Raw genomic sequence first — 115,343 nt, forward strand, 5'->3', positions numbered from 1 at the left:
TCTTTTTTCAGGTCGTTCAGCTCAGATTCCGCTTTCGACTGCTTCGCGTTCAGCTGTTCAGAAAGGCTCGCCTGATCTTTCAGCTGCTTGTCCAAGTCAGCTTTGAGAGTTTTCAGGTCAGCCAGCGTTTTTTGGATTTCATCCAGCTTTTTATTTAAGTCAGACATTGCTTTTTCAAGCTTGTTTTTATCTTTCTCCTGCTCGTTCAGCAGATCTTTGTCCGCATCGACAATCGTTGAAACGGCTGTCGCGCGTGTGATGAAGTCCCCAAAGCTCTGCGCGCCGAGAAGAACGTCGATGTAGTTTTGCGAACCGCCGTTTTCCTGAAGGCTGCGCACGCGTTTTTTAATCACTTTTGAACGCTCTTCAATCCGTTTTTCCGTTTCTTTGATTTCTTTTTTCAGAGAATCCACTTCTTTTTTTGTTTTTTTGTTTTCCTCTTGCTTCTTTTCGATTTTGTTGCTGGTTTCAAGCGCTTTTTTATCGAGATCTTTTATTTTGTCTTCAAGTTTTTTCTGCTCTTCCTGAAGCTTTGCAATCTCTTTTCTTTTGCTTTCGATGCTTGAATCAACTTCCGAACGCTTTTTCTGAATTTCCTGCTTCTGCTGAGATGTTTCCGCAGATGCCGTGTTGTTCATAAAGGGGGTAAATAGACCAGCTGCTCCAAGAACCGACGCTAAACCAACAGCATAAACTTTTTTCTTCACTTTCTACTCCTCTTTCCTTTATGTATTCTTTTTGTTTCATTATGTAAATTCGCAAAATATTAATATGTTAAAAATGAACATTCAAGACTTACGACCTATGAATTATATATCCGAAACTGATGTACAGACGTTATTATAACATCTATTTTCGACAATAGGTGCCAAGTTATATTACATTTATATTTCGTTTTTGTTTCAGCGCTGTCATGTTTTGACTGATTCTGTTTAAATCCGCCCGAATCGGTTCATTTGACCCTGGCAGCCATTTTTCATATGCTTGATTTACACTTATTAGGAAACGGAAAGGATGGCGGGACACGATGATACAACTCAGCATACTCGACCAGGTTCCTGTATCCAAAGGATCAGATGCCTACACCGCATTAAAGCAGACGGCTGAACTGGCCAAGTTAGCCGATGAATGGGGCTACAAAAGATACTGGTTTGCCGAGCACCACAGTACACGCGGGCTTGCAAGCACTGCGCCGGAAATTTTGATCGCCCATATTGCGGCAAAAACCGCAAATATCCGCGTCGGTTCCGGCGGTGTGCTGCTTCCGCAGTACAGTCCTTTTAAAGTGGCCGAAAGCTTTCGGCAGCTTGAAGCGCTTTACCCCGGACGAATCGACCTCGGACTCGGCCGCTCGCCAGGCGGCACCGCCAAAACCCGGCTCGCCCTGACGGATGGAGTCAATAAGAGTTTGCGGGATTTTCCGAGACAGCTTCAAGATTTGCTTTACTATTTGACGGACGCCATCCCTTCCGGACATGACTATGCCGGCATTAAAGCCGCTCCGCTGACAGCTGCGCCGCCCGCCCCCTGGCTTTTAGGTCTTGGAGAAAACAGCGCCAAACAGGCGGCGGACATGGGAATCGGATATGTATTCGGCCACTTCATTCACCCTGAAAGAGGGCGAAATGCTTTCAAAACGTATAATGAAAGCTATCGGCCTTCGGCTTTTTTTGATCGGCCTCATGCTATGGCCGCCGTATTCGTCATCTGTGCAGCCACCGATGAACAAGCGGAAGAACTCTGCCTGAGCCAGGACCTTTGGCTTCTTCGGGTTGAAAAAGGTCTCGACAGCCGCGTGCCAAGCATTGAGGAAGCGAAATCGGCGGCATACAGCACCGCCGATAAAAAGAAGATCCTCAAAAACCGCGAACGGATGGTCATCGGCTCGCCCCAGACAGTGAAAACAAAGCTTGATGAGCTCTCGGAACACTATCAAACAGAGGAGATCATGGTATTGACAAATGTATACCGGTTTGAAGATAAAAAGCGGTCTTTCGAAATGCTTGCCGAGCTTTTTTGAGAATGCCCGCTTAAAAACAAAGATCCCTTTTGAGACGGTGCTGCTCCATCTGAAAAGGGACCTGTCATGTTAAAACGTATTATAGACATTTTGACACTCTTCGGCTGTCGGTTCATAAAAACAGTGTGCTTTGAAGCGCCCGACATGGGGCTGATCATACCACTGCGCCGGGCATGCACCCGCCGGTCTGAAATACCACAGGCTGAACTTTGCCGGCCAGAACCTTTCTCCGTTGATCGCTCTCCGCGCCAAACGCTTTTCGCTTTCCCTCGCCCTTTGGTAAAAATAGCCGTGTGTCACAGCCTCAAAGGCATGCGGCTGATGAATCATCTGCGGAATGGTGCGCAGCCCCACAAAGTCGGAACAATTTGCCCTGATCCGGTTGATTCCGACATTTCCGACAAGCAGCATCCCCTGTACACCTTCACCTTCAGCTTCCGCCCGCAAAAGCCTTGCCAAAAGGGCGACGTCTTTAGATGTAGCCTTAACCACTCCCATTTGTTTCACCCCCAATGTGTCATCACCTCTATCATATTCTGTTTTATTTGCGTGATGACCACCAAAATCACCTTCAGGTTTGTCTTTGACATATTTGCCGAAATCAGGCTATTCTTCTATTATCAGAATTGTTTTCATAAAGAAGCGGAGGGGTGCAAATTGGCAGCAGTCAAAAGTCCGGAATGGGTGTGGAAACGGTTGAAGGAAAAACCGGGCCAAACGGTCATTGTCGATGTCAGGTTTCATCTGACAAACCCGGAAGAAGGGCGGAAAGCGTATAGACAAGGACATCTGCCCGGAGCCGTTTATGTTGATTTGAAAAAGGATTTATCCGCCAAAGTTGAAAAACACGGAGGAAGACACCCTCTTCCGCCTCACGAGAAAATCGCAAAAACACTTGGTGAAATCGGCATTGACCGCTATACAGCCGTTATCGCCTATGATGACAGCGGCGGCATGTTTGCGGCGCGTTTTTGGTGGCAGCTCCGCTATCTCGGCCATACAAGCGTTTATGTATTGGATGGCGGCTTCTCCCATTGGGTCAAAGCCGGATACGACATCACAACCGAGATTCCGCGGCCCGTCCCCCGGGAATTTTCGCCGGAACTTGCAAAAGAAGAACTGCTAGATGCCGGACAGGTCAAAGACCGGATCGGCCGAAAAGATACGATCCTGATCGATGCCCGTGAGCGGGCCAGATACACTGGAGAAACCGAACCGCTTGATCATCAGGCAGGTCATATTCCCGGCGCTAAAAACTATTTTTGGAAAGGCAATTTGACGGAAGACGGCAGCTGGAAAAGCCAAGAACAGTTAAGACAGCATTACGCCTCTTTAGACCGCAACAGTGAAATCGTCGTCTATTGCGGATCGGGAGTATCTGCCTGCCCAAATGTCCTTGGTTTAAAGGAAGCCGGATTTCAAGATGTAAAGCTCTATGCCGGCAGCTGGAGCGATTGGATCAGTTATAAGGAGAACCCGGTGGTGGCCGGGGAGGAATAACGGCAGAAAGACTGCGGCTTTGAAGCGGGCTTTTTATTGAGCGGCGGGAGGCCCGCCGCCATTTTTTTCAAACCATGTTCCGCTTGTAGGCTTTCCCGTCATGGGCATCGATAAACACGGGATATACCGGGCGGTAGACGAGAGTGTAGTGATCATCTTCTTCCCACTCGAGCTCCACATCAAAAACCGAAGCAAAAATGTCTTTTGCCTCTTCGCGTGTAATAGCGGGTGACGGATTCAGATCTTTCAATGTTTCCGGTTCGATTTCAGGGGCGAAAAACCCGACGACCAGGCCGTTGATGCGATTGATGATGATATTGGCAAACCCCAGCCTGAGCGGCACTCCTTCATATGTGAGGTCAAACTGAAAAGCAGCGGTTTTCTGCTCCTCCTCGTCTTTTTCCAAGGGATGCATCCGGAAATACTGCCGGGCATCCGGGTATAGCAAATAGAGAAACTGCAAGGCCCGTTTGCGGCAGGCTTCTTCCGTCCAAACAGGAGACCCTTCCGCTTCGATAAAAGAGAAAAGCCCTTTTAGCTTTCCCGTCTTTTTATCTTTCTTGATTTTCAAGGTATTATGATTCCGGATTTTAAAATAGCTTTCGATGCCAAAGTCTTCCTGATCAGGATCGCTCCCTTCGCGCCAAACGGTTCCGATTGAATCGCCTAAATCCGCTTCGCGGATCTTTCGAAAAGAAGGACTGAAACCGATCAACTCGTGCAAATCAACGTCCCGGTCTGCTTCAGACAATACAGGAAGCGGCAGGGTTTCCTCCTCTTCTTCATCATCAACGGGTGTAGTTTTCTCACATATCGCCGACGAATCGGCTGGATAACTGATAAACGGCAGTCTCGTTTCATAAATGAGGTGCGGCTGGTCATCTCCGCTTTCATACAGTTCACGGCGAATATGTTCCACCGTCAGTTCAAAATCGACTTGATCAAGATACTCGGAGATCACCTGCTGTCGATCGGCCAGCTGTTTTGGAATGGAAACCGAATCCGCACCGCCGTGGTAGCGAAACCTCAACACCTCTCCATCTTTCGCGATGTCCACGAAAAAGCCCGTCTGCGGCAGAGGCAGATCAAGAGCCATCTGTGCGTATGTATATCGAACGGCTTGTTCTGTTACCTTCTTTTCTTGAAAAACAAAACTGGCAACGGCGCTCGGATAATGGCGCTCGACAAATTGAAGGGCGATTTGCTGTAATTCGCCTTCCGGAAGCTCGTTCTCTGCAACTGGAGCATATTCTTTCGTAAGACTGATGAAGCGCCCCTCGCAATCCAGTTCCACAGCGATGTCGTTGTCCGGATGCTCAGGGTCTTGCCAAACAAAAAAAGCTCGTTCTCTATCGAGATCTTCGATGATGAGCTGATAGTTTTCGGGAATTGCACCGATATGACGCGCTTTTTGTTTTAGTTTTGGGGCCAAATGGGTCACTTCCTCTCTTTTTCGATATAAGATATGCACCTGAATCAAAAAGCACCAGACTCTTACAGAAAAATCCTATGAACCATAGTAAAACTAGGATGAAGCAGGAAACGCCATAGGTATCAACCGTTTCAACTTTCCCGCCCTCCTTGCATATGTTTCTTAAATAACTAATTAAACCATAAAATTATTAATTTACCATAAAATATCATATCATATAAAATCTAAAAATGGCAGCGAATTTACTGTCGCCTTTCTATCATTCATTCTCTATATCCTTAGCATGATCTTTTTTGATTATATGGAAAATTCAGAATTATTTTGTTAATATCTAACTTGTTAATACAACAAAATAAGGAAGTGATAGAGTTGGTTATGAAAAAAAGCGTGAAGCGAACGTTGATCACCGGTCTTATGGGTATTTCTCTTTATTCTATGGGGATGCACTCCGCTCAAGCTGCACCATCACCGCATACCCCTGTTTCAAACGATCCTTCTTACCAGCCTGAGTCAAAGGTTGTCTACGATCCGAACATTAAAAGCGACAAAAATGGAACATATTCCAAAGCGTTTCAAGGAACAGGGAAAGGAAGCGGGTCAGCCCAGCACGAAAAAGCGAAATCATCGCCTGCCAAAGCCCCTTACAATCTTAAATCTGTCATCGGTACAGATAATCGGACAAGAGTCTCCAATACAACGGCATACCCTTACAGGGCCATCGTTCATATTTCAAGCAGCATCGGCTCCTGCACCGGCTGGCTGATCGGCCCGAAAACGGTTGCAACGGCGGGGCACTGCGTCTATGACACAGCTAGCGGTTCATTTGCGGGGACGGCCACTGTATCGCCGGGGCGCAATGGCTCAAGCTACCCTTACGGATCGGTGAAATCGACGCGTTATTTCATTCCGTCAGGCTGGAGAAGCGGAAACACCAATTATGACTACGCGGCCATCGAACTGAGCGAACCGATCGGCAACACCGTCGGCTATTTCGGATACTCCTACACCACTTCCTCCCTCACAGGGACAAATGTGACGATCAGCGGCTATCCCGGGGACAAGCCGTCAGGCACCCAATGGCAGCATTCAGGGCCGATCACAGTCTCAGAAACTTATAAACTGCAATATTCGATCGACACATACGGCGGACAAAGCGGTTCACCTGTATTTGAACAAAGCAGTTCAAGAACAAACTGCAGCGGTCCTTGCTCACTGGCTGTTCATACGAATGGGGTGTACGGAGGCTCTTCATACAATCGGGGGACACGCATCACAAAAGAAGTATTTGATAATTTGACCAACTGGAAAAACAGCGCGCAATAAATTGCAGATAAAGACAGCCCGCTTCCTCTTGGACGAGCTGTCTTCGATTTTATGAACGCCTCTTGAGGCTGTACTTTTTTCCTTCTATCGTGATGGTGAAGTTCGCAGGGCCGCTGATCGGCAAGTAATAAACAAGCTGAAATTCCTCTGATTCACCCGGTTTAATCGCCTTCCAATTTGACAGCGTCACCCGAACGCGGTGGAAATCTCCCGTCAGCCCTCCAATGTTCGGTCCTGTATGCCCTGCAGAAATCACTTCAACCCGATCACCGCTCCAGCTTCCGAACCGGGGCGAAGTGGACGTCGGCACAGCAAATTCGATGACAGACCCTCCTGTAATCGTCACATCACTGTTGTTTGTCAACCTCATGTTCGGATGGATCGGATAGTTTTGATCTCCTAACGGAAAATCGGAAAACTCTATATTGATATCAAGTGATTCTGAAGGCAAAGGCGACTTGCTGAATCGATGATCGTATGGCGTCGCGTCCACAAATTTACGGTATAAAGTTCTCGTTAACGCGCTGCCGATATAGTATTCTCCCCTGTTGTCATTTCTGTCGGGATACCAGTCATAATCACCGCTCAAATCCCAAAGCATCACACCGCCGATTCCTTTTGCAACGACATAGTCCGCCTTTTTTTCTATTGATTCCTCATCTTCCGCAGAAAGAAACACCTTCTTTTCTTCATTCCATAGCCAGGGCGCCGCCAGCGTTTTATCATATTGTCTCGTGTAGGCGCCTGTTAAATCAGCTTCGCTCAGTCCGTACCTCTCCAAATATGATCCGGCAATGCCATTTTCAAGATTTTTGGCATGCCACATCGGATTCGCCCCTGCTCCGATTTCTTTTCCTTCTTCGTCTTGATCATGCCAAATATTATCGATGCCGACCGCACCATCACCGCATGTTGTCAAACCTTGAGGACAGTCAGTGCTTCTGGCGCTCCCCCACAGACCGTTTGATCCGCCGGATACGTTTTTCCAGCCTCTTGTATAATAAGGAACACCGATATTGATTCGGCCCGACGCCATCGCCCCCCTAAAGTAATGGTACGCCCAGTCCGCATTTAAATACCCGATCCCGCCGTATTCCGGCGTGCTATAGATGTTGGACCGCTTTAATTCGGCATCCTCGCCGCTATCGTACAATGGCGCGTTCGGCCCGACAAACTCGTTCCAGGCTCCATGGAGATCGTAGGACATGATGTTTACATAATCGACATACCGAAGCGGCTGAAATGTTTCCATGCCCCGCAGCAAATAGGCTGATGACGGTGCCGCCATGGTCAGCATGTAGTACTTTTGATCTTCGGCAGACGCTTGATCAAGCTTTTGCCTTAATGTTTTCATCAAGACGTCAAAGCTTTTGTTTAACCCCTTTCGTCTCGGGTTGGATATGTTCCAATCCAACGGATTCCCGGCATCTTTCATCGTCGTGGGATATTCGTAGTCAATATCAATGCCATCCAATTCATATGTTCTGAGAAAATCAACGACAGATTCGGCAAAGGTGTTGATTCCGTTTTCGTTTACAGACCCGTCACTATTCGTTGTCATCGAGTAAAAACCGCCGCTTGGAATCCGCTCTCCATCCTTGCCAAAATAACCGCCGGTTTCGGCCCAGCCGCCAACAGCCGCCAGCACTTTGACATCCGGGTATTTCTCCTTAAACTGGTGAAGCAGATTAAAATGACCTTTGTACGGCAGGGATTGATCCATCTTCACATCCGGATATTCCGGCCAGTCCATGCCAATGGACGGGTTGTTTTCATCATTTCCGCTGCCGATTGAAATGCGATGATCCTCTCTGATATGAGCAAATGCGTAATTGATGTGGCTTAAATATTGCCAAGGTATATCGTTGACTAAATAACGGTCTTGATTACCCTTTCCCGTACGCCAGCTTGTGAAATAGCCGATGATTCTGCGGTCTAAATCATTGGCCAGCTTTTCGCGTCCCTCTTGATCATAGACGTCGCAATAAGGAACATTTTCAACGCCGGAGTCCCAGAGCCCTTCAGGACGGCATGCCTGCTTTTTACTTCGGGTGTCTGCGGAAATGGTCTGAGCCGGGATCAAAAACGAGAGAAACAGCATCCCTAATAATAGAAATAAAGCGGCTCTTTTCACTTCATTCACACTCCTTTCTTATAAAGAGAGACGGGAATCCCAATCTCTCTTTATCGTTTTCTATTTATTTGCAATCACCGACTAACCGCCATACTCCCCACTCGCCGGTCTGATCCGGCTGATCTCCTTTTGTCCACCACTGCGCTTCGTATACTTTGCCGTTAAAAACGACACGATCTCCGCCTGTGTAGACGGCGGTATCTTTCCATTCGTTATATGCACATGATTGGTCTGAGCTTGTCGATGCCTCTATCGTTGGTCCGGTATGGAGCTTTCCGTCCGCATCCTTTGCTGACACTGTAAATGAATAGGTCGTATTCGGCTTTAAATCGCTTATTGTCACCATTGTTTCCTTGACCGACACGGACTTGTTTCCATATGTCACGACATACTCTGTCATATCGGCTCCGGCATTCGGCGCCTCCCATGCCAGGCTGATACTGGTTGCGGTTTTTTCTGTTACATGCACATTTTTCGGGGCGGATGTCGGGGGCTCCGGATTGCCGCCGTCAGGCACAAAGTCTAAATCGGCTGCTAATTTGTTGAGCAAAGTCTGATTTGAATCACCGCTGAAATCCCAAAACATAGCCCCGCTTAGTCCGTTTGCTTGAATGAAATCGGTTTTGTATCCATAGGATTCTTCATCATCGTAGGTAATGAAGTTTCCATTCTCCGCATTGTACAAGAACGGCACTTTTGCTCGATCATTCCAATATCTTTTATAACCGTTTTTATTGATGTAGTTCTTTTCAAGATCTGAAAAATCAAATACTCCCTTTTCCCAGGTCCCTTCTTTAGCCGGTCCGCATTTCTGATATTCTCCGTTGTCTTGAGATTCACAACCGCTCCAGCCTCTGCCGTAAAACGGTGTTCCAAGCACTAATTTATCCGCTTTGACACCGGCTTCCTTGTAACGCTTGACGGTGTTTTCAATGTTATAGCTTTCAGCGTTTGGAACGCCGGCTTCTTTCGCTTTTGGATCATAGAATAACGGAGCGTTGTGGGCGCTTATCCCTTGCCATCCGCCATTAAAGTCATAGGTCATGATGTTAATCCAATCAACCGTTTCAGCAATTTTATCTAATTCAGTGTTGCTCACATATTCGGGGCTGGCACCGGATGCGATCGTCAGCAAATATTCCTTGCCATCCTTCGCTTCTGCGGCGTCAAGCTTTTCGCGTACATCCTGCAAAAGCAGCGTGTAGTTTCTTTTGTCCTCCGGACGGGTGCTGTTTCCCGGCAGTCCTCCGCTAACCGGGTATTCCCAGTCAAGGTCAACGCCATCAAACCCATATTTTCTTAAAAAATCGACCGCTGAAGCAGCAAAATTTTCTCTTGCACGAGGATCTGCCGCAACATCTGAAAAGCGGTTTGACCAAGTCCATCCGCCGACTGATATGAATGTTTTCAAATGAGGATGGCTCTTTTTCAGCTTCAACAGTTGTTTAAAGTTGCCCCGAATCGGCTCGTCCCAAGCATCGCCAGGATTGGACTTTTGTGCATCGATCCACGGATCCCCCATAACGATCGATCCATTTGGAACATCAATCACTCCGCTTTCATCCTGGCAGGACCACGTCTGCGGGTTGGGACCTGTCGGGTCAGGGTTTCCATGTCTTCCCTCCCAGCAAATATCGGCAAATGCATAATTGATATGACTGACCTTAGAGACATCCATATCCCACACTTGAAAGTCCCTTCCATACGCACCCCAGGATGGATAATAGCCAATGATTTTATAGTTTTTGTCAGAGCTTGCTTTCGCACTTTCCCCATTAAAAAACGACAGACTTAGAATCATCGTAAAAATGAACGAAAAAACAAGAAACTTTTTGTTTGAAAACACTTATTCCCATCCCCTTTTCATCAAATTTTTGCTGTCAATCAATGAAACTTTATTTTGTTCACCACCTTTTCAATAGGTTTATATTCACCTTGTAAGACATAGCAGTGGTGACAAAGAAGATCACAAGGAGAAAACGCTTACATTAATCGATATGTGGATTTAAACTGTAAGTCTTGATGCGGTCACACATTGCAAATGGCGATTGATCCTGGATGGAAAAAATAGCGGGTTTACGAAAATACGTATAGTTGTCTATACCTTATATGGCAAGAACACTTTTAAGCAAACGTTTGATTAACCGCAAAATTTGTTATGACAAATTGATAATAATTAGAATATTCTGAATTGTCAACGTCATTATTTATTTGATCCCGGAAATGTCCATGGCATTTCCGGGGTACATGCTTTTACAAGAATTGCAGTTTTACAGACTGGCATAAGATATAAGGCGAATATCCGAACATTGTATGAAAGCTGTTTTCAACGAAGGATCTGTCAATAATGAAAGCTCATAGACCCGCGGATAATGGTATGAAGATTTCTCGAGCAGCCGTTTATCGACATAAGCCGGGTGGCACATGACTTCAATGACCGACGCCTCTTGATGAAGATCGAGGAAGGATGATAAGTCTTTCAGTCTGTCCACTTTCAGCTCAAAGGCATCATTCGATTTCACATTTTTCCACAAGGAAGGATGGTCATCGTTCACCTTTCTGCAGGGCAGATGATACTCTGTCGCCAGCTTTACAAACACCTCGGAAAGATTTCCGTATGTATGGATATGATGGTGGCTGTCGATATGTGTCGGATGTAAGCCGCAGGTGAGGGCTTTTTCTATCTGTGCTTTCCATTCCTTATACACTTCATCAAGATCGATGTCGAAAAAACCTTGATAGTATGAAAGCTTGCGAAAATTCCCATCCTCATCCGCAACCGTTTGCAGATCGCTGAGAAGCGGACGGCCTGCTGTCAATGTCAAATGAACACCGACCCCAAGTGCGGGATTTTCCCGTGCAAGAGAGACAGCATGCTCCATTTCTAACATATTGGTCATGATCGTCGTCGATGTGAGAACTCCGCGCTGGAACGCCTCAATGATGCCGAGGTTCACTCCTCTTGAAAGTCCAAAATCATCGGCGTTTATGATTAAAGCTTTCATCCTTCAATCCCCCTCTATTCATAGTCGCGTTCTATGAAGAATTCAACGCGGTCTCCGCGGAAATAGGCCAGAGAAAACTCCACGACTTCTTCAGACGCCAAAAATGTTTGCGTTGCAATCTGGAAACAAGGCGTGCCTTGTGTGATATTCAAATGCTGTGCAATTTCTTCATCGGAAATCAAGATTTTGATTTGCTCTTCGGTTCTTTTTATCGTATTGCCTTGGCTGCTAATGCACTGGTACAGTGAAATATTGGCCATTTCTTCCGTTATCTCGGGGACGAGGTCGGCTCTGACAAAGGCCGTTTCGAACTGGATTTCTTCCTCATCCGCATAGCGAATCCGCTTCACCTGATAGACCAATTGTTCACCATCAATCCCAAGACGGTCTTGGATTTTTTTTGATGGTTTTATTTTTTGCAAATCCACAACTTTGATTTTCGGTTTCATGCCTTGCGCTTTTAATTGATCTGCATAACGGAGATGGCTGGAGCTTAAGATCTGCTTCACTTTTCCTTTGGCGACAAATGTCCCTTTCCCCTGTTTGCGGTAAATGGCCCCTTCCATAAGCAAATGATTCAAGGCGGTCCGCAGTGTTGTTCGACTGACATCATAGATTTTGCAAAATTCCGACTCCGTCGGAAGCAGACTGCCAGGCGGGTAATAGCCGCTCTCTATTTTATCTACAATATCTTGTTTAATTCGGCTGTGGAGTTGTGGTTGTTTTGCCATTCATTTTCTCCTTTGGAGTGAAATTAGTAACTATAGAATAACACAAAACGTTCGCCAAAAAAATAATTTGTTATAACAAATATGCGTGGACAAATTTGTTACTACATGTTAAGTTTCAATTGTGTTAAGCGTTTTCAAAAAAAGAGATTGGAGGAGGGGGACTATGGGGTTGAAATTAGTCGTGATAGGCGGGGGATCAAGCTACACACCAGAAATCATCGAAGGTGTCATCAAGCGGCATCATCATTTTCCAGTGAAGGAGATTGTTCTCGTCGACATTGAGGAAGGAGCAGAAAAAGTACGCATCACTTCAGAACTTGCGAAGCGAATGATCAAACGTGCGGATGTTCCGATTGAATTGAGCTATACAACAGATCGTGCGCAAGCGCTTAAGCATGCCGATTTTGTCACGGTTCAAATAAGAGTCGGAGGATTAAAGGCCAGAGCGCTGGATGAAAAAATTCCGCTCAGCCATGGTCTGATCGGCCAAGAAACAAATGGAGCCGGCGGTATTTTTAAAGCTTTGCGGACGATTCCCGCCATGCTGGATATCGCTCGCGATATAAAAGAGATTTGTCCAGAAGCGTGGCTGATCAATTTTACAAATCCGGCCGGCATCGTGACTGAAGCATTATTGAAGCATGGCCCCCATCAAAAAGTCATCGGGGTTTGCAATATTCCTTATAACATGAAAAACAGCATCGCAGAAATTTTCCGCGTGGATGCGGATCGTGTCATGATTGAATTCGCGGGGCTCAACCATTTCGTCTTCGGGCAAAGGGTATGGATAGACGGAGTGGACCGGACAGAGGAGACAATCGATCATTTATTGAATGACACCCTCGACTATTCTCCTTCCAATATTGCGATGCTGCCTTGGAATCGCCAATTTTTACGCTCTTTGCGCATGCTTCCGAACCCGTATCATCAGTACTATTACCAGTATGAAGATGTGCTTGCAAAAGATATCGAAGCATACCAAAACAACGGGACACGCGCAGATGCCGTCATGGAAATAGAAAAACAGCTATTTGAAACATACAAAAACACAGACATGCATGAAAAGCCCAAAGAATTAGAAAGCCGCGGAGGAGCTTATTACAGTGAATCAGCCTGCTCATTAATGACCTCGCTTTATCAACATTCGCTGGATATTCAGACCGTCAATACATTGAATAAAGGAAGCATACCAGATCTTCCGCATGATGCGGTGATTGAAGTCAACAGTGTCATCACAAAAAGCGGACCTATGCCGCTGACAGTCGGAAAACTGCCGGATTCAATCAGCGGGGCGGTGATTTCTATGAAAAAATTCGAGCAATTGGTCATCAAAGCAGCGGTCACAGGTGATGAAAACACGTTGTACTCCGCAATGATCATGAATCCGCTGATTCCATCTGATCATAAAGCCCAGACGGTGATGAATGAAATGCTTGAGGCTCATAAACATGATCTTCCGCAGTTCTTTGAGGAGGCAAAAGTACGATGAAACAAAATAAGATCATGACGTTCATCGAATCTAAAATCATGCCGATCGCTGGTAGAATCGGCTCTCAAAGGCACTTAATTGCCATACGTGATGGGTTCATTGCCATTATGCCTTTAATCATCATCGGCTCTCTTGCCATTCTGGTCAATCAATTCCCAATACCGGCATTTCAGGATTTCATGACCGGCCTTTTTGGCGAAGGATGGACGGCAGCCGGCGGAGCTGTGTGGAATGGTTCATTTGCCATTTTAAGTTTGCTGGCCGTTGCGGCTGTCAGCTTCAAGCTAGCAGAATCTTATCGGACTGATGGTCTTTCTGCCGCATTAATCGGGGTCGGGGCATTCGCCGTCCTTACACCGACGACGGAAGACTTTGGCTTTTCCATGACTTGGCTGGGGGCTCAAGGCCTTTTCGTCGGATTGATCACGGCTTTGCTGTCAACAGAAGCATTCAGGCTCTTCTCTCAAAATGAGAAACTTAAAATTAAAATGCCTGACGGCGTGCCTGATGGCGTGACAAAATCCTTGAATGCTTTATTGCCGGCTGCTGTGATTTTGGCGGCAGCAGGATTATTGAACACTCTGATCGTTTATTTTTCCGGACAAAGCTTACACGAGCTGGTCTTCAGCACGATCCAGGAACCGCTTCAAGGCCTTTCCAACACGGTTGGATCAGCATTGGTTTTTACTTTCTTGAATCACTTGCTTTGGTTTTTCGGATTGCACGGAACAAATATCCTCGGACCGATTATGGAATCCATCTACCTTCCGCTCATTCAGGAAAACCAGCATTTATTCTCGCAAGGAATGAGCGCTTTTGAAGTGCCTTATATCGTGACCAAGCCCTTCTTTGATTCTTATGTGTTTATGGGAGGATCGGGGACGACATTGGCTTTGCTCGCTGCTATTTTTATCGGCGTGAAATCGAAGCACTACAAAACGATCGGAAAGGTATCCGCCGCACCAGGCTTTTTTAACATTAATGAACCTGTCCTGTTCGGCCTTCCCATCGTATTAAATCCGATTATGTTCATTCCTTTTATATTGATTCCATTAGTTTTAACGGTTACATCATACATCGCTTTAGCCTCCGGGCTCGTTCCGAAAACGGTAGCCATCCTTCCATGGACGACACCGCCGATTGTCAGCGGTTATCTTGTAACCGGAGGATCAATCCGGGGAGTTTTTTTGCAAATCTTCAATCTGGCGCTGGCTGTCTTGCTCTACCTGCCATTCATTAAAGCGGCAGAGAGAGCCGCCCTGTTAACAAACCGAAAGTGAATAAAGGAGTGAAGGCTTTTGACACATCCATTGAATCTGGAACAGGTGTCATTTGAAATCATCTTGCATGCTGGAAATGCGCGTTCATCTGCAATGGAAGCATTGCAGTGTGTGAAAAAAAGCGAGTACGAGTCAGCAAATCAAAAGATCCAAGAAGCAGATGCGGAACTGCTTCAAGCGCATCAGGCGCAAACCCGCTTATTGCAAAAAGAGGCGCAAGGCCAACGCCTTTCACCCAATCTATTATTAATCCATGCACAAGACCATTTGATGACGTCCATGACTTTAAAAGATTTAGCGAACGAAATGATTCATTTATATCAAGCCCTGAGGAGAGGAAGTGAAGCATGAAGATAGCACTTGTATGTTCCGCCGGAATGTCGACTAGCATGCTGGTAAAAAAAATGAGGGAAGAAGCGGGAAGCCGTGACATCAATGCAGAAATCAACGCTTATGCTGAAGCAGATTTACAAAGCCATCTGGAGGATATTGATGTCATACTGATCGGACCGCAAGTCCGTTATTTAAAAAAACAAATGACAGAACGAGCCGCACAGTACAAGACGCCCGTGGATATCATTGACCAAATCGCATATGGAATGATGAACGGAGCAAAAGTTCTGGATCAAGCGATCGAACTGACGCAATAATGCCGTCTCTCCACACTAAAAACAACCCATTTTCTTTCCGGAAGCGGGTTGTTTTTATTTTATAAGTTTAAAAGAATGATTTTTTGAAATCGTTTCAATTTTGTATAATGATTGGTAAAGGATGTGATCACAAATGATTTCCACCAAAATCAAATCCCAACTGATGGATATCGTCGGGCATGAGAATTATGATGATTCCAATGCCGGACGGCTCGTCTACTCGTATGATGCCACACCGCAGTTCCAATCAATGCCTGACGCCGTCATTGCGCCGCGCAGCAAGGACGAAGTATCGGACATATTGAAAATTGCAAGCGCCCACCGCATCCCGATTGTGCCGCGGGGTTCCGGCACCAACCTCTGTGCAGGCACTTGCCCGACAGAAGGCGGGATCGTGCTCCTGTTTAAACATATGAATCAGATATTGGAAATCGATGAAGAAAATTTGACTATGACCGTTCAGCCCGGAGTCATCACACTGGACTTGATTCGTGCAGCAGAGGAAAAAGGGCTGTTTTATCCTCCCGACCCCAGTTCAATGAAAATTTCCACAATCGGCGGAAATATCAATGAAAATTCGGGCGGTTTACGGGGGCTGAAGTATGGTGTGACCCGTGATTATGTCATGGCTTTAGAAATCGTTTTGGCCAACGGGGATATCATCCGCACCGGGGGAAAGCTTGCCAAAGACGTCGCCGGCTACGATCTGACGCGTTTATTTGTCGGCTCTGAAGGGACGCTCGGCATCATCACTGAAGCTACGTTAAAATTAATCCCTGCTCCCGAAACAAAGAAAACCGTCCTCGCTCTCTATCAAGACATCGACGCTGCAGCCAAATCTGTATCAGACATCATCGCTCACAAAATCATTCCGACAACCCTTGAATTTCTTGATCAGCCGACGCTTCAAGTCATCGAAGACTTTGCAAAAATCGGCCTCCCCGTCCATGCCAAAGCTGTTCTTTTGATTGAACAGGACGGATCGGCTGAAACGGTCAGCCGGGACATCGGCATCATTGAAGACATCTGCAAAAAAGGAAATGCCGTGTCCGTGCAAACAGCACAGACGGAAGCCGAAGCGGAAAATTTGCGCAACGCGCGCCGTGCGGCACTATCTGCTTTGGCCCGTTTAAAGCCGACGACCATTCTGGAGGACGCCACAGTCCCCCGCTCAAAAGTCGCTGAAATGGTTAAAGCGATCAACAACATCGCCAAAAAACACAACATCACCATTTGCACATTCGGTCATGCCGGAGACGGAAATCTGCATCCGACTTGCACGACTGACATACGAAACAGCGAAGAAATGGAACGAGTCGAAAAAGCTTTTGAAGACATCTTCAAAAAAGCCGTTGAACTCGGAGGAACCATCACTGGCGAACACGGAGTCGGCGAAATGAAAGCCCCCTATTTGGAGCTTAAAATCGGTGAGGCTGGAATCGCTGCGATGAAAGCCTTGAAACAAGCATTTGATCCATACAACATTTTGAATCCAGGGAAAATATTTGCGAAAGACTCCCGCAAACGGGTGGTGGTAGCAAAATGACGACAGCAAAAGAACAAAAAGTCATCCAGCAGCAGTTTAAAGAGCGGATGGATGAAGAAGAACTGCTCAATTGCATGCGCTGCGGCTTCTGCCTTCCATCGTGCCCGACCTACATAGAATCGGGCTTTCAGGAAAGCCATTCTCCGCGGGGGCGGATCGCCTTAATGAAAGCGGTCGCAGACGGGGTGATTGAGCCTGATAAAGATGTCGAACGCTCTCTTGACCTTTGCCTCGGCTGCCGCGCCTGTGAACCGGTATGTCCGTCAGGAGTTCAGTACGGGCGTTTATTGGAGGAGGCAAGAGACATTATTCAGCAGCATAAAAAACACTCCCTTCCTAAAAAGGTGCTGCGCAGTGCTGTATTTAAAGGGCTGTTCCCTCATCAACAGAGAATCCGGGCGCTGACCGGAATGCTTGGCTTCTATCAGCGCTCCGGCATGCAAACCATCATCAGAAAATCAGGCATGCTGCGGATGTTGCCGGAACACCTGGCAAAAATGGAAAGCATCCTGCCCAAAGTCCCGGATATGAAGCAGCTGAAAAGCCGCCCAGACCATCTGCCGCCGCTCGGCGGTCACAAGAAGCGCGCCGCTTTCTTCTCAGGCTGTTTAATGGATACCTTGTTCCTGGACACAAATATGGCCACGATCAAACTGCTGCAAATGGCGGGGTGCGAAGTCGTCATCCCCGACCGGCAGGCCTGCTGCGGCGCTCTGCACGGCCACAGCGGCGAGAAGGATCTGGCCGTTCAACTGGCAAAACGGAATATTCAGGCATTCGAGGCATTGGACGCCGATTATATCGTGACAAACGCCGGCGGATGCGGAGCATTTTTAAGCGAATATGATCATCTTCTCAAAAGCGATCCCGACTGGTGGGAACGGGCGGCATCCTTCACAGGCAAGCTGAGAGATTTTTCCTCCGTTCTATTGGAGCTGGACTTTGCTGAAAAATCCCTTGAACTGCCTGTTCAGACTGTCACCTATCAGGACTCATGCCACCTGCGCAATGTGATGAAAACGTCTGCCGAGCCCCGCCGGCTCCTCCGCAGCATCAAAGGAATTGAATTCAAAGAAATGAAAAACGCTGACAGCTGCTGCGGCTCGGCCGGCATTTATAATATCGTGGAAGCGAACATGTCGATGACAATACTCGATTCCAAGATGGAAGCAGCACAAGCGGTTCAAGCGGAAACGATTGTCACCGCTAATCCCGGCTGCCTCCTGCAAATGAAACTCGGCATTGAACGGGCTGGACTGTCGGATCATGTCAGAGCCGTCCATCTCGCTGATTTACTATGGGAAGCCAGCGCCGGAAAGATGACTTAAATGGACTCGACATTCTTATCTATTTCTCGGGAAATAAAGTCGAATCGTTTCTATGAGAGGTTATTTCCGGACAGCAGGAAACTCGCCGTTCGGCTGGATAAACCGAAGGCCTTTCACCTGTTCGGAATCATCCGTCTCAAACCGAATGCTGTATCCAGGCAGATGTTTGATTTGAAAAGTCAGCTCACGGTAAGGCACAAGCTCGTATACCGGCTGACCAGGCAATGTTACCCTTAGTGTCCGCTCCCCTCCGAGGGAAACAGCGACTTCTGTTCCGTCTTCAAGCACATACACTCCAGTCAGCAAAGCGAGAAATTCAGGATCGGACAATCGCTCATCAGGCTTTTTCACAAACTCGATTTCTTTTGCACCGGGCGCCATTTCAAACGGTACGGAGAAACGGCTGATATGTCCGTTCACATCAATGGTAAAGGATGCCAGAAGCTTGGTCGTCTCAGAAAGCTTCAGCTCCATTTCGAACGTATCATAATGATAATGAGTCAAAGGCATGACAAACGAATGAAACAGCGCCTGCAATGTTCCGTCGGTAAGCTCTATTTTTAATTCTCCGTAGCCCGGATGCTCATAGATCCCCGTATAATCCTCAAGAGCATGGGACGGCTGCGTTCCTTCGATCTTGCTTAAATGTGCGGTGCGATCCTGTCTAATGAGAGCCGCTTTCATTTTTTCCGCTTCACCTTTCAAGCGGCTGCTCCAATCGATGTCACAGAGACCAAGCATACGATCAAAAATATGGTATGCCAGCACATTTGGGAGCAGGCTGGCGTTCATATTGGTCAAAATGACGACGCCGATTTTTTCGTCAGGCATGAAAGAGACAAGCGATGAAAAGCCGTCGATATTTCCTCCGTGGTGAATCATGCGGTATCCCCTGTACGGCTCGATGATCCAGCCAAGCCCATAGCTTGAAATTGGGATCTCTTTCGCTTTCATGAACGGGTCGCATGGAATATAAGGAGTATGCATTTCATTCAGGCTCCCGGCCGATAAAATGCCGCTGAACTCTCCGCTGCCAAGCTGGAACCTCACCCAGTTGGCCATATCCAGCACATTCGAATTGATGGAACCTGCCGGCCCGATCGCATCGATATTGCGAAATGGAATTTGTTCTGCTGATCCGGCTTTTTCTTGATATGGCAAGGAATGATCCGGCTGCTTTTTCATATCCTCAACCGAAAAATTGCTTGATGTCATTTTTAAAGGCTCAAACAGCCGCTCTTGCACAAGCCCTTCCCAGGTCGTGCCGGCCACTCTTCCCGCCAGAAGACCGGCTGTCATATACATGAGATTTTGATACTGCCAAATCGAACGAAAATCCTTGTTCGGCTCCAAATAGCGAATGCGCCTGAGGAGCTCCTCCCTTGAAAAAGGGGAGTTGTACCACATCATATCATGCCGGGGAAGTCCGGAACGGTGGCATGTCAAATCCCTTGGGGTCATCCGTTCAGTCGCTACAGGATCATGCATGTGAAACTCCGGCAGGTATTCCCTGACAGGCTTATCCCATTCCAGCTTTCCTTCATCAGCCAGAATCGCCATCGCTGCTGTTGTAAAAGCCTTAGTCGCCGAACCGATGGCAAACACGGTCTCCGGATTCACTTTTAAATTCCTTTCTTTGTCTTTATAGCCGAACCCTTCCGCCATGATGATCTCATCGTCTTTAATGATGCCAACCGCAGCGCCGGGCACTTTCCACCGCTTCATTTCTTCTTCTGCAAACTCGTGAAAACCTTTCAACTCTTTCAGGGGGTGTCTCATGCCAAACTCCTCTCTCTGCTTTTATGAGTTGTATGCCTTTTCTTGGTGTTGGTATGTCATACGTTTGATTTCTGAGAATGGTTTCATTGAGAAAAAACAGTGGTATAGTTCCTCATGAATGTCAAAAGCTAAGGGAAAGACGGAAAATATCAAGGAGGCAATATCTGTGTTTGGACTGATTTGGTCTTTAATCATCGGAGGGATTCTCGGCTGGCTTGCGGGCCTTATTATCAGACGGGATGTACCTGGAGGAATCATCGGCAACATCATCGCCGGATTTGTCGGTTCATGGCTGGGATCACTGATCTTAGGAAACTGGGGGCCGATGATTGGCGGATTTAATATCATCCCCGCTCTGGTTGGGGCGATCATCCTGATCTTTATCGTGAGCCTTGTGATGCGAAGCATGAGTGAACGCAAGTGAAGCAATAAAACGGCGGTTTCATCAGAAATCGTCGTTTTTATTTTGTTTCATTCAGCCTCTGTCTTTTATATAATTAATTAGAAACACGAAATAATCGGAATTGGGGGAGATCGATTGAAAAAAGCGGCTGAAAAGAGACTGAACCGTTCAGAAGTTGCGAAAGAGATGACATGGAAACTGACAGATTTGTTTTCTTCAGACGCAGCTTGGAAAGACGAGCTGGCCAACATTGAGGATGACTTATCGGCGATCACATCTTTTAAAGGAAGACTTCATGAAGGCGCACAAGTCCTGCTCGATTGTTTGCTGATGGAAGAACAGATCATGAAGCGTTTAAGCAAGGCTATCGCCTATATCTACCTCAAAAAGTCAGAAGATTTGACAAACCCCATCAATCAAGCGAATGCTTCAAAAATGGCCGCGCTGAAGGCGAAAATCAATGCGGGCCTTTCATTTATCGAATCAGAGATTTTACAACTTCCCGAGGCTGTCATTGAGTCGTACATAAAAAGTGAAGAAGAATTCGAACCTTTCCGAAACATGCTGACGGACATGTTAGAGCGCAAGCCGTACAAGCTTTTGCCGGAAACGGAAGAAGCGCTGGCCATGTTGGGCGAAGTGTATGAAGCGCCCTACAAAATCTTCGGAATGGCGAAACTGGCAGATATGCGATTTGAACCGATTACCGATTCAAATGGCCGTGAACTCGCCAATTCGTTTGCGCTATATGAAGGCAGATATATGTTTTCCCCTGATACGGACATTCGCAGAAAAGCCTTTGACTCATTTGTCGATACCTTAAAGCAATATCAAAACACAATTGCCGCCGCATATGAAACAGAAGTCAAAAAACAAGTGGCGATGTCCTCCTTGCGCGGATATGAATCAGTCACCCACATGCTCCTGCAGCCGCAAAGCGTGACACTTGAGATGTACCACAACCAGCTGGATGTCATCAAACAGGAGCTTGCGCCACATATGCGAAGGTATGCCGGCCTAAAAAAACGTGTACTCTGTCTGGACGAGATGCGCTTCTGCGATTTGCAGGCCCCGCTCGACCATGGCTTCAACCCTCAAACTACTTTTGCAGATGCAAAAAACATGATTCTCGATGCTTTACAAGTGATGGGCCCTGAGTATGCACAAGTGATGAAAACCGCTTTAACTGAAAGGTGGGTCGATTTGGCTGACAATGTCGGCAAATCAACAGGCGCCTTTTGCTCAAGCCCGTACGGCGCTCATCCTTACATTTTAATGACCTGGACGGATACGATGCGGGATGTCTTTACCCTTGCCCATGAACTGGGCCATGCCGGCCATTTTTATTTCGCAGCCCGCGATCAGCGGATCATGAACATCAGCCCTTCTTTATTTTTCGTGGAGGCTCCTTCGACGATGAATGAAATGCTGCTCGCACAGCACCTGTTCTCACAAACAAATGATTCAAAGATGAAGCGCTGGGTCATCAATCAGCTGCTGGGCACGTATTACCACAACTTTGTCACCCACCTGCTCGAAGGGGAGTATCAGCGCAGGGTGTATCAGCTTGCAGAACAGGGGCGCGCTCTTACTGCCTCTGCGCTGTCTGAACAATCAAGCAAAGTGCTTTCCGAATTCTGGGGCGCAGAAGTCGTGATTGATGAAGGCGCCAGCCTGACATGGATGCGCCAGCCCCATTATTACATGGGCTTGTACCCCTACACTTATTCAGCAGGATTGACTGCTTCAACATTGGTTTCACAGATGATCAAGCATGAAGGGCAGCCGGCGGTGGACAGATGGCTGTCTGTCTTAAAAGCAGGAGGAACAATGAAACCCCTTGACCTGTTAAAGCATGCCGGCGTCGATATGTCGACTGACGAACCGATCCGCCGGGCCGTCCGCTATGTCGAGTCATTGGTGGATGAGCTGGAAATGCTGTATGGTTAAAACAAAAGAACGGCGCCTGTTCAGGCGTCCGTTCTTTTGTTGCGGTGATGTGCCGGCTAAAACATCGGGTTTCCTTTCATTCCAACCCATAAATCGGACTGCTCTAAGGTATAGGCGATCCGAAGCAGCCAATGCTCTTTTCCTTTCGGAGCCGTAAACTGAACCCCCAGCGGAAGCCCATCGCTTGTCATATGGACCGGCACGCTCATCGCCGGCTGGCCGGTTAAGTTTGCAAGCTGTGTGAATGGGGTAAATGTCAGGCTTTTCAAAAACATTTGATAGATAAGCGCCTGCTGTTCGTCTTTTTCCATGCCGCTTACCTTCTTGAGCTCTTCCGCTTCTTTTTGCGTGTGGGTCAGCTCGCCGACCTTTGGCGCGGGATAGGCCGAGGCAGGGGTCACGTATACATCATAGGTTTCATGAAACGCCGCCATTTGTGCGGCGGCTTTATCCCAAGAAGCTAAGCTCGCGGTAAACTCCGCCGCCGTCACTTTTTTGCCGGCTTCATTCAGAACCCATGTGACGATTTCCACATCCTGTGCCGTGATCGGCCGTCCGAGCGTTCTTTCCATTCCTAAAACCATTGCCGAGATTTCACCGCTGTTCATCAAATAGTAGTTTTCTATTAAGCGGAGCCCGTCGACTCCGTTCGTCTGTTCCTCAACATGATGCCCTTCAGCTTCAAGCCATTTCACGGTGTGATAAACAGCGCGCTTGGCCTCATCGCTGACAGGCGTTCCTACGGGACTTTCCACAGAAAAAGCGATTTTCAAAGGGCGCTGTGTCCCTATTTGCAGATCATCGGCATATCGTCCGGGAAATAAAGGCGTTTGAAAAGCAGCTTCCGGCTGGATCGTTTGCAGAATGTCCAGCAGTGCCGCGCTGTCTCTGACAGTCCGTGACAGAACAAAATCAATCGACGCACCCTGCCACTGACGACCGGCTCCAGGGCCGACAGGCGTTCTGCCGCGGGTCGGTTTCAGACCGAACAGCCCCGTAAAAGAAGCCGGAATCCGAATGGAGCCTCCCCCATCACTCGCTCCAGCCACGGGCACGATTCCCGCCGCCACCGCCGCTGCCGAGCCGCCGCTTGATCCTCCCGGCGAATAAGCGGTATTCCACGGATTCCGCGTCGGCCCGTACAGCTCAGGTTCAGAAATATTTTTCAACCCGTATTCAGGTGTGTTCGTGTGCCCGAGAAATAAAAACCCTGCCTCGCGCAAGGTTGCGACAAAATTCGAATCGCGCTTTGCGGTATAGGACTTGAGCAGCTTCGCCCCGGCTGTCAGCGGCTCTCCTTTTATCGCTTGGGAAATATCTTTTAAGAGAATGGGCACACCGGCGAACGGCTGCCTGGAAACATCAAGCTGTTCGCTTTCATGCATGACCCGGTCTTTTCTCGTCCGCACGACCGCATTGATTCCCGGATTGACTTGCTCCAGGCGGGCAAAGGCGATGTCGGTTAATTCGGCTGCTGTGACTTCCTTTTTTTTGATAAGCTTAGATAAGCCTACGGCGTCATACGCCATATATTCAGATATATTCATATCTGCACCTCTCCTTTGGGTTCGCTAATGTTTATTTTGCACGAGACCCTGAAGGATTTCAATTGTTTCAGATAGGGGGAAAGAGAAATGATCATTCAAAAGCTTTCACGTGAAAACACGCTGCCGATGGATTTGCTGCTGTCGGCAGATCCGTCGGAAAAACTGGTCAAAGACTATGCCGAAAGAGGGCAATGTTTCACTGCTGAAATCAACCGGGAAATAGCCGGGGTTTATATCCTGCTGGCGACAAGGCCGGAAACGGCCGAATTGGTCAATATTGCAGTCAAAGAGGAGATGCAGGGAAAGGGAATCGGAAAACAGCTGATCATGCATGCGCTAAAAACGGCAAAATCAGAAGGGTTTAAAACGATGGAAATCGGCACCGGAAATTCAAGCATCGGACAGCTGGCTTTCTATCAAAAATGCGGGTTCAGAATCACAGGGATAGACCGGGATTTTTTTATCAGGCATTATTCAGAACCCATTTATGAAAATGGCATTCAATGCATCGATATGATCCGGTTATCGCAGGATTTATAAAAGCCGCCGAATCACCGGCAGCTTTCTAATACTCATTAAAATAGTTCTGGATTTTTTCAGGGTCATCTGTTTTGGTCAGAGCAAGCATCAGTAAAATCCGGGATTTTTCCGGGTTCAACGAATTGGAGGACAACAGCTGTTTCTTTTCCAGATCCGGATTCGGTGTTACGACTCCGCTCCCGGTGCGGCTCGAGCGGACGACGGCCGCTCCTTTTTTCACAGCCGCTGTCGCGCCTTTTTTCGCTTCATCGGAAATCGAGCCGTTTCCGCTTCCCGCATAGACGATGCCTTTCGCCCCCGCTTTGACAGCGGCATCGAACAAAAAGCGCCCGTCGCTTTGATAGCCGTAAATAATGTCGACTTGAGGAAGCTTATCGATTTTTGAAATATCAAAGTCTGTTTCCGTCGTATGCTTTTTCGTCACTTCATTATGAAAATAGATGTCGTCGGCAATGTTGCCGAGAAAGCCCATTTCCTCCGACTTAAATGTATCAGGAGCCGTTGTGTTTGTTTTTGTTACATACCTCGCGGCTCCGATGCGGTCATTCATGACGATCAGCGTTCCTTTCCCGTTCGCCTTCTCGCTCGCCGCTACTTTTACGGCGTTGTAAAGATTCGCAGGTCCATCCGCTCCGATCGCTGTTGATGGCCTCATAGATCCGACAACGACGACCGGTTTATCGCTTTTGATGACAAGGTTTAAAAAATAGGCCGTTTCTTCAAGTGTATCTGTGCCGTGCGTGATGACAATCCCGTCGATATCGTCAGAAGCCAGCAGCTTCCCGACACGCTTGCTCAACTTCAGCAAAATGTCGTTGGTCATATTTTGACTGCCGATATTGGCGATCTGTTCGCCGCTGATATTCGCAAGATCCTGCATCTCCGGAACGGCTTCGATCAACGTATCAATCCCGAGTGCCCCCGCTTTATAATTGGTTGTCGATGTTTTTGACTTATCCGCGCCCGCAATCGTTCCACCTGTAGCCAGGATTTTGATATTGGGCAAATCTTTATTTTTTTGACCTGTGCTGACTGTCTTTGTTCCCGTTTTCGCTTCAGCTTTTGTTTCATTTAAAGACTCATTTGCACCGGAGCACCCGGTCATCATCAGCAATAAGCCTATAACAATAAACAACATTCGCCGTTTCATCATGATTTTAGATCTCCCCCTGCTTCTTCGTATGTAGCTTATGTATTTGTATTTTCTCTGACTCCATCCCTTTCATACCAGTTTAAATTTTCTTAATTTTACGTTTATTATTTCCATCGGAAAAGCATGACCTTAAAATGGACAAAGAGCTAATGAATCCTTAGCAGAGAAGATTCATTAAAATAATTGGAAATTATTTTTATTAGGTGAATTTATACTATTAAGAACCAAAGTCATTGCAATGTTAAAGAAGATAATATAATTCATGGCGTGTGGTTATACCGGGGAAATGAAATTAATCCAAATAACAAACTTGAAAAATTTATGAGGATAACTGTTTAAAAAAAGGGGATATTCGTTCCCGATTATTCTCTTTCCGAAGGTGAGCGAACCCTTGTAAGCATATTTTTACAGAATACCTAATAACATCTTTACAAATTAAATGTGTAGCAGTGTTCGTGAAATAATCGGATTTTTAAAAATAAGTGGAAATAAGCGATAGAAAAAGGAATCGCAAGGTATGTTCTAAATACAGACTCGCGTTAATTCTTCTTTAGATCATGGCACAAAGGAATTTAAGAAAGTTGCCCATATTATGTGACATAAAAAATCCTTTCAGAGATTATATAGAAATACAATGTAGATGATGCATACAGAATCATTTCGGTGAAAATCTCATGATTTAATGAATGAGTTAGACTACCCACCATGTTTACATTTCACCAAAAGCCCGACCATTTTATGATTTCTAAATGTACTCTGAAAGGGTAAATGATGTCTTTACGCTTTGTTGCGGCATAAACATTTGACTTTCCAGTTCCGTGCAAAAACCTATTGAACTCTTCACTTTCTCGGTGATTTCCTGCATTATTAACCTTGATCCATCAATAAAAATTCATTTTTGACTTTGATATGTAAAAAGGAAATTTTAAACCTTAAGCGAATTAATATAACTCGGTTATAAAACAAAAATAGTGGAGGTCAAGTATGAAACAATATAAAATCATACTTCTTTTAGTTCTGATACTCGCAGGATGTTCGAGTGCCAAAGACAACCAGGAGGAACAACAATGGTTTAATAGTGAAGAAAAAGCCATTGAGCATGGTATTCAAAGTGAAAATATAAACAAAAGTGATATTTTAGAAAAAGTTGATTTGAATGGTGAAAAAGTAATTGTTTTTCGATTCACTGAATCTGACGGAAAAGGAATTTGTATTGCTCACATCATTCATAAAAACAACAAATATCAGTGGAATCGCAACTTCCAGCATATAATTTTGAAATCAGATAAACCCAACATAGGTAATTTAGATGTTTCTGCAGACTTTAAAACATCACAAGGAAAGAAATACAGGCTATACTTAGGGGTTGCCGACAAACAAAATTTTACATTTGAAACTGATGACGGTCTTGAAACGACACCAACTATCGATAAAAAAACGAATATGTATTACTATATAATGACTAAATAGTCTAAAATTAGGTTTTTTTGTCGAAGAAAAAAGATGTACGCCCCTCCTTTTATCCGGTAATATGGTTTTAAAAGGAAATAAAGGGGGATGATTTGTTTGAATCTGTCAATGAAAGGCCTGATAGCTTCTAGCACAATTGTACTTGGTTTAACTTTTTCTATTCCTGCTTTTGCAGAGGAAAACACAGAACCAGAACGGTTTTATGATCCTGAATTGGACGCTGAAGTCACCGCTTACGAAAATACTGAAAATGGTCTCATTCCGCTTACAGAAGAAGAATATAAAGAATTCACTCAAGATAAAGAATCAGAGGAATCAGAATTTCCAGATCTATCAACAACTAGCTTTAATTCTTTTAAGACAGCGTCCTCTGGTGATTTTACAACACAAGACTATCGAGAATACTGGAAATACTCCGAATCCAAAGTTACTACATACACAGGTAATCCTATTCAAGTAACATCATCGATTAACTGTAACACTTCAGGAGGATGTCATATTACCAAAAATGTATCAGCAACAGTATCAGCTTCCTTTAGCGTAAACTCTCAAGCTGAAAAAAGTGCAATTAAAGCCGGTGTATCTTATACATGGGTGAGCAGTGCGACAGACTCAAGTACGTATACCTTCAAACTAAAAAAAGGTGAACGTGGTTATATTGCTTTTAAACCGACAAAAAGAAAGTCTTCCGGAAAACTTAAAAGATATTCTAATTGGGATGGGTATCTATTTAGCAAATCTGCTTACTGCAGAAATCCTGTTAAACTATCAAACGGAGAAGCGAAGGGAACTTACTTATTTGTTCACAAATGATAAAAGTCAAATCAAAGAGAGTAGGTCAAATAACTGCTCTCTTTATTGATCCCAAGACGCCATAGGCCATAACCTCACATTTCTATCTTGTCATCTTCTTTCTTCCTTTACCAGCTTGTCGGTCTCTGAATCTCCAAAACTCAATCTCCTTCCATATGCCGCTGTATCCCGACGGTTTACTTAAATTTGGCATCTTGATTGTGGCTATACTGTCATCAAACAAAAAAGTAAGACCGTCCTTGGCTTGGTAACTGAAGACGATCTTACTCCCTAGAAATGCCGTGAAGCTGACTCCTTTACAGGAGCTATTCTATTGTCGATTGGTTAGATGTTGGGGCTACTCAAAAGTTCAAAAACAGAGTAGTAATCGGATTAACGCATTGGACCTGATAACACATTGCTTTGAGATCAGAAGCAATTCTCTACTGTTACTCTAGTTCAGCTCTTTTTACTTTTTCTTATCAGGATCATAACTTTTTCATAGACCCTCGGTGATTTTAAACCTTCGCTCTTTCTACTGTTTTAACAGCTTGAATTCTTCATTCACTTTGTTCAAAAGCTCTGCATTGGTCAAAAGATCATAGGCGGTTAACGCCAATGACTTTGCGCCGAGCATCAATCCTTCAAATCCTTTGCTGCTCATCGCTGCTTCGCGAAACTCCGGTGTATGGCAGGCAAATGGTTCATCGCAAATTTGCACATATGGATGAATCGATGGTGTGATCTGGCTGACATTCCCCATGTCAATCGATCCCCCTCCATCCGCTTTTTCATAAATGGAATCGGGCTCAACGCCTAATTCGATCATGTTTTTTGTAAAAATGTCTGATAACGTTTCATTTGTTTTCATATCGTCATAAGACAATTCGTAAAAAGAGGTTTCAAGCCGGGCCCCTGTCGCGAGCGCAGCAGCTTTCGCACAGTTTTTCACTTTTTCCAGCAGTTCATTGACATAGGAGCGTTCGGCTCCCCTGACGTAAAATTGTGCGACTGCATAATCCGGCACGACATTCGCCGCTTTTCCTCCCTCGGGAATGATGCCGTGAATCCGCGCGTCAGGCAGGATATGCTGTCTGAGCGCATTTATACCGTTGAATGTCTGAATCACGGCATCCAGGGCATTGATACCTTCATGCGGAGCTCCTGCTGCATGTGATGCCTTTCCGAAAAACTCAAATTGAATGGCATCCATCGCCAGCGATGTCCCGCTTTTTTCATGTCTGCAATATGGGTGCACCATCATGGCGGCATCCAGGTGGTCGAAAATCCCTTGTTCCGCCATGGTGACTTTTCCGCCTTTTGTTTCTTCTGCAGGCGTTCCGTATACATACACTTTGCCGCCGCACGAATTCATCACTTTGCTGACGCCGATGGCGGCGCCAACAGCCATTGTCCCGATCAAATTGTGGCCGCAGGCATGGCCCAGGCCGGGAAGCGCATCATATTCCGCCATAAACCCGATGGAAGGGCCGGGCCGGCCGCTGTCATATTCGGCTGTAAATGCGGTGGCAAGACCTGCTGTTCCTAATTGCACTTTAAAATCGTGCTTTTTGAGCTCCTCGGTCAAGAGCGTTGCAGCTTTGAATTCCTCATGACCCAGTTCGGGGTTGTTGCCAATATACTGGCTGATATGCAGCAGCTCTTCACGGATATGTTCGATTTCTTTCTCAATTTGTTTTTTCACGCGCTGTTCTCCCTTCTCCATATAAAATTCCAGGGGATTGACAAATCGATTCTCATATATTAAAAATGTTTAAATATATAAAACTTTGTATATTAATACATTATAAAGGAGATTTGCCGAATGAGCAATGACGCCCCGAAGAAAACAACATGTCGCTTTCCACACACATATGCGTTGATTTTTCTGATCATGATTCTGGCCGCTGTCGCTTCTTACCTGATTCCTGCCGGTCAATTTGAACGGGTTGAAGAAGACGGCCGAACGGTGATCGTTCAGGGAAGTTACGAGCAGAAAGACGCCGACCCCGTCGGTATGTTTGATTTGTTTAAAGCCGTTCCCGAAGGCATGATGCAATCGGCGGACATCATTTTTTACATCTTTTTGATCGGTGGCGCTTTCGGCATCATTCACCAGACAGGGATGATCAACGCCGGAGTCAATTGTTTGGTGCAGCGCCTGAAGAAGCGGGGCGCCCTGCTAATCCCGGCGATCATGTTCGCCTTTTCGCTTGGCGGCGCTACCATCGGTTTATCTGAAGAGACGATCATCTTTGTTCCGATCGGCATCGCGGTTGCACGAGCGCTCGGCTATGATTCAATGACAGGCCTGGCGATGATCTCCCTCGGGGCTGCAGCCGGATTTACCGGCGGCATGCTCAACCCTTTCACTGTCGGAATCGCGCAGACGATTGCCGAAGTACCCATTTTCAGCGCCGTCGGCTACAGACTCGTTGTTTATACGGCCATGCTTGGATACGCCATTTATTACGTCATGACATATGCGCAAAAAGTCAAAGCAAATCCGCAACACGGACTGATGTATGGAACCGCTGCCGAGATGCGTGAAGAAGCGGCGGCGGCGCATTCTCATATTTCCTTCACACCGCGGCACGGCCTCGTTTTTCTCATCGTTGCATTCGGCTTTGCGATCAATATATTCGGTGTGTTTCAATGGGGCTGGTTTTTAAGTGAGCTGTCGGCCGGGTTTCTAATTATCGGACTCGCTTCCGGTCTTGCCGGCGGACTCACCATCAACAAGACCTTCGATTCGTTTGTTGACGGGATGAAACAGGTTGTTTACGGAGCGTTGATCGTCGGATTTGCCCGAGCCATCGTCGTTGTATTGGAAGATGGCCGCATCATTGATACGATGATCAACAGCCTCGCTTCTGCCATCAGCACACTTCCAAATGAAATCAGCGCCGTCGGTATGTTTATCGTCCAAGTCGCCATCAATACATTTATTCCGTCCGGAAGCGGCCAAGCTGCCACAACAATGCCTCTTATGGCGCCCCTGGCAGATCTTTTGGGATTTGAACGGCAAATCGCCGTGCTTGCTTATCAATATGGAGACGGCATAACCAATTCCATCATTCCGACATCGGGTGTATTGATGGCTTCGCTTGCGATTGCCGGCATTCCTTATGAACGCTGGGTCAAATTTGTCTGGAAACTGATCGCTGGCTGGTTTATCATCGGCGCTGCAGCCATTATTATCGCCATGATGATCGGCATTAAGTGAAGAGCGTTTTCCGTTTTAAGCTGGCCGCCGGCGATGCGGCCTTTCCCCCTATTCATCACTGTTAAAAAACCGTGCCAACCCCATCCACACCGATTGATCCACTAAATTTTAAGCTTCCGTTAAGGAAACCCGAAAACGGGACTATTGACTCACTTGCAGCAAATTGGAGTTCACCTTCTGTTTTCCGGCTTCCCAATCCCATAATTTCTTATGTTTTCCGCTTAAGAAGACACATTCCTGTTTTTTTAAAAATGGTTTGATTTCAATTAAATGTACTTCAAGGTAATCCTTAAGTTTTAGTCTCTTTATACCATCAGGAGATTGAAATCATGTCTAATCTTGCAAAACATTGGCCGAAATTAGGATTTACAACCTATTTATCAATGATTCTTTAAACCTTAAAATGAGTGATGTTGTTTCTGTTTTTTTTAAGAAACTAAGGAAAAAGAAAGATTTATAATCAAATTTTCACTGTTAGATAAATGAAAGGATCGGGACTTTAATCAAATTCATCCCGAAAAAAGGGCTTTATCCCTAATCCGCCATTTTCTTTTCATTTACATAACACTTGAAAAAATTAATAAAAAAAAGGAGACAGACCATGCGAAGCAAAAAGTTTTTTCTGATGATGCTTTTGATGATCGTAGCCGTCGTGTCAGCAGCTTGCGGAGGCAATAAAAGCGCAAGCGGTGAAAAAGAAGATACAAAAAAAGCGGACAATGCAGAGGTTAAAGTCGTCAGCTCAGAATATACACTGCCTGAGGACTCAACAACAAAACTAGGTGAAGGCGAACTTATTTTAAAAGTAAAAGTATCCGTAAAAAATACAAGTGATAAACCATTGAACGTCAACAAGAGGTCGTTCAGTCTTTACCAGAACGACTCTAAAGTGTCCGATGTGTCAATGTATACTGATAATGAAAGGCTTTCATCCGCCTCGCTAAACCCGGATAAATCAACCGAAGGGTACCTTTACTACCAGGTTGATAAAGGCGAAAAATACCAGCTTGAATACACACCTGAAGTCTATGGCGACGAAAAAGTCGAGCCGATTGAATTCACAATCGACGGCGGCAGCAGCGACATTTTAGATACGGCCAAAAAGCTTGACGATCCGGCCAAAGCCTTGCTCGCTTATACAGATATCACACTTTTCGGCAAGGATAACGAGAACTTCGAAAAATTGACGGGTGAAAACAAACGCGAAATCGTTACTGATTATCTTGAAGGCGGGCAAAAATCGCTTATCGAGAATATGGGCATCTATGATGAAGATCAAGTCGATAAAAAGAAATTGAACAAACTGATCAGCGCCATTCAAAACGCCTATCAGGACAAAGCAAAAGTCAAAGCGGTTACAAAAACGATTTCAAGTGACGAGGCGACAGTTGAAGCAACAATCACACCGATTGACAGCTCAGACCTCGAAAAAAGGGTTCAAAAGAGAATGGAAGAATACGTCAAAAACAGCGGGAAGGATTATATCTCCCGCGATGAACTGATCAGCCCTACCATCGACGCCATGGTGGAAGAACTTAAAAAATTAGAAACTGCTTCAAGCGAAAAAACCGTTGAAGTCAAAATGAACAAAACAAAAGACGGCAAATGGCAGCTTGACCTTAATGATTACACGGCTGAAGACTACTTCGGCAGCTTCTTTAAAAACTAACGCAAAAAAGCACCTTTCAAAAAGGTGCTTTTTTTCTGCTATCTTTTCTCAACGACAATAAAACAGGTGCTGTCAGGCAAAGAAACAGGAGCGCCATGCCTGTCGGTCAATTCAATTTTAGGAGAAAGATGCTCTTCATACCCTTCCTGCACATAATGCTCGAACACGAGGATATTGGCGCGATCGCCAAGCTCTTTCTCAATACACGCTTGAAACTCTGAAGGGGTAAAATAGCCGAATTGCTCCTGCACTTCATGGGGGTATGCTTCTTCCCCCCAGGTATATGTATAGAGAAATTCCATCGCATCGTTGACATACAGCGTCGCCGCGTCGTTCTCCAACTTGAGAATCTGCACGCTGCGTCCCTTAAAATCACGGACATACCTTTTTAAAAAATCGATTCCGCGCGGGTCTTTAAAGCGAATCCGGCGCGTATCATCCTTGGCTTCCGTCATGATGCCGTCTCTGATAATGATTCTGCCGCCAGGCTTCAGCACGTCAAAGGAGCTTCTTAAAGCTTTAGCAATGACCCGCTGATTAAATTTTCTGCCTTCATAAGGGATATATGAAAACATTTCATGCAAAATCGATGAAAAAACGATCGTGTCGACACTTTCTTTTTCGATGTACTCCGGCAAATCCAATGCATCTGCTTGTTTGACCTGCCACGGTTTATGCTCCCGCACTTTTCTTTTTTGCAGCTCTTCTATCACATTGACCGACAGATCGATTCCGATGACTTCAGCTTCCGGGTGGTGCTCGGTCAGCAAGTCAAGCATCACGCCTCCGCCGGCCCCGATATCAAGCATCTTCTCCCCTACGGCATAATCGGCAATCTTCTTTTTATAATCTTCCGCACGATTCATATCAGACAAATAAGTCTGTTCATTTTGGAGGCGGTCAAATGAATCCCGGCGAAACTCGAAGAAGTCATACAGCAGCACGATCGCACGTTCATACAATGGTGACTTCTCCGCTTCCTGGCAAAATTCGATCAGCTTAGTGCCCGCTTTTGAAAAAGAAAAAAACACGCCGACAATTTCAGAAGCATGATCAAAGGTCTTGACGGTTAAGGAAACATGTTCGTTGGCGGGCAGCTTCCCATTCAGCAAACCCTTGATGGACAGCTCCTTCAAATACGCTTCAATCATGCGTTTCTTATAAATATTTGGATGCCGTACACCCTGATAATCCCTGTAGATATCTTTCATCAACGGTTCAAAGCTGATGTGCTTGACGGATAAAGGATTTGCCGAACGAAGGGTGAGCAGAAAGATTTTGACAAACTCTTCGAAACTGAATGAGGAAAGCGCAGATTCCACATACCACAAGTCCGTTTTTTCTAAGAAACGCCGCAGCGCGTCTTCGGCCGAGTGCTCCTTCAGAAACGGCTGATAAAGGCTGCTGTCTTCTCCCGCATTGATCGCCTGCCGTCGCAGTTTTTTCAGCCTTTCCGCAAACGGCAGATCCTTGTCCCGCTCTCCTCCGGCAATACGAGCGATGACATCGTTCACATCATGCTCAATCGATTCCCAGAGCTCAAAGGACACACCCGCAATAATACATTTGTTCAGGACGGACAGAACCCGTCTGATATCGATGTCCAACGGTTTAGCTGCAGCAATCCAGTCGATCAAAGGCGCGAATTGCCGGTATCTTGTTTCCCCGCGAATGTACTGTCCGACAAGGCCGTGCGTCAAAATCAACACGTATACGAGCTCCTCAACATCTTCCCGGTCAGGCGCAAATGGACGATTCCGCTCAGCGTAAATTTGCGCCGAGCCTATATTGTGAATCTCCAGCTGAAACCCTTTCTCGCGCCATTCCTTTCGTTTATGCGGCTGCCCGCATTTAGCGGCCTCACTCCAAATAAGAACCTCTTCGATGATGTCTTTCTCCCGCTTCGGGATATCGGTTTGCTCTAGAATGCGAAGCGTCTTTTCAACATAAAGAAGAACGGGGCGGGGCGGCATCTTTTCCAAGGACGAGACCCGTTCCAAATTCACATTCTGCTCCTCGGTCAAAAACAGATATTTCAACCATTCTGCCTCCCGCAAAACACGCAAATCTCCGTTTTTCACCTGCTCAATTGCTTCTAAAGATTGAATACGTCTCATAAAGTCTTCCCTCTTTTTCTCATCTATATGATTCATCATAAGGTAAATCGTCTCATATAGGAATAGAAAAAAAGAATGATGATGTCTGTCTGGCCTGTGAGCGCTTCTTGTTCCAAAATGTCGCAGATCAGCCCGATATCTTCCGGCACTGCTATCTGAGCGGGAGTTGTTGGCTTGAGCTGCTTCATTTTTTCTTCTCGGCCTTCCCGCCATCTTGTCGCAACCGCACCGGGAGCCACACTGCATACTCTGATTTCCGGGGCAAGCGCATGTGCCAACGATTTCGTCAGCCCGTGGACCGCCGCTTTAGACACAGCATACGGAAGCGAAGAACCGCGCCTGTCTGCCCGGCGATACTGCCGAGAATTTGAATCCTCAGTTATCAATAAAAAGGGAATCGAATTCTACATCGTTTGACCATTGTCTACCGTTATGATTTGTCCTGTTAGTGACTTTTGAAGAAGTGTATAACAAATGGTTTCAGCAATGTCCTCAGGTGTGGAAATTCTTTTCAATAGAATATTTCCAGCCAGGGCGTTCATTTTTTCTTCATTTCCTTTCCACCATCTTGTATCAACAGCACCGGGAGCAATACTATTAATTCTTATGTCTGGTGCTAGTGAAAACGCAAGCGATTTTGTCAATCCATGAACAGCTGATTTTGTCACTGCATATGGGACGGAGGAACCTAACCCGGTTATGCCTGCTACACTTCCAACATTAACAATTGCTGAATCTTCTCCTTTTTTTAAATAAGGTGCTGCTGCCTTAATACAGTAAAATGTTCCTTTCACATTTACATTCCAAAGTTTATCCCAGATTTCATCAGTGGCTCCATCAAAATCATCCATCGCCAATTGATGCGTAATCCCAACATTGTTAACGAGGTAATCTAACTTTCCAAACTTTTGAATACAAGTCAGAATCATTTCGTTTACTTGACGCTCATCACTAATATCTGCCTGATACAACAGCCCGGAATTTGATAATTGATCGTACGTATTCTGTGCTTCTTGAAGTGACTTTGAATAGTTTACAACCACATTAGCTCCTAGAGAAGACAGCTTTATACAGGTTGCACTCCCAATTCCTGTTGCACCACCGGTTACCAATACCACTTTATTTTTAAACATAGGTTCTGCACCTCTTTTTTCTATCAATATGATTACTTTTATTAGCGTGAGATGGCTTGAAAGAGAGATCATATCGTCATTTTTTACTCATGATTACATTTAGCGCTGCAGCTGCTTTAGGCCATCCAGCGTAGAAGGCCATATGTGTAATCAAAGCAGTCATTTCCTTTTCGTTGATTCCATTCTTTTCAGCTAATTGTAAATGAAATGGCAGTTGTTCAGTATTGCCCATACTAATCAGAGCAGATAGAGTACATAAACTTCTTTCTTTTGATGTTAAAGCAGGATCTCTCCATACTTTTTCGAACAATATGTTTTCTCCGTAATCAACAAAATCGGGAGCAATATCTCTCATTTTCTTTGGTATATTGGATTCGATGCGGTCATTCACTAATCTTTTTCCTCCTCCGTATTCACCATTTGTGCTATTCCTTGACCAAATGACCAGTTTTCAGCAAATGACTCGTTTAATGTAATAAAAATATCAGTTGTAGAGATGTTTAAATGATGATAAAAAGCTTCCGAGATGGATTGATACAAATTCCTTTTCTGATTGATTGTTCTTCCTGGCGCACATGTAATGGAAACATGGATCATTTTATCTGATCTCTTTTTCTCCCCTTCTAAAAGATAATTCGGATCGAAAAAAAATTGATTAGATGGGTAGGGTAAACACATGTGAAAATAATCATCTTCCGGAATTTTAAAATGCTCAATTAATGAATGATGAATACTATTGCTCACCTTTTTTAATTCCTCATTATTCAATAGACCTTCTCGATAATAAACATGGACGAACGGCATATATTCACTTCCTTTCTTCATAACTTTATTGTACTTTCGCGACTTTGATTTGTATAATTGAATCATCTGAATGATAAATTCAATTTTATTGAATCGAGAGTGATGATGATGGATCTGAAAACGTTAAAAACATTTCATAAAATCGTGGCCTGCGGGAGTTTTAACCGGGCGGCCGAAGAATTGAACTACGCCCAGTCCACCGTTACGATGCAGATCAAAAAACTTGAAGCAGATCTTGGCATACGTTTGCTTGAGCGGGGAAAAACATTCCGGCTGACTGAAGCCGGCAGGCTCTTTTTTGAAGAAAGCAGACACATTGTCAAAGATATGGATCATCTTCAAAACAACATGGCGGATTTACTGATTGGAGAAGCGGGGAATATTCGGTTAGGAGCGGTGGAACCGATTGCGAGCTGCCAATTGCCGGAGATGTTGGGGAGGTTTTTGACAGATTATCCAAAAGTACGGGTTTCCGTCGATATTGCAAACTCGCAAGTCTTGGCGGAACGGCTTATTCAAGGAGAGCTCGACCTTGCCGTCTGTTCAACGCCGGCCATGGGGACAGACCTCTACTTTGAGCCGCTTTATAGCGAAGAACTGGCGGTGCTGATTCCTGAAGGATATCCCGCCGGAACAAATGAGTTCATCAATCTGCAGGATATCAGGGATCATCGCCTGCTGATCACGGCCAACAACTGCACATACCGTAAAAAAATCGAAATCGCTTTTCAGGAGCTGCCGGGAAGCCAAATGAATACAATGGAAATCGGCAGTATGACCGCTTTAAAAAACTATGTAGCGGCAGGGCTCGGTATCGCCCTTATTCCCAAAAGCATCATCTCTCCTCCTCCCCCTAAAACAGCCGTCCGCCTGATTCAGGACAACCCGATCAGCGTGACGTTCGGCATCCTTTGCAAATCGTCCGCCTATCCGCTGAAACAGGCGGGTGCAAGACTTTATCAATGGCTCAAGCAGGAACTTCAGAAAGCGTAGAAAAACCTTCCGAGCATCCGGAAGGTTTAACAACTGAACAGCGTTTTCAAAAAAAGCGCTTAATCTTGAACCAATGGCATGGTTATGCTGACTTGGCCGCCCCCTGTTTCCGCATTTTGAATCGTTAAATCGCCCTGGTGAAGCTTGGCAACGCTCAGTGCAAAGGTTAGGCCCATGCCGTAATGTCCATTGGAAGTCCGGCCTTTATCCTCCATGTAGAAAAGCTGGGCTGCTTTTTTTAGCCCTTCCGGAGAAAAGCCTTTTCCGCTGTCTGTTATCGTAAATATGAGCGTATCGTTTGTACAGGCGGCTTCGAAATCAATCTTCCCGCCTTCAGGCGTGCAGTCTACGGCGTTCGAAAGAATATTCATCAGCGCCCGGTGAAGAAGGCTGCGGTCGATTGCCGCTTTTTGCCCTTCCAGATTCCGTGCTTTTAATTCGATTTCAATGTTTTTGCCCCCTATGTACGCCTCCGCATCATTCAGCACGCTTTCAACCAGGTCTTTCACCTTTGCTTTTTTGAGCTTGATATGCAATGTCTCCTCTGCTTTAGACAGATGAATTAATTGGTCAATGTACTGGTCGATTTTATCTCCCGCAGCAAGAATATATTTTATATAATCGGACTGATCTTGATTGTGCGGCGACAGACTCAGCAATTCGGCATTTCCTTTAATAATGGTCATGGGAATTTTAATATCGTGGGCCAGGGCCCCGATTTGTTCCTTCTTTGTTTTCTCTAAGTGCCATTGCGCCTGTAGAGACGCTTGCAGGGCATCCCTCATATCGATGAGCGATTCAATCACATGATCAAATTCTTTGATATTTGAAAACTCCGGTGTGAAATGTAGGTTCTGCTGCTTGATTTGTTTTGCCATTGTGTTCAATGTTTCAAAATGTTTTTTTAAGCGATTGGCAAAGAGAGTCGTCACGATAAAAATAACGGCAATAAGAAGGATCACCATGATGCATAAACTTGTCATCTCATAATTCGGAAAATGCTTCCTCAGAAAAGAAGAACGGAATTCAGCCCGAACGGAGTACTCCAATACACAATATTCGTCTTTTCTATCAATGATCATGTATCCTTTTTGCTTATAATTGACATACGGCTTGTTGTCTATTTTTTTCCGCACGAGAGACAGCTCGGTTTCCTTTATGTTCCCCGCCTTTTTTTGCTTTGATTTTTTATCAAGAACGGCATATTTCATCGCATCCGGGATCATGTCTTCCTCTATTCGTTCCGCTGATTGAAGCATGGGCTTCAGCTTTTCAGCTTCGTGTTCATAGTAGTTGGCCGGGTAAAATAAGCCGGCATTCATTCCCAGCGTATTGACGGCAACATACAGCGCTGTGACGGCGGCTAAGCTGAAGGACAAAGTCATCATATATTTGATCAGTTCTTTGCGAAGCGTCTTTTTCTTTTTGTCTATTCCCATTTGTATCCAACACCCCATACCGTTTTAATGGGGTCTGCATCATATTCTTTGCATTTTTTTCGAATCGTTCTGATAAATTCGGTTATCGTGGAATGCATGGCATCTCCATCCAGCCCATACACCTGATCATAAATTTCTTCTCTTGTAAAAATGCGCCCTTTATGTACAGCCAATAGCTCACATATTTTATATTCATTTTTTGTTAAATGTAATTTTTGTCCGTTAATCCAGACTTCCTTGCTGTCAAAGTGAAATAAAAAGCCGGAAATCAGCCGTTTTGTCTGGTGTTTTTCTCTCTGTTCTCTTCTTAAATGGGCGTTTACTCTGGCGCTCAGTTCAAGAACGCCAAACGGCTTGGTAATATAATCGTCTCCTCCTGTCATAAGGCCTTTCACAATGGCTTCTTCCTCCGTCTTAGCTGTGAGAAACAGAATCGGACAGTCTACAATCGGGCGGATTTTCCCGCACAGATCAAAACCGTCCGCTTCCGGCATCATGACATCAAGCAAAATCAAATCATAGCCTTCAAAAACGCTGAGATTGTCCATCGGCACCTGATCGAGCGTATGAACTTGGTGCTCATCTCGGCGCAAAATATTTTGTATGAGGATCAATATATCTTTTTCATCATCTACTGCCAAAATCTTTGCCACTTGGCGACCACCTTTTTCACATTATTCATAAGCCTTTTTTCCCTCCCAGCGGCTAAACCAGATGATGCTCACAATGAATAAAGCTATTATAGCAAATGCCATAATCAACGCTCCGCTGTTTATTTCTTGATGCAGGAGAGTGATGAAGGAAGCTTCGACTTGGCTGAATTGCTCGATTCCTTTATATTCCGCCAGCCTAATCCCCCATGCCCAAGGATTATATTTCCAAATCGCATCACCCAGCCCGGTATTCATGAGAGCGGTCAGCAAAAGTCCCGCTCCTCCCAATAGAACGGAAGCTCCCATTCCGATTGTACAACTGATCAAAAAATAGATAAAATAGAGCGCAACGCTTCCAGCGACCAGCCAGGCCCCGCCCTCTAAAAAAAGAAAATACGGGAGATTCGGCACATGAAAAAGAAATCTCAACCCCAACAGATACAGCCCGATAGCCAGGTAAATGGCGCAGATGTTCATGAAAAGCAGCAGCGTCATTTTACTGACATAAGCCACAAATTTGGGTGATGTACGCCCTACCAGCACTTGAAATTTGCCTGCCTGCTCTTCCAAAGAAGCCGTCATTCCGCAGACAATCCCAATAAGCAGCGGCAGAGCAACCGCAATCGCTTCAATATATGCCCGATATAATTGATACGGCTGATGCTCCCTGTGGCAGAAATAAAGCAGAAAGAAACCGGCGCATATAAAAGGAATCGTGACATGCATCCATATAAAGGAAGTGCGTTTTTTCTTTCTAATATCAGCAAGGAGACATCTAAAAAATGACAACACCTTAAACCGCCTCCCGTTTTATTGCTCCACGATCGCCAGCAGGCGAAAAAGACCGCCTGGTCAACATCAACAAAACAGCACATAAAAGAACAGAAAGCACCACCGCCAATGGAACAACCGACCAGCTTTTCAAAGGATCACCGGTTTCAAGCGGCAAACCGTTTGGGTGAATGCCAATCGCGGGGCACATCACCCTGATCGACCAGCTCCACGGGTTCAGCCACCACAAAGCGCTTGCTGCCGACATCATGACGGACATGACGCTAGCCAGCAGATTCAAAATGACAGCAGCTATAAACCCGAACTTTCGAGCGATGAATAAACAGAGCGGTATCTCCCATAACGTCGTGATCCAAAGCAGCAGACTCGCAGTCATAACCGTTAAATTGACAGTTGCAAATTGAGGAATGATCAGCTGCATGACAAACATGAAGCCTAAGAAAACCATTTGAGACGCCAATGAATAGATAGCGATAACCCCTGTTTTTGCATACCACATCATATGCAACTGAATCGGCAGCGAAAAAATCCCGTTGTAATTTGCCGCTTTCTTTTCCTTTTGATGTGACAATGCACACAGCAATGCAATCAGGACCGGCATCAAAATGATAGACCACCAATTATATGTACCTGATACAAAGTATCCGAGGTTCATGAAAAAGGCGCAGCACATATTGATAAAAGGGACAAGAAAAATCATTTTTCTCGAAAAGGTTCTTTTAAACTTCAAATTCTCCGCTTTTACATATTGCCTGATCATCTTTCTCCGCCTTCTTCCCCGCGTGTTGATTTGACAACATCCATAAAGAGACGCTCAAGATCGTCCCCCTTATTGATCTTCCCTTGATATCCGAGGCAGCCGCTGCTGATAATTCCTATATGGTCTGCGATCTGCTCTACTTCCGACAAAATGTGGCTTGACAATATAACGGTCATCCCCTGCTCGGGAAATGACCTGATCAGTTCTCTCAACTCTTGGATGCCGATCGGATCAAGTCCGTTTGTCGGCTCATCAAGTATTAATAATGTCGGATGATTCAAAAGAGCAATGGCGATTCCCAGCCTTTGCTTCATTCCCATCGAAAACTGACCCGCTCTTTTTTTCCCGGTATGCTCAAGATCAACGATTTTGAGCACCTCCTTTATTCGCGCATCCGGAATACCCAATAATGTCGCATGGACCTTAACATTTTCAAAGGCTGTCAGATTGCTGTAAAGCGGCGGGGATTCTATTAAAGAGCCGATTTCTTTTAAAAAAGACCTCTTCCATTTCCGTCCCTCAAAAAGAATCTCCCCGGAGGTCGGATTCAAAATTCCGGTTAATAGTTTTAAGGTCGTCGACTTTCCGGCTCCATTAGGTCCTAAAAGCCCGTAAATGCTGTTTTTATGGACTTTCAGTGAGACATCTGAGAGAGCCTTAGCTCTTCCAAACTTTTTCTGAAGTTGCTTTGTTTCCAGCAGAATCGTATCCATCGTATAACCCTCTCCCTGTTTTTGTTTGGCTACGATATCTTAAAATATCTTTCTCAAGATTTAATCAAAATGAAAACCTTTCCGGACTCCAGAATCGTCCATTCCTTTGCTGGAACCGGGAAAAGCATGCAAATGGCCTGAAGCTGGACGGCTTTGTCTTGATCAAAGAAAGACTCGAAGCATCTTCAAAAACAACATAGAAGACTTACTGAAGAAGAAGCGGGATACATCCGTCTGGGGTGCAGCAGAACCGAAGTTAACAATTGTCAATGATTTTGGAGCGCTTGGCGGGGACATTTGATTGGTGAAACTCGTTTAAGGAGGCCGACAATAATGAAGGATTCCTTGAGGAACGTTGAAACAGTCAGAAAAAATTCCCACTGCTTCTGTCCGCATCTGGAAATCGAATTAAAACAAACATCTATCAAATTTTATTTTTATATAATGTCGATTCATTCCACCTCGATTTTACAGTCATTCACCCTTTAAATATCCTTAATAAATTCACATTTTTCAGACACGATGGGAATAATGGTTATTTTTTGACATATATAGGTCATGGCGATATAATTTTAATGATGCAAAAGTCATATGATCCCCCTTTTTTGATTTCCAATTTATTTGTCAATTCAATTAACCTCCTACTAAACTCCTAAATTTTATCTTTTCATCAAAAAATTTGTTTTTATGTTAAAAATTCTAATTTCATGCCGATATATGGAATGTCAGAGGTGAACAACGAGCTCACCCAGGAGCAAAAACTGATGTACAACGGATCCGCAATTGAAACGGCCTCAACAACTTAAAGGGCTTATATAACATGAATGCTCCTAGGAGTTTCTCGTTCACCGGACGGAAATCTCACAAGGCAAGGATGCCGAAGAGATTTTTGACAAAACAGAACTCACACGGAGGTAAGAAAAATGAGAATCAACCACAACATTGCAGCGCTGAACACGCACCGCCAACTGACTTCTGGCACAAACGCTGCCAGCAAAAACATGGAGAAATTGTCTTCAGGACTTCGCATCAACCGCGCCGGAGACGACGCTGCCGGACTTGCGATTTCCGAAAAAATGCGCGCGCAAATCCGCGGCTTAGACATGGCTTCTAGAAACGCCCAAGACGGCATTTCTTTAATCCAAACAGCTGAAGGCGCATTGAACGAAACACACAGCATCCTTCAACGGATGAACGAGCTTGCAACACAAGCGGTCAACGACACAAACACGGACACTGACCGTGCCGAGCTGCAAAAAGAAATGGATCAGCTTGCTTCTGAAATCACAAGAATTTCAACCGACACCGAATTCAACACGAAAAAACTGATCGACGGATCAGCTAAAGATCTGACTTTCCAAATCGGGGCTAACGAAGGCCAAACGATCAGCCTTTCCGTTAATAAAATGGATGCCGAAACATTAAAGGTTGGTACGCTTTACGAAGCTACGGACGCAGATACATTGACAGCCGTTAGCGACAACACCAAAACGCTGACTTGGAAAGACGAAAAAACTTATACGGTGTCAGCTGACGGAACAAAACTGCAAACAGGCGGCACTGATGCGGCAACTTGGAAAGACGCTGATGGTACGAACCCGGCAGGATACTACGATACTAGCGATAAACTCGTTTTACAAGCCGATTCCGCACTTGAAGGCGGCAGCACAGTCGAACAAAAATCAGGATATTCTGATGCTAGCGGAAAACTCGTTTTACAAGCTGATGAAAAGCTGTCTGCCGGAGACAGAGTGACAAAAGGAATCGATATTTCTTCCAAAGATTCAGCATCTGCAGCATTAACGACGATTAAAAGTTCAGTTGATACCGTATCCGCTGAACGCGCCAAACTTGGTGCGGTGCAAAACCGTCTTGAGCACACAATCAACAACCTTGATACATCTTCTGAAAACTTGACGGCTGCCGAGTCCCGCATCCGCGACGTAGACATGGCGAAGGAAATGATGGAGTATACAAAAAACAACATCTTGACTCAAGCTTCTCAAGCGATGCTTGCTCAGGCTAACCAACAGCCGCAGGGCGTGCTGCAGCTTCTGAGATAACACCTTAAGACAAAACCGGCCATCCGGCCGGTTTTATTTTGTTCATGTATGAACACTATTAAAAAACCTTCCGGAATCAATCAGAAGGTTTTTTTGTCATGTTAAGAAGGCATCAGCTCAAGATGCTGATCAAGCTCTTCTTCCAAGACAGATTCAATATCTTTAAAACGATTCGATACGGTTGATGCGCTGACACCGTATTTTTTCGCAAGCTTTGCTTGGGAGACGGATTTTTCCGATTTGGACACTGTATTGACAAAGTACTCCAATGCCGCCGCAAATGCTTCGGTTTTTTTGATGATCGGCGCCTTTTTGTCGCAATACGATTTCCAAACACCGACCGCCCAGGAAACAAAGGATTCCGAATGGCCTTCTTCAAGCATTCCCTTTCTGATGACGCCTGCTGTCTCTTTTTCCATATCATTGGCCCATTCCATCTCTTGAGAAGCGGATTGAGACGTATTGTCGTCTTGTCGGCAAAGCTTCATTAACACATGAGGGAAATCTTCTCTCATCAATTGTTCTTTCACACCGCCTTCTCCTGTAAAGCGGTCCAAAGCTTCCTTCAGCCTGCTTTTCAGAACATCCGCCATTTTTGCCGGATAAATCGTGAATTGCAGGAAAAATTCTGTATGGCTCGCGACCTTGATTGGAAAACCGAGCACATACTCGCCTACAAAAGGCCCTTCCCGCTTCACATTCATCTTTACGGTGACCTCTTCATGTGTAACAGCATCCTCAAAACGAACCCCTGCTTCAGTAAAATGCTTCACCCGCATGAAAGCCGGGGACATCTTTTTCCATGATTGAACAGCTTCTTTTGTCTGCGATCTGAGAATGGACGCCCCTTTCCGCTGCAAGTAATCTTCGAAAATCGTCAATCCGCCTTCTGCAAGCGGCTGGGAAAATACACCCCACACCCCTAAATTGAAGACGCAGATTTTTTGGGCAGACTGTTCCAAATCTGATAGAAAAGTATATTCATTTAAAAATTGATCGATCGTTTCTTTATGTTCAGTAAAAGCAAATTCCATGACATCTTTCTGAACTTGTTTCAGTTCCTGCACAGCAACAGAAGGAAATCCCGCCTCTTTGCTGCCGCAGCATTTTTTATATTTCAGCCCGCTTCCGCATGGACAAGGCCCGTTTCTCTTAACTTTTCCCACGTTTAAACCTCCGCATCATATACTACAACTTATTTATTTTATCAAATCTTTGGAGAAGGGGAAATCGGTTAATAAAAATGAGCATGATTTAGCGAAATAGTAAATTTTTATCAAAAGAAGGTCGAATCACCCTTTCAAAACGAGAAGAAATGACTATAAAATGGTTCATGCCCTTTGTTACTCATTTATAACTTCATTCAGAAAGGACGTTATACATTTTGCAATATGCAGACGTTTGGGTCCGGGCAGGGGCGCTAGTGACCGATTGTGTGATTGCGGTTGGTTTGCACCTCTCCTCGGATTTGATATTCGGAGGCGGCTCTCCCGGCGTTTTGGCAACAGCCGTTCTCGTCTATGTGTTCTGCCCGCTGTTCATGCCGTTAACTAAGCTTCAAGGCACGATTGGAAAAACCGTTTTCCGGCTTCCCATCGTATCCGCCGATAGCGGCGGACGGCTAAAGTTGTGGCAGGCTATCGTCCGCTATTGCGCCGCATGGGTGCATTTCATTTCGGTTCTGTTTTACCTTGCAGTCCTGTTTTCGGAAAAGAAACAGGCCGACTTAGCGGCAAAAACATATGTGATCAAAGCAGACGTTTTGAAAGACTAAATTAACTCCTTTGTTTTCGGTATTCCAATAAACTAATGACCAACAGCACAAGAAAGCAGCCCAACCACTGGATCAAGCTTAAATGTTCGTGCAAAAACAAGACGCCGAAAAAAATGGTCAGGACGGGGCCGGCCATTGATATGAAGGCTCCCCGTTCCGCTCCGATCCGCTTGATGCCTTCAAGCATGAAGACAAACGGTATGACCGTCGTTACAACCGCAATCATGATAAATAAGCCGTACATTGCAGGGGGATAAGCAACAAGGTTGACCGGCTCACCTTCAGCTGCCCGAATCCCCGCATATCCGGCCATCGCCAGGCTTGCCGCCGACATACCGTAAGCATTCATTCGCACAGCCCCTATTTTGTGGACAAGCTGTCCTGATACAACCAAATAAACGGCATAAAAAATAGCCGACAGGATAATCAAAACCGCTCCCGTCATGTTCGCTTCAACCAATTGTGCATCCCAGCCGCCCACGGCTAAAAACAGCCCGCCAATCACCAGTAAGACCGCGGCAAAGTCTCGGATCGGCATCATCTGTTTGTTCAATAAAGCCGACAGGATCAACACAAAGATCGGGTAGCTCATCACCAGCATCCGTTCAACAATTGCAGACACATCATGAAGACCGATGAAATCAAACAGCGGTGACAGAAAAAAACAGAGCAGGCCTACAGTGCAGGCCTTTATGACCTCTGTTTTTTTCGGTCTGGCCGCAAACCTTGCCCGATAGACTATAAATATCAGCCAAAACATGGGTGCGGCGATCAGTTGCCTATACAATAAAACGGCATCCGGTGTTGCGCCTTGTTCATAAGCCCATTTGACAAAGATCGATTTGGACGCAAAACACATCGTCCCAAATACCATAAAACATATACCGAAAGCGGACTGAATGCCGCCTTGCACATCGTTTTTCTTCTCAGCTATGCTTATCTCAGCTCTTCTCAACGACTTACAACCACCCTTACTCATCGATATGCTTTTTAATAAAATGAAGCAATGTATTACCCTGCGCGGTCAGAATAACGCCTTTACCCGAGCATTTCGGGCACGGGAGCCGGTCTTCCTCGCCGCTCCCTTCGCAATGCGGGCAAGGGGTTTCCAGGTCGTCTGCTGCAATCACCATTTGGTCCACCTCCATTCCGACTGAAAATTGACATGGCCACACCGGCCAGCCTTCCTCCATGGCCACCACCTCCTTAACATGCAAAAAACCCCCGTCACAAAAGGACGAGGGTCTCGCGGTACCACCTTTATGAATCGCATTAACGATTCGCTCACAAAAATACGGAAAGGATTTACCCTTTCGATATTCTTCTCTTGATAACGGGGAGAACATCCCGGCAGCGCCTACTGGCATTTCAGCGAAGCGATTCAGAAGCCCATTCGGCATCAGGGGGGTATCGACTCTCACCAGCCGCCGACTCTCTAAAACCCCGGAACTGACACGTACTTACTCTTCTTCAATATCGTTTGACCGTTCATGAATTATAAAAATATATTACTTTGAAAATGGGCTTGTGTCAATCAGCGTTACCATAAAAATGATCAATAAACAGTGCACATTATTTGACGTGAATACTGACTCCGTCAAAATGACAAGCTCAAACATGAGAAGAGAAGCTGCCGTTCACTATTTTTGTCAGGCATTTCATTAATTGAATGAACCCATCATGCATTATGAGTTGCTTTCACAGGCACGAATTAGTAATATAAATATATGGAATAACATATTTTCATTAAGCCCCATTCTTCTTTCTTAGGAACAAACACAGTATGATTGCTGCATGTAAAATGTATTTCTTCTTTAAGAAATGCATAAAATAAAAAAGACCCGACTGCGCCAACAGTCGAGTCGTTGCACACAAGCGGCCCATCAAGGGGCTTGCTCAGATAGCTCTAACACAGACACTATCCCTTTCACTTGCCAAGGCTTAAGGGAGTGTCTATTTTTCTTTCTTAGACAACACGGCAATTAACATGCCGAAAGCAATCATTAAAGAGATTGTTTCGAATGTTGTCATATGCATCACCCCCTTTCAAATGGGGATGAGCAAGAACTCCCTCAAGTGAGCACTTAGCTTTTGTGTACAAAGAATATTTTACCATAACGCTCTCAAATGCCGAGAGCATTTTCTTACTCCAAAACAATATATTATGAGGCTGAATGAAGGGACCAATTAACAAAATGTGAGAATACAGCATTTGAATTCAATCGGTATTCTATCGAAAAACAGCCTTTTGGTTACGCGAAAAAGCATCTCCCCGTCTTAAAGTTCTGTAAAATTAAAAAGCCTGCCCCAAGAGGTCATGGTCATGACCTTTTGGGACAGCCCCATTTATCATTGCTTATTCCGGTCCGCAAAAACCGCCATGGCATCGCACATAAACTTCGCCAAACCGGTTCCGTACTGATCGATATTTTTTGTGAAGCGTTCATCATCGACATACATTTGCCCGATGCATTTGAAAGTCTCAAGCGAAAAGTGATGACCGGAATTTTGGTTTAAAAAATCATACCATTCTTGAATGGCCGCCTGCGCCTCTTCTGAATCAGGCGCACCATTTCGAAGGGCGGCGATTTTTCTGTAAATGGCATCATATTGCTGCTCCATTGCTTTTCGTTCGTCTTCGGACATAGCCTCAATATGGGCCTTCGTTTTGTCGATGGCTTCATCTCCCCAGCGTTCACGCGCTTCCTCTTCATATGGGTTTTGGCTGAAATCGAAGCCTGCAAACCTTTCTTCATTCGTCATTTCAATTTCTCCTTTCGCAAATTGTATCGTTTTGTCGATGGTGTCAATCATTTGATCCAGCCGTCTGCGTTTCTCCAAAAGCATTTTGCGGTGCATCTGGAGCGCTTCATTGCGGTCAAAAGAAGGACTTTCGAGAATGTTTTTAATCTTTTTTAAAGGGAAGTCGAGCTCTCTAAAAAACAAAATCTGCTGCAGCTTTTCCAGATCGTCATCTGAATACAGCCGATAGCCCGATTCAGTTGTCTCCGACGGATTCAAAAGTCCGATTTCATCATAATGATGCAATGTGCGCACACTGATGCCGACTAAGTCAGCAACTTCTTTCACTTTCATTTTCATGAATTTGACCTCCCTTTGTTATTGACTATAAAGTATCACGCAACGTGAGAGTCAATGCGAAAATTTAAATTTTTTCGCCTTAAAAAAAGCAAGCCCTTCGGCCTGCTTAATATCTTATATCTATAACATGAAACTTTTTTTTAATTTTCTCTATCACTTGACGTTCATTGTCCTTAAGGCTGCCGTTCGGACGGGAAAGGAAGTGCATCTCATCCTCATCGCAATATGTTCTGGCGGTAAATAGCTCGGTCCCTTTTTCATCAAAACAAGAAAGAGTCATAAAATCGTAATCATACTCAAAGAACCCTTCATGGTCTTCTTCACTATATTCACAGTCAATTTGCCGGTGTTTTTTCAGTAAATATGTGTCACCGCCAATTTTCCAAGCCCATTCTTCAGGCTCAAAAGGCTCGTTATATATCAGATCAGCCATTCAGGATGGCCTTTCTTAACAGCGGATCATCCAGCCATTCTTCAAGCTCTCCGGTGGAAAATCCTTTTGAAACATTCAGATCCATGAGCGTTCCGCCGGAATAGCCAAAAGTAGCGGATCTGTCGGGGATGGTGTCCGGACCTTTTGCCAATACATTCTTCAGTTTTTTCAGCATGCTTCGGCAGCTTCTGTCCAAATCGCTTTTCGGGTTTGCGGCCGCTTGCATGACTTTTTCAAGCTTCTCATTTCCGCCGATGATGTCACCCGCTTCATTCAAGCTGACATCCGACAGCGTCAGCCCGGCCATCGTTTTTAAAAACTCATTGACATGCCATTTTTCGTAAGCGGCTTTGTCTACCGGCTTTCCATTCTGTTCACCGACATAATCCGAATGGCTTAACAGCCGCGCTCCCAGCTGTTCTACGCCATTCAGCGCCTTTTCGATTTGCACTCTTTTCTGATCGTCAAGAGTCCCTTCAACTGTAATGTTATTTTTTTCATCAATATGAATTTGGATGCTTTCATTTTCCGCAAGGGTGATACCGTTTTCGCTGAGAGTTTCTTCGATCGTGCTGCTGAGGCGCTGTCTGTCTACATAGAGAGAATAAATGGCAAACTGTGCACCATTCATTCGCGGTTTTCCCGATTGTCCGTTTTTTTGCGCTTCTTCAGCCTGTTTGCTGATGGTCAGCGTATCCTTTTTAGCAACGGCTTCGGACTCAGACCTTTTTGTGTTTGACTGCTGTTTATATGAAAGTGAATCCTTCAGCTTTTCTGTAAAGAGCGTAAGTTTTACCGTATCTCGAATATTCATGGGAGCTCCTTTCAATTATTTTTTACCAGCCGTATGTTTGGTCATATTGGTAGTTGATCTTTAGCTCCGGCGATCTCCAAGTAGAACTGCTCCATGCAAGCGAATAATATCTGGCATTCCATGTCGTTTTGACAGGCAGTCCGTTTTCCAATTTAATGTCCGGGAACAATGTTCCACCAGAGACGGTCGTATGCCAGATGCCTTCTTCCTTGTTCATCACTTCTCTAAAGGTGTTGCCAAGACTCGGGGAAATCGTTCCTTCTGCCGATACGCTCTTGACGACCGCTCCGTCAGGGATGGCTGAGACATTTGCCAAGTTTACGACAGCCGTTGGCGAAACGGCCCCTTTTCCAGGGCTGGATATTGCGGCTGGAGATAGTCTGGCCGTATATGTGCCGCTTTTCATTCTGTCTATAAATTCAAGCCTGTAAAATCCCCATCCATCATATGTGCCGTTTTTCGATTTGACGGCGGCGATATACTTTCCCGTTTCAGGAACATCAAAACGAATGATTTCATTTTGGGTTCCCGTTCTTTCAGAAGCGTCAATTTCAGGATAGCCGTAGGTGTCTTTAAATAAAGCAAGGTCGTAGTCTGTACCTGCAGGGATGTTCTTAAGGTGAATGGCAAGCTGTTCCCCTTTTGTTGCATAAAACTTATAAAAATCTTGATCTTCGGGACTATGAATCGTAGCGGAAATCGTCTTATATTTCCACAATCCGATATCATGCGCGGAAGCTGCTGAATTATTCGGTTCGTACTCATCTTCGTATACGCTCGCTGAGGCTGAAAACGTCGGCACCGCTAACAACAAAAGACCGAACATCAAAAAACATAAACATTTTTTCATTTGTCTTGCCTCCCTTTCATTCATCACCAAAAAGGAACTCCCTTTCCTTATATCGGCAATTAAATGTCATTTTAAAGAAAATAATAGAAGCAATACTCAATTTTAACAATTTCACTTTTCCGTCGGCTTGGCGATGCTGCCTAAAAAGTGAAGCATCCCGGTTTTCTCATCCGTTACCGCAAAATAAAACGGACGGTCGACCGTCATTGCCACATCCGGAACCGCGGCCGATTCAACAATCTCGACTTTCGTGGCCGCCCCGGCTTCAGTGCCCTTCTCATCCACTTGAATAAACGTGTTGTGCTTGACTTCACTGATGAAACCTCCCGTTTTTTCCGCAAACAGATTTGAAAAGTCGGCATGATGAAACACCGTTTGCATTCCCATATTTTTGAGAGGCTTGTTTAAAACATATTCTGTAGCAAAAGAGAACCTCGGCAGTTTGAGCTCAACCTGCTTCAATTCCCACTCCTTTTGCCAGTCCCGCCAATGCTCATACGTCATCACAGGAAGCAGTGACTGAAGAGTTTTCGTTTTCTTCGGAAGGATCACGACAAAAGCCAAGTGTTCGTCTTGATAGGGAAGCTTAACGGCTTGGAAATCCTTGTTTTCCAGATATGGAAGGCGGTTTGTCTGCATCATCATAGGATGTTTTGTTGAAGAGCCGTCCGATGAATAAAACTTCTGAGGAACCGTCAGATTGCTGTCAAATGGCTGTTTCCAGCTTTCTTTAAAATAAACGGCATTGATAATCAAGGCGAGTGTGTCAGGAGAGACGCGGTCGACGATTTTTTCAATCCGTCCTTTCGTCTCCTTTGCCGTCCAGTCGTTGATGTTGTCCGCCGCCTTCTGTAAATCCCGGTCAAGCTGGTAAGCATGTCCGAGCCCTTTAATGGTATCTGCAAAACTTTTCTTCACATCAGGCCTGGACCATATCGAGTTTGCTACGGAAAGCTCGCCGTGCTCCAGCGTATGGAAGAATTGTTTCACAGAACGGGACGCTTTGTTGATCGATGTCATCCTCATCCGCTTAAGATGCAAAGCATCCAGCAGCTCTTTTCGGCTGTCTTCCGCGGCGCCGTTGGCGGTTATGACCAACGCCTGCTGCACACTGTACGGAGAGAGGAAGATGTTATGTGACAACCCTTCTTGCTTCACCAATTCGCGAAACAGCTCGAAAGCAAATTGCTGTTCAGCTGCGGCAAATGATGGTTCTGCACCCGGCGCTGACTGCTGTTTGGGAACAGGCGCCGGCCCGGTATTCTTCGCACCTCCGCAGCCGGCTATTAAAAAAAGCGCGATCCACACAGCTGCCGTTTTCCAGTTTAATTTCATTTCCATTTTCACCCCCTAATGTTGTAGTGTGTTTGGCGCTGGAAAACGTTACAAAAAAAAGCGCATCCAGCGTGTCTGGATGCACTTTTGAATGGCTCACTGCCCTTTAACAGCCTTTTTCCGCAATTCTGTTTTGACAATTTTGCCGAGTCTGTTTTTCGGAAGGCTATCCGTAAAGACGACTTCAGGAATTTTATAGTCTGAGAGACGTTCTTTGCAATAGGCGATAATGTCTTCCTCCCGCAGGTCAGAGTTGTCGTTTTTGACGACATATGCCCGCGGAACCTCTCCGTACATCTCATCGGGAACACCGATCACAGCCGACTCGATGACACCCGGCACCTGGTCGATGATCTCTTCGACTTGATCCGGGTATATATTGTCACCGCCGTAAACAATGACATCTTTATAGCGACCGGTAATAAATAAAAACCCGTCTTCATCAAGAAAACCTGAATCTCCCATGTAAAACCATCCATCTTTCAGCACTCTTTGGGTAGCGGCCACGTTTTGGTAATACCCTTCAAACACATAAGGGCTCTTGATGACGACCTCTCCGACTTCACCTGTTGGAAGATCTTCCTGTGTGTCCGGATCTTTGATTTTCACTGTGACATTTGGAATCGGCTGGCCGGCTGAATTGGCTTTATCCCAGCCCATCTCCGGCCTCCACACACTGACCGTCCATGCCTCTGTACTTCCATAGCCTTGCACCATTTGAATTCCAAAATCTTTGTATTCCTTAATCAAGCGCACAGGCACTTTTGTACCGCCGGAAGCAAGCATCATGATGGATGACAGATCAAACCGGTGCCGTTTCATTTCCTCGAGCATGTACGTATAAACGGAAGGAAACGCCATCATCATATGGATGCGTTTTTTCTCGATCTCCTGCAGGATTTCAAACGGTTCAGGGTCCCATAAGAAATACAGCGCCGCACCGTCAAACGCGGCCTGCAAGACATGATTCAGCGAACTCATATGATATAGCGGATGGCTTGCCAAAAAGCGGGTTCCTTTCAGCCGCTTTCCTTTCACACTGACATCGTTCAAATAAGCAGCCAGACTGCCGTGGTTGACCATGCAACCTTTCGGATTCCCTGTCGTGCCTGATGTAAACAGCATTAAAGCCAAATCATGTTCAGTCACCTGCGCCGCCTCTACCCGTGACGGCCGGTCTTTAAAAAGACGTTCAAACTGTTCGGTCGTGTTCATTCCCGCTCCTGCTTCGATCATCAGGCAGAACTGAAGCTCCTTCTGAAGAGGTGACAATGTATCGGCGAACTCCATGTCATAAAACATGGCCCTAGGCCGGCAGCTATCCAGGATTCCCTTTAATTCATAAGGTGTCAATTGCCAGCTTAAAGGAACGGCAGTCGCACCGATTTTTAATGCCGCCAGCAAAATAACCGGGAAGTGGTGATTATTTTTACATAAAATCGCGATATGATCTCCTTTTTGAACACCCTCCTCCAGCAGATAGTGTGCCAGTTGGTTAACGCGTTGATGATATTCCTGAAACGTAAACGTTCGTCCTCCCCCTGACAATGCCTCCAACTCATCAGAAGATTCCATATGATGATTGATTAATTGCTGAAGTGTACCCAACATTTTCATCTCCAAATTTTCATTGTTTCTCACAAATCTTGGTGAGATTTTGTGACGCACAAATTCATTCTAAAACAAAAAATATCCATTGTAAAACTATTTCATATTGGAATTGTTATGTTTATGAATTGATAATGAAGATAATTAATTTTTAAAGCTGCAAAAGTTTTTTGCCGGCCGTCCTTATGATAAAATTGACCTATGTATGATTAGTTCAGAAATCTCCTTTCACATGATGCCGGAAAAGAGGAAACCTTTATGAAGCACCATAGGATAGAAGCCAATCTATTGGACCATGCATTGACGAAGTATTTGCGTTATTCAAAGAAAATAGACGAAGAAACGATCCCCAAAAACATCACCAGTGTTAAAGGGTTTATTTTGCGCATCATCTACAGACGCCAAACATGTACGGTAAAGGACATTTTGCAGGACGTTTCACTGTCTCCCTCGGCGACTACGACCGCTCTGAATCATTTGGAAAAAGACGGACTTGTCATCAGGTCGAGAAATAACGAAGACCGCCGCACCGTCTGGCTCGAGCTGTCACAAGAGGGAAAACGGATCGCCGCGCAAATGGTGGAAAACCGCCAGGCGCTGATAGACAAGATGTTTGACAAGCTGCCAAAAGAAGAAAAAACCGCTTTTTTTGATTTGATTGAAAAGGTGTTTTTATAATATCCATGAACATGAAAAGGCTATCGATTAGATCGATAGCCTTTTTTGCGTTTGGCTGGTTTACAGCAAGCACAAATTGAGCATATTACGACTATACTATGTATATACATTGTGAGATGAAGGTACCACTGGGATTGATCACTCCAAATTCCATTTTGACCGTTTCTTCATCAATCGACATTAAAAGCTCCCCCTTAAGAAAATCTTAAGGGGAGCTTTTGACTTTAATTACTTTATCCCTAACGCCTCCATCGCCATATCCATGTGCTCTTTTTCCTTTGTCACAAGTGCGAACAGGCCGATGTCGATTCCGTAGGCGGCCTGCATTTCCGTAATGTGCTCTTTCATCCGCGGCCAGACGCGGCCGCCTTCTTCCTCATAATACGCGATAAGCCGGTCCGTTTCCGTTTCTCCTAAAATCGTCTGATAGAGAAGGAAATCTTTAGCCGGATCAGCTGCTTTAGCCTCCGTCCAATCCAAAAGGCCCGTGACTTGGTCATGATCGTCAATCAATACATGAGGCGGATGCAGGTCGCCGTGGATCATCGCGGTATGACTGGGCCAATACGAATCATCGGAAAGCCACCTTTGCCATCGCTCCCAAAGCTCGCGGCTGACACCCAGCTCTTTTTTGATCCGCTCCATCTGTTCGCCTTTTGTTTGCCTTACGTCATCCGGGCTTAACACTTGTATGCCCCGTGCCGCTGCGGTCTGATGATCGATGCCATGCAGGATAGAGAGCGTTTTCGCCAATGACCTCACAAACGCTTCAGACGGCGGCTGGTGATTCATATTCCATGCATAATTCTTGATCTCCATATCAATGACCGCCGCCGGAATACCGGCAAGCTTCGGATACGCGATCAACTCCGCTGTATGAATCCGCCAATCCGGAACATCGACAGGGAGATGGCTCTTTAACAGCTGCAAAACCTTGCCTTCATCGGCTGCCCTTTTGATGACATCTTCACGCCTCGGTCTTCTCAGCACCCACCTGACACCATATTCATCATTGGCAAAAGCGACTTGAAAATCCATGCCCGACTCATTCAGCTCGGCATGTTGCCGTTTCAGGCGGAGTCCATGTTTCTCCGCCAAGCTCAACATGTGTTCAATTTTTCTGTTAACATTTGTCATCTATGATTTCCCCTTTATTTTTTCATAAAAAAACACAGGTCGTCTGCCTGTGTTGATAAGAAACGGAAAAAGAGATGACAAAGTGTTTTCCATTCACAGAAAAAAGAGGCGCCGAATCGCGCCTCTTCCCTTGTATATGTTGATGAGGGTTCCCTAAAAAGGCAGACCAATTCCGATTTTCCCCGCACACAGGCAGAGACTTTGTTCACTATTTAGTTAGCGAAAATCGGAATCGAATGTATGCCATAAGGAAATCCCTCCGTTCCTTAAAGAAATTCTTATTTTAACGGTTTTTTGTTGCACCACAACGAAAAAAACCAAGAATCATGTAAATGATCCTGATAAAGGAAGTGTTCCCACCCTCAGCTAGTATGACCACAAACAGACAAGCGAAAGCGTTCAAGTTTGGACAGACCGAACCAAGATTTTCCCTATTAACGTATTTAATTCAAAGTACATCCACAAAGGAAAAGTGCTTTCAAACTCGTATATGTACTTGTGACATTGTAAAGTTATCGTTTTCAAAAACATCTTATTTTTAATTATACTTATCCTTGCCATTTAAAGTATTGAGATAAATTATTGATGTACTTATCATAATCCTCATCTTTACACTTATTCATGATATTTTCTACAGTAGTACTAATCGTTTTCATATTAAAATCATTCATTATTAAATATCCATGACCTAATTCAATTTCTGTACTTTCAAGAATCTTATTTAATCTCTTTGGACTAATAAGATGAAAAATAAATAAATCAGAGGCTCCTGGAATATCTTGTTCCCCTACATCAAGTTCAAATGAAACATAGAAATCATCTGGATCATGACCCCAGTTTTCATAATCCTTTGTTAAAGCTTTAAGTTCCAACATAGTTTCCACCTCTTAATCTAATATATCTACATGTACATTTCTTAATTCCGTTTTCGACCCAACAACCGTAATTTCATTTTCAGTGAAGTTTGCTCTCCACATTTTCTCTTTTGGCTTATATTGCAGCCTAAAAGCTCTCATTCCATCTGCACTTTTATATCCTATAAAATTCCCCGATTTATCAAGTATTTTCTTTGCTCCATTACCAACCCAACCTTTTCCCGCATCTACTGCATTTTGACGTGTAGAACTACCAAGCGTCGATAAACCTTTAGGTGATTTTTTAACCCCGAGAATAGTTTTGGCAGGACTTAAGTTATCTACATATCCCGGATGCCACCACTTACTATGTTTCTTTCCTCGAGGACCTTCCTTAACCTTTGAAACTTTCTTTGCTGCTTCTTCACCTTTGAATAACTTGAATCCTTTTTTGCCGTATTTCAGTAATCTTCCAACAGGTGTTAAAAAAATTCCGTCTGTAACACGCTCGATTCCAGAGACTTTTTCATCTGTATCAGGATCTTTACCAGTTATGACTCGAAGCGCATCATTACCGCCTGTTAGTTCTTTTCCGGCAAAGTCAGCTATATCATTTACTGGTTCTAAAGAAGTTCCTTCAAAATCGCGCTTAATACTACCTTGACTCCTGCTATCTGGTATATGCTCGACGACTTCCATCTTCACTTTGCCGTTTACAATGTACTCTCTTACGATTTGGTTATTTTCATACACATGGTAGCGACCGCCGATATATTTAATGTCTGCTGGATTTTGAACCACTTCATCGGCAACATCAACTGTTTTGACCTTTTTCCATCCTTTATGATTATATAGTTTACCACCAATTACACGGATATCTCCATAAACCTCCGGATGTTTTGCTAATTCTTTTTGCAGGTCAGTCAAAACAGTATTTTTTGCATGAATTTCTTGATTGATTTTTTCATCATTCTCTTTTCCAGCCACCGTATCAACATTGGATCCTTCATTTTTGTTGAGTTTTTCAAGCATTATCTCCATCGGAGACGACTCGGCATTCTCCAGCTTGCCCTGAAGTCCGCTCGCTATCCCGTTGATTTCATTTTCATCCGGTTTTAAAATCGATCCTTTTTGATAGCCGGTGATTTCAATTTTAGGCCCGGTATACATTTTCTCGAGCCTTGTAATGTATTTTTGCATCGTTTCAAGGTCTTGTTCAGCAGTTTTCAGGGCGTTTGTTTGCTCCCTGTCAAAAGCATGGAGCTTTTCAAGAGTGCTGCTGATTTCCTTTTTGGCTTTCTGATTCTGTTCATGAAAATCACTGTCATCCAACTGAGGTAAATCGGCGATATGGCTGACTTTTGAGATCGTGGCATTGGCTCTGGAAACCAAATGTTTCGTTGTTCGATCGGCCGCGTTCAAGCCTTGTTCCAGTTCGTGTTCGAGAAAGGCTTGTGAAATATATCCGTTGTGATTTGATTCAAAAGAATCCAGTGAGGTTTTGATTTTTTTCAATGCCGATTGGTATTCTTCAATGAACGTTTCATAGAATCGCAAGAACGGAGTATGGCATTCTTCGTAAAAGGCGCGAATGGCGTCCCCGCCTTTTCCTTTTAAGGCATCATCAAGAGATGTGATGCCGTCGACGCTTTTTTGACTTTGGCAATTTCATCTGCTTGTTTTTTTAACTGTTCCAGCGTATCATCTATTCCATTTCGTAACGCTTGAACATCCAGAGTCTTCATAGAAATTCTCCTCTATTTCGTTTTCATCGATGAAGCCAGCTGTTTGTCGGTGTCCTTGATTGCTTCAACGGCTGATTCAATTTGGGCGATTTGTTTTGAAAAAGCCGAGGCATAGGATTCAGCAACCTCATTCATTGTTTGATTTAATTCATCTATCTTTTTCGCTGTATCTAAATGATTCTGGCCTTTGACATCTGTCGGAACCGACGCTTTTATCGAATGGCTTGAATGCTTCAATTTAGAAATCGCTTGTTTGACTTCACCGGTCTTCACTTTTATTTCTTGACCCATTTTTCAATTACTCCTTGTTTCGCGCTTCTCGCTTCTCATGTTCTATCTTTTTCTCCAAAGAACGAACTTCTTGGCTAAGCGAGTGAATGTCCTCTTGTAAAGTTTTGATTCGTTCATCAATCTTGCTTAAAACATCAGGAAGTTGTTTTCCACTAATGTCATTGTAGGCAGTCTTCATCAAGTCTCGAATCTGCTCAAAGGAATCAGCGAGGCTGCCTTGCCACGTATGAGACGACAACTGCGGTTCTGTGATCATCTTTTTGGAATCAGAGAACTCTGTTTTATCGGCTTTTAGCTCTGCGCGGCAGGCTTTCAACTCGGCCAAAAATTCCTTCTTCAGCGATAAATCGACTTTCATGATATCTAGAGCCAGCGTTTCTCCTAGGATTGAACCGATCATTTGTAATACCTCACTTCCCAAAAACTGCATGACTAAAGTAATGATCAGTATAGAGTTTATCACTTTATAGACGGTTATTGGATAATAAACCCTAAGCATCCAAGAAAATAAACCTTTCGCATCAGGAAAAACACTCAATCAAAGATGCGATGTGACAGTAGTAAGGCCTAATAATAATGCTATAAGTAGTAACTTACTATATAGATGGTTATCAGGTCCTTTTATCCAAAATAAAATTAACAATTCATGGAGCGGTAGTACAAATCAAGTTGAACTAAATTTATCAACTATAAAACAACAACTAGTACCTCTCCCTCCTTTTTGTGAACAAAAACGAATTGGGCGAAAAAGTCGAACGCCTTCTCGGTAAAATCGAAGAAGCAAAGCGATTGATTGAGGAAGCAAAGGAAACGTTTGAACTTCGCTGAGCGGCTATTTTGGATAAGGCGTTTCGTGGTATTTTAATAAAAAAATGGAGAGGGCAACATCCCAATATTGAAAGTGTAGAAACGCTATATAGAAAAATAATTAATCTCGTTAAACCCAAAAATATTGAAAATATTGAATGAAGAGCAAAAAAACGAACAGATCCCAGAGAAGTGGAAAATGGTGAGTTTGGGAGAGGTTATACAAGTTAATCCTCCAAAGAAAAAGCTCGATAATGTATCTGAAGATCAAATGTGCACATTCATACCAATGCCTGCAGTTAGTGATAAGACAGGAAAAATAGAAGAGCCAGAAAAAAGGGTATACTCTAAAGTTAAGAAAGACTATACATTCTTTCTAGAAAATGATCGAAAATAACTCCTTGTATGGAAAACGGAAAAATCAGTATAGCTAGAAATGTAAAAAACGGGTATGGATTTGGTTCAACAGAATTCCATGTTTTACGGACTTCAGAATATATCAATGAACAGTATATTCACTATCTGGTTCGATCACAGCGATTTAGAACTGAAGCCAAGCGAGAAATGACAGAAGCTGTTGGACAACAAAGGGGCCCGAAAAGTTTCTTAATAAACTACCAGTTGCCTTTGCCACCTAAAGAAGAACAAGATGCTATTGTTAAAATTCTAAATGAAATTTTCTCAAAAGATGATTACTCAAAATTAATTATTCAACTTGAATCTAGTTTAGAAACTCTAAAACAATCCATCCTCTCCAAAGCCTTCCGAGGCGAACTCGGAACAAACGATCCGAGTGAAGAAAACGCAATCGAATTGCTAAAAGAAGTGCTTCAGTAACAAGTTAAATAGGCAAATGGCATCCGTTCTAGGATGCCATTTTTTATTGGAAAAAGGTTCTAATCCTCCTCACTGCCGCTCTTATTCCTTATCCGCTCAATCACCTCGTGCAGCCCTTCAGGCTTATAAAACTCCACCGGCGAGCTCCCCTTTTCAAAGGTAATCGTCTCCGCTTCAATCAGCGCCACATAGCGGCCGTTTACTTTGGCGAGATGGATCGAGTCTCCGAATTCGGCCAGCAATCCTTTAATTTCGGTTTCTCCCAATTTCATTTTCAGTTCTGCTTCAGGCATGTGCTCAACGATTTGAGCGGAAGCTTCGATCACCTGATGGGTGTCAAGGCGTTCCTGAATCTCCCGCTTCTCGCTCGCTTCCCAGATTTCGAGGTCGTGTTCAAACTGCTGGAGCTCTTCACTTTTGTCTTCAAACGCTTCATACACGTGCTCCTGCACCATGTTCATCACTTGCGATTTCATGATTTCCGGCATCGACTCGCCGTACTCGACGAACTTCAGGAAATCTTCGAAGTAGCGGGCGTGTGAGGCCTGGTGAATTTTCACTTCGCTTTCCTCTGTCATCCCCTCTTCAGGCATGTGCGGATACTGAATCGATTTCATGTTTTTCGTCGTGATCGCCATTTCGACCTTGCGAATCAACGACGATTCATCGGCGATCGAAGCGACCTTCGGTTCAAAATCGCACTTCATGACAAAGACAAATGTATCATCGAAGTATTTGCGCGGTACGGCTGTCGCCACTAAAAAAACGCCTCCCCTGACGGCGCTCGTATCGAGGTATGTGCGGACGAACTGTTCGCTCAGTTCATTGAATTCTTCCTTTGTCTCGGCCAGCTTTGTCTTGTGAAACAGATTATAGTTTGGATTGGAGTCGAGCTCATGCCCCGGCTCTGTGATGAAGCGGCCGATTTTCGTCGGCACCTGTTCTGACTTCGGATGGCGTTCGGCTTTCCGCTTGACGATTTTTTTCAATTCCCCGTCTAAGAAATCCTTCAGCTCACTGTTTTCAAATTCCTCTGTATCCAGCGTCTGAAAATGTTTATATTGCTTGTTGGCCTGCTCATCCTTGCCGTCGACCTGGATGACGTAAAAAGAAATATAGCGAATTTCAAATTCCATGACATGTTCACCCGTTTTCCTTGTTGTTTCAGTTCTTCAAGTATAGGTAAATCCGGAACGTCCGTCAATTTTAGTCGGATGAGAGGAAATGGCCGTTTTGTTGAAAAAAGATGCCCTCTGATTGCAGGGGCCATCTTTTTTAATCCAGGGGCTTATTCTTTTTATAGTGGAGTGTCACGCTTTGTTTCCGCAGATTTTCAATGATGTCATGATAGCTGCCGGCAAACTGCTCATTATCTTGTTTCATGCGGGTGATGACCGTTTTGCGGTTTTCGCTTTTGTGATCCAGTTCTTCTTTGATTTTCGTGATGATCATGCCTTTTTGCCCTTCAATCTCACTTTTTAGCTTCTTGTCAAACTCGTTCAGCTCTTTCAATATGCCTTTCAGCGGAGCGTTCAGACGGGCCGCTTTTTCCTTTGCCGAAATGCTGCTTAAAAACATATATGTTGTCGAAACCGTTTTAGTTTCCTCGAACAACGGTTTTACCATCTCTATTGAATCCTCCTATGCCTTAAAATCAAATAACGCCGAGATTTGCTTGTCCTCATCACAAAGTTTCTCAATGCTTGAGCGAATGTCTTTCACAAATCGTTTTTTGTCTGAGGTTTGTTTTTTTAATTCGCTGACGACTCCGTCACACTGTGGAAGCGCAGCTGTGTGGAACGACTCGTTGACACTGATTTTTTCCAGCTTGCTGCCGAATCCGGCGATGTCTGAGGCAAGTTTGAACTGAAGGTCATATTGATATTGGGAGGGATTGGCTTCCATGTCATGAATCGCTTTCGTAAGCGCGGCTTTTTGATTTGCAAAATGATCGTGAATTTCGTGGTGAAAAACGCGCTGATAACGGTCGATTTCATCCTCAATCTTGGAAATGGCGGCCATCCCGACCTGATAAATTCTGACGGCCGACGACAGATTGACTTTAATCTCTTTTCCGTCCTTGCCTTTCTTGGAAAAATAAAGATCCCCGCCTTGGTAGCTGATGCCTTTCTTTTTGGATAAAGCGTTTAACATCGGTGTCAATCCATGGCCTTCGCCGATGAGGCTGAGAAGGTCTTTTGTATCTTGGTCCAGTTTGCCCAGGGCTTTTCCCAACTCTGTACAAACAGCATAAAATGCGATTAAATCGTTTATTAGTGATTGAGAAAGTTGACGATCACTAAGAGTGAATATAACGGTCTTCCAGTCGACAAGGAATTTGATCTTTTCATATAAAACATCCAGTTTCCCAGTCAGCCGATCTACTTCGTCTATGTCTTTTTGGATGGTCTTTTTTTTCGTTTTATCAATATAACCGTTTTCTTCAAGCTGATCGAGAATAGGGCCGCTGTAATCCTTGACTTTTTTCAAAAATTCTTTGAATTTAGGCAGCTTTTGATCCAGTGCACCAATCATATTTGATAAACGGATCGGGTTTTGTACGCAATATGCGATTTTTTGAGCTGTACCCTCTTCATTCATTAAACCGTTTAAAAAGTCCATATCAGCGCCTATTGCACTCATAGCAAAACCTTGAATACCACCCTTTCGATAATCAGCCGCATATTTCTGAAAGTATCTTTTCAATTTCCGCACATCTTCATCAGGAATATGATCAATGACACTTCGCAGCCCTTTGATATTCGGATTTGTATCCGTCATCCTCACATCGCCGAACGTGATGAAATCCCCTCTGCTACTGACCCCGTAAAGCGGGTCGTCTTTGGAGACGCGCTGGGTGATGTTGGCGGTGACGCCTTTGTCGTTGTAGTATTTGAGGATGGCTTTTTTGAGTTTTTCTTTTGGGATAGATGAAAGATCGTTCACTTGATATTTTTTTCTTATTTCTCTTGCCATTTTTTTATCAACAAGCAATAAATGATCTACACTTATTTGTGCCCCATTTACCCCATACACCTCATCAAATTCACCATTCACAAGCTGTACTAAAACTTGGTTATTATTCGCAAGAGAATGTCCCATGGCATACGTTTTGAGTTCCTTAGAGTTCCCAGCTTTCCTCTTGGAAACCCTCGTAAACTCTCTTGTAGCCTTGTATTGTTTTTTATCCATTCCCAAAAACAAACCAAAGAAATTATATTTCCAATCTTCATTATCTGCACTGCCTTCAGATATAATATGGAGCTGGTCAATATGTCGTTTCTTATCTTTTAAGTGAATAGCCGTACCGTCATATCCTGAATTCTTTAGTGTTTTGTCTTTGTTTTGCTGGAGAATTTCTTTTGATGTATAAATCTCTATCTCTTCTGTAAGTTCATGATTTGTTTCTTCTTTGTAAATTCTACGAATATCTGTCTTGAAATCCTCTTTAGCTTTCGCTACTTCATTTGGATTTTGTGAGGCAAATCTTTTTTTATAGCTATACTCTAAATTAATCAAACGAAGTTTCACATTTTCATTTTGAAATATATTTTTATTCGCCATCCTATTTCTCCTTCATAGTTAAAAATGTGATGGAATTAACTAATTTCTTAGCTTTCTTTTTAGCAGCATCAACATTTAGAGAACAAGATTTTGAACTTTTAAGACAAGTGAAATCAAACGTAAATTGAATACCAACATAATCCTGTTTTTTAGACTTTAGATAACCAATATAAGAAAATGTCTCATTATTTTTTTTATCTATATCATCATGAACAGTTTTCATGAATGCAAAATAAACATCCTTATCACTTTTCTCAATCTTTTCAAAATCCCCTTTATATCCATTTTCCTCTTTAACTTGCTCTAACATTTCATTTGGATTGTTTATGAAAGATTGATTGCGATAATACTCTACAGATGCATTAAGAGCAACGTTTGTTTTTTTATTATAGCTATAGAAAGATATTATCTCCTCATCCTTTCCGAGTGACGATAAATTGTCGTCATATTCCCCATCCTCCGGAAACAACATCGTAAACCCCTTCAACTTAGACTCAAGCAGATAATATCCAGGCTCCATTTCCTTCGTTGATGCCATGTATTCTCTTGTTTTCTCGTCTTGAAACGCCGGAACTTGCGGCAGGTCTTTCGGGTCCATGTCTTTCGGTTTGACGGCTTCTTCTTGATTGCCGTTCTTTTGGCTGTCGCTCATACTGCATCCCCCTGTAAAAGCTAGTATTATAGCAAAACACATCATCATGATTTTTTTCATTTTTGAAAACCTCCAAGGGTCTTTATGGTAAACTGACATTCAAATATTTCGTTTTGATGCGATTGACCCACTTGAAAACGATCCTTTCTTATGTTACAACATGGAATAAATTAGATGAATAGGAAAAACGTCCCGAACACTCTGTCAATAAGAGGATGATTCATCTAGGAAATAGGCTAAATGGTGATTGTGACGGGGAATAAGAAAGGTCTTTGGTTTGTTCTTCAAGCCGAACAAATCATACAAAAGTCTCATCTGACGATAAACATTTCCACTGAGCAGTTCCTTACTTAAAAGTGAATATTTGATGTATTTTCAATCCCAAGCACTCTTCGCTTAATATGTATACGAAATGAATGACACGAAGTTTCGCTTCAATTAGTCTTGATTGAGATGTTCATCAGATTTGCTGCAAAACAGGCTGTATGTTTGATACACGGAGACAGTAGAGGAATTATGGAAACAATTTAAAAGGGTGAGGCGAAGATGGCTGGACCGATTATTTAGCGGAGGGATTCTTTTGGACATACACTTTCCATTTCTCAATTCTGCAAATTTTCATTTAAAGTTTCTTTTTAAGCCATACCATCGGTTCGAGATTTTATGTGAACGGGCTGACAGATGAAAATGAGCTCATGATTTCTCGGATCAAAGGCTGGCAATGCCAAATGAATCCGTATCGTCACACCCAAAAAAACGAAGTAAAATCAGAATTTCTTTATTTTGAGAAATTCAAAACATTGAACATGTCAAGCATAATACATGGATCATAAGCGGATTAAAAAAGGCATGAGCCCCGAACAATATCGGATTCATGCCTATCAGTTGACCTGTTCATCCTTTCCATCGACTTGAATGACGCAAAAAGAGATGCCGCGAATTTCAAAACTCACCATGTTCACCCGATTTCCTTGTTGTTTTCTATAAATGGCGAACTAACCCTAGCTTCATTAGTAGTCAAATCGCCGGTCTCATAAGACATCTTCGCGATCAATTTTTCGAACAGACCAATAGGCAATAAAAACCCCTATTACCGCCAATGTAAGAGGAATATAAATAATCGATGCGAGTGAAAATCCAGGACTTTGCTGACTAGTCAGCGTAATCAAGATGCATGATGCCACAATAGTTGCAGGAACTGATTTTTTGCGCATTCCAAAGTATAAGGGGATAAAGCTCAATCCCGCGGAGGCAACCGCATAGATGAGAATATTGGCGACCTCGTTCCCTATTTCGTGCAGGGTCAGCTTAGCCGAGCTGAATGAAAAAGATTCATTAAGATATGAAAAGGCAACTGCAATCATCATTTCCGATACAACAATTGTAAAAAACGTAAGTCCTCCTATTAGTAGAAGTTTGGCGGCCATCAGCTTTTTGCGGCTGACTGGGTATGTAAACATGACCGTGATCGTTCTGTTTTTGTACTCGCCGATAATGAGTTTTGCAATCAGCACGCTTGCAAAAACAATAAATACTGATCTCACAAAAGCTCCCAAAACCAACAGTGTTGAAGCTGTATCTGCCATCGACATTTCTGCTTGCGGAAGGTTTTTCTCCTCTGATCCGATCAGGCACATAAAACCGAGAATACATAGATTTGCGATTACTGCACCTTTGTAATACCACGCCAATCTTGTTTTTTTCATCTCTAATTTTATCAAGTTCAACAAGGTGTTCTCCCCCTTTACGTGGTAATCGTATTGTCGTTGATTGAGCTAACAAAGTATTCTTCAAGTGATGTATACTTTTTATTCATCGCTTCAATTTCTACATCATTCAAAACCAGCGCTTTAGAAATGGCTGTTTGAGAAGCTTCGGCATCATAAATTCGGATCGTTTTATCATTTAGTATTTTAAAATTAGCAATCTGAAGCTCATGTTCAAGCACAAAGCAAGCCTGCAATTGATTCGGCGTCACGAGTTCAATGTACTCTGTGTTCTGGCCCCTTACGCTTTCCATAGACACTTCTTCAATAAGCCTGCCGTCCCGAATGACTCCGATTGTATCGGCAATTTGCTCTATCTCGCTCAGGATGTGGCTTGAGATCAGCAATGTCATGCCATACTCTTTGCTCAGCACATGAAATAAATTTCTGATTTCTTTAATTCCGACAGGATCAAGGCCATTGATCGGCTCATCTAGGATGAGCAAGTCGGGTTTAGTGAGAATGGCTCGCGCTATTCCAAGACGTTGTTTCATCCCAAGCGAAAATGTTTTGACGGGTTTGCTGTCAATATTTTTTAAGTTCACCATGTCTAGCACTTCTTGAATCTTGGTTTTATTGTGATACCCCATATACTCACAATGCAGATTTAAATTTTCTATAGCTGTCAGATTTTCATAAAAAATCGGATATTCGATCATGCTGCCTATTTTGCCGAGAATCTCGTATGATCGATTTGTCTGCTTATGCCCAAGGATATTGATTTCGCCGCTTGTCGGTTTTACAAGGCTCGTCAGCATCTTCATGATGGTCGTTTTCCCGGCTCCGTTTGGGCCGAGAAAACCGTATATTTCTCCTTTTCGTATATGCATGCTTACATTTGAAACAACTTCTTGACCTTCGAATGTTTTGGTGAGCCCGCTTGTTTGTACGATGTAAGTCAACTTTGTTTCTCCTTTCCTGTCTCTGCTCATGTGTCTATTGTAGCGATGGACACTGTCTTTTTTATTTCTTGTTTCTTAAGAAATTCTTACGTTTGTTAATAGGTCATTCGTTTTAACGTGATGGAAAACGCTGTCCGTTCATACGGCTTGCTTTGGAGCGAGATTTCCCCTCCCATTTTCTCAATAAGTCTTTTTGTAATTGTTAAGCCGAGTCCGCTTCCTTGGAACGCTTTATTTCTTGATTCCTCGAGAGTGTAAAGTCTTTCAAATACCCGCTGCTGATCAGGCTCATTGATCCCCTTTCCACGATCCCAGACGGTAATGACAATCCGCGTTTCATCATATGTAAGGGACAATCCGATCAGATTTCCGTCCGCACCATATTGAATTGCATTTGACAAAAGGTTTTGCAGAATCCGGTCAAGCGCTTCTTCATTTCCATGTACATAAACCGGGGTATCCGGGATATCGATGACTGCTTTAAAACCTTTTGCCTGAACAGCATCATAGTGTTGAAGAATGTTTTTTCTGCATATTTCGTTGATATGTATTTTAGTGAGCAGTATTTGCTTATCTTCTGATTCTAGCTTGGCCAAGTCAAAGAAAGAATTCATCAGCCGAATAATTTCACCTGTTTTTTGAGAAAGCTTTTCCAGCAGCCTTTCACGCTCTTCTTCCGCCATGTCCGAATCGTTTTGGATCGCTTCGATATATCCGAGCACGACGGTCAGCGGAGTTTTCAGATCATGGGACATATTGGTCAGCATTCGTTTCATTGACTGCTCCGTTTTTGCAAAACGGGCTGTTATGTGCTGATGCTCCTCAACAAACTGGTTAATATGCACGAGCAGAGCCCGCAGTATTTTGTCATCCGTTCCTAATAAAATTTGATCAGCCGCATGCTTATTTAGCATCACACTGAGCTTTTCCGTGATGTATTCCAAGTTTCGATCCCGATGCTTTTTCATTTTATATTGAACGATATTGAGAAATGCCAACATCATAAGAATGCCAATCCATAACATCGTCATGCTAAAACTCTCCTAATTTATATCCGATGCCCCAAAGCGTTTTAATATATTGCGGGGAGGAAGGGTCATCCTCTATCTTTTCTCTCAGGCGCCTCATATGGACGTTAATAATATTTTGATCGCCAAAATAATCCTCATTCCAAACCGAACGATAGATTTGTTCTTTTGTAAATACTTTTTTAGGGTTTGTCACAAACAAAGTCAGCATGTTCCATTCCGTCGATGTCAGCTGAAGCGGTTCACCATTTTTTTGTACGGATACATTTTCTATATCAATCGTAAGCTCGTGAACATATACTATATTTTGATTTGTGTGCTCACTGACGGAATATTGCGTTGCCCGCCGAATGGCGGCTTTTATTCTTGCGGTCAGTTCGATCATCGAAAACGGTTTGGCGATATAATCATCCGCACCAAAGCCCAGCCCAAGCGCTTTATCCACATCCCCGTCTTTTGCAGAAATCATTAAAACCGGGACTTTGCTCTGTTCACGGATCATTTTCAGAAAATCCATCCCGTTCAGCTTAGGAAGCATGATGTCGAGCAGGATCACATCATAATTGTCCTGCTGAAACAAGCGGATGCCCTCTTCTCCGTCAAAAGCAAGTACGACCTGAAATCCTTCTTTTGTTAAATAATGATTGACCATTTCACTGATTGAATGGTCGTCTTCAACAAGCAATATACGCTGCATCTCTCATCATCCTTTTTAAAAATAAAAACACACGTGCAATTACACTCATTGTAATTGAAAAACGTGTGTTTTTTATAAATTTATTTATATTTCTAGTTAAAGCCTCTTGAATCTCCGGATCTTTTGACCGATATCAACCTGCCTTTCCTGCTAACTCGGATCAAGTCACAGGCGCCGGGTTGAACAAGCACAAGTCGTTGGAGAGTCCCCAATGTTCAGCCCATGTTTTTCTGCCGCTTGCGACATCCAAAATCGTGTGGAAGATTTCCCAGCCGACTTCCTCGATAGAGGCTTGACCGGTTGCGATTCTTCCGGCGTTGATGTCGATCAAATCGCGCCAATCTTCTGACAACGATTGCCGGGTTGCCACTTTGATGACCGGGGCCATCTCCAGGCCGTACGGTGTGCCCCTGCCGGTGGTGAAGACCTGCAGATGCATCCCTGACGCCAATTGCAAGGTGCCGCATATAAAATCGCTTGCCGGTGTCGCGGCAAAAATGAGGCCTTTCTGCTCCGCTTTTTCTCCTGGGGCCAATACGGCATTGATCGGGCTTGTTCCCGACTTGGCGATCGACCCGAGCGATTTTTCGACCACGTTTGCCAGCCCGCCTTTTTTGTTTCCGGGGGACGGGTTGGCGCTCCGGTCAGCTTTGCCTCTTGCCAGGTAGCGGTCATACCAGTCCATCTCCCGAATCAAGGCGCGCCCGACTTCTTCATTGGCGGCGCGCGGTGTCAATAAATGAACGGCATCGCGAACTTCTGTGACTTCAGAAAACAACACAGCGGCTCCTGCGCGCACCAGTAAATCTGCCGCATACCCGGCGGCCGGATTGGCGGTAACCCCTGAGAAAGCGTCGCTGCCTCCGCACTGCAAACCGATGACCAAATCCGAGACCGGGCATGTCACCCGTTTTCGCTCATTCAGCTTTTTCAGCCGCTCTTCAGCCATCTCCATGATCGATTGAATCATGTTGGAAAACCCTTGGTGCTCCTGCAATGACAAGATGCTTCTCCCGTTCCCTTCAGGCGCTATCCTCGTCGGAAGCAGTTTTTCGCAGCCCAGTCCGACCACCATCGCTTCACCGCCAAAATTGGGGTGCCTGGTGATATTTTGAATCGTACGGATCGGAATCTCCGCTTCGGGCGCATGAATGGCCACTCCGCATCCGTATTGATGATCCAGCGCCGCCACCCCGTCGACGTTTGGATACTTGGGAAGGAGTTCTTCTTTAATCCGTTTCACCGCATGTGCAAGAACGCCTGTGACACATTGCACGCTTGTCATGATGCCGAGAACGTTTCTCGTGCCGACGCTTCCGTCTTCGTTTCGATATCCTTCAAATGTATACCCTTCAAGAGGCGGCATTGGCTTTGGTATTTTGTTTGCAATGGGAAGCTCATCAAGCGGCGGCGCTTTCGGCAGTGTAATGTGCGATTCGGAAATCCAGCCGCCTTTTTGAATAGGCTTGGCGGCATAGCCGATCACTTCGCCATAGCGGACGATCGCGCCGCCTTTGTTGATCTCTTCCAAAGCGACTTTATGTCCCTGAGGAATACGCTCTTGCAGTTTGAGCCCGCAAGGAAAAACCGTTCCTTTTGTAAGGCCTCCTGTATTGACGATCATCGCTGTATTGTCATTTTCATTCACCTTAATGTATAGCGGGGTTTCATTATCGTTTACATGTGCATCCATAGGATCAACTCCCCATTTTGATCATGTACCATTGGGGAGGGACAGCAATACGCCACACTGTCCTCCCAAGAAAGCGCTGTCAAATGAGACAATATTCTTTTTGGTTAATGAACGGTGTTTTCGTCATTTAGTCCGTTCAAAATTTTATCGCGCACAAATTTCAAATGCTCATACATATGATGGTAGGCTTGATTAGGGTCCCTTTGTTCAAGGGCCTTTAAAATATTCGTATGAAATTCGACAGTCCGGTCCCTTTCTCTGTATGGGATCTGGCTGTCTATTTTGGCATGTGTGATTAGGAGTGATTGAATCATTCCCTCCAATACCGGGTTATTCGCGCTTAACGCGATGATCCGGTGGAATTCTTTATCCGCTTCGCCGTAGTCATTATCGGTGCTGTTTGCGATGATATCAATCGTTTCCTTGAGTTTTTCCAGCTGACTGTCGTTGATCTTCTCCGCAGCGATCGTAACGAGTCCGAGTTCAAGCGCCATCCGCGCTTCGATAATCGCCGGCAAATTATCCACCGCCAAAGCCAGCATGACCGAAAACGGCTGGATGCCGATTTTATCGTTAAAATACGTGCCTTCACGCGTTTTTCTTTTGATAATCCCAAGCGTTTCAAGTGATATTAAAGCTTCCCGGAGAACCGGTCTGCTGACATTCAATTTCTCCATGAGTTCGATTTCTGTCGGGAGTTTGCCCCCCGGCCTCATCTGGCCGCTCGATAATAAATGGACGATCCTTTCCACAACCTGCTTTGCCAATGTTTTGCGATTGACTGACTCTACCTGTAATGTTTCCATCTCTTCTTCCACGACTGTGGGCCCCCTTTCAGTTGTTCATATTGTAAGACAAAATACAGCATATGGCAATGTCGTCTTTGGGGCCGCTTTAGAGCGATTGGAAACGTTTTAACGGACAAGGCACGGGCGCTTAGGGTCAAAGCGCCAATTTTCAATTAAAAACTGCATCGCGCTGGCGTCATCTCTTGCGCCCAAATTCATTTTCTCATACAGCGCATGCGCCTTTTCGACCTGCTCCATATCAATCTCAATGCCGAGCCCCGGCCGATCAGGCACGTGAACATATCCGTCAGCAATCGAAAATGGCTGTTTCGTCAGACGCTGCCCATCCTGCCAAATCCAGTGCGTGTCGATCGCTGTTATCCGGCCCGGGGCGGCGGCTGCCACATGGGTGAACATCGCCAGTGAGATGTCGAAATGATTGTTTGAGTGGGAACCCCATGTCAATCCCCATTCATGGCACATTTGAGCAACGCGGACAGAGCCTTGCATCGTCCAAAAATGCGGATCTGCCAGCGGAATGTCCACAGCGTGCAATTGTATCGCGTGGCCCATTTGCCTCCAGTCTGCCGCGATCATATTGGTCGCCGTCGGCACGCCTGTCGCGCGACGGAATTCGGCCATGATTTCCCGTGCTGAGTATCCCGCTTCCGCTCCACAAGGGTCTTCCGCATATGCCAGCACATCGCGCTTGTCTTTGCAAAGCTCAATCGCCTCGGCCAATGACCAGGCGCCATTCGGATCAAGGGTGATTCGCGCATCAGGAAACCGTTTCGCCAAAGCGGTGACCGCCTCGATTTCGTCCTGTCCTTCCAAGACGCCGCCTTTTAATTTAAAATCGTGAAAACCATAGCGCTCATGGGCTGCTTCAGCCAGGCGGACAATCGCTTCGGGGATAAGCGCCTCTTCCCGCCGCAGCCGGAACCATTCATCTTCCGCGTCTTGTTCACTGATATACGGCAATGTCGTCCGCTTCCGGTCGCCGATGTAAAACAAATAGCCGAGCATCTTCACCTTAACCCGCTGCTGCCCCTCCCCCAACAGCGCCGCCACAGGAACGCCGAGAAACTTTCCCAACAAATCCAGGAGAGCCGCTTCCAATGCCGTCACAGCGTGAATGGTCGTGCGCTGGTCAAAGGTCTGCATCCCGCGGCCGCCCGCATCCTGATCTGCAAACCGGCGTTTGACCGACTGCAAAATGGAGTGAAATGTGCCGATTGATCGGCCGATGACAAGCGGCTTTGCCTGCTCCAAAGTGTGCCGTATCCGTTCGCCGCCAGGGACCTCGCCAACGCCTGCGGCGCCCGACGAATCTTTTAAGATGACGATGTTCCGTGTGAAAAACGGCCCGTGGGCCCCGCTTAAATTCAAAAGCATGCTGTCATGTCCCGCCACAGGAATGACTTTCATATCGATAATAGCCGGGGTGTTTGCTGTTTTCTCCTCTTTCACCTGCTCGCTGATGTGTGAAGTCATCTCGAATGATCCTCCTTTTTATAAAAGCGCTTACATTTTAAATGGACAATGACGTATCCGCTTCTGTTTCTTCTTTCACAAGTTTCACGCGCTTGATCGGTCCTACGAGAAAAAGGTAGCTCAGTACGGCGGCAATCGCGTTGGCGCCGACGAATACAAGCGCTCCGTTAAATGAACCTGTCGCACTGACAATATAGCCGATGATAATGGGGGTTGTGATGGACGCGATATTGCCGAAGGTGTTGAAGATGCCGCCGCTCAGTCCCGCGCATTCTTTCGGAGAAGTATCGGAAACAACGGCCCAGCCCAATGCGCCGAAGCCTTTTCCAAAGAAAGCGAGCGACATGATCAAGACGACTAGCCAGGCCGATTCAGCATAATTGCAAATGATCATGGTGCATGACATGAGCATGCCGAGGATGATCGGCGTTTTTCTTGCAACCGTTAAAGAAAAGCCTTTTTTCAAAAGAAAATCGGAGACAAATCCGCCTAACAAGCCGCCCAGAAACCCGCATATTGCAGGCAGTGAAGCGACGAATCCGGCTTCAAGAATCGACATGCCGCGGGCCTGCACCAAATAGACCGGAAACCATGTCAAAAAGAAATACGTCAAGGTTGTGATACAGTATTGGGCGATATAAACCCCAATCAGCATTCTGCTCTTTAAAAGCTGCTTCATATATGGCCACTGCGATTCCCTTTCCTTTCGTTTCGCATGTTTGCCCTCATCCATTGAAACAAGCCCGCCGCCTTTTTCAATGTAGGCCAATTCCGCTTCATTGATTTTCGGATGTTGTTTAGGATCATAAACGGTTTTCAGCCAGACAAAAGACATCAGCATGCCTAAAATGCCCATGACAACGAAGACCGTATGCCAGCTGAAAGAATGCGTGAGCCACCCCATTAAGGGCGAGAAGATCACCAGGGCGAAATATTGCGCCGAATTAAAGATCGCCGACGCCGTTCCGCGTTCAGCGCTGGGAAACCAGGCGGCCACCACCCTGCTGTTTCCCGGAAATGACGGCGCTTCTGACAAACCGACGAGAAAACGGAGCGCAAATAAGAGGATGATCGCCGTGCCGGCGGCAAAAAATCCGAGCGTTCCCTGCAAAAAAGTAAATAATGACCAAAAGAAGATGCTGGCGGCAATGACGATTTTCGACCCAAAGCGGTCGAGCAGCCAGCCTCCGGGAATTTGTCCGATCACATAAGCCCAGCCAAACGCGGAAAAAACATATCCCATCGCAACCGAACTCAATCCAAGCTCATGCTGAACAGAATCACCGGCGATCGACAGCGTCGCGCGGTCGGCATAGTTAATGGATGTGACGAAAAACAGCATAAACACGATCAACCAGCGGACAGAGCTTTTTTTCCCAGCGGTGTCGGACAAGGCAGCACGATTTTTCTTCATAGCATCTTCTCCTTTATTCATTTGTTATTGAAGGAGTATCGATTTCGGAGCCTCTCGGAAAGAGGGAGCCTCTTTCCGGCAAGATCAGGACGGCGGTTTGATAAAAACGGTTTTGACAGATGTGAAAAACTCTTTTGCGGCCTCACCTTGTTCCCGCGAATGTGAACTGGATTGTTTGACACCGCCGAATGGCGCCTGAAGTTCGACACCTGCGCTTTCTGCGTTGACACGGATGAGCCCGGCTTCAATTTCATGAATGAACGGCATCATATGGCCGATGTTTTGCGTAAAAATGGCGGCGCTCAAACCAAATGTCGTATCATTGGCCATCTCCAGCGCTTCCTCCAACGTATCGGCCTTGATTAAGGCGATGACAGGGCCGAAAATTTCCTCCCGGGCGATGGTCATGTCTGTTGTGACCCGCTCAAAAATGGCGGGACGAATGTAGTAGCCTTTTTCATATTTTCCTGCGGTCAGCCTCTCTCCGCCAAAAATGAGGTCCGCCCCCTCCTGTTTTCCCTTTTCAATATAGGACAGGCAGTTGTCAAGCTGCTGTTTGCTGGCGAGCGGTCCCATCCAGACATCCTCTCTCAAACCGTCGCCGATCGTGATCTCTTTTGTTTGCTGAAGCAGCTTCTCTTTAAAGCGGTTATAAATATCGCTTAATACAATGACGCGGCTTGTTGCCGTACATTTTTGCCCTGTTGAACGAAACGCGCCGCTGATCACGGCGTCAACCGCGAGGTCAAGCTCGGCGTCATTCGCTATAATCACCGGGTTCTTCCCGCCCATTTCAAGCTGGTACTTCGCCCCGCGTTCAAAAGCCGTCCGGCCGATGATTTTTCCCGTTTGATTGGAGCCTGTAAATGTAATACCGTTTACATCGGGATGCCCGGCGAGGCGCATTCCGGCTACAGACCCCGGCCCTGTCACCGCATTGACGACTCCTTTTGGAATGCCGGCTTCTTCAAAACATGAGATGATTTTAAGGCAAGTGACCGCCGTTTCCGTCGCCGGCTTGATGACGACTGTATTTCCATAGATGAGCGCAGGCGCCATTTTCCAAATCGGAATCGCCACCGGAAAATTCCACGGGGAGATCACACCGACGACGCCGAGCGGAACCCTGTCTGTATACATGAAAGCACGCCGGTCTGTCGACGGAATGACATCCCCTGTTTTTCTCATCCCTTCCCCGGCGTAATATCTGAGAATCGCGATCCCCCGGGCCGTTTCTCCTTTTGCTTCAGGAAGCGTCTTTCCCATTTCCCTTGTCGCACATTCAGCAATTTCATCAAGGCGCTGCTCCATGATATCAGCCGTTGTGTATAAGTACTGTCCGCGCTCTGCACCGGACAGCTTTCTCCATGCGGCTTGCGCCTGCTTCGCCGCCTCGACCGCCCGGTCCACATCTTCTTGTGAAGATTTTTGCACAAATCCGATGACATCTTCTGTATCAGCGGGATTTACGCTTTGTAGTAAATCATTTGCTTCAGTCTTCACCCAGCGGCCGTTGATAAAGTTAAAGTACGTTTCGTTTTCTGTTGTCACAGACATCTTCATACCTCCTTTGTTTTTAAGGCAGCGGTTTTTTTCGGATAGCGCGCCAATGCGTTTTCCAACACGTTTTCAAGCTCCCTGTAATGCTCCTTCTCAACCGGGACGATCGGCGGTCTCGCCGTGTTTTTTACATGAAGCCCCATGATCTCCATGCCGGCTTTAATCAAAGAGACGGCATAGCCATTTCGCTGTTTGCGGATCTCATTGATCGGCATGATGACATGTTCATAAATCTCCTTCACAAGCTGGTCTTCCCTGTTTAACAAGGCCTCGTAAAACATCCTTGAAATGTGGGGAATATAGTTGGAAATCGCGGAAGAATAGGATGTAAAGCCGATCGGCGCGTATGCCGGCATCGTCACTTCAGCCATCGGCATGCCGTTAAGCAATCCCAGTTGGTCTCCCACCGTATAGGCCAAACTGATATTCAAAGCCATATCTCCGATACCGTCTTTAAGACCGACAAGCTGCTTCAAATTGGTCAACCGCTGTATCTGTTCCAGCGTCAGCACGGCATTATCGCGTTGATAAACAATTGCATTTAAGCCCGTGCTCTCAATGATCGTCTTCGTATACTGATACAAACCTTCTTGTTCGCCGCGAATCAAGTATGGCGGCAGGATCAGATAGCCATCGGCCCCTTTCTCCTCAGAGATTTGCGCCCATTCCAAAGCGGTGCTTAAATTCCCTCCGACCCCGGTGTAAACCGGTACCTTCCCGCCTGCCGCCGAAACAGCGATTTCGACCATCTGTTCGTATTCCTTCCCGCTGAGGGATTGGAATTCTCCCGAACCGCAAGCGATAAAAATCGCCTCAAGCCCTTCATCAAGCAAAAACTGGATGTTTTGAAACAGCGCTTCTTCCTCAAGGTTTCCCTGCCGATTGAAAGGTGCTACAGGAAAACCCAGTATCCCTTCCGGCGCTTTTCGTATTTGACTCATTACCGCAACCCCCTGTCACTCAATTTTCAACCATCAAGAAAGCGCTGTCATTCAAAAGAAAACAGCATCTCATCGATTCACTCCCCTCTTCATTTATCTTTTTGTATAATTGTAAGACAAATAAACAAATTGTCAATATCTTTATTTTCTGATTTTTTGAAATAAAAAAAGACTGAAGAGCATCATGTCCTTCAGCCTTGGGCTTCCATCCCGGTTTCAGCCGTTATTCTTTTTTTGTAAATCAATGCGGACAACGAAACGCTTAATTCATACAAAACAAGCAGCGGCACGATCACCAAGACATCTGAAATAAAATCAGGCGGGGTGATCAAGACCGAGACCACGATCAGCGCAAAATACGACACCTTTCTCATTTTGGCCAGCCGCGTCGGATTTAAGATTCCCAAACTCGTTAAAAACATGACGATGAGGGGCATTTCGAATAAAAAGCCGAACGGCACGGTCAGGTTCATCATAAAACGAAAATAGTGCTCCGCCGTAAACATCGTTTGGAAATGGCCGGCGGACAGACTGATTAAAAACTGAAGAACGAGCGGAAACAGCACGAAATAGCCGAACAAGATTCCCAGTATAAAAAAGATAAACAGCCCGGGGATATAAAATAAAGCCACCCTCCGTTCATGTTCGGTAAGCGCCGGCGCAACAAAGCGCCATGTTTGGAAAGCGGCCACTGGAATTGTCGCCGCAATCGCCAAAACCCCGGCAATCATCATATATACCCATAAAATATCTCCCGGCCCCAAGACGGCAAGCTTGGCGTCAAGGTCGCGGACCAGCCATTCATAAATATCCTGAACAAACATAAAGCCTGTAATGAGAAACAGAATAAACGCGAGCAGCGTTTTAATGATCCGCTGCCGCAGCTCTTCGAGATGGGCAATCAAATGTGTTTCCCTGCTTTTCATCTTTGGATGCCTCCCGCTTCATCTTACGTATCTGTCAAAAAAGAAACGGGCGGGATCACCCGCCCGCCTGATTCATCCTGCCGATTGATCCCGTTTCTTGTTTGCTTCAGAATCGCGGACGGGTTCAGTTTCATCAGATCCAACCAGCGATTTCGTCGCGCTTTTGAATTCGGTCAGCGTTTTGCCGAATGCCCTGCCGATCTCGGGAAGCTTCGAAGGTCCGAATATGATCAGCGCAATCACGAGCACTAAAATCAGTCCCGGAATACCGATATTAGACAGCATCTTTTGTCATCCTTTCTTATGTTACTGGGTTACTTTTTTCTGCTGATGCTTCATTTGCTTTTGATGGGCTCTTGTATGTGCAGTAAAGCGGTCTTCTTCGACTTCATTCGATTTTTTCACGCCTCCCGGAACGACATTGGAAGCCGTGCGTTTTAATCCGGTATGATCTTTATGGTAAACATATGACGCCCTTGTCGAAATGGCTGCACCCGGTTCTGATACAAATGGTACAACCCTGTAGTCGGCCCGCCATTCCTCAGGTGTGACCGTACAGCGCACATAGCCGCGGTAATCATTGAAAAATTGAATATGAGGGTTGTTTGATAAAATTTTATCCGTATCCGCCCTTTTATCTGCGCCGTTTCCTCCCGATGTGATCGATGTGCCGACGAATTCCGCTCCAAAGATGGCTGATTTCGGATCGTCAAAATCGACGAGCAGGTTGTTCGCCCAGCTTGCATGGACATCACCGGTCAAAACAACGATGTTATTCAGGTCCCGAGCTTTGATAAAGTCGATGATTCGTTTCCGCTGAGCGGGATATCCGTCCCATGAATCCATGCTGTAAATCGGTGCCGACGGAGTCCCAAAATTCCATTTCGCAAAGAAAATTTGCTGCGCTAAAATGTTCCAGTGCGCCTCGGAACGGCTCAGATTGTCAAACAGCCACGCCTCCTGCTCTGTACCGAGAAGCGTCCGTTTCGGATCATTTGATTCATCAGAAGGCGGTTTGTTTCCATCGCCGTTCGCCTGGTCATCGCGATATTGACGGGTATCGAGAACATTGATCTCGGCCAGGTTGCCGTAGGAAAAATTCCGGTACAGCTGCATATCAGGGCCGTTCGGCAACGATTTGCGGCGGAGCGGCATATGCTCGTAATACGCTTGATATGCGGCAGCGCGGCGCTTGATAAACGCTTCAACAGACTGGCCTTTTTCCGGAATCGTATTCGCGTAGTTGTTTTCCACTTCATGGTCATCCCATGTCACGACCCATGGAAATGCGGCGTGAGCGGCTCTCAGATTGGCATCTGAACGGTATTGGGCATAGCGGTTGCGGTAATCGGTAAGCGAGATGATTTCCGGACCGCTGTGTGTTCTGACATTGCCTGTTTTTGATAGATACTCATTCGGACCGTACTCATAAATATAGTCGCCGAGATGAAAGACGAGATCGAGCTTTTCTTTTGCCATGTGATGATAGGCGGTATAGTAGCCGTGTTCATACTGCTGGCATGATGCGAAAGCGAATGTCAGCTTTGAGACGTCAGCCCCCGGCGCCGGGAGTGTTTTTGTTTTTCCGACAGGGCTCAGCTGGCTGCCGCATTTAAAGCGGTAATAGTAGACTTGGTTGGGCTCCAGCCCGGTCACTTCGGCGTGCACGGAATGGGCCAGATGAGGTGTTGCCTTTTCCTTCCCTTTTTTTACGATATGGCGGAAGCGTTCATCTTTGGCAACCTCCCATTTCACAGACACGGCTTCATTCGGCATGCCGCCTCCGTTCAGCGGATCAGGCGCCAATCTTGTCCATAACACGACGCTGTCTGACAGCGGGTCTCCAGACGCAACACCAAGCGTGAAAGGATACTCGGAAAATGTCGGCGCCGCATTGACTTCCATTGCCCCCATGGACTGCGCGATCGCAAGCCCGAGTGAAAGGCCCGCAATCTTTCCGGCTCCCTGAATAAAACGGCGGCGGTCAAACGTATTGTCCTTCAGACTTTCTTCATTCAGCTTCTTTATCCATTCCTCCATCGGCCCTTCATGTGTCATTCGTATTACCCCTCTCTATACAAATGATTGATCGGGTTCTATTATAGGGAGTGTTTGTTAACAAGCCGTAAAGTATTGTTAATGAATGAAGACAGGCGATACATGGATCTTCGAGTCACACTGCCAAGACCTGTGTCGAATTTTGTCTAAAATCAATCGATCAGCCTATGATTTCGACAAAAACCCGGTCATTTCCCGCAGACCGATTCTCCTGTTTTTCTTCACATTTTCTTTAAAGAGAGAAAACAAAACATATGAAGAAGCAACCGATCGATGTATTCAGCTATTCTGAAAAGATGTGTTGTTTACCCAATACGGAAAAAGCTCACACCATTGTGAAAACAATGATATGAGCTTTATGTAAGGTGTCTACTTTGAAGTCGCGTTAAAGGCTTTGATTACCTCCTTTGCCGCCTCCGCAATAAGCTTATCGTCATACTTCGCATCCTTTTGATCGCGACTGGAAAGGATGGCAAGAACGATCGGGTCTCCTTTTGGGGGCCAAATGATTGCAATGTCATTCCGAGTTCCATATGATGCCGATCCGGTTTTATCAGCCACTTCCCAACCTTCCGGCACTCCGGCGCGAATTAATGCATCCCCGGTGGTATTTCGTTTCATCCAATCGATTAAAAGCTCTCGTTTTTCTTTTGGAAGTGTATCTTCAAGAGCAAAAGCTTGAAGACTTTTGGCAAGCGCTTTTGCCGTACTGGTATCATGGGTCTCACCCGGATTTACTTCATTTAACTCCGGTTCGTATCGTTCAGGGTTTGTAACATCATCACCAATCTCCCTCAGCGCCTTTTTTAGGCTGTCAGGTCCGCCAATTTGTTTGAGAATCAGGTTCTGTGCGGTATTGTCACTATATCGAAGTGAGGCATCTGAAAGCTCTTTAAGCGTCATTCCTGTATCAACATGCTTTTCCGTAATAGGATTATAGTTGACAAGATCATCACGCGTATATGTTATTCTCTGGTTCAGATCTTCTATTGATTTTTGTTGTAAAAGCACGCCTACGGTTAAAGCCTTAATAGTTGATGCAAAAGCAAAACGCTCATCCGGCCGATACGTTACGGTTTGATTTGTACCCGTATCTACTGCATAGACACCGAGTTTTGCATCAAATTGATCCTCAAGTTTTGCAAAATCAGCCTTAATCTCCGTCTTTTCCTTTTTTTGGTCAGATTGTGAGGCATCCAAGTTATTGTCATTGCATCCGACAAGGGCTGCACATGAGACAAGCAGCAAGGGTGCAACTTTTTCCAATTTTAAATTACTGAAAATTGTTTTCCATAATTTCATCAAAACCGTCTCCTTTGTATGAATATCTTATTTATAGAAACCACTCGTGCAGTTCAGCATTTCAAGCAACAGTTGACATACATTTATCCGTTGAAGCCCCATTTCTGCTTACTTTTCAACACCAGCTTCTACAACCTCGTGCTATCTCGATATCCCCCCTTCTTTTCAATTGGAGCGTGTTCAACTTCGAATTTTGATGATGAAAGATCAAATCTTACAAATGTAGTCTTTGAAAGTATTACACATGTAAGTTTTAATTGCAACAGTTTTTTATGAACGTGCTCGCCTTTAAAATGGAAGACAGGTACATGAAGAACAGCAGAGGTTTTTTCAAATGCTTTTGTGAGGTTGTGGTCAATATGCACTTGATTGACTTCTTAAAATGGCAACCATATAATGAGAGTATTACAATTGTAAGTATAGGATGATTGAAAATGAAAAATATACCTCAAATCTCTGATGCGGAATTAGAAGTGATGAAAGTCATCTGGAAACATTCTTCTATCAATACCAATGAAGTGATTAAAGAGCTATCGAAAACGAGTAAATGGAGCCCTAAAACAATCCAAACCATGCTGTTGCGCCTCATCAAAAAAGGTGCATTAAACCATCATAAAGAAGGACGGGTATTTGTTTATACACCAAATATTGACGAAAGCGATTATATAGAAGTGAAGAGCCATCGTTTTTTAAACCGGTTTTACAATGGCGCGCTTCATTCGATGGTATTAAACTTTTTGGAGAATGATCAGCTGTCAGGAGAAGAAATTAATGAGTTATATCAAATATTAGAAGAACATAAGAACAGGAAGAAGGAATGAGATGAGCGACTCTTTCTTTATTCTCTTTTTGCTGAGCAATATTCTATTGTCCGTGATTTTTTCTATCATCATACTCATTAAAAGAACCTTGAAGATTCAAATCACTGTAAGCACCCAATATCATATCAGTGTGATTTCTCTTTTGGCATTGATCGCTCCTTTTATCCCCTTTCATTTTCCAAAAACAAATGATTTTTTTGGCTGGATCGTAAACTTAGGAGGAACACATTCAGGATTATCTCATCGCGATTCTGCAGGTAAGATGGCAGAAGCAATTGGTCCAAACGCAAATTGGGTGCAAGACTTTGCCATGTCGTTTGAACAATCGTCTTTTAAAATGATAGATTCCGCCTTTTTCGCTGTTTGGATATTAGGCATAGCGCTTATGCTCATGACTGCTGTTTATAGCAATCTAAGAATCGGCAAACTAAAAAAGAGCCTGCAAATTGTGAAAAACAAAGAGCTGTTAACCCTTTTTGATACATGCAAAGAGGAAATCGCTTGTCGTCGAAAAGTGATTTTAGGATATTCTCCATTGATCAAATCCCCGATTACATTTGGAGTCATCCGTCCATACATTATTTTACCAAAAGATATTTCAATGTTTTCTGCTGACGAAATGAAATGTGTTTTGCTTCATGAGTTGTACCATTGTAAACGGAAAGATATGCTCATAAACTATTTTCTTTGCCTGTCTACAATTGTGTATTGGTTTAATCCTCTTGTGTGGTATTTATCAAGGGAAATCAAAACAGAGATGGAGATTTCTTGCGACTTCGCAGTATTAAAAAAGATTGATCAAACATTACATCTCAAATATGGTGAGGTTATTTTAAAATTCGCTTCACTTAAGCAAAGAACATCACCTTTGTTAGCCGCTTCTGAATTCAGCAGCTCATACAAACACGTCAAAAGACGTATTGTGACAATCACCAAATTCCAGGCGGAATCCCCTTTGCTAAAAGTGAAAAGCGCCCTGGTGTTCGCCATTGTTGCTGCAGTCATTTTAGCCGGTATTCCTTCTGTATCCATATTGGCCATGCACAAAGAAACATACTCTTTCTCTAATACCAATGTAGACTACAAAGATTACAGTACTTTTTTTGATAAATTTTCAGGGAGTTTTGTATTGTTTGATTCTGACAGGAAAAAGTATACAATATATAATAAGAAAGAAAGCACCACTAGATTCGCACCCGCTTCAACTTACAAGGTGTTTAGCGCACTGCTTGCGCTTGAATCCGGGATAATTACGAAGAACGATTCTGAAATGGCATGGGACGGAATCCGGTATCCGTATCAAGAATGGAATCAAGACCATGATTTATTTTCAGCGATGAGCAGCTCCGCCACATGGTATTTTCAAAAACTTGATCAACAAATTGGGGAAGCGCGTGTACGTGATTATCTCAAATCCATACATTATGGAAATGAGGAGTTTTCGGATCCAGCTCATTATTGGATGGATGGCTCTCTTAAAATTTCCCCTTTTGAACAGGTCAATATGTTGAAAAAGTTTTATTATAATGAATTTGATTTTAAACAATCTAGTATTCAAACTGTGAAAGATTCCATCCGCTTAGAAGAATCCAATGGCAGTGTTTTATCTGGCAAAACCGGAACATTAGTGATCAACGGGGAGCATCATGGTTGGTTTATCGGATATGTAGAAACTGTCGATCATACCTTTTTCTTTTCTGTTCATATTCAAGATGGAAAGCTGGCTGCCGGAAGCTCTGCCGCCGAGATTGCACTTTCCATTTTAGAAGAGAAAGGAATTTATCAATCAGGTTCTCAATAATCAAACAAACAAAATTGCACTAGGAGGCCCAGACCATGGAAACGCTTTATACAGACAGATTGACTTTGAGAAAAATGGAATTGGAAGACGCGGATATCCTCTGTGAATACTGGTCAGATCCGGAAGTTACAAAACATATGAACATCACGCCTTTCACAAGCGTTTCACAAGCGCGTGACATGATTCAAATGATCAATGATCTAAGCCTTGAAGGACAGGCAAACCGCTTTTCCATCATTGTAAAAGAAACGAATGCAGTCATCGGGACATGCGGCTTTAATATGATCGACCAAGAAAACGGCAGGGCTGAAATCGGCTATGACTTAGGAAGAAATCATTGGGGAAAAGGCTTTGCTTCAGAGGCGGTTAAAAAGCTGGTCGACTACGGCTTCACAAGCATGAACCTCAACCGCATCGAAGCGAAGGTGGAGCCCGAAAACACACCTTCAATCAAACTTCTGCAATCTCTATCCTTTCAAAAGGAAGGGCTGTTAAGAGAGTACGAGAAAGCAAAAGGCAGACTGATTGATGTGTACATGTTTTCACTGCTGAAAAGAGAATACGCTGGATAACCGGTTATGCAGAAGAGCTTCCTCAAAGGTAGAGGAAGCTCTTTTTAACCCCTTTTTCCGGCGCTCTCATTTAAGCGCTTGGCTTCCAAAAAGAAAACCTGGATGAACTTTTTCGTGTTGACGCGGGCTGATGTCATCGAGGCTGCAGAGTCTTTCTGGAGCTCTTTCATTTTTTTGCTGATGACCGTAAAGTCGAAAAATCTTGAAGCATAGCTTTCAAACTTCGGATTTGAAAAGTCTGTTAACCCGAGTGAGGCAAAATGGTTCAACGAATGGCTGACAGCCCTTCGTATCCGCTGTTCCGACGCCTTGACCTCCCGGTTGATGTCAACGGGCGATGCGGACGGTCCAAGCTTTTCTTCTGCGATGTTCATAAAAATGTCTTTAAGCGGGGGAAAATTCTTTTCATATAATGATGTCTGTTCATCGTCAAATAAATATTGAAGGATGGCGATCAAGTCCTTCGATCCGCTTTCCCCGACGATGCCAAGCTCAGAAAGGAGAAATTCGCCCGTTTCTTGAATGCTTTTTTCCCGGATCGCGTTCCTCCGTCCCCCATTTGTATCCACCAGCCGGCTGATGGAGGACTGGATATCCTGAATCGACCTTTCAAGCTCAATCCGTTCCTTCACTTTTTGAATGACACTTAAGATTTCAATTTTGTTAATCGGTTTTTGAATATAATATTCGATCCCGAGGGAATAAGCCTCGCCGATCATTTCCTTTGACTCCACCTGGGAGATCATGATGATTTTCCCAGAAAAAGATCCGTGCAAATGGCGGATCGTCTCAATCCCATCGCGAATCGGCATCAAAAGATCGACAAATAAAATATCAATCTGCTGTAAATTTAAAACATGCCCTTCCAATTCACAGCCGTCCTCCGCTTCTCCGGCTGCCTCCCCCAAATCTTCGTCTTCAATGATCTGCTTTAAAATCGATCGCACAGCGCGGTCATCATCGGCGATAAAAAAACGCATCAGGCGGTTCACCCTTTCTGAATCAATTGTTGAACGGGAAGTCTGATCGCAAACACGACACCGTTTCGATGGTTGCAAAACGTAATCCCTCCTCCGAGCCCTTCGACGGCTTCCTTCACATAGGAAAGGCCGATCCCCGTGGATGGGGTGCCAAACTCATCATACTTTGACGTATAGCCAGGCTCAAACACCACATCCCCGATCTTCTCGGGAATCCCGGGGCCATCGTCTTCGATCCGGCATTCCAGCATCCCCTCTTCGTTCCGAAACAGGCTGAGGCGGATGCGGCCGTTTTTCTCTATCGCTTCCACCGCATTGGCCATAATATTATTGATCATTGATAAAATCGTATAGACATGATATTTCGGATGCTCTCCAGAGACGGTGTATTGAAACTCGATGTCCTTGCCGAGGGATTCAGCGTACTTCCGGTTGATTCCGATCACAAGACGGACTAAGTCTTCGGCTCCCATATAGTCCCGGAAGCTCTCATTGGAAATGAGTTTTGAAAGGCCGGCAAAAATACGCTGATTATCCTTTTTGACTTCGTGGATTTCGCCGGCGAGCCGCAAAACCTTCTGGCTGAGCGGCTTTTCTGAAGGATGTTCCCGGCTGCGCTGATTGAGAATCCGGTACAGCTGATATGACTCATTCGTGATCTGTTCTGTATTCTTCAGCGTTTTTTTCAAATGAATCGTTTCTTCATATAAGTTTGAAATGATCATCAGCATATGCTCATTTTGCTCGCGGATTTGCTTCTCCCTTGATTGTGATTCATACAGCTTCATGACATTAAAAAAGCTCAGGACGATGAAGCTGTGTGAAAAGGCAATCGCCATCACATCGCGTATTTTTCCCGGTGTGACAGTGGATGAAAACGCCGCATATTGAACAGCCAGCTCCGCTCCGTCGGCAATGATTTCAATCGCAAAACCGAGAAATCCAATCAAAAGCGGCTGATATTGAAACCTCTTCACCTTAGCCAAATCAAACAGAAAGGCATACGTGAAGTAAAAGAAAAAGGTCGGATAATGGTCATAAAAAGCCGACTGCCAATCGAGCTGATTTCGGCCGAAAACATCGATCATCACCCGGAAGGCGACAACCGCCGCCCCTGTTGAAAGACCGGGAAGAACTGCCGGCACATTTCTTAACAGCAGCAGAAAAAAGAAGAATGTCGGTACGCCAAAACTGATCCGAAAGGTCTCATTCAGAGGATAAAACTTCAATTCCCCCGCCAAAGGAACCGTTAAAAGCATCAACATCAAAATATAGCCGTCTTTTTTGATAAGCCGCCCGGCCTTTCCGATCAAATTCCTCCATTTTTCATCTATCATGCTGATCCTCCATTAAAAACCGTGATGCTTTATTTTGGCGTCAATCACACTTGTACGCAACACCCATTTGACCCATGAACAATTTCATTTTTAAATCAATCGGCTTATTTTTATCATATCTTTGTCGGTTTTTGTATGATGTTGTAGGTTCTATTATAAATTGAATTTATATTTTCTCAATTTGTAAACGCTAACTTTTTCCGCACATCATTCCCTTGTGTTATATCCAAACCCCTTTTATCAGGCAAGCTGCGACAGTGTACAGGCCCCCCTTTAGCTTTTACGCCTGTTCTGCCGCCATGCCTGAAAAGCCGCAGCCGTAGTCTTCGCATTTTTCTAGAAAGCCGTAAGCTTTGTCAAAACGTCAGATTGGAGGAATTTTGATGAATGAAGCCGTGAAAGAACGTTATGACGCCAATGTCTGGCAATCCCGCCTGAAGAATCTGGCCGAATATTACCGGCCTTTTTCCGCGAGCGGGCGCACCGCCGAATATATCCCCGCTTTAGGAACAATCGATTCAAATCAGCTCGGCATTTGCCTCATTGGCACGGATCAAATGAAGATCACCTCCGGGGATTGGAATGTGCCCTTTACACTGCAAAGCATCTCAAAGGTGATCAGCTTTATCGCCGCCTGTGTGACGAGAGGGATTTCTTATGTATTGGACCGCGTCGATGTCGAACCGACAGGCGATGCGTTTAATTCGATCATCCGCCTTGAAATGCACAAACCGGGAAAACCGTTTAATCCGATGATCAACGCCGGTGCCCTGACGATCGCTTCGATTCTGCCCGGTGAATCGGCTCGGGAAAAAACAGAAGCGCTTTATGCGCTCATGGACAAAATGGTCGGAAAACGCCCGAATATCAATGAGAAAGTCTTTCGGTCCGAATGGCAGACCGCCCATCGGAACAGAGCTTTAGCTCATTATTTAAAAGAAACCGGCTTTTTGGAAGCCGATGTCGAACAGACGCTTGAAGTCTACCTCAAACAATGCGCCATGGAAGGAACCACAGAAGACATCGCTCTGATCGGCATGATTCTTGCCAACGACGGATATCACCCTTTCCGAAGAGAGCAGGTCATTCCAAAGGATGTCGCCAGGCTGACAAAAGCGTTAATGCTGACATGCGGCATGTACAATGCATCCGGGAAATTTGCCGCCTTTGTCGGCATCCCTGCCAAAAGCGGCGTTTCCGGCGGCATCATGTGTGCGGTCCCTGCCAGTCTCAAAAGAAAGCAGCCTTTTCAGCAAGGCTGCGGAATCGGCATCTATGGACCGGCCATTGACGAGTACGGCAACAGCCTGACAGGCGGGATGCTTTTAAAACATATCGCCCGGGAATGGGATCTTAGCATTTTCTAAAACACAATCAAAAAAGAGGTGAAAGCATGCAGCAATTCCTTCAAGACATCATCGGAATAACAAATGATTTTCTCTGGTCAAAACTATTGATGATTATGCTCCTTTCTTCCGGTCTATTTTTCACGTTCAAATCGAAGTTCTTTCAAGTTCGTTTGCTGAAAGAAATGTTCCGGGTTTTAAGAGAAAAAGCGCCTGACAAACATGCGATCTCGCCGTTTCAGGCTTTTTGCATCAGCATGGCCGCGAGAGTCGGCACGGGTAATATTACGGGGATTGCTATCGCGATCGCCTTGGGCGGACCGGGCGCCATCTTTTGGATGTGGGTCATCGCCATTATCGGTTCGGCTTCAAGCCTTGTCGAAAGCACACTCGCACAAATTTATAAAGTGCGGGACAAAAACGGCTTCCGCGGAGGCCCTGCTTATTATATGGAAAAAGGGCTGAAAAAACGCTGGATGGGCGCCCTTTTTGCCGTGCTTATCACCTTGTCGTTCGGCATCGTCTTTAACGCCGTCCAGTCAAACACGATAACGGTTGCTTTTGAAAACTCATTCGGGACGGACCGGCTGACATTGGGGCTCATCATTACGATCGCATTCGGCATCATTACCTTCGGCGGAATCAAACGGATCGCCAAATTATCGGAATATATCGTCGTTTTTCTCGCCGTTTTATATATCGGTGTTGCCGTTTTCGTGATGCTGATGAACATGACAAAACTGCCGGAAGTGCTCTCTCTGATTGTAAGACATGCGTTCGGCCTCGAACAGGCCGCCGGGGGAGCTGTCGGCGCGGCGCTGATGAACGGGATTAAGCGCGGACTCTTCTCAAATGAAGCCGGGATGGGAAGCGCGCCGAACGCGGCCGCCGCAGCTGCGACGAGCCACCCCGTCAAACAAGGTCTTGTCCAGGCTTTAGGGGTCTTTACAAGCACATTGGTGATTTGCTCAAGTACAGCGTTTATCATTTTATTTTCCGATGCCTACAAACAGCCGGGACTGAGCGGTATCGAATTGACGCAAGCCTCGCTCAGCACCCACATCGGCTCATGGGCGTCCGGCTTTCTCGCCATCATGGTGTTTTTGTTCTCATTCAGCACCTTGATCGGCAATTACTACTACGGGGAAACGAATATCGAATTTCTGCACACGAATAAAGCATGGCTGATGGTTTACAGAATCAGCGTGCTTGCCATGGTCATCTTCGGCTCCGTGTCAAAGGTTCAGCTTGTCTGGGATCTGGCCGACTTGTTCATGGGCTTGATGGTCATCGTCAACTTGATTGCGATTTTCCTCTTATCCAAGGTAGCGTTCGCCGCTTTGAACGACTATGTGAGACAACGAAAAGCCGGAAAAGACCCGGTCTTTTACAAGGATGTCGTCGAACACCATGAAAGCATAGAGTGCTGGGAGCATTCAGACACTGTACGCGATGCTGAAAGCAAAAATGCGATATAAAAAGCCGCCGGTAAGGCGGCTTTTTCATCTTCCAAACAACCTGCTGAAAATCCCTTTTTTCTTCGGCTTTTCAGTCTGAAGCTCTTCTTTGACAATACCTTTTTGCTTTGCTTCTCTTAACCATTTGGGAAATTCATTGAGAAGCGAGTCATATAATTCATCATCTGTCAGCCGGTCAATATCTTCAATGTGAAAAAAATTGGCGTTGTCGACAAAACGCCCTTCCAGCTCATCGATTTTTTTAAGAAAGTCGAAATTCCCCCCGCCGATTCCGACAAACTGCCAGAAAAGCGGTTTATCTGAGGATGCTTCAATAATCGGTTTGATCGATTTTTTGCAGCCGCCATCATTGATAAAAACGATAAAAGCAGGATATTCACTGCGTTCTTCAACGGTGTATTTCTGCAGGACATCTTTCATGACCGGCGGTTCATTATTCCTTCCAAATTTATGCACCTCGGCATTGTTAATGATTTCCCTGTTGACATACCCGCTAAAATCCTTTTCTGTTATCGGTGCCAGCCGGGAAAATTCATTGTCATACACCCAAACATCGAGCATTCCGTCGTCATCAAACCGATCGGCGACAGCCAGCACTCTTTCGACAGTCTTTTGTACGGTTCCTTGTTTGTAAAGCCCCCTCATCGAACCGGTGATATCCAGCACTAAACCGACCTTTGCCTTCACATCGGTTAATTGTTTTTTCTCGAGGACGATATTGAGACTTTTCTTTTGCAGGTCTATTGACATTGCCCAATCTCCTTTTTGTGAAATGCTGATTTACCTTACTTTTTACGAACACGGCAAATGAAAGTTTCAATGTGAAACTTGATCAGTGCTAAAATGTTCTTCGAACATATAGAGAAATGGGGTTTATCATGACAAAAAAACGCAGCCGCACCCGGCAGGCAGGATTGACGTTTGCGGCCATGGCGGCGGGGTTAGGTGTAAGGAAAATGGCCGGCATGCTGCCGGATATTGTGAATTCTTATGCAGGAGATGCGCTTTGGGCGCTGATGATTTTCTTTGGGTTTGGATTTCTGTTCAACAAAGCCGGCACACGAGCGGTAGCGCTCGGAGCGCTGTTGTTTTGCTTTTTAATAGAGTTCAGCCAGCTTTACCACGCTCCGTGGATCGACCGTTTGCGAACTATTCCGCTCGGCGGCCTCATCCTTGGATACGGATTTTTATGGAGCGATTTGTTTGCTTATTTGCTCGGCGTGGGCGCAGGGTCTGTCCTCGAGCTCTTTTCGCGAAAAAGACAGCCGTAAAGCTGTCCTTTTCGTGAAGATTTACACCCTTTGATTTTGAGTCTTTTTGCGGTTTAAAACATATGTGACACATCCGATAATAAGAAGGATGGGTCCAATGAGTAAAGCACGATACAGGCCGTCATTTCCTGTATTCGGCAGCAGGTGTCCTCCTGTTTTTTCGACATGTCCAGTGTCTCTATCCTTTTTGGCAGGAGGAGCTGCGGTATTTGTCTCTTCCTTATGATTTTCTACCGTATGCTTTACGATTTGCCCATCTTTTTTGATTTCAAATGCGAATGTTTCTTCATTTAAAACATATCCTTTCGGGGCGATTGTTTCCGTATAAGTGTATTTCCCGTAAGGAAGCCTGTCGAATCGGGCGATTCCGTTTTCACCGGTTTTTCCTCTGGCGACTTCCTCTCCCGTTTCATTGCGAATAACAAATTCCGCGCCTTTTAAACGGGTGTTCCCATCTGCTGCATCGGTTTTGGTCAGCTCAAGCGAGCCTGTCATCTTGTGATTGGATGCCTTAAGCTTTACTGTCTGACCGTTTTCTGAAATCGAAAATCGAAGCGGTTCAGGATCTAGTACATAACCGCGCGGCGCTTTTTTCTCTGTAAAGATATAAGAACCGGATGGCAGGTTGTCAACAGAGATGTTTCCGTCTTCATTTGTACGATATTCACCGATGACCGCGCCGTCCTCATGTTTCAGCTCATACACGGCACCCTCTAATGTTTTCTGCGGCTGCTTTTCATCCACCTTGATCAATTCTGCGCTGCCCTTGATCGCTTTGTTCTCAATATGAAACTTAACGACATGCCCGTCTCCTCTGATGTTCAGCAGATGTTTCGTTGGATCAAGCACAAAACCTTGCGGTGCCTTTGTTTCTTTGACTGTATATTGTCCGTACTCGACATGATCGAAAAAGGCTTCTCCTTGATCATTTGTAAGCGCTGTTTTCAGCTTTTCTCCATTCTTGTCAAACAGTGTGAATGCAGCGCCTTGCAGAGCGCGTCCATTTTCATCCGTCTTCTTGATTTTGACGCCGCCTGTCATCTTTTCATTGACAAAAGTCAGCACAGAGGTTTCTTCGGTTTTGACAACCACGGTTTGAGGATCAGGATTCAGCACGAACCCTTCCTTTGTTTGTGTTTCAACAACTGTGTATGTTCCAAGCGGCAGGTTTTCGGCTGTGGCTTGTCCGGAATCATCGGTCACAAGCGATGCGACTTTCCGGCCGCTTTCATCCTTCAAATCGAATGCGACACCTGACAGAGGCTTGTCTTCGTCATCGGTTTTTACGATTTGGATGGCGCCTTTTGTCTCCCATGAAGCCGCTGCAGCCGCCTGAATATGCTTCTTGGCGTTCGTTAATGTCACAACGTCTTGATATGTGCCGTCAGATCGATATTTCATCGTCATCAATTGCTTCAGTTCTGCATCGATGTGCACGTCCATCGTTGATGTCGGGGTGTTTTTCGGCAACATGATTTGAAATGATTCATTTGTTTTAAACCGTTTCTTCACGTTTCCTTCGATATCCGTTACCACCGCCTGTTTCGGCGCATGTTTTAAAGATACCGTGTATGTACCGGCCGCACTGCTTTTGACTGTATAAGGCGGTGTCTGCAAATCATGACCGCGAATTGACGCTTTGGCGTCCTTTGGCGTCACGGTAAGCGTTATGTCCTGTGTATCATCCGCACGGTCCGCTTTTTCCAAAAGGAAATGGACTGCTTCTTCAATCCTCTCATCACGATATGTAAGGTTTTTTTCTGTCACTTCGCCGACAGCAATCCAGACGGCCACTTGCGTCGCATAATGGGCTTTCGCTTTGCTTGTTACACCCAATTCAGGGGGGGATGCGCTGGGGTAGCCGTATGTTAAAATCCGGTACACCTTATCATTCATTCGGCCGCTTGACGGCATATCGGCATTGTCAGGCGAGCTTTTCCCCGGCTGCAAACAGTATGCGAGCCTTGATGGATCATCGGCTGCTTTAATTTGCTCAGTCGGCAGATAGCCGCCAATGCTTTCGTCATAAGCCCAGCCGGACACCTTTGTACTCGGATCACCGGCAAATGTGTCAGCGAATGCCTGACGGGGCATGAAAGACAACATCGAGCTGAAGATCATCAAAAAAACCGCAATCAGCAGAAATGGCTTCTTTACATTCATGGTCTCACTTCCCTTTCTTTTAAAAAGCGTTTTACAGTCGTTTCTAAAAGGAAGTGATGAACCTATCCAGAATCGTAAAAGAAGACCGGGCAATGGAGTGTTGAAGAAGATGCCGGAATATCAAACACCTCCCTCCTGCCGCTTCATCATACCATAATTACCAGAAAATTCTGAGAGAATTTCGGATTATTTCCTCCTTTTCGTTTTAGCGCTTTTTTCTCACGGGTCAGCCTTTTCCTTCCGGCTAATTTCTTAAATAAGATCCTTTATTTCAGCCAAAATATAAATGGTCGAAGCAGAAAAAGCGAAAAAGGAAGTAAAACAATGGAAACTGCGAAAGAAATTTTACTCGTTTATGGTCGGATTATTACGATTTTACCGTTTTTGTTAATGGTCACATTGTATATGGGTAAGCGTTCGATCGGGGAAATGCCGGTCTTTGATTTTTTAATCATTATTACGCTCGGAGCCGTTGTGGGGGCGGATATCGCCGATCCAAAAATCGAACATTTGCATACCGCTTTTGCGGTTTTGGCGATCGCACTTTTGCAAAGGCTCACATCAAAAATCATGATTAAAAGCAGAACACTAGGGCGTCTGATCACATTTGAACCGACCATTGTCATTAAAGATGGAACATTCATCGTCGGCAATTTAAAGCGGATCCGTTATTCGATCGATAATATTTTGCAGATGCTTCGGGAAAAAGACGTTTTTAATGTCGGTGACGTTGAAATGGCGTTTATAGAGGCAAACGGAAATTTAACGGTCTACAAAAAACCGGATAAGATGGAGGTTACCGCAGAAGATTTGGGAATCCAAAAAAGCCGCGGCGGATTTTCCTACCCTGTCATCGTCGACGGAAAAATTTACGCTTCCGTCCTTCGCCAATTACATATATCGGAAAGCTGGCTCATCGATCAGTTGAAAGAGAGAGGAATCGAACAAATCGGCGCGGTTTTTTTCGCTTCAGTCAATCAACAACATGAACTTCATGTCTCACTTCAAAATGATATGACGAAAGTCGAGCCGGATATTTTGCATTAAAAAGTTCCGGTCGAGCAGCCGGAACCGTTTTCATTCCTCTTTTTCAACATCCATATCATTGTGCATGATATAATGTCCGATCACTTTCTGCAGCCACTCTTCCTCCTCTTTTGTAAATGGCGATGGCAGCTTATTTGCATACGGCTGCGATTCGATCGCCTCAATTTTGCTTAATCCCGCCAAAACATCCTCTCCGACAAATGGGGAGGCTCGCCTTCATATAGCGATCCGGAACCGGGCGCTTTTTGAGGCTTCAGCAGGCCGATTTCATCATCATCATGCAACGTCCGAATCGATGTACCTGTCATTTCTGAGAAAATGCCAATTGAATAATAAGGTTCTTGTTTCATGTAAGACACCTCCAACGAACGGTTCATACCAATCATACCGCCTCACGCTGCTGGAGGTGCAAGCTTTATCTGCTCAAAAATTCCACATATTCGAATACCGAGGAGTCGGGATGCTTCAGTGTCATGTTTTTACCGGTCGGAACTTCTTTGATATCGCGAATGACAGAAGCGCCTCTGCCTATGAGGTATTCTTTCCATTCTTCCACAGAATCGACGATCAAGGTCGCTTTTGTCTCGGTGAATGGTTTTAACCGCCGACAGCCGCGATTTTCCAGCTTCATTTCGGGATATTGACATCTCAGTTCCAACATCTGTTCATAAAACGGCAGAGCGGTTTCCAGATTGTCAACATAAAGCCTCGTGTACGTTTTCAATACGTTCTTTTCGTCCGACATTATAACATGTGATTATTTCTCATCTGGCGGGAGCTGCTCTATAATTGTCTCCATTTCTTTTTTGACATTCCCCGCTTTTGTGCCGATCACGATCTGGATATGATGCTGATCAATTTTGACGACGCCGTGCGCCCCCAAGTCCTTCAACATGGCTTCATCCGCCAATGACGCGTCTCTTAACTTCAATCGCAAACGCGTCATACAGTTGTCGCATGATAGGACATTCTCCGGGCCGCCAATATGGTGGAGAATGCCGTGAGCCATCGATGGATGGGATGTGTTTGCTTCAGGTGCATCTTGTTCTCTTCCGATCAACGGTATGTTGCGCTTTGTAATGATGAAGTAAAACGTCACATAGTAAAGAGCAAAAAAGAGAAGTCCGACCGGTATGATCCATAATCCGCGATCTGATAAATTGAGGTTCAGCAAATAGTCGATGGCGCCCGCTCCCCATGAAAAGCCGTGGCGGATGCCCAGCATACAGAGCACCGCTCCGGCGAGCCCCGTGTAGACAGAATGAAGAAAATATAATAAAGGTGAAGTAAATAAAAACGTGAATTCAATCGGCTCCGTGATTCCGGTGATCATTGATGTCGCCGCTCCGGACGACATCAGGGCTTTCGTTTCTTTTTTTCGTTTTTTGGCGGCGCGTGAAATCGCCAAGGCAATCGCCGGGATGCCGAAGATCATCGTGATAAAAAAGCCGCCGAGGAAATACCCGGCTGTCGGATCTCCGTTTAAAAACCGCGTAATTTCTCCTGTGACCGTCTCACCGGAAACCGTTTGATACCGACCAAGACCAAAATATACATACGTGTTCATCACATGGTGAAGGCCGAACGGAAGCAAAAACCGGTTCAAAAAACCGAAAACGAACACCCCGAAAGCGCCGAGCCCCACAAGCGTCTGGCTAAAAGTATCGATGGCTGCCTGTGCATAAGGCCAGACGATGGAAAACAGGCCCGCAGCCGGGATCATGAGCAAAACGATCATCGTCAGCGGAAACTTTTCTCCGCCAAAAAATGAGAACATGCTCGGAAGCCGTGTGTCATGAAAGCGATTGTAAATGAAAGCGGCCGCCAAACCGGCGATGACTCCGCCGAACACGCTCATGTCAAGGTCCTGATTCATGATGCCGAGCCCTTCTTTTAATATGGTGATCGCCAAGTATCCCGTCAGTGCGGGTATTCCCTTATCTTTGGTTTTGGAGAGCCCCATGGCGATGCCGATGGCAATCAGCACGTCCATATTGCTTAAAATCACGCCTGACGCCTGAAAGAGCGGAATATCAAGCATGTCTTCGGCCGACAGACGCAGCAAGAGGCCTGCTATCGGAAGAACGGCAATCGGGATCAGCAATGACTTTCCTAATAACTGCAGAAAATGTTTCATACCGCGTTTCTCCTTATGTCAGATTTCTGAAGGGTACAAGCTGGACATCTGCAAGCGTCCGCAAACGGAGGACGACATCCGGATCGATTAAAAATTCAAGTTCATCGACCCGCGGATAAGTGTAGGAAGAGCCCGCCAACAGCTCCTTATCGAGATAAGCAGGGTGTGTCATGACCTCAACTGTATCATGGTGTTGAAACAGCCCTGCAATAGCTTCATCATCCTTTAAAGCGGTTTCGAGAACCGTCGCGAAAAAGTCCGTTGTATTCACATTTTTTTCTCGTAAAGCGTCTGTCTCGATATTATGTCTGACCGGCAGGCGGTACTCTTTGGCAAGCGCCAAAAACACCTCGGAAATCTGCGGATAACGATTGATGTGATGATGGCTGTCCAAATGGTCGGGCTCAAGGCCAAAAGCAAGGCATTTTTCAATCTGCGCTTTCCATTCGTCGTACACTTCATCAGCATCTATCGTATATGCGCCTTGATAAAAGGCGAGATCGCGAAAGTTTCCCCGCGCATCGACAATGGTCCGATGACCGGGCAAAAGCGGCCTCCCGCAAGTGAGAACCAGATGAACGCCGACTCCCAACTCGGGAGATTCACGGGCCAAGCGGGCGGCATGACCTGCACCCGGCATATTCGTCATTAATGTGGCCGATGTCAGTATTCCCAGCTTATGGGCATCGATAATTCCGTAATTCACACCTCTTGAATAACCAAAATCATCAGCATTGATGATTAACTTTTTCATCTCCCATTCCCCTTCTCTATTTTGAATTCGCATTCGTTCTGCTCTTTTCAAAATATGCACAAGCAGCCGGTTTTATCATTGTCTCGGATGCCGCTTTGATTGACCGCAAAAAAAGAACCCGCCCCCGAAAAATCAAGTAACAGGCTCTTCTACTTTGGATGATTTTGTGCTCTCGCTTGACCTGAAGACAAACGCCACATCCCGCGATTCACGAATACCATGAACAGATCGTTTCTGTTGCGGATTCGTCATGTTTCACCAATTGACAAAAATGATCCCGTCTTTTAAACTATTTTTCATATATTTTTAAAAACTCTGAAAGGAGGCTGGGGTTCGAACGATAGAACCTCATTTTTTTATGAATCCCATCCAGTCAATCTTGAATCAATTCCCGCTCATCATCCTTGACGGTGCAATGGCCACAGAGCTTGAACGCCATGGCTGTGATTTGAATGACAGTCTGTGGTCTGCCAAAATCCTGATCGAAAATCCCGGCCTTATCAAACAGGTGCATGCGGATTACTTCAGCGCGGGGGCAGATTGCGCGATAACCGCCAGCTACCAATCTACCATTGCAGGCTTTCTAAAGCGCGGTCTGAGCGAAGAAGAAGCGCTTCACCTGATAAAAGAGTCCGTCCGGCTTGCCACCGAAGCGCGGGATGAATTTTGGTCTCTTCCTGAAAATCGGAACGGCAGACCGAAGCCGCTGGTTGCCGCTTCAGTAGGCCCTTACGGCGCTTTTCTTGCCGATGGTTCAGAGTACAGGGGGGATTACGGCGTATCCGAGGACGAATTAGTCGATTTCCACAGACCTCGCATGAGAGCGCTGATTGATGCGGGCGCCGACATTTTGGCCTGTGAAACGATCCCGTGTCTTCAAGAAGCGAGAGCCATCGTCAAGCTATTAAAAGAATTCCCCCAAACGTATGCGTGGATCAGCTTCAGTGCAAAAGACGGCCACCTCATCAGCGACGGAACGCCTGCCGCCGAATGCGCCGAATGGCTTGACCGGCAAGAACAAGTCGCCGCGGCGGGAATCAACTGTACGCCGCTCGAACACATTCCATCACTGATCAGTGAAATGAAAAAGCATACGGATAAACCGCTTATCGCCTATCCGAACTCCGGGGAAGCGTACGATCCCGAAACGAAAACATGGCATGGTCCCGCGTGCAGCGAATCATTCGGAGACAGCGCCCGCCTCTGGTACGACTCAGGCGCACGGCTGATCGGCGGCTGCTGCCGGACAAGCCCGGAAGACATCAATGCTGTTGCCGAATGGGCAAGAAAGTTGGAGGTATGATGGAACAATCAAACAGCAATCATCAGAACTTTCAAAGAAAAATGCAAAGCAGACACCTTGTGATGCTCTCATTGGGCGGTGTCATCGGAACAGGACTTTTCTTAAGCTCAGGCTATACAATTTCCCAGGCCGGGCCGGCCGGGACGATTTTGGCTTACTTGGTCGGCGCCCTGATCGTCTACCTTGTCATGCTTTGTCTCGGCGAATTATCGGTCGCAATGCCTATCACAGGGTCGTTTCATATGTATGCCGCCAAATTCATCGGCCCCGGCACGGGATTCACGGTCGCCTGGCTTTACTGGCTGACCTGGGCCGTCGCCCTCGGCTCGGAATTCACCGCAGCCGGATTATTGATGCAGCGCTGGTTCCCGCATACTTCAGTCTGGATGTGGAGCGCCGTTTTCGCCGCCTTGATTTTCCTGTTGAATGCTTTCTCAGTGAAATTTTTCGCCGAGTCGGAATTTTGGTTTTCCAGCATTAAAGTGTTAGCCATTTTATTGTTTATTATTTTAGGCGGTTCAGCGATATTCGGCGTTATTCCCTTACAAAATGGCGATTCCGCCCCGCTGTTATCAAACTTTTCCGGAGAAGGCGGACTATTTCCAAACGGTATGCTTCCCATTTTTATGGCGATGCTTTCTGTGAATTTTGCCTTTTCAGGAACGGAATTGATCGGGATCGCGGCCGGGGAAAGCGCCGACCCGGAAAAAAACATTCCCAAAGCCATCAAAACAACGATTTGGAGGCTGGTGCTTTTCTTCATCGGTACGATCTTCGTGCTCTCATGCCTGATTCCGATAAAAGAAGCCGGCGTCGTCAAAAGCCCTTTCGTGGTTGTCTTTGACCGCATCGGCGTGCCATTTGCCGCTGATATCATGAACTTTGTCATTCTGACGGCTTTGCTTTCCGCGGCCAATTCAGGCTTATACGCCTGTTCCCGGATGCTGTGGTCGCTCTCCAAAGAAAACACGCTCCATCCTGCTTTTCGGAAGCTGACGTCAAAGGGGATACCGTTTAACGCACTGATCTTCAGCATGATCGGAGGAATTTTATCGCTTCTTTCGAGCGTCTTTGCTCCCGACTCGGTTTACATTGTCCTTGTGTCGATTTCAGGGTTTGCCGTGGTTGTTGTCTGGATGAGTATCGCTGCCTCACAATACATGTTTCGCAGACGCTTTTTATCTGAAGGAAACAACGCAGACGCTTTAAAGTACAGGACACCGCTTTATCCGGCCGTGCCGATTGCCGCATTTCTCTTGTGCCTGGCGTCCTGCATCGGCATCGCCTTTGATCCGAACCAGCGGATCGCCCTTTTTTGCGGTGTGCCTTTTATGGCGGCATGCTACTTGATTTATTACGTCAAAAATGGGAAAAAACATCCCGAAAATATAGATGAGAAAAAGAACATTCAAAAAAGCACGCCCATCTGATGATAGGCGTGCTTTAAAACGCGATCCGGCCGATTTGGCCGCACTCTTCTGCAAACCAGATCGATTTGTCAGGTCCGGCAGCAATGCCGTGGGGCTCGGAGTGCTTCGTCGGAATCGGATATTCTGTTATTTTTCCATCCACTGTGATTCGTCCGATTTGACCGGTTCCCCATTCCGTAAACCACAGCGCCCCGTCTCCGCCGGCAGTAATCGCATGGGGGCGGGCATTTTCGGATGGAATCTGAAATTCGCTGATGGTTCCGGATGCAGTGATCCTTCCGATTTGATTTCCGTTAATTTCCGTAAACCACAATGCTCCGTCAGGGCCCGATGTGATGCCGACAGGACCGGATTGCGTCTTCGGAATCGGGTATTCAGAAATATCTCCGTTCACCGTGATCCGGCCGATCGAATTGCTTTGATTCTGTGTAAACCAAAGCGCTCCGTCAGACCCTTTCACAATAAACGAAGGGAATGATCCCGGACTTGGCAGCCCATACTGTGTAACATGCCCCGATGGCGACATCCTGCCGATTTGATGATTCCCCATATCCGTATACCAGATGGCGCCGTCTGGTCCTTCAGCGACCCCAAACGGCGCCGCTCCGGCCGGAAGGGGGTATTCGGCGATCACGCCTTGAGCCGTGATGGTCCCGATTTTGCCCGCTTTATATTCTGTAAACCATAGATTGCCGTCTGTCCCCTGAACGATAATCGACACGCCTGCATTCGCAGTCGGAACAGCGTATTCTATCATTTCTCCGGAAGGCTTCATCCTGCCGATCCGATTTCCCTTTTGCTCCGTAAACCAAATATGTCCGTCCGTACATGAAGCGATTCCATACGGACCTGATGCAAGATCCGGAACCGGATATTCATTTATGCTGACCTGCATGCTATCCCCCCCCTTTTAGTGTTATCCAAACAAACCGAAGCTTGCGGCAGCTGGCATCCCATCTGCCGATACCCCATTTCCATGGCGAACCTCTTTTTTCCACAAATTCATTTTTTCATTCGAATGGCCTAAATGTCCTTGTATTCTTTTTAAGATTACACTATAGGGTAATTTAGTTAAATAGGAAATTGATTTTAATTCCAGTCTGTCGATATCATATCCGCAAAACATACTAGATCGAAATGACCTATACAGCCCCGCCTCGATTTAATAAGATGGTTTCATCGAATACCTTATTTTTCAAAAGATGGAATATTAGCGGACAGCTTGATCTTTCCATCTTATTATTTGACAGATAATTCATTTTTTCGCCCTATCAACTCAATAGCTGCGGCATATTTTGTTATGAAGATGGTCGCTGTCCCTTCCCGGGAAGGCCAAAAACTAAATTGGAGTGGATGTGGTCGATATGTTTGAAGATGATAAACTGGAGCATTTGATATTTCCCTATACCCCGCTTTATCAAAAAGACTTTCCCATCATTCTCTTTTGGATCCCGAAAAGCGGCTGCACGACGTTGAATCGCTGGTTCTTTTTCCAAAACGGACTCTGGGAAGATGCGGCGCAAACATCTGAAGGAGACATTCACCATTACAGAAATAAGATCTTTACACAACAACCCGACTACATGAATGATCTTTCTTTGCAATTGCTTGGAAGAAAAAAAGATACCTACAAACTCGTGCGCAATCCATTCCAACGGGCAGTCAGTTCTTTTCTGACAACGATCTGCTCGCCGAATTTTATCTGTCTTTTTGACCGAGACATCGACACCGGATTGTCGTTTACAGAATTTTTATATCACCTAAAGGATTTAGGCTCTGATATTCATGCTCTTGACCGTCATCTCGGGCCCCAGTATATAAAAGGGGAAGAGGAATTTGTCAATCATTATATCTACCTCGAACAATTCACCGCGCAAATCCGAGAAATCGAAAATAAATACAAATTGTTAAAATCACCGCTTTCACAGCTGTCAAAGTCACCGCACCATTTGTCAGATCTGATGCTGAAAAAAGGGAAGTTCGCAGACACGGTCCTGACCATCTCATCATTCGACTGGGTCCTGCCAACTTATGAGAGCTTTTACAATCAGGAAACAAAACAATTGGTCCAAGATATATTTATGAAGGACTTTCAGATATATGGCTTTGATACGAAACATTTAAAATAAACATTACGATCTCCTTTCAATTCGATGACAAATTGGAAAATTGATGGCAAATGGTTTATTTTTAAGAACAAATCGGTTAGAATGCAACATTAGATCAACTCTTCAAGATCGACTTCTGATGAGAAGAAAGGAGATATCCATGAAAAAAATCATATCCTCTCTCATGATCGGTTTAATGGCTGCCGTATTAGCCGCTTGCGCTTCTCAGCCTGATAAGGATGCGTCTCAAAGCGGGCAGCCGAACCAGGAAGAACAAATGAAAGCCTTGCAGAAAAAGCTCGACAAGCAAAAAGTCGATGATACGAAAACCGTTGTTGTCGTAAACAAACAAAAGATCACCGGCCAAGACTATAACAGGCTGCTGTCAACCGCACAAATGCAGTATCAGCAAACCGGTCAGGATCCGACATCAGCTGATGCCGCCAAGCAGATCAAAAAACAAACGATCGACAGCTTAGTCGGACAAGCACTCATTTCCCAGGAAGCGGACAAAAAAGGCTATAAAGCCACTGCAAAAGAGATCGAAACACAGCTCGACCAAACGAAAAAGCAATATAAAGATGAGAAAGAATTCAATGAAGCCTTAAAAAAAGCCGATTTAAGCTTAACAACCCTTAAATCTGACATTGCCGACAGCATCAAAACCGAAAAATACATCGACAAAGAGCTGCCAAAAGATAAAGTCACAGACAAAGAAATCAAGGACTATTACGACCAGTATGCAGCACAGCAAAAAGAAAGCAATCAAAAAGACACGCCAAAGTTCGAGGATGTCAAATCCCAGATTAAAGAACTGCTTGAACAGCAAAAACGGCAGGAAAAACTCGGACAGCAAGTGGAGAAGCTGAAGAAGAACGCTGATGTGAAAGTGGAAATTTAGCAGCCCAGCATCTATGAAATCTAAGTCTGTACTGTGGGTTTTCATTGCTGTTCTCATCTTTGCTGCCGGTATATGGATTCGTACCTCAACACCGGAAGCATAATAGCAGGTTACGTTCTGCAATCCCTTGCTTTTACTTTAGCTTTCAGCCTTGTCTATTTTATGAGGTTCAAATATAAAAATAAATAAGCTTTCCAATAAACCGAACAGCCATCCTTTCGACAGGATGGCTGTTTCATTATTTATCAATATCTTCTTTTGACAAATGTCCGTCTTTCACAACGGTTTCGTTAATATTGCTTTTCGTGACCGCATATGGCTCAAGCAGAATCGATGGCACCTTTGTTTTTCCGTTTTCAACGGTTGTATCGGTTTTGATTTCTTCGCCTTTTGCCGCTTGAATCGCTGTTTCGGCGGCCTTTTTGGCGATCGTCGGAATCGGTTTGTAAACGGTCATCGTCTGCGTTCCCTTCACGATCCGCTGAACTCCTTCGAGTTCGGCGTCCTGTCCCGAAACCGGTATTTTTCCGGCCAGTCCCGCTTCCTTGAGGGCTTCAATTGCTCCGCCCGCCGTACCGTCGTTGGCGGCGATGACGGCATCGATATCCTTGTTTTGCTTTAACGCTTGTTTCATATTCTTTTTTGCTTGTTCAGGGAGCCAGTCTTTCGTATATTCGTCAAAGACGATATCAATTTTCCCCTGCTTCTTCAGCGGTTCGAGGACCTTCATGGCCCCGTTGCGGAATAATACGGCATTGTTGTCGAGAGATGATCCGCCGATATAGACAAAGTTGCCCTTCTTCGCTTTTTTGACAATGGCCTCTGCCTGCAGTTCGCCGACTTTTTCATTATCAAATGAAACATAATAATCAACATCGGCATTGCGAATCAGCCGGTCATAAGAAATCACTTTCACACCGGCTTTATGAGCCATGTCGACAATCTCAGCCGCAGCATCCGCATTCGTCGGGACAACGACGAGCACATCAACGCCTTCGTTGATCAAAAGCTCGGCTTGCTGGAGCTGAACATCTTGATTCCCGTTTGCCGCGAGCGTTTTGACTTCTCCGCCGAGGGTTTCCACCTCTTTTTCAAATGCCGCTTTGTCTTTGTACCAGCGCTCTTCTTTCAGCGTGTCGATCGCAAAGCCGACATATAATTTGTCAGAATCGGCAGTCAGCTTTACTTTTTCCTCTTTTTCAGCACTCTTTTGCACAGTATTGAACGAGCACCCCGCTGCGGCGAACAGCAGGCCGAACAAGACGAGCGCAAACAGTCCTCTTTTCAAATTTGCTGTCAACATGAAAACCTCCCATTTCATTGAAACATCACAGTTTAAACCGCTTGATCATCCCGTTCATCCGTTCGACCATTTCTCCGAGCAGGCGGGCGCTTTCATCCATTTTTTCAATGGAACCGCTTTGTTCATGAACAGATGCGGAGATTTCTTCAGAACCAGCCGCGCTTTCTTCAGATATCGCCGCGATATGCTCAACTGAGCCGTTAATCTCTTCGCTTGAACGTTTGAAATTGGATAATGCGGCGGAAATGTCCGACACCCGCTCTTCCATATCCGTCACTTTATGCTTGATCTCTGAGAAATACCGGCCCGATGTTTCAATCTGGGTTTTTCCTTTGTTTACTTCAGAAAAACCGGTTTTCAAATCCGCTGCCATAGACGATGTCTCCGTTTGAATCGTACTGACGATCTCCGTGATGCTTCCGACAGAGTTTTTCACTTCTTCCGCGAGCCGCTTCACCTCGCCGGCCACAACCGCAAATCCCCGTCCGGCATCACCGGCTCTCGCCGCTTCAATCGACGCATTTAAGGCCAGCAGGTTCGTTTGCTCAGCCATGCCCGTAATCACTTCGACAAGCTGATGGATAGATTGCGTTTGTTCTTCCAGGATGCTGACCTTTTCAACAGACGCCTCCATCACATCGTTGATGACGTGCATTTGCTGCAAGGATTGCGTCATTTGTTGATCACCGTCGACCGAAACGTTCAGCACTTCTTTAGAAAACTTCGCCAATGTTTCTCCATTTTCATCGGCTTTCTGTATTTGTCCAGCCAGCTCTTGCGTCTGTTCGGAAATATTGGCCGCTTCATTGGCCTGATTGCTTGCACCGTTTGCCAGCTCTTCGACCGTGACGGCGACCTGTTCACTTCCCTCTTTCACTTCGCTGGAGACATTCGTAAACGTGAGGCATTGCTTGTCAACTTCATTGGCGATCTTGGACACCTCGACGATCATCTCGCGCAGGCTTTCCCCCATATCATTAATCGATTGTGAAAGCTGTCCGATTTCATCTTTCCCTTTGTAGTCAAGGGCTGTAAAGTTTAAATGGCCTTGTGCAATCTCATCGCTTGCGGCAACCACCCGATTGAGATTTTTCTTAATCTGTCTGCTGACAATCATGAGAAGTCCTGCGGAAACAACGGCTGACACAAGAATCGACACCACGAGGATCATAATGGTCCGCGAAATATTGGACTGTGCGTCCCCTATTGCCTCTACATTTGAACTGACAGCGTTTTCTTTCAATTTGTCACCGAGCGCCAAAGTTTCCTCTTTTAATTGATTCGCTTTTTGCTGCAGCTCCAAAAACTTTTTGGTATTGATCTGCTGTACATTCGGTACGATATTACTGAAAAAATATTCATCTAAAGCATGGTTGTTATCGATAATTTGATGAAACATCTCAAGCTGTTCATCTGAATGAAGCTCTTTTTTCAGCTTTTTTGCTGTATCGGCAAACTCCTGGCTGTATGTCATGTAGTCCGATAATTTTTCATCCTTGGCGTTGATAATATATTCGGGTATATGTAAATATTTATTTTGATAAAGCGACATCAGCTTAGCTGACTGAACCGCCGTTTCATTTTTTGATTTTGTATCCTGTATCGTCTGGCTTGTATTCTTCAACAGACTGTACGTCATCAAAACGGATGCTAAAAAAGCGGTTAACATCACAAAAAAGATGATGCCGTATTTGCCGCCGATCGTGATATTGTTCCACCTCGGTTTTTTCACATTGCTCCCCCTTCTTTTTTGCAAAGTCATTTTTTATTTATATCGGTAAAAGACTGAACTTTTTCAGAAATAACATGAGGAGCCATACAAATAACGCCCTTGAAGCCATCTTCAAGGGCGTATTCCCGATTATTCAAGCGATTCTATCGCCGCGATCACGTCAGCTTCGCGAAACGATCCCATGAGGGATAATGATTCTTCAGGTCTGGCCGCATGGGCCGCTATCGTTTGTTTTGCCTGCTCCACGTTTTCTGTAATACCTAAATCACATAGCCTTCTCGGAAAGCCGAGCGACTCGTAAAACGGAAGCAGCTCAGCAATTTCGTCCATCCGTCCTTCCAAAGCAAGCTGGACCAGGATTCCATAGGCAACTTTCTGGCCGTGCAGGACATGATGGGTTTCCTGAATAAATGTCAGACCGTTATGAACCGCGTGAGCCCCGGCCATTCTGCCGTACCGGCCTGCATAGCCGCCAACCGTTCCCGCAAGCGCAATAACCGCTTCCAAAACATTTGTTAAAGCTGGAGACGTCTCGCCTTTTTCAATGCTTTCCACAGCCTTGAGGCCATCTTTCAACAAGATGTCGCGAATGAAGACGGATTGCCTCAGCCCCGTCTGAACCATGATCGAAAGCGAATCAGCCGTATTTCTGATAATCGCTTCCGCTTCATACCATTTCGCCAGTGTATCACCGATCCCGCTTTTCACATAAGCGAGCGGTGAAGATAAAAGCAGCAGCGGATCAACCAATGTTAAATAGCTTGAGCGCTTATGGTATTGCACCCCGGAAAAGTTGCCTTCATCATCATAGATCACGCTCAATGGCGTGCTTGCCGCACATGTCCCCGGAATCGTCGGGATTGTCATGACTTCAATGTGTAACAGATCAGCGGCGGCTTTCGCCGTATCTAACACAGTGCCTCCGCCGATGCCGATGATGATATCGGCTGTGCCGGCGCGCTCAGCCGCACGTCGTATCCCTTCCAGTGAGCTGTAGCCTTTATGCTGGATGACGGTCCAATCAGCGGGCAGCTGCACGTGTTTTGTAAAAGCCGCAAACGATTGAACACCGGTTATGATGACAGGACGGTTAAATCTTTCTAAAAGCGACGGCAGCTCTTTCGTGATGCCGGCTTTGCATATATATTGGTTCGGTCCGCTTCTGACGATATCTTCAGGCTGCATAATCCCCATCTCCTTCTATTATTTTCTAATTTTTATCATCTCACTTTCTTTAAAAATATGTCAAATTATATAACAAAGCGTTCTCCCGTTTCCTTTCGTTTTACATACATGACATCGTCTGTCCGCTCCAGCTCAAACAACTCCTCCAGATGAAACATTCCCCGCTGAAAAGCTCCGGCATACAAAGCGGAAGCAGCGGCAAACGCGACCCGCGCCGTGATCAATGATTCATTCTCACCGTACATGGAAAAACCGACGGCGTGATGCCGGCCGCCTTTCAGTCCTTCCGCATCCACTTTGACCGCGTACTCCGCCGAACCGATTTTCAGCGATTCCAGCAGCTTGACGGTCCACCCGCGGATGACGCTGTTTTTTAAAAGGCGAACAGCACCGCTTTTTCTCAAGCCCGCAATTGCCAATGTCGCCAGCCTGGAATCAAAACAAAGCCGGGTGGAAACGGAGGGGATCTCCAATGTCCGCGGCAATGTGGCCTGATCTGAAAAAGGGAACCGATAAGCAGTCCGGCATCCTAAACGGCCGCCAAAGTCTGTTTGCCGGCCGTCTGTGAAACTGCTCACCTTTTTGATGTCACCGTTTTCGGTGACGTCAAACACCGTATGCAAATGATCCACCGTCCATTCAATCGCCGCTTTCCCATGGCTGTCTCCCAAACCGAGCATGATTGTGATGTTGATGCGGCTCGTCTCATCTAATGTCTTTGCCGCTTCCTGCGCCAGCAGATTGGTGAGTCCCGGGGCCAAACCGACGCTCAGCAAACCTGTGCCCTCACAATGCCCGTGATTCAGCCGTTCAAGCTGTGCCAAAAACGGACCGTTCGCCGTAATGTCCAAATAATTCACACCGTTTGCCAAACATGTCTCAGCCAAAACCGTATCCACCTGATCAATGCACACGATCACAAGCTTCGTCTGTTCAAGCCAATCCCAATCAGCCGCATCATCTCTATTGAAATGCATCGGCTTCACTTTCCCGCCCGTTTCCCGGCAAAACCGCTGCGCGCGGTCCAAGTTTCTCCCCGCCGCATACACAAGCCCGGGGTATGTCTCTCCGAGCATCCGGCAGATGTGACCGCCGACATGTCCGTAACCGCCAATGACAACAATATGCTGTTTCAACATGTGCCGCCTCCTTTGACAGCGAACCAGCCATCAATTAAATAAGCGCTGAAAAACCGCGTCACATTCGTGAAACCTGATTCCTTCAGCAAAGCTTCCGCCTCCTCAGCCGGAACCGGATGAGACTGCCTGCCGATTGAAGCCGCAAAGCTTTCCCACTCCGGTTCAGAAATTCCGTTTCCCAGCATATGCTCCTTCCAGGCTTCCATCTGCCACCTGAATGACTCAGAATCAAGGTCGCCTTGAATCGCAGCCAGAAAAAACGGCGCCCCTTCCGTTAAGCGGGCCGCAATATTCTGCAAAAATGTCCGCTTGTCGCGAACAAAATGGAGGACAAGCATGCAAGTCGCTGCATCATATTGATGCTCCCGCTTCAGCTTCTTCACTTCTCCTTCAATGAAGTCGGCTTTGAGCTGGAGACGAGCGTTTTTCAGCCGATGCCGCGCCAAATTGAGCATATGAGCCGATGGATCGACCCCTGTATACGACCAATTCGGATGCCTTCTGCCCAGTGTCAGCAATTCCTGTCCTCCTCCCGCTCCGACAACCAGCACATCGGCTTCATCTTGATCAAGCCGAACCGTCAGCAGACGGTCCATCATATCGTATAACATGTGATAACAAGGGATTTTCAAAGCGATCTTTTTTTCATATTGCTGCACATCAGGATGATTCCAATCCATATTCATGACAAGGCGCACTCCTTTTAGTAAAATAATTAAGAATTATTCTCAATTATAAAGAGGTTTTTGAACAGCACCATCCCACAAATATGGGATTTTTAAGAGGAGGGAAGCAAATGGAACGGGCCTTAAAAGACCAATTCAATGAGCTTGAACGAACATCGCAAACTTCACCGCAATACATGGAAGCCGTACTCTCCGCGCTGCGAAGCGCCATTCCATTTGATGCGTCATGCTGTACAGCCGTCGATCCGAACACCCTCCTGTCCATCGGAGCGATCACAGACGAGCCAATTGAAAGGATGCATCCGCAATTATTTGCACTTGAATATATGGATGATGATGTGAATCAATACGAAACATTAATCAAAACAAAGCAGACAGCGGCGATGTTAAGCGGGGCGCTGGAAGGGGATCTTCACAAAAGCAAACGATACCGCATGGTTCTCGAACCGGCGGGTTTTGGGGACGAAATGCGGGCCGTTCTGTTAAGCAAGGGGGACTGCTGGGGCTATCTTACACTATGGCGAAAAAGCGGACAGCCGCCATTTCATGAGAAGGACCGATCCCTTCTCGCTTCACTTGCACCGATTATCGGCCGGCACTTGCAGCGTTTTCGACATCAAAAACCAAAAAAGGACTTGTTTCACATGAAACATGCCGGCGGCATTCTGATTATGTCGAAAGAGCTCAGACCTATCTCATGCAATGACGCCGCGCTTCATTGGCTGAACATCCTCCGAGACTGGGAAAAGATCGGCGGCACGTCAATACCGAGACCGATCAGAGCCGTCTGCTCCCGCGCCGCAGCGGAGACAGATGATCCGGCGAAAACGGTTATTTCCATTCCGGGCCGTCCCCTCCTGTCCCTCAAAGCGAGCCGCTTGGACGGTTTCGGCCCCTCAGGACAACTTGCCGTTTCCTTCGAGCCGGCTTCACCCGCGGATACGATACCGCTCGTTGCAGACGCTTACGGCCTGTCTGAACGGGAAAAGGAGATCGTATACCGGATCATCCGCGGACTTTCCACAAAAGACATCGCTGACGACTTGCACATCTCCGTGTACACCGTTCAAGACCATCTGAAGTCGATTTTTTTGAAGATGAAAGCGGGAAATCGGCGGGAGTTGCTGTGGAAGCTGCTTGATGATGTTCTGGTGTAGGAAAAAGGGCGGCGGACAGCACGCCTTTTAATCTCGGTTCTGCAAACTGAATACACACTGTTTTTCACTGTGTCTCTTTGTTCCAACAGACATATCACCCGAGTTCATCCTTCTCACAGAACTGGACGATTCCCCCCGTTTTTTGTTTTTTCCATAGTAATACACCACATGAGGCTCATCATGAAAAACGACCATATATTGTGTTTGGAAATCGTCTTGATTGATAGCTGTCTTCGGCAACATCACATGACGCTCTTTATAGTCATGAACATGATAGCCCAAGCTGTCCAAATGTTTTTCAGCATCTGCCTGTACCCACGCATTCATGATCGGATTGCCATGGTCGAGCAAATAAAGAACAGCATACGGGCCGATTAACAAGAGAAAACTAATTGTTCATAATATCACATTTAATTTCTTCATCATTCAACACCGTCATTCTCATGTATAAGCTCGTCCAAACGCGCCAGTGCATCCTGTTTTTCAAACGTGCTGAACCACAGATCGTCATAGGAATCGAGAATCCGGTAGTGGTGAGAAATCAAATTTTGCTGCAGACGAAAGTCGCCCTTTCTTGCGACTTCTCGCCACCACACCCTGCCGCCAAGCGTCTTCCTTTTCGGCCGGTCAATGCTTCGGTGTGCCACAGTTTCAACAACCTCCAAAGGTTCATCACCGAGCACAGACTGTAAAACCTCACTGTTTCGAAACAGCGCGCACACAGCCACAATATACGCCCAGCCAGCCGTTGACCTCCCTTTTTCGATTTGAACAAGCGTCTTCTTCGAAATCCCCAGGACATTAGCCATTTTCTCCTGCGTATAACCGCTTTCCGTGCGGATTAACCTTAATTTTGATGAGATGAGTGCTGTTATGTAGTCTTTGTCCATGACGGACCTCCACTCTTCACTTTTAGTGTAATTTTATACTAAAAGTGAAATTCATTCAACTCAACTCGTAATTGATCTCTTGTGCTCCGCGACATCCATAAACAAATAGGGATGCCCGCTCCATCTTCACTTTTTTTCATCATACAAGAAACCCCCTTTTTTCGCTTCTTTAAGAGTTGAAGGATCACTCAGACCAGGCTCTTAGGGTGTAAAGTGCCTTTATTTAAAACTAGAAATTAAGTAATGAAATTGAATGGAATTTGGTTCCTCATGTTCATTTTTTTGAAAATAAATTTATGTTACCTTCATTTATGAGGTGATGAAAATGGCAAAAGGAAAGTTAACAATAAAACAGATGAAAAAAAATTTTATCACATGGGCTAGGCTCTTACCTCTTCTTACAACTGCTGCGTCTGTGATATTTGTCTTAGGACAGTTGCTGATAGGATATTTAAAAGGCAAACCAGTACTTACAGTTGAATTTCTTATTTTTTCAATCGGATTTATCATCTTCGGAGTTGTATTAGGTTTTACTCTAAGATACTTCTATTTAAAGATAGGAGATGCTTGGATAGATGATCGTAATGATTAAAATACGCTTATGCGTATTTTGAAAATATTACTAGAAAGGAAGAAAAGCAGTATGAAAAAATTTATGCTAATGTTCTTGATTTCTGTTGTGTCTATCATGCCTATTCATGTCGTAGCCATTGAAAATGGAAGTAATGACAAGGGAGATTGTACAGCTTGTACGAATAAAAAAGATAGGGAACAAATCATCACGGAAATTGAAGGCGTTTACAATGTGAAAACTGAAGTGCTTAGTGAAAACGAAGTGAATAATGTTGAGCAGATAGCTCTTGATAGGAAAGAAACTTTTAAAAAATACATTGAAGAATATAAAGATGCAGGATATAAAAAAGTAGATCTTAAGGATAAAAGTTTGTTATTCAAGGGTGCCCAAATTGACGAAGAAGGTACAATATCTGACTTAGAATTTGTTTATGGAGCTTATAAAAATGATAAAGGGGATTCCATAATTTATACTTTAGGATACAGTAAAGAGACTGAAGAGTTTTTTAATTTCAGTCTAATAGGTATACCCAAAGACTTCAGCGGCAATTATGACGACCTTGATAGACTGATTCAAGATCATAATAACTCATTTAAAGTTTTCGGAAAAAATCCCCATGATATCCAACAGGGTGAATTTCAATTAAAAAGTTTCAGCGTTTGGGGAAAGAACTTTGCTTGTGGAATGTTAGGTTTTTTAGCTTGCTCCCAATACTGTGGGGCTGTTGCTATGGTAAATGTAGGTGCAGGAGCTGCATGTGAATTAATTTGTGGAGCAGCGATGACTGCAGCCTGTTCATAGAATTCAAGCATGGAGACAGGAATTATGAAAGTGTACCCTTTGTAAAGGACATTTTTGAAAAAGACGATGTAGAGTTAATGGGATGATCTCTGTTATTGAACAGGGTTCATCTTCTTTTAACCCCTTTGATATCTGTGATCGTTGTAATATGTCATGAGTTTTGATTTCTTTTTTCAGCACGCCCCTAATGTCTTGTTTTTTCTGATTCATCATATTTAAGGCGCTCCATGATTAATTATAGTATCTGGAACGTGAAACTCCTGGAATTATACACAAGAAAATCATCGTATATTTCAATTTGATCTTTTCTATAACTGAATGAACGAGGTGAAATTCTATTAAATGGCACATTTTTCATCACCTCGGATTCCCTCTACTTAGCATCAACTTCTACTTTAGCTCCAAGTAAGTAGATTACGCAAACGATCTATCACTTCAACTATAAAGTCTCCCCTTCTTCATTTATCCATCTTTTATTCCCGCTTTAATATTTATTTATCATCTTTACCACTCCTTAATATCAAAAACGCAAATGATAAAAAGGTGCACTACAGCAACATCATACAAGAAATCCCCCAAAAACATGCTAAACTAAAAAAATCATCATACACAGGAGGCCCGCTCATGCGAAACGAAACCCGGACGCTTTTTCTGGATCCCGATCTGCAGGTTGAAGCTTACCGCTTCAAAGGCATCATGCAGAAGTTTCCGAATCACTTTCATGAATATTATGTGGTCGGCTTTATCGAGAAGGGGCAGCGCTATTTGCTTTGCAAGGGGCAGGAATACATCATCAATCCCGGTGATCTTGTGCTGTTTAATCCGCATGACACCCACAGCTGCGAGCAGATTGACGGGAAGGCGCTCGATTACCGCTGCATCAATATTATGCCGGATGTGATGATGAAAGCCGTCAAGGAACTGACGGGAGCAGAAAATCTGCCATACTTCACGCAAAACGTCTTGTTCCGCCATGAACTGACCTCAAGCTTGAAGGAACTGCACATCCACATTTTGCAGAAAGAAAAAGCGTTGAAAAAAGAGGAATTGTTTCTCCATCTGCTTGAAGAGCTGATCCGGACCTGCTCTGATGTCGCGTTTTTGGAAAACGCGCCTGAGCCGTCCGATCAAGTGAAAGCGGTCTGCGATTATTTAGAAGCGCATTACACGGAAAATATTACGCTGGACGATCTCAGCCGGCTGACGGGCTGGAGCAAGTACCATTTGCTGCGGTCGTTTACGAAGCAAAAAGGGATTTCTCCTTACAGCTACTTGGAGACCGTTCGCATCAACCATGCGAAAAAGCTGCTGGAACAAGGAGTTAAACCGATTGAGACAGCGTTTCAGACCGGCTTCAGCGATCAGAGCCACATGACCAAATTTTTCAAGCGGCAGGTCGGACTGACACCGAAGCAATATATGAAAATCTTTGAATGTGACAGACAGGAGATTAAAGGATGAATACTCGACGTGAAACCGCCGGACACCTTGCGGCTGTTTTAACCATTCTGATTTGGGGCACGACTTTTGTTTCGACAAAGGTGCTGCTTGAGGATTTTTCGCCAATGGAGATTTTGTTTTACCGTTTTCTGCTCGGATTGATCGTGCTGATCATCGTCCATCCGCACGTTCTGACAGTGAAAAGCTGGCGGGAAGAATTGCTTTTTGCCGGGGCCGGGCTCTGCGGTGTAACACTCTATTTTTTGCTGGAAAACATCGCGCTCACCCTTACCTATGCCTCAAATGTCGGCATGATTGTAGCCATCATTCCGATGATCACCGCGGTTCTGGCCCATTTTCTCCTTGCCGGCGAGAGGCTCAAACCGCATTTTTTCATTGGATTTGCCGCCGCTTTTACCGGCCTCGCACTCATTTTTTTCAATGGAAACGCGGTGCTTAAACTGAATCCGCTCGGTGATATGCTTGCGTGTGCCGCAGCGCTCGTTTGGGCCGTATACGCCATCTTCATGAAAAAAATCAGCGCATTTCGGTATCACACGATTCAATGTACACAGCGGATCTTCCTTTATGGACTGATATTCATGATCCCAGCCCTATTCCTGTTTGACTTCCGCTTCACGCTCAGCCCCTTCGCTTCCTCCATCAACCTGTTAAACATGCTGTTTCTCGGGGCTGGCGCATCAGCGCTTTGCTTTGTGACGTGGAACTGGTCAGTCGGTGTCCTGGGAGCCGTGAAAACGAGCGCCTACATATATATGGTGCCCGTGATTACGATTGCCGCATCCATCACCATTCTCCATGAAAAGCTGACATGGATCGCACTCGTCGGAGGATCGCTTACATTAACAGGCCTCTATATTTCAGAAATGAAGCCAAAACCGCTGCTGAAGGAGGAACAAATCTGATGAATGAAACAAAGTGCGCACTTGTGATCGACGAAACTTTGCCGCTCGGGCTGATCGCCAATACAGCGGCGATCCTGGGGGCGGCGCTCGGCAAAAACAACCCCGGCCTGCTCGGGGAAAATATAAAAGACGGGTCCGGGATCGAACACCTTGGAATCGTTAAAGTCCCCATTCCCATCTTAAAAGGGAATGCCGAGCTGCTTCATGAATTAAGAAGCAAGCTTCAGGCCGACGACTTTCACGACCTGCTGACAGTTGACTTCACCGATGTTGCACAAAGTATTCATCACTATGATGAATATACGGAGAAACTTCAAGCATCAACAGCTGCCGATTACCGCTATTTTGGCATTGGCATATGCGGGGATAAAAAGAAGGTCAATCGGCTGACCGGGAGTTTGGGATTGTTGAGATAAACAAGATACGGACATTGACTCTGCAAATAAAGCAGAGTCAATGTCCGTATTTTTTATGTCATACGTTTGCCACCTAATAGTGAAAGCACTAATAAAGAAAAGAGGGATCATTTATGGATCAAATGGTGTTGAAAACGCAGGAATGGCTAAACAAAACCTAC

General features: G+C 45.3%; 105 protein-coding genes, 5 pseudogenes and 1 other annotated feature (2 of these 111 running past the window's edge). Of the genes and pseudogenes, 40 read left to right on the forward strand and 70 right to left on the reverse strand.

The window, feature by feature from the left end; translation table 11 throughout:
- Positions 1 to 707 carry the 5' portion of a C40 family peptidase gene (locus M654_RS21970; RefSeq protein ID WP_026585795.1) on the reverse strand. Its footprint begins 622 nt before the window's first position, so the window shows 707 of its 1,329 coding nt (coding positions 1–707); its start codon is at positions 705 to 707; its stop codon lies beyond the left edge, outside the window.
- 320 nt (positions 708 to 1,027) lie between these two features.
- Here M654_RS21970 and M654_RS21975 point away from each other — a divergent pair, with 320 nt between their 5' ends.
- Positions 1,028 to 2,020, forward strand: coding sequence for an LLM class flavin-dependent oxidoreductase (locus M654_RS21975; protein ID WP_026585794.1), 993 nt, complete (start codon positions 1,028 to 1,030; stop codon positions 2,018 to 2,020).
- 69 nt (positions 2,021 to 2,089) lie between these two features.
- Here the strand turns inward: M654_RS21975 and M654_RS21980 are convergent, their stop codons facing one another.
- A complete protein-coding gene (locus M654_RS21980) occupies positions 2,090 to 2,518 on the reverse strand; it encodes a cell wall hydrolase (protein WP_026585793.1) in 429 nt (142 codons plus the stop codon).
- Between the two features lie 159 nt (positions 2,519 to 2,677).
- Between M654_RS21980 and M654_RS21985 the strand changes: the two genes are divergently transcribed.
- Positions 2,678 to 3,520, forward strand: coding sequence for a sulfurtransferase (locus M654_RS21985; RefSeq protein ID WP_026585792.1), 843 nt, complete (start codon positions 2,678 to 2,680; stop codon positions 3,518 to 3,520).
- A gap of 67 nt (positions 3,521 to 3,587) precedes the next feature.
- Here the strand turns inward: M654_RS21985 and M654_RS21990 are convergent, their stop codons facing one another.
- Positions 3,588 to 4,952 carry a YcdB/YcdC domain-containing protein gene (locus tag M654_RS21990; protein ID WP_035427838.1) on the reverse strand — a complete coding sequence of 455 codons (1,365 nt, stop codon included), beginning with the start codon at positions 4,950 to 4,952 and terminating at the stop codon, positions 3,588 to 3,590.
- Positions 4,953 to 5,321: 369 nt separating this feature from the next.
- Here M654_RS21990 and M654_RS21995 point away from each other — a divergent pair, with 369 nt between their 5' ends.
- On the forward strand, positions 5,322 to 6,275 hold the full coding sequence (locus tag M654_RS21995; RefSeq protein WP_051290328.1) for a trypsin-like serine peptidase: 954 nt from the start codon (positions 5,322 to 5,324) through the stop codon (positions 6,273 to 6,275).
- A 49-nt stretch (positions 6,276 to 6,324) separates the two neighbouring features.
- On the opposite strand, the gene M654_RS22000 is transcribed toward M654_RS21995, so the two are convergent.
- From M654_RS22000 to M654_RS22015, 4 genes are all read right to left on the reverse strand, one after another.
- Complete coding sequence (locus M654_RS22000) at positions 6,325 to 8,409, reverse strand: glycosyl hydrolase family 18 protein (RefSeq protein WP_026585789.1); 2,085 nt, start codon at positions 8,407 to 8,409, stop codon at positions 6,325 to 6,327.
- Positions 8,410 to 8,473: 64 nt separating this feature from the next.
- Complete coding sequence (locus M654_RS22005) at positions 8,474 to 10,210, reverse strand: glycosyl hydrolase family 18 protein (protein WP_051290342.1); 1,737 nt, start codon at positions 10,208 to 10,210, stop codon at positions 8,474 to 8,476.
- A gap of 469 nt (positions 10,211 to 10,679) precedes the next feature.
- Positions 10,680 to 11,414: a chitin disaccharide deacetylase gene (chbG, locus tag M654_RS22010; protein ID WP_026585787.1), complete on the reverse strand. Its 735-nt coding sequence runs from the start codon at positions 11,412 to 11,414 to the stop codon at positions 10,680 to 10,682.
- A 14-nt stretch (positions 11,415 to 11,428) separates the two neighbouring features.
- Positions 11,429 to 12,145 (reverse strand): GntR family transcriptional regulator, encoded by a 717-nt coding sequence (locus M654_RS22015; protein ID WP_026585786.1) that lies wholly within the window; start codon positions 12,143 to 12,145, stop codon positions 11,429 to 11,431.
- Positions 12,146 to 12,308: 163 nt separating this feature from the next.
- Between M654_RS22015 and M654_RS22020 the strand changes: the two genes are divergently transcribed.
- The 6 genes from M654_RS22020 to M654_RS22045 all read left to right on the forward strand — a co-directional run bounded on the left by M654_RS22020 (position 12,309) and on the right by M654_RS22045 (position 18,438).
- On the forward strand, positions 12,309 to 13,634 hold the full coding sequence (locus M654_RS22020; RefSeq protein WP_026585785.1) for a 6-phospho-beta-glucosidase: 1,326 nt from the start codon (positions 12,309 to 12,311) through the stop codon (positions 13,632 to 13,634).
- Entirely contained in the window at positions 13,631 to 14,914 is a 1,284-nt protein-coding gene (celB, locus tag M654_RS22025) for a PTS cellobiose transporter subunit IIC (protein WP_026585784.1), read from the forward strand. The genes M654_RS22020 and celB overlap by 4 nt, the downstream gene beginning before the upstream one ends.
- An 18-nt stretch (positions 14,915 to 14,932) precedes the next feature.
- Entirely contained in the window at positions 14,933 to 15,265 is a 333-nt protein-coding gene (locus tag M654_RS22030; protein WP_152520948.1) for a PTS sugar transporter subunit IIA, read from the forward strand.
- The gene (locus tag M654_RS22035; protein WP_026585782.1) at positions 15,262 to 15,564 is read left to right on the forward strand and encodes a PTS sugar transporter subunit IIB; all 303 of its coding nucleotides are present in this window, start codon (positions 15,262 to 15,264) and stop codon (positions 15,562 to 15,564) included. The genes M654_RS22030 and M654_RS22035 overlap by 4 nt, the downstream gene beginning before the upstream one ends.
- Positions 15,565 to 15,697: 133 nt before the next feature.
- Positions 15,698 to 17,110 carry a glycolate oxidase subunit GlcD gene (gene glcD, locus M654_RS22040; protein ID WP_026585781.1) on the forward strand — a complete coding sequence of 471 codons (1,413 nt, stop codon included), beginning with the start codon at positions 15,698 to 15,700 and terminating at the stop codon, positions 17,108 to 17,110.
- Positions 17,107 to 18,438 carry a (Fe-S)-binding protein gene (locus M654_RS22045; protein WP_026585780.1) on the forward strand — a complete coding sequence of 444 codons (1,332 nt, stop codon included), beginning with the start codon at positions 17,107 to 17,109 and terminating at the stop codon, positions 18,436 to 18,438. Before glcD ends, M654_RS22045 begins: the two co-directional genes overlap by 4 nt.
- A gap of 60 nt (positions 18,439 to 18,498) precedes the next feature.
- Here M654_RS22045 and M654_RS22050 read toward each other — a convergent pair whose 3' ends face one another.
- Positions 18,499 to 20,217 carry a serine hydrolase gene (locus M654_RS22050; protein WP_026585779.1) on the reverse strand — a complete coding sequence of 573 codons (1,719 nt, stop codon included), beginning with the start codon at positions 20,215 to 20,217 and terminating at the stop codon, positions 18,499 to 18,501.
- Positions 20,218 to 20,383: 166 nt separating this feature from the next.
- On the opposite strand from M654_RS22050, the gene M654_RS22055 reads away from it, so the two are divergent.
- Both M654_RS22055 and pepF read left to right on the forward strand, forming a co-directional pair.
- Positions 20,384 to 20,641, forward strand: coding sequence for a GlsB/YeaQ/YmgE family stress response membrane protein (locus M654_RS22055; protein WP_026585778.1), 258 nt, complete (start codon positions 20,384 to 20,386; stop codon positions 20,639 to 20,641).
- A gap of 114 nt (positions 20,642 to 20,755) precedes the next feature.
- Positions 20,756 to 22,570 carry an oligoendopeptidase F gene (gene pepF / locus M654_RS22060; protein ID WP_026585777.1) on the forward strand — a complete coding sequence of 605 codons (1,815 nt, stop codon included), beginning with the start codon at positions 20,756 to 20,758 and terminating at the stop codon, positions 22,568 to 22,570.
- Positions 22,571 to 22,626: 56 nt separating this feature from the next.
- Here pepF and M654_RS22065 read toward each other — a convergent pair whose 3' ends face one another.
- Positions 22,627 to 24,117, reverse strand: a complete 1,491-nt coding sequence (locus tag M654_RS22065; RefSeq protein WP_026585776.1) for an amidase — start codon at positions 24,115 to 24,117, stop codon at positions 22,627 to 22,629.
- A gap of 87 nt (positions 24,118 to 24,204) precedes the next feature.
- On the opposite strand from M654_RS22065, the gene M654_RS22070 reads away from it, so the two are divergent.
- Entirely contained in the window at positions 24,205 to 24,657 is a 453-nt protein-coding gene (locus M654_RS22070) for a GNAT family N-acetyltransferase (RefSeq protein ID WP_026585775.1), read from the forward strand.
- A gap of 25 nt (positions 24,658 to 24,682) precedes the next feature.
- Here M654_RS22070 and M654_RS22075 read toward each other — a convergent pair whose 3' ends face one another.
- On the reverse strand, positions 24,683 to 25,810 hold the full coding sequence (locus tag M654_RS22075; protein ID WP_026585774.1) for a type II asparaginase: 1,128 nt from the start codon (positions 25,808 to 25,810) through the stop codon (positions 24,683 to 24,685).
- A gap of 984 nt (positions 25,811 to 26,794) precedes the next feature.
- Between M654_RS22075 and M654_RS22080 the strand changes: the two genes are divergently transcribed.
- Positions 26,795 to 27,280, forward strand: coding sequence for a hypothetical protein (locus tag M654_RS22080; protein WP_026585773.1), 486 nt, complete (start codon positions 26,795 to 26,797; stop codon positions 27,278 to 27,280).
- A 96-nt stretch (positions 27,281 to 27,376) separates the two neighbouring features.
- On the forward strand, positions 27,377 to 28,093 hold the full coding sequence (locus M654_RS22085) for a DUF6060 domain-containing protein (protein ID WP_051290326.1): 717 nt from the start codon (positions 27,377 to 27,379) through the stop codon (positions 28,091 to 28,093).
- Positions 28,094 to 28,607: 514 nt separating this feature from the next.
- Here M654_RS22085 and M654_RS22090 read toward each other — a convergent pair.
- Positions 28,608 to 29,777, reverse strand: a complete 1,170-nt coding sequence (locus M654_RS22090) for a M20 family metallopeptidase (RefSeq protein ID WP_026585771.1) — start codon at positions 29,775 to 29,777, stop codon at positions 28,608 to 28,610.
- A gap of 120 nt (positions 29,778 to 29,897) precedes the next feature.
- Here M654_RS22090 and M654_RS22095 point away from each other — a divergent pair, with 120 nt between their 5' ends.
- Both M654_RS22095 and M654_RS22100 read left to right on the forward strand, forming a co-directional pair.
- Positions 29,898 to 31,298 (forward strand): YfcC family protein, encoded by a 1,401-nt coding sequence (locus M654_RS22095; protein ID WP_026585770.1) that lies wholly within the window; start codon positions 29,898 to 29,900, stop codon positions 31,296 to 31,298.
- Between the two features lie 601 nt (positions 31,299 to 31,899).
- Positions 31,900 to 32,967, forward strand: coding sequence for a DUF4352 domain-containing protein (locus M654_RS22100; RefSeq protein WP_026585769.1), 1,068 nt, complete (start codon positions 31,900 to 31,902; stop codon positions 32,965 to 32,967).
- Between the two features lie 38 nt (positions 32,968 to 33,005).
- Here the strand turns inward: M654_RS22100 and M654_RS22105 are convergent, their stop codons facing one another.
- From M654_RS22105 to M654_RS22125, 5 genes and pseudogenes are all read right to left on the reverse strand, one after another.
- Complete coding sequence (locus M654_RS22105; protein WP_026585768.1) at positions 33,006 to 35,084, reverse strand: class I SAM-dependent methyltransferase; 2,079 nt, start codon at positions 35,082 to 35,084, stop codon at positions 33,006 to 33,008.
- A gap of 35 nt (positions 35,085 to 35,119) precedes the next feature.
- Positions 35,120 to 35,448, reverse strand: a pseudogene (locus M654_RS22110) (SDR family NAD(P)-dependent oxidoreductase); the annotation flags it as partial.
- Between the two features lie 40 nt (positions 35,449 to 35,488).
- Positions 35,489 to 36,217 carry an SDR family NAD(P)-dependent oxidoreductase gene (locus tag M654_RS22115; RefSeq protein ID WP_026585766.1) on the reverse strand — a complete coding sequence of 243 codons (729 nt, stop codon included), beginning with the start codon at positions 36,215 to 36,217 and terminating at the stop codon, positions 35,489 to 35,491.
- A 76-nt stretch (positions 36,218 to 36,293) separates the two neighbouring features.
- Entirely contained in the window at positions 36,294 to 36,608 is a 315-nt protein-coding gene (locus M654_RS22120; protein ID WP_026585765.1) for a carboxymuconolactone decarboxylase family protein, read from the reverse strand.
- Positions 36,608 to 37,021, reverse strand: coding sequence for a tautomerase family protein (locus M654_RS22125; protein WP_026585764.1), 414 nt, complete (start codon positions 37,019 to 37,021; stop codon positions 36,608 to 36,610). Before M654_RS22125 ends, M654_RS22120 begins: the two co-directional genes overlap by 1 nt.
- Before the next feature lie 108 nt (positions 37,022 to 37,129).
- Here M654_RS22125 and M654_RS22130 point away from each other — a divergent pair, with 108 nt between their 5' ends.
- A complete protein-coding gene (locus M654_RS22130; RefSeq protein ID WP_026585763.1) occupies positions 37,130 to 38,014 on the forward strand; it encodes a LysR family transcriptional regulator in 885 nt (294 codons plus the stop codon).
- A gap of 59 nt (positions 38,015 to 38,073) precedes the next feature.
- Here M654_RS22130 and M654_RS22135 read toward each other — a convergent pair whose 3' ends face one another.
- Genes M654_RS22135 through M654_RS22155 form a run of 5 tightly spaced genes read right to left on the reverse strand, consistent with a single transcriptional unit; the run spans position 38,074 to position 42,371 of the window.
- Positions 38,074 to 39,453 carry a sensor histidine kinase gene (locus M654_RS22135; protein ID WP_026585762.1) on the reverse strand — a complete coding sequence of 460 codons (1,380 nt, stop codon included), beginning with the start codon at positions 39,451 to 39,453 and terminating at the stop codon, positions 38,074 to 38,076.
- Complete coding sequence (locus M654_RS22140; protein ID WP_026585761.1) at positions 39,444 to 40,106, reverse strand: response regulator transcription factor; 663 nt, start codon at positions 40,104 to 40,106, stop codon at positions 39,444 to 39,446. Before M654_RS22140 ends, M654_RS22135 begins: the two co-directional genes overlap by 10 nt.
- Positions 40,107 to 40,127: 21 nt before the next feature.
- On the reverse strand, positions 40,128 to 40,898 hold the full coding sequence (locus M654_RS22145) for a lantibiotic immunity ABC transporter MutG family permease subunit (protein WP_026585760.1): 771 nt from the start codon (positions 40,896 to 40,898) through the stop codon (positions 40,128 to 40,130).
- A gap of 1 nt (position 40,899) precedes the next feature.
- Complete coding sequence (locus tag M654_RS22150) at positions 40,900 to 41,658, reverse strand: lantibiotic immunity ABC transporter MutE/EpiE family permease subunit (RefSeq protein ID WP_035427835.1); 759 nt, start codon at positions 41,656 to 41,658, stop codon at positions 40,900 to 40,902.
- Positions 41,655 to 42,371, reverse strand: coding sequence for a lantibiotic protection ABC transporter ATP-binding protein (locus tag M654_RS22155; RefSeq protein WP_026585758.1), 717 nt, complete (start codon positions 42,369 to 42,371; stop codon positions 41,655 to 41,657). Before M654_RS22155 ends, M654_RS22150 begins: the two co-directional genes overlap by 4 nt.
- A gap of 923 nt (positions 42,372 to 43,294) precedes the next feature.
- On the opposite strand from M654_RS22155, the gene M654_RS22160 reads away from it, so the two are divergent.
- Positions 43,295 to 44,434 (forward strand): flagellin N-terminal helical domain-containing protein, encoded by a 1,140-nt coding sequence (locus tag M654_RS22160; RefSeq protein WP_026585756.1) that lies wholly within the window; start codon positions 43,295 to 43,297, stop codon positions 44,432 to 44,434.
- A gap of 101 nt (positions 44,435 to 44,535) precedes the next feature.
- Here the strand turns inward: M654_RS22160 and M654_RS22165 are convergent, their stop codons facing one another.
- Positions 44,536 to 45,600 carry a YecA family protein gene (locus M654_RS22165; protein WP_026585755.1) on the reverse strand — a complete coding sequence of 355 codons (1,065 nt, stop codon included), beginning with the start codon at positions 45,598 to 45,600 and terminating at the stop codon, positions 44,536 to 44,538.
- A 218-nt stretch (positions 45,601 to 45,818) separates the two neighbouring features.
- Here M654_RS22165 and M654_RS22170 point away from each other — a divergent pair, with 218 nt between their 5' ends.
- On the forward strand, positions 45,819 to 46,208 hold the full coding sequence (locus M654_RS22170) for an RDD family protein (RefSeq protein WP_026585754.1): 390 nt from the start codon (positions 45,819 to 45,821) through the stop codon (positions 46,206 to 46,208).
- A 1-nt stretch (position 46,209) separates the two neighbouring features.
- Here the strand turns inward: M654_RS22170 and M654_RS22175 are convergent, their stop codons facing one another.
- The 9 genes from M654_RS22175 to M654_RS22215 form a co-directional block, all read right to left on the reverse strand.
- Positions 46,210 to 47,163 (reverse strand): DMT family transporter, encoded by a 954-nt coding sequence (locus M654_RS22175; protein ID WP_026585753.1) that lies wholly within the window; start codon positions 47,161 to 47,163, stop codon positions 46,210 to 46,212.
- 16 nt (positions 47,164 to 47,179) lie between these two features.
- Positions 47,180 to 47,341 carry a tryptophan RNA-binding attenuator protein inhibitory protein gene (locus M654_RS22180; RefSeq protein ID WP_026585752.1) on the reverse strand — a complete coding sequence of 54 codons (162 nt, stop codon included), beginning with the start codon at positions 47,339 to 47,341 and terminating at the stop codon, positions 47,180 to 47,182.
- A 97-nt stretch (positions 47,342 to 47,438) separates the two neighbouring features.
- Positions 47,439 to 47,691, reverse strand: a binding site (T-box leader).
- A 470-nt stretch (positions 47,692 to 48,161) separates the two neighbouring features.
- Entirely contained in the window at positions 48,162 to 48,245 is an 84-nt protein-coding gene (locus tag M654_RS24045) for a putative holin-like toxin (protein ID WP_034291561.1), read from the reverse strand.
- A 312-nt stretch (positions 48,246 to 48,557) separates the two neighbouring features.
- The gene (locus M654_RS22190) at positions 48,558 to 49,310 is read right to left on the reverse strand and encodes a MerR family transcriptional regulator (RefSeq protein WP_026585751.1); all 753 of its coding nucleotides are present in this window, start codon (positions 49,308 to 49,310) and stop codon (positions 48,558 to 48,560) included.
- 106 nt (positions 49,311 to 49,416) lie between these two features.
- Positions 49,417 to 49,743, reverse strand: coding sequence for a hypothetical protein (locus tag M654_RS22195; protein WP_026585750.1), 327 nt, complete (start codon positions 49,741 to 49,743; stop codon positions 49,417 to 49,419).
- Positions 49,736 to 50,557, reverse strand: coding sequence for a hypothetical protein (locus tag M654_RS22200; RefSeq protein WP_026585749.1), 822 nt, complete (start codon positions 50,555 to 50,557; stop codon positions 49,736 to 49,738). The genes M654_RS22195 and M654_RS22200 overlap by 8 nt, the downstream gene beginning before the upstream one ends.
- A 22-nt stretch (positions 50,558 to 50,579) precedes the next feature.
- Positions 50,580 to 51,407, reverse strand: coding sequence for a PPC domain-containing protein (locus tag M654_RS22205; protein WP_026585748.1), 828 nt, complete (start codon positions 51,405 to 51,407; stop codon positions 50,580 to 50,582).
- Between the two features lie 111 nt (positions 51,408 to 51,518).
- Positions 51,519 to 52,748: a serpin family protein gene (locus tag M654_RS22210; RefSeq protein ID WP_236251173.1), complete on the reverse strand. Its 1,230-nt coding sequence runs from the start codon at positions 52,746 to 52,748 to the stop codon at positions 51,519 to 51,521.
- 90 nt (positions 52,749 to 52,838) lie between these two features.
- On the reverse strand, positions 52,839 to 54,350 hold the full coding sequence (locus tag M654_RS22215; RefSeq protein ID WP_026585746.1) for a class I adenylate-forming enzyme family protein: 1,512 nt from the start codon (positions 54,348 to 54,350) through the stop codon (positions 52,839 to 52,841).
- A gap of 258 nt (positions 54,351 to 54,608) precedes the next feature.
- Between M654_RS22215 and M654_RS22220 the strand changes: the two genes are divergently transcribed.
- A complete protein-coding gene (locus M654_RS22220; protein ID WP_026585745.1) occupies positions 54,609 to 55,028 on the forward strand; it encodes a MarR family winged helix-turn-helix transcriptional regulator in 420 nt (139 codons plus the stop codon).
- Positions 55,029 to 55,256: 228 nt separating this feature from the next.
- Here M654_RS22220 and M654_RS22225 read toward each other — a convergent pair whose 3' ends face one another.
- The 5 genes and pseudogenes from M654_RS22225 to M654_RS22245 form a co-directional block, all read right to left on the reverse strand.
- A complete protein-coding gene (locus tag M654_RS22225; protein WP_026585744.1) occupies positions 55,257 to 56,165 on the reverse strand; it encodes a macrolide 2'-phosphotransferase in 909 nt (302 codons plus the stop codon).
- 548 nt (positions 56,166 to 56,713) lie between these two features.
- On the reverse strand, positions 56,714 to 57,040 hold the full coding sequence (locus M654_RS22230; protein ID WP_026585743.1) for an Imm8 family immunity protein: 327 nt from the start codon (positions 57,038 to 57,040) through the stop codon (positions 56,714 to 56,716).
- 12 nt (positions 57,041 to 57,052) lie between these two features.
- Positions 57,053 to 58,764 (reverse strand): annotated as a pseudogene (locus tag M654_RS22235) (T7SS effector LXG polymorphic toxin).
- A 12-nt stretch (positions 58,765 to 58,776) separates the two neighbouring features.
- On the reverse strand, positions 58,777 to 59,055 hold the full coding sequence (locus tag M654_RS22240; protein ID WP_026585742.1) for a YwqI/YxiC family protein: 279 nt from the start codon (positions 59,053 to 59,055) through the stop codon (positions 58,777 to 58,779).
- A gap of 7 nt (positions 59,056 to 59,062) precedes the next feature.
- On the reverse strand, positions 59,063 to 59,455 hold the full coding sequence (locus M654_RS22245) for a YwqH-like family protein (RefSeq protein WP_035427879.1): 393 nt from the start codon (positions 59,453 to 59,455) through the stop codon (positions 59,063 to 59,065).
- A 151-nt stretch (positions 59,456 to 59,606) separates the two neighbouring features.
- Here M654_RS22245 and M654_RS24465 point away from each other — a divergent pair.
- A pseudogene (locus M654_RS24465) lies at positions 59,607 to 59,738 on the forward strand (hypothetical protein); the annotation flags it as partial.
- Positions 59,739 to 59,756: 18 nt separating this feature from the next.
- A pseudogene (locus M654_RS24470) lies at positions 59,757 to 60,699 on the forward strand (restriction endonuclease subunit S); the annotation flags it as partial.
- A 59-nt stretch (positions 60,700 to 60,758) separates the two neighbouring features.
- Here M654_RS24470 and M654_RS22265 read toward each other — a convergent pair.
- From M654_RS22265 to bla, 18 genes are all read right to left on the reverse strand, one after another.
- Entirely contained in the window at positions 60,759 to 61,835 is a 1,077-nt protein-coding gene (locus M654_RS22265; RefSeq protein ID WP_026585738.1) for a DUF3900 domain-containing protein, read from the reverse strand.
- A gap of 139 nt (positions 61,836 to 61,974) precedes the next feature.
- Complete coding sequence (locus M654_RS22270; protein ID WP_026585737.1) at positions 61,975 to 62,325, reverse strand: hypothetical protein; 351 nt, start codon at positions 62,323 to 62,325, stop codon at positions 61,975 to 61,977.
- 15 nt (positions 62,326 to 62,340) lie between these two features.
- Positions 62,341 to 64,263 (reverse strand): DUF6792 domain-containing protein, encoded by a 1,923-nt coding sequence (locus M654_RS22275; RefSeq protein ID WP_026585736.1) that lies wholly within the window; start codon positions 64,261 to 64,263, stop codon positions 62,341 to 62,343.
- A 1-nt stretch (position 64,264) separates the two neighbouring features.
- Entirely contained in the window at positions 64,265 to 64,975 is a 711-nt protein-coding gene (locus tag M654_RS22280; protein WP_026585735.1) for a hypothetical protein, read from the reverse strand.
- 971 nt (positions 64,976 to 65,946) lie between these two features.
- Positions 65,947 to 66,642 (reverse strand): ABC transporter permease, encoded by a 696-nt coding sequence (locus M654_RS22285; RefSeq protein WP_236251174.1) that lies wholly within the window; start codon positions 66,640 to 66,642, stop codon positions 65,947 to 65,949.
- Positions 66,643 to 66,659: 17 nt separating this feature from the next.
- A complete protein-coding gene (locus M654_RS22290) occupies positions 66,660 to 67,583 on the reverse strand; it encodes an ABC transporter ATP-binding protein (RefSeq protein WP_026585733.1) in 924 nt (307 codons plus the stop codon).
- Positions 67,584 to 67,678: 95 nt separating this feature from the next.
- Positions 67,679 to 68,614: a HAMP domain-containing histidine kinase gene (locus M654_RS22295; RefSeq protein WP_026585732.1), complete on the reverse strand. Its 936-nt coding sequence runs from the start codon at positions 68,612 to 68,614 to the stop codon at positions 67,679 to 67,681.
- Between the two features lies 1 nt (position 68,615).
- A complete protein-coding gene (locus tag M654_RS22300; RefSeq protein ID WP_152520952.1) occupies positions 68,616 to 69,296 on the reverse strand; it encodes a response regulator transcription factor in 681 nt (226 codons plus the stop codon).
- Positions 69,297 to 69,468: 172 nt separating this feature from the next.
- A complete protein-coding gene (gene garD / locus M654_RS22305; protein ID WP_026585730.1) occupies positions 69,469 to 71,001 on the reverse strand; it encodes a galactarate dehydratase in 1,533 nt (510 codons plus the stop codon).
- 104 nt (positions 71,002 to 71,105) lie between these two features.
- Positions 71,106 to 71,807 carry a FadR/GntR family transcriptional regulator gene (locus M654_RS22310; RefSeq protein ID WP_442858868.1) on the reverse strand — a complete coding sequence of 234 codons (702 nt, stop codon included), beginning with the start codon at positions 71,805 to 71,807 and terminating at the stop codon, positions 71,106 to 71,108.
- Positions 71,808 to 71,915: 108 nt separating this feature from the next.
- Complete coding sequence (gene gudD, locus M654_RS22315; RefSeq protein ID WP_026585728.1) at positions 71,916 to 73,283, reverse strand: glucarate dehydratase; 1,368 nt, start codon at positions 73,281 to 73,283, stop codon at positions 71,916 to 71,918.
- A 37-nt stretch (positions 73,284 to 73,320) separates the two neighbouring features.
- A complete protein-coding gene (locus tag M654_RS22320) occupies positions 73,321 to 74,697 on the reverse strand; it encodes an MFS transporter (RefSeq protein ID WP_026585727.1) in 1,377 nt (458 codons plus the stop codon).
- 84 nt (positions 74,698 to 74,781) lie between these two features.
- Positions 74,782 to 76,254 (reverse strand): alpha-ketoglutaric semialdehyde dehydrogenase GucD, encoded by a 1,473-nt coding sequence (gene gucD, locus M654_RS22325; protein WP_026585726.1) that lies wholly within the window; start codon positions 76,252 to 76,254, stop codon positions 74,782 to 74,784.
- 2 nt (positions 76,255 to 76,256) lie between these two features.
- Complete coding sequence (gene kdgD, locus M654_RS22330; RefSeq protein ID WP_026585725.1) at positions 76,257 to 77,198, reverse strand: 5-dehydro-4-deoxyglucarate dehydratase; 942 nt, start codon at positions 77,196 to 77,198, stop codon at positions 76,257 to 76,259.
- Between the two features lie 191 nt (positions 77,199 to 77,389).
- Positions 77,390 to 78,124, reverse strand: a complete 735-nt coding sequence (tatC, locus tag M654_RS22335) for a twin-arginine translocase subunit TatC (RefSeq protein ID WP_026585724.1) — start codon at positions 78,122 to 78,124, stop codon at positions 77,390 to 77,392.
- Positions 78,125 to 78,196: 72 nt separating this feature from the next.
- Positions 78,197 to 78,409, reverse strand: a complete 213-nt coding sequence (locus M654_RS22340) for a twin-arginine translocase TatA/TatE family subunit (protein ID WP_026585723.1) — start codon at positions 78,407 to 78,409, stop codon at positions 78,197 to 78,199.
- A 21-nt stretch (positions 78,410 to 78,430) separates the two neighbouring features.
- Complete coding sequence (locus M654_RS22345; protein ID WP_026585722.1) at positions 78,431 to 80,182, reverse strand: alkaline phosphatase D family protein; 1,752 nt, start codon at positions 80,180 to 80,182, stop codon at positions 78,431 to 78,433.
- Between the two features lie 369 nt (positions 80,183 to 80,551).
- Positions 80,552 to 81,484: a class A beta-lactamase gene (bla, locus tag M654_RS22350; protein WP_026585721.1), complete on the reverse strand. Its 933-nt coding sequence runs from the start codon at positions 81,482 to 81,484 to the stop codon at positions 80,552 to 80,554.
- A gap of 434 nt (positions 81,485 to 81,918) precedes the next feature.
- Between bla and M654_RS22355 the strand changes: the two genes are divergently transcribed.
- Genes M654_RS22355 through M654_RS22365 form a run of 3 tightly spaced genes read left to right on the forward strand, consistent with a single transcriptional unit; the run spans position 81,919 to position 84,678 of the window.
- Positions 81,919 to 82,305, forward strand: coding sequence for a BlaI/MecI/CopY family transcriptional regulator (locus M654_RS22355; RefSeq protein WP_026585720.1), 387 nt, complete (start codon positions 81,919 to 81,921; stop codon positions 82,303 to 82,305).
- Between the two features lies 1 nt (position 82,306).
- Positions 82,307 to 84,106 carry a BlaR1 family beta-lactam sensor/signal transducer gene (locus M654_RS22360; protein WP_026585719.1) on the forward strand — a complete coding sequence of 600 codons (1,800 nt, stop codon included), beginning with the start codon at positions 82,307 to 82,309 and terminating at the stop codon, positions 84,104 to 84,106.
- 35 nt (positions 84,107 to 84,141) lie between these two features.
- A complete protein-coding gene (locus M654_RS22365) occupies positions 84,142 to 84,678 on the forward strand; it encodes a GNAT family N-acetyltransferase (RefSeq protein ID WP_026585718.1) in 537 nt (178 codons plus the stop codon).
- A gap of 44 nt (positions 84,679 to 84,722) precedes the next feature.
- Here M654_RS22365 and M654_RS22370 read toward each other — a convergent pair whose 3' ends face one another.
- Both M654_RS22370 and M654_RS22375 read right to left on the reverse strand, forming a co-directional pair.
- Complete coding sequence (locus M654_RS22370; protein ID WP_026585717.1) at positions 84,723 to 85,658, reverse strand: response regulator; 936 nt, start codon at positions 85,656 to 85,658, stop codon at positions 84,723 to 84,725.
- 8 nt (positions 85,659 to 85,666) lie between these two features.
- Positions 85,667 to 86,995 carry an ATP-binding protein gene (locus tag M654_RS22375; RefSeq protein ID WP_026585716.1) on the reverse strand — a complete coding sequence of 443 codons (1,329 nt, stop codon included), beginning with the start codon at positions 86,993 to 86,995 and terminating at the stop codon, positions 85,667 to 85,669.
- A gap of 383 nt (positions 86,996 to 87,378) precedes the next feature.
- On the opposite strand from M654_RS22375, the gene M654_RS22380 reads away from it, so the two are divergent.
- Both M654_RS22380 and M654_RS22385 read left to right on the forward strand, forming a co-directional pair.
- Positions 87,379 to 88,362 (forward strand): glutaminase, encoded by a 984-nt coding sequence (locus M654_RS22380; RefSeq protein WP_026585715.1) that lies wholly within the window; start codon positions 87,379 to 87,381, stop codon positions 88,360 to 88,362.
- A gap of 26 nt (positions 88,363 to 88,388) precedes the next feature.
- A complete protein-coding gene (locus M654_RS22385; RefSeq protein WP_026585714.1) occupies positions 88,389 to 89,819 on the forward strand; it encodes an alanine/glycine:cation symporter family protein in 1,431 nt (476 codons plus the stop codon).
- 24 nt (positions 89,820 to 89,843) lie between these two features.
- Here M654_RS22385 and M654_RS22390 read toward each other — a convergent pair whose 3' ends face one another.
- Positions 89,844 to 90,569 (reverse strand): vWA domain-containing protein, encoded by a 726-nt coding sequence (locus M654_RS22390; protein WP_035427832.1) that lies wholly within the window; start codon positions 90,567 to 90,569, stop codon positions 89,844 to 89,846.
- A 128-nt stretch (positions 90,570 to 90,697) separates the two neighbouring features.
- Here M654_RS22390 and M654_RS22395 point away from each other — a divergent pair, with 128 nt between their 5' ends.
- On the forward strand, positions 90,698 to 91,090 hold the full coding sequence (locus tag M654_RS22395) for a ribosomal maturation YjgA family protein (protein WP_026585712.1): 393 nt from the start codon (positions 90,698 to 90,700) through the stop codon (positions 91,088 to 91,090).
- 21 nt (positions 91,091 to 91,111) lie between these two features.
- On the opposite strand, the gene M654_RS22400 is transcribed toward M654_RS22395, so the two are convergent.
- Entirely contained in the window at positions 91,112 to 93,253 is a 2,142-nt protein-coding gene (locus M654_RS22400) for a thioester domain-containing protein (RefSeq protein WP_051290325.1), read from the reverse strand.
- A gap of 324 nt (positions 93,254 to 93,577) precedes the next feature.
- On the opposite strand from M654_RS22400, the gene M654_RS22405 reads away from it, so the two are divergent.
- The gene (locus tag M654_RS22405) at positions 93,578 to 94,300 is read left to right on the forward strand and encodes a DUF421 domain-containing protein (RefSeq protein ID WP_026585711.1); all 723 of its coding nucleotides are present in this window, start codon (positions 93,578 to 93,580) and stop codon (positions 94,298 to 94,300) included.
- Positions 94,301 to 94,330: 30 nt separating this feature from the next.
- Here M654_RS22405 and M654_RS24050 read toward each other — a convergent pair whose 3' ends face one another.
- The 5 genes and pseudogenes from M654_RS24050 to chbG (M654_RS22425) form a co-directional block, all read right to left on the reverse strand.
- The gene (locus M654_RS24050) at positions 94,331 to 94,483 is read right to left on the reverse strand and encodes a hypothetical protein (RefSeq protein ID WP_236251175.1); all 153 of its coding nucleotides are present in this window, start codon (positions 94,481 to 94,483) and stop codon (positions 94,331 to 94,333) included.
- Positions 94,484 to 94,527: 44 nt separating this feature from the next.
- Positions 94,528 to 94,650: pseudogene (locus M654_RS24055) on the reverse strand (MerR family DNA-binding transcriptional regulator); the annotation flags it as partial.
- A gap of 65 nt (positions 94,651 to 94,715) precedes the next feature.
- Positions 94,716 to 95,045 carry a VOC family protein gene (locus M654_RS22415; protein WP_051290324.1) on the reverse strand — a complete coding sequence of 110 codons (330 nt, stop codon included), beginning with the start codon at positions 95,043 to 95,045 and terminating at the stop codon, positions 94,716 to 94,718.
- Positions 95,046 to 95,057: 12 nt separating this feature from the next.
- Positions 95,058 to 96,437: a PTS transporter subunit EIIC gene (locus M654_RS22420; RefSeq protein WP_026585708.1), complete on the reverse strand. Its 1,380-nt coding sequence runs from the start codon at positions 96,435 to 96,437 to the stop codon at positions 95,058 to 95,060.
- Positions 96,438 to 96,450: 13 nt separating this feature from the next.
- On the reverse strand, positions 96,451 to 97,191 hold the full coding sequence (gene chbG, locus M654_RS22425; protein WP_026585707.1) for a chitin disaccharide deacetylase: 741 nt from the start codon (positions 97,189 to 97,191) through the stop codon (positions 96,451 to 96,453).
- Between the two features lie 358 nt (positions 97,192 to 97,549).
- Between chbG (M654_RS22425) and mmuM the strand changes: the two genes are divergently transcribed.
- Positions 97,550 to 98,494, forward strand: coding sequence for a homocysteine S-methyltransferase (gene mmuM / locus M654_RS22430; protein WP_026585706.1), 945 nt, complete (start codon positions 97,550 to 97,552; stop codon positions 98,492 to 98,494).
- A complete protein-coding gene (gene mmuP / locus M654_RS22435) occupies positions 98,494 to 99,924 on the forward strand; it encodes an S-methylmethionine permease (protein ID WP_081692810.1) in 1,431 nt (476 codons plus the stop codon). Before mmuM ends, mmuP begins: the two co-directional genes overlap by 1 nt.
- A 13-nt stretch (positions 99,925 to 99,937) precedes the next feature.
- Here mmuP and M654_RS22440 read toward each other — a convergent pair whose 3' ends face one another.
- Positions 99,938 to 100,819 (reverse strand): Vgb family protein, encoded by an 882-nt coding sequence (locus tag M654_RS22440; protein ID WP_026585705.1) that lies wholly within the window; start codon positions 100,817 to 100,819, stop codon positions 99,938 to 99,940.
- 469 nt (positions 100,820 to 101,288) lie between these two features.
- Between M654_RS22440 and M654_RS22445 the strand changes: the two genes are divergently transcribed.
- Both M654_RS22445 and M654_RS22450 read left to right on the forward strand, forming a co-directional pair.
- A complete protein-coding gene (locus M654_RS22445; RefSeq protein ID WP_026585704.1) occupies positions 101,289 to 102,053 on the forward strand; it encodes a sulfotransferase family 2 domain-containing protein in 765 nt (254 codons plus the stop codon).
- Between the two features lie 139 nt (positions 102,054 to 102,192).
- Entirely contained in the window at positions 102,193 to 102,933 is a 741-nt protein-coding gene (locus M654_RS22450) for a SurA N-terminal domain-containing protein (RefSeq protein WP_026585703.1), read from the forward strand.
- Between the two features lie 238 nt (positions 102,934 to 103,171).
- Here M654_RS22450 and M654_RS22455 read toward each other — a convergent pair whose 3' ends face one another.
- From M654_RS22455 to M654_RS22475, 5 genes are all read right to left on the reverse strand, one after another.
- A complete protein-coding gene (locus tag M654_RS22455; RefSeq protein ID WP_026585702.1) occupies positions 103,172 to 104,236 on the reverse strand; it encodes a sugar ABC transporter substrate-binding protein in 1,065 nt (354 codons plus the stop codon).
- Between the two features lie 25 nt (positions 104,237 to 104,261).
- Positions 104,262 to 105,968, reverse strand: coding sequence for a methyl-accepting chemotaxis protein (locus tag M654_RS22460; RefSeq protein ID WP_026585701.1), 1,707 nt, complete (start codon positions 105,966 to 105,968; stop codon positions 104,262 to 104,264).
- A gap of 129 nt (positions 105,969 to 106,097) precedes the next feature.
- Positions 106,098 to 107,153, reverse strand: coding sequence for an iron-containing alcohol dehydrogenase family protein (locus tag M654_RS22465; RefSeq protein WP_026585700.1), 1,056 nt, complete (start codon positions 107,151 to 107,153; stop codon positions 106,098 to 106,100).
- 65 nt (positions 107,154 to 107,218) lie between these two features.
- Positions 107,219 to 108,292, reverse strand: coding sequence for a saccharopine dehydrogenase family protein (locus M654_RS22470; RefSeq protein WP_081692809.1), 1,074 nt, complete (start codon positions 108,290 to 108,292; stop codon positions 107,219 to 107,221).
- Entirely contained in the window at positions 108,286 to 108,978 is a 693-nt protein-coding gene (locus tag M654_RS22475; RefSeq protein WP_051290322.1) for a class I SAM-dependent methyltransferase, read from the reverse strand. Before M654_RS22475 ends, M654_RS22470 begins: the two co-directional genes overlap by 7 nt.
- Before the next feature lie 110 nt (positions 108,979 to 109,088).
- On the opposite strand from M654_RS22475, the gene M654_RS22480 reads away from it, so the two are divergent.
- The gene (locus M654_RS22480) at positions 109,089 to 110,135 is read left to right on the forward strand and encodes a helix-turn-helix transcriptional regulator (RefSeq protein WP_026585697.1); all 1,047 of its coding nucleotides are present in this window, start codon (positions 109,089 to 109,091) and stop codon (positions 110,133 to 110,135) included.
- Positions 110,136 to 110,557: 422 nt separating this feature from the next.
- Here M654_RS22480 and M654_RS22485 read toward each other — a convergent pair whose 3' ends face one another.
- Positions 110,558 to 111,025: a helix-turn-helix transcriptional regulator gene (locus tag M654_RS22485; protein WP_026585695.1), complete on the reverse strand. Its 468-nt coding sequence runs from the start codon at positions 111,023 to 111,025 to the stop codon at positions 110,558 to 110,560.
- A gap of 325 nt (positions 111,026 to 111,350) precedes the next feature.
- On the opposite strand from M654_RS22485, the gene M654_RS22490 reads away from it, so the two are divergent.
- The 6 genes from M654_RS22490 to M654_RS22515 all read left to right on the forward strand — a co-directional run.
- On the forward strand, positions 111,351 to 111,617 hold the full coding sequence (locus M654_RS22490) for a hypothetical protein (protein ID WP_026585694.1): 267 nt from the start codon (positions 111,351 to 111,353) through the stop codon (positions 111,615 to 111,617).
- A 51-nt stretch (positions 111,618 to 111,668) separates the two neighbouring features.
- A complete protein-coding gene (locus M654_RS22495) occupies positions 111,669 to 112,400 on the forward strand; it encodes a putative immunity/bacteriocin fusion bifunctional protein (RefSeq protein ID WP_026585693.1) in 732 nt (243 codons plus the stop codon).
- A gap of 624 nt (positions 112,401 to 113,024) precedes the next feature.
- Positions 113,025 to 113,861: an AraC family ligand binding domain-containing protein gene (locus M654_RS22500; protein WP_026585692.1), complete on the forward strand. Its 837-nt coding sequence runs from the start codon at positions 113,025 to 113,027 to the stop codon at positions 113,859 to 113,861.
- Positions 113,858 to 114,766 (forward strand): DMT family transporter, encoded by a 909-nt coding sequence (locus M654_RS22505; protein WP_026585691.1) that lies wholly within the window; start codon positions 113,858 to 113,860, stop codon positions 114,764 to 114,766. The genes M654_RS22500 and M654_RS22505 overlap by 4 nt, the downstream gene beginning before the upstream one ends.
- Positions 114,763 to 115,182 carry a DUF2000 domain-containing protein gene (locus M654_RS22510; RefSeq protein ID WP_026585690.1) on the forward strand — a complete coding sequence of 140 codons (420 nt, stop codon included), beginning with the start codon at positions 114,763 to 114,765 and terminating at the stop codon, positions 115,180 to 115,182. Before M654_RS22505 ends, M654_RS22510 begins: the two co-directional genes overlap by 4 nt.
- Before the next feature lie 113 nt (positions 115,183 to 115,295).
- Positions 115,296 to 115,343, forward strand: the 5' end (the start) of a protein-coding gene (locus tag M654_RS22515; protein WP_026585689.1) for a glycoside hydrolase domain-containing protein. Its footprint extends 2,151 nt past the window's final position; only the first 48 of its 2,199 coding nucleotides appear in the window; it begins with the start codon at positions 115,296 to 115,298; its stop codon lies beyond the right edge, outside the window.

The organism is Bacillus sp. NSP9.1 (assembly GCF_000465465.2).
GTDB classification, from domain to species: domain Bacteria; phylum Bacillota; class Bacilli; order Bacillales; family Bacillaceae; genus Bacillus; species Bacillus sonorensis_A.

Excerpts from the sequence above, each read along its gene's own strand:
- M654_RS21975 (WP_026585794.1), top strand. The coding sequence starts at position 1,028 with ATGATACAACTCAGCATACTCGACCAGGTTCCTGTATCCAAAGGATCA.
- M654_RS21980 (WP_026585793.1), bottom strand. The coding sequence starts at position 2,518 with ATGGGAGTGGTTAAGGCTACATCTAAAGACGTCGCCCTTTTGGCAAGG.
- M654_RS22005 (WP_051290342.1), bottom strand. The coding sequence starts at position 10,210 with ATGATTCTAAGTCTGTCGTTTTTTAATGGGGAAAGTGCGAAAGCAAGC.
- chbG (WP_026585787.1), bottom strand. The coding sequence starts at position 11,414 with ATGAAAGCTTTAATCATAAACGCCGATGATTTTGGACTTTCAAGAGGA.
- M654_RS22015 (WP_026585786.1), bottom strand. The coding sequence starts at position 12,145 with ATGGCAAAACAACCACAACTCCACAGCCGAATTAAACAAGATATTGTA.
- M654_RS22020 (WP_026585785.1), top strand. The coding sequence starts at position 12,309 with ATGGGGTTGAAATTAGTCGTGATAGGCGGGGGATCAAGCTACACACCA.
- celB (WP_026585784.1), top strand. The coding sequence starts at position 13,631 with ATGAAACAAAATAAGATCATGACGTTCATCGAATCTAAAATCATGCCG.
- M654_RS22035 (WP_026585782.1), top strand. The coding sequence starts at position 15,262 with ATGAAGATAGCACTTGTATGTTCCGCCGGAATGTCGACTAGCATGCTG.
- glcD (WP_026585781.1), top strand. The coding sequence starts at position 15,698 with ATGATTTCCACCAAAATCAAATCCCAACTGATGGATATCGTCGGGCAT.
- M654_RS22045 (WP_026585780.1), top strand. The coding sequence starts at position 17,107 with ATGACGACAGCAAAAGAACAAAAAGTCATCCAGCAGCAGTTTAAAGAG.
- M654_RS22050 (WP_026585779.1), bottom strand. The coding sequence starts at position 20,217 with ATGAGACACCCCCTGAAAGAGTTGAAAGGTTTTCACGAGTTTGCAGAA.
- M654_RS22065 (WP_026585776.1), bottom strand. The coding sequence starts at position 24,117 with ATGAATATATCTGAATATATGGCGTATGACGCCGTAGGCTTATCTAAG.
- M654_RS22070 (WP_026585775.1), top strand. The coding sequence starts at position 24,205 with ATGATCATTCAAAAGCTTTCACGTGAAAACACGCTGCCGATGGATTTG.
- M654_RS22075 (WP_026585774.1), bottom strand. The coding sequence starts at position 25,810 with ATGATGAAACGGCGAATGTTGTTTATTGTTATAGGCTTATTGCTGATG.
- M654_RS22080 (WP_026585773.1), top strand. The coding sequence starts at position 26,795 with ATGAAACAATATAAAATCATACTTCTTTTAGTTCTGATACTCGCAGGA.
- M654_RS22095 (WP_026585770.1), top strand. The coding sequence starts at position 29,898 with ATGAGCAATGACGCCCCGAAGAAAACAACATGTCGCTTTCCACACACA.
- M654_RS22100 (WP_026585769.1), top strand. The coding sequence starts at position 31,900 with ATGCGAAGCAAAAAGTTTTTTCTGATGATGCTTTTGATGATCGTAGCC.
- M654_RS22105 (WP_026585768.1), bottom strand. The coding sequence starts at position 35,084 with ATGAGACGTATTCAATCTTTAGAAGCAATTGAGCAGGTGAAAAACGGA.
- M654_RS22115 (WP_026585766.1), bottom strand. The coding sequence starts at position 36,217 with ATGTTTAAAAATAAAGTGGTATTGGTAACCGGTGGTGCAACAGGAATT.
- M654_RS22125 (WP_026585764.1), bottom strand. The coding sequence starts at position 37,021 with ATGCCGTTCGTCCATGTTTATTATCGAGAAGGTCTATTGAATAATGAG.
- M654_RS22130 (WP_026585763.1), top strand. The coding sequence starts at position 37,130 with ATGGATCTGAAAACGTTAAAAACATTTCATAAAATCGTGGCCTGCGGG.
- M654_RS22135 (WP_026585762.1), bottom strand. The coding sequence starts at position 39,453 with ATGGGAATAGACAAAAAGAAAAAGACGCTTCGCAAAGAACTGATCAAA.
- M654_RS22150 (WP_035427835.1), bottom strand. The coding sequence starts at position 41,658 with ATGATCAGGCAATATGTAAAAGCGGAGAATTTGAAGTTTAAAAGAACC.
- M654_RS22155 (WP_026585758.1), bottom strand. The coding sequence starts at position 42,371 with ATGGATACGATTCTGCTGGAAACAAAGCAACTTCAGAAAAAGTTTGGA.
- M654_RS22160 (WP_026585756.1), top strand. The coding sequence starts at position 43,295 with ATGAGAATCAACCACAACATTGCAGCGCTGAACACGCACCGCCAACTG.
- M654_RS22180 (WP_026585752.1), bottom strand. The coding sequence starts at position 47,341 with ATGGTGATTGCAGCAGACGACCTGGAAACCCCTTGCCCGCATTGCGAA.
- M654_RS24045 (WP_034291561.1), bottom strand. The coding sequence starts at position 48,245 with ATGCATATGACAACATTCGAAACAATCTCTTTAATGATTGCTTTCGGC.
- M654_RS22190 (WP_026585751.1), bottom strand. The coding sequence starts at position 49,310 with ATGAAAATGAAAGTGAAAGAAGTTGCTGACTTAGTCGGCATCAGTGTG.
- M654_RS22195 (WP_026585750.1), bottom strand. The coding sequence starts at position 49,743 with ATGGCTGATCTGATATATAACGAGCCTTTTGAGCCTGAAGAATGGGCT.
- M654_RS22200 (WP_026585749.1), bottom strand. The coding sequence starts at position 50,557 with ATGAATATTCGAGATACGGTAAAACTTACGCTCTTTACAGAAAAGCTG.
- M654_RS22205 (WP_026585748.1), bottom strand. The coding sequence starts at position 51,407 with ATGAAAAAATGTTTATGTTTTTTGATGTTCGGTCTTTTGTTGTTAGCG.
- M654_RS22210 (WP_236251173.1), bottom strand. The coding sequence starts at position 52,748 with ATGGAAATGAAATTAAACTGGAAAACGGCAGCTGTGTGGATCGCGCTT.
- M654_RS22220 (WP_026585745.1), top strand. The coding sequence starts at position 54,609 with ATGAAGCACCATAGGATAGAAGCCAATCTATTGGACCATGCATTGACG.
- M654_RS22225 (WP_026585744.1), bottom strand. The coding sequence starts at position 56,165 with ATGACAAATGTTAACAGAAAAATTGAACACATGTTGAGCTTGGCGGAG.
- M654_RS22230 (WP_026585743.1), bottom strand. The coding sequence starts at position 57,040 with ATGTTGGAACTTAAAGCTTTAACAAAGGATTATGAAAACTGGGGTCAT.
- M654_RS22240 (WP_026585742.1), bottom strand. The coding sequence starts at position 59,055 with ATGGGTCAAGAAATAAAAGTGAAGACCGGTGAAGTCAAACAAGCGATT.
- M654_RS22245 (WP_035427879.1), bottom strand. The coding sequence starts at position 59,455 with ATGATCGGTTCAATCCTAGGAGAAACGCTGGCTCTAGATATCATGAAA.
- M654_RS22265 (WP_026585738.1), bottom strand. The coding sequence starts at position 61,835 with ATGGAATTTGAAATTCGCTATATTTCTTTTTACGTCATCCAGGTCGAC.
- M654_RS22270 (WP_026585737.1), bottom strand. The coding sequence starts at position 62,325 with ATGGTAAAACCGTTGTTCGAGGAAACTAAAACGGTTTCGACAACATAT.
- M654_RS22275 (WP_026585736.1), bottom strand. The coding sequence starts at position 64,263 with ATGGCGAATAAAAATATATTTCAAAATGAAAATGTGAAACTTCGTTTG.
- M654_RS22280 (WP_026585735.1), bottom strand. The coding sequence starts at position 64,975 with ATGAAAAAAATCATGATGATGTGTTTTGCTATAATACTAGCTTTTACA.
- M654_RS22295 (WP_026585732.1), bottom strand. The coding sequence starts at position 68,614 with ATGACGATGTTATGGATTGGCATTCTTATGATGTTGGCATTTCTCAAT.
- garD (WP_026585730.1), bottom strand. The coding sequence starts at position 71,001 with ATGGATGCACATGTAAACGATAATGAAACCCCGCTATACATTAAGGTG.
- M654_RS22310 (WP_442858868.1), bottom strand. The coding sequence starts at position 71,807 with ATGGAAACATTACAGGTAGAGTCAGTCAATCGCAAAACATTGGCAAAG.
- gudD (WP_026585728.1), bottom strand. The coding sequence starts at position 73,283 with ATGACTTCACACATCAGCGAGCAGGTGAAAGAGGAGAAAACAGCAAAC.
- M654_RS22320 (WP_026585727.1), bottom strand. The coding sequence starts at position 74,697 with ATGAAGAAAAATCGTGCTGCCTTGTCCGACACCGCTGGGAAAAAAAGC.
- gucD (WP_026585726.1), bottom strand. The coding sequence starts at position 76,254 with ATGTCTGTGACAACAGAAAACGAAACGTACTTTAACTTTATCAACGGC.
- kdgD (WP_026585725.1), bottom strand. The coding sequence starts at position 77,198 with ATGAGTCAAATACGAAAAGCGCCGGAAGGGATACTGGGTTTTCCTGTA.
- tatC (WP_026585724.1), bottom strand. The coding sequence starts at position 78,124 with ATGAAAAGCAGGGAAACACATTTGATTGCCCATCTCGAAGAGCTGCGG.
- M654_RS22340 (WP_026585723.1), bottom strand. The coding sequence starts at position 78,409 with ATGCTGTCTAATATCGGTATTCCGGGACTGATTTTAGTGCTCGTGATT.
- M654_RS22345 (WP_026585722.1), bottom strand. The coding sequence starts at position 80,182 with ATGACACATGAAGGGCCGATGGAGGAATGGATAAAGAAGCTGAATGAA.
- bla (WP_026585721.1), bottom strand. The coding sequence starts at position 81,484 with ATGAAATTATGGAAAACAATTTTCAGTAATTTAAAATTGGAAAAAGTT.
- M654_RS22355 (WP_026585720.1), top strand. The coding sequence starts at position 81,919 with ATGAAAAATATACCTCAAATCTCTGATGCGGAATTAGAAGTGATGAAA.
- M654_RS22360 (WP_026585719.1), top strand. The coding sequence starts at position 82,307 with ATGAGCGACTCTTTCTTTATTCTCTTTTTGCTGAGCAATATTCTATTG.
- M654_RS22365 (WP_026585718.1), top strand. The coding sequence starts at position 84,142 with ATGGAAACGCTTTATACAGACAGATTGACTTTGAGAAAAATGGAATTG.
- M654_RS22370 (WP_026585717.1), bottom strand. The coding sequence starts at position 85,658 with ATGCGTTTTTTTATCGCCGATGATGACCGCGCTGTGCGATCGATTTTA.
- M654_RS22375 (WP_026585716.1), bottom strand. The coding sequence starts at position 86,995 with ATGATAGATGAAAAATGGAGGAATTTGATCGGAAAGGCCGGGCGGCTT.
- M654_RS22380 (WP_026585715.1), top strand. The coding sequence starts at position 87,379 with ATGAATGAAGCCGTGAAAGAACGTTATGACGCCAATGTCTGGCAATCC.
- M654_RS22385 (WP_026585714.1), top strand. The coding sequence starts at position 88,389 with ATGCAGCAATTCCTTCAAGACATCATCGGAATAACAAATGATTTTCTC.
- M654_RS22390 (WP_035427832.1), bottom strand. The coding sequence starts at position 90,569 with ATGTCAATAGACCTGCAAAAGAAAAGTCTCAATATCGTCCTCGAGAAA.
- M654_RS22395 (WP_026585712.1), top strand. The coding sequence starts at position 90,698 with ATGACAAAAAAACGCAGCCGCACCCGGCAGGCAGGATTGACGTTTGCG.
- M654_RS22400 (WP_051290325.1), bottom strand. The coding sequence starts at position 93,253 with ATGAATGTAAAGAAGCCATTTCTGCTGATTGCGGTTTTTTTGATGATC.
- M654_RS22405 (WP_026585711.1), top strand. The coding sequence starts at position 93,578 with ATGGAAACTGCGAAAGAAATTTTACTCGTTTATGGTCGGATTATTACG.
- M654_RS22415 (WP_051290324.1), bottom strand. The coding sequence starts at position 95,045 with ATGTCGGACGAAAAGAACGTATTGAAAACGTACACGAGGCTTTATGTT.
- M654_RS22420 (WP_026585708.1), bottom strand. The coding sequence starts at position 96,437 with ATGAAACATTTTCTGCAGTTATTAGGAAAGTCATTGCTGATCCCGATT.
- chbG (WP_026585707.1), bottom strand. The coding sequence starts at position 97,191 with ATGAAAAAGTTAATCATCAATGCTGATGATTTTGGTTATTCAAGAGGT.
- mmuM (WP_026585706.1), top strand. The coding sequence starts at position 97,550 with ATGAATCCCATCCAGTCAATCTTGAATCAATTCCCGCTCATCATCCTT.
- mmuP (WP_081692810.1), top strand. The coding sequence starts at position 98,494 with ATGGAACAATCAAACAGCAATCATCAGAACTTTCAAAGAAAAATGCAA.
- M654_RS22440 (WP_026585705.1), bottom strand. The coding sequence starts at position 100,819 with ATGCAGGTCAGCATAAATGAATATCCGGTTCCGGATCTTGCATCAGGT.
- M654_RS22445 (WP_026585704.1), top strand. The coding sequence starts at position 101,289 with ATGTTTGAAGATGATAAACTGGAGCATTTGATATTTCCCTATACCCCG.
- M654_RS22450 (WP_026585703.1), top strand. The coding sequence starts at position 102,193 with ATGAAAAAAATCATATCCTCTCTCATGATCGGTTTAATGGCTGCCGTA.
- M654_RS22455 (WP_026585702.1), bottom strand. The coding sequence starts at position 104,236 with ATGTTGACAGCAAATTTGAAAAGAGGACTGTTTGCGCTCGTCTTGTTC.
- M654_RS22465 (WP_026585700.1), bottom strand. The coding sequence starts at position 107,153 with ATGCAGCCTGAAGATATCGTCAGAAGCGGACCGAACCAATATATATGC.
- M654_RS22470 (WP_081692809.1), bottom strand. The coding sequence starts at position 108,292 with ATGTTGAAACAGCATATTGTTGTCATTGGCGGTTACGGACATGTCGGC.
- M654_RS22475 (WP_051290322.1), bottom strand. The coding sequence starts at position 108,978 with ATGAATATGGATTGGAATCATCCTGATGTGCAGCAATATGAAAAAAAG.
- M654_RS22480 (WP_026585697.1), top strand. The coding sequence starts at position 109,089 with ATGGAACGGGCCTTAAAAGACCAATTCAATGAGCTTGAACGAACATCG.
- M654_RS22485 (WP_026585695.1), bottom strand. The coding sequence starts at position 111,025 with ATGGACAAAGACTACATAACAGCACTCATCTCATCAAAATTAAGGTTA.
- M654_RS22490 (WP_026585694.1), top strand. The coding sequence starts at position 111,351 with ATGGCAAAAGGAAAGTTAACAATAAAACAGATGAAAAAAAATTTTATC.
- M654_RS22495 (WP_026585693.1), top strand. The coding sequence starts at position 111,669 with ATGAAAAAATTTATGCTAATGTTCTTGATTTCTGTTGTGTCTATCATG.
- M654_RS22500 (WP_026585692.1), top strand. The coding sequence starts at position 113,025 with ATGCGAAACGAAACCCGGACGCTTTTTCTGGATCCCGATCTGCAGGTT.
- M654_RS22505 (WP_026585691.1), top strand. The coding sequence starts at position 113,858 with ATGAATACTCGACGTGAAACCGCCGGACACCTTGCGGCTGTTTTAACC.